The sequence below is a fragment of the Pantoea sp. BJ2 genome, assembly GCF_040255075.1.
In the GTDB taxonomy this organism is placed as follows: domain Bacteria; phylum Pseudomonadota; class Gammaproteobacteria; order Enterobacterales; family Enterobacteriaceae; genus Pantoea; species Pantoea leporis.
Genome location: NZ_CP158292.1, coordinates 3,962,464 through 4,077,806, shown reverse-complemented (window position 1 = coordinate 4,077,806; position 115,343 = coordinate 3,962,464). Strand labels below are relative to the sequence as shown.

General features: G+C 56.5%; 99 protein-coding genes, 4 tRNA genes, 3 rRNA genes and 2 riboswitches (1 of these 108 running past the window's edge). Of the genes, 64 read left to right on the top strand and 42 right to left on the bottom strand.

Translation table 11 applies throughout. The annotated features are described in order from the left end of the window. Nucleotides 1-92: 92 nt before the first annotated feature. The 5 genes from AAF463_RS18930 (at nucleotide 93) to AAF463_RS18910 (ending at nucleotide 5,552) form a co-directional block, all read left to right on the top strand. A complete protein-coding gene (locus AAF463_RS18930; RefSeq protein ID WP_101760652.1) occupies nucleotides 93-1,160 on the top strand; it encodes a LacI family DNA-binding transcriptional regulator in 1,068 nt (355 codons plus the stop codon). Beyond that, nucleotides 1,160-2,128: a nuclear transport factor 2 family protein gene (locus AAF463_RS18925; RefSeq protein ID WP_110868187.1), complete on the top strand. Its 969-nt coding sequence runs from the start codon at nucleotides 1,160-1,162 to the stop codon at nucleotides 2,126-2,128. Before AAF463_RS18930 ends, AAF463_RS18925 begins: the two co-directional genes overlap by 1 nt. 152 nt (nucleotides 2,129-2,280) lie before the next feature. Continuing rightward, entirely contained in the window at nucleotides 2,281-3,435 is a 1,155-nt protein-coding gene (locus AAF463_RS18920) for an ester cyclase (protein WP_061720303.1), read from the top strand. Continuing rightward, nucleotides 3,432-4,730 carry a histidinol dehydrogenase gene (hisD, locus tag AAF463_RS18915; RefSeq protein ID WP_101760649.1) on the top strand — a complete coding sequence of 433 codons (1,299 nt, stop codon included), beginning with the start codon at nucleotides 3,432-3,434 and terminating at the stop codon, nucleotides 4,728-4,730. Before AAF463_RS18920 ends, hisD begins: the two co-directional genes overlap by 4 nt. Before the next feature lie 63 nt (nucleotides 4,731-4,793). Next, a complete protein-coding gene (locus AAF463_RS18910) occupies nucleotides 4,794-5,552 on the top strand; it encodes a CDP-diacylglycerol diphosphatase (protein WP_101760648.1) in 759 nt (252 codons plus the stop codon). A gap of 84 nt (nucleotides 5,553-5,636) precedes the next feature. Here the strand turns inward: AAF463_RS18910 and tpiA are convergent, their stop codons facing one another. The 4 genes from tpiA to AAF463_RS18890 form a co-directional block, all read right to left on the bottom strand. Next, nucleotides 5,637-6,404 carry a triose-phosphate isomerase gene (gene tpiA / locus AAF463_RS18905; RefSeq protein WP_008109693.1) on the bottom strand — a complete coding sequence of 256 codons (768 nt, stop codon included), beginning with the start codon at nucleotides 6,402-6,404 and terminating at the stop codon, nucleotides 5,637-5,639. A 120-nt stretch (nucleotides 6,405-6,524) separates the two neighbouring features. Next, complete coding sequence (locus tag AAF463_RS18900) at nucleotides 6,525-7,115, bottom strand: YiiQ family protein (protein ID WP_350261281.1); 591 nt, start codon at nucleotides 7,113-7,115, stop codon at nucleotides 6,525-6,527. A gap of 106 nt (nucleotides 7,116-7,221) precedes the next feature. After that, nucleotides 7,222-7,968 carry a ferredoxin--NADP(+) reductase gene (fpr, locus tag AAF463_RS18895; RefSeq protein ID WP_110868182.1) on the bottom strand — a complete coding sequence of 249 codons (747 nt, stop codon included), beginning with the start codon at nucleotides 7,966-7,968 and terminating at the stop codon, nucleotides 7,222-7,224. Nucleotides 7,969-7,977: 9 nt separating this feature from the next. Beyond that, nucleotides 7,978-8,139: a hypothetical protein gene (locus AAF463_RS18890; RefSeq protein WP_350261280.1), complete on the bottom strand. Its 162-nt coding sequence runs from the start codon at nucleotides 8,137-8,139 to the stop codon at nucleotides 7,978-7,980. Between the two features lie 118 nt (nucleotides 8,140-8,257). On the opposite strand from AAF463_RS18890, the gene emrD reads away from it, so the two are divergent. Further along, on the top strand, nucleotides 8,258-9,454 hold the full coding sequence (gene emrD, locus AAF463_RS18885; RefSeq protein ID WP_350261279.1) for a multidrug efflux MFS transporter EmrD: 1,197 nt from the start codon (nucleotides 8,258-8,260) through the stop codon (nucleotides 9,452-9,454). Here emrD and glpX read toward each other — a convergent pair. The 3 genes from glpX to AAF463_RS18870 form a co-directional block, all read right to left on the bottom strand. Further along, nucleotides 9,444-10,454, bottom strand: coding sequence for a class II fructose-bisphosphatase (glpX, locus tag AAF463_RS18880; protein WP_350261278.1), 1,011 nt, complete (start codon nucleotides 10,452-10,454; stop codon nucleotides 9,444-9,446). The genes emrD and glpX overlap by 11 nt on opposite strands. 96 nt (nucleotides 10,455-10,550) lie before the next feature. After that, complete coding sequence (gene glpK, locus AAF463_RS18875) at nucleotides 10,551-12,059, bottom strand: glycerol kinase GlpK (protein WP_110868179.1); 1,509 nt, start codon at nucleotides 12,057-12,059, stop codon at nucleotides 10,551-10,553. A gap of 30 nt (nucleotides 12,060-12,089) precedes the next feature. Beyond that, nucleotides 12,090-12,938: an MIP/aquaporin family protein gene (locus AAF463_RS18870; protein WP_061720295.1), complete on the bottom strand. Its 849-nt coding sequence runs from the start codon at nucleotides 12,936-12,938 to the stop codon at nucleotides 12,090-12,092. 420 nt (nucleotides 12,939-13,358) lie between these two features. On the opposite strand from AAF463_RS18870, the gene zapB reads away from it, so the two are divergent. Beyond that, nucleotides 13,359-13,598, top strand: a complete 240-nt coding sequence (zapB, locus tag AAF463_RS18865; RefSeq protein WP_007885384.1) for a cell division protein ZapB — start codon at nucleotides 13,359-13,361, stop codon at nucleotides 13,596-13,598. Nucleotides 13,599-13,648: 50 nt separating this feature from the next. On the opposite strand, the gene rraA is transcribed toward zapB, so the two are convergent. The 6 genes from rraA to priA all read right to left on the bottom strand — a co-directional run bounded on the left by rraA (nucleotide 13,649) and on the right by priA (nucleotide 20,722). Then, nucleotides 13,649-14,134, bottom strand: coding sequence for a ribonuclease E activity regulator RraA (gene rraA, locus AAF463_RS18860; protein ID WP_061720294.1), 486 nt, complete (start codon nucleotides 14,132-14,134; stop codon nucleotides 13,649-13,651). 153 nt (nucleotides 14,135-14,287) lie between these two features. Continuing rightward, nucleotides 14,288-15,625, bottom strand: a complete 1,338-nt coding sequence (gene hslU / locus AAF463_RS18855) for an HslU--HslV peptidase ATPase subunit (protein ID WP_007885388.1) — start codon at nucleotides 15,623-15,625, stop codon at nucleotides 14,288-14,290. A 5-nt stretch (nucleotides 15,626-15,630) separates the two neighbouring features. Then, nucleotides 15,631-16,167 carry an ATP-dependent protease subunit HslV gene (gene hslV / locus AAF463_RS18850; RefSeq protein WP_101760642.1) on the bottom strand — a complete coding sequence of 179 codons (537 nt, stop codon included), beginning with the start codon at nucleotides 16,165-16,167 and terminating at the stop codon, nucleotides 15,631-15,633. Nucleotides 16,168-16,256: 89 nt separating this feature from the next. Further along, a complete protein-coding gene (ftsN, locus tag AAF463_RS18845) occupies nucleotides 16,257-17,168 on the bottom strand; it encodes a cell division protein FtsN (RefSeq protein WP_350261277.1) in 912 nt (303 codons plus the stop codon). Nucleotides 17,169-17,319: 151 nt separating this feature from the next. Next, nucleotides 17,320-18,357, bottom strand: a complete 1,038-nt coding sequence (gene cytR / locus AAF463_RS18840; protein ID WP_061720292.1) for a DNA-binding transcriptional regulator CytR — start codon at nucleotides 18,355-18,357, stop codon at nucleotides 17,320-17,322. Nucleotides 18,358-18,523: 166 nt separating this feature from the next. Then, on the bottom strand, nucleotides 18,524-20,722 hold the full coding sequence (gene priA, locus AAF463_RS18835; RefSeq protein ID WP_101760641.1) for a primosomal protein N': 2,199 nt from the start codon (nucleotides 20,720-20,722) through the stop codon (nucleotides 18,524-18,526). A 210-nt stretch (nucleotides 20,723-20,932) separates the two neighbouring features. On the opposite strand from priA, the gene rpmE reads away from it, so the two are divergent. After that, on the top strand, nucleotides 20,933-21,148 hold the full coding sequence (rpmE, locus tag AAF463_RS18830; RefSeq protein WP_007885402.1) for a 50S ribosomal protein L31: 216 nt from the start codon (nucleotides 20,933-20,935) through the stop codon (nucleotides 21,146-21,148). Nucleotides 21,149-21,225: 77 nt separating this feature from the next. Here the strand turns inward: rpmE and metJ are convergent, their stop codons facing one another. Further along, nucleotides 21,226-21,543 carry a met regulon transcriptional regulator MetJ gene (gene metJ / locus AAF463_RS18825; protein WP_007885403.1) on the bottom strand — a complete coding sequence of 106 codons (318 nt, stop codon included), beginning with the start codon at nucleotides 21,541-21,543 and terminating at the stop codon, nucleotides 21,226-21,228. Nucleotides 21,544-21,588: 45 nt separating this feature from the next. Beyond that, on the bottom strand, nucleotides 21,589-21,819 hold the full coding sequence (locus tag AAF463_RS18820) for a hypothetical protein (protein WP_217550441.1): 231 nt from the start codon (nucleotides 21,817-21,819) through the stop codon (nucleotides 21,589-21,591). On the opposite strand from AAF463_RS18820, the gene metB reads away from it, so the two are divergent. The 3 genes from metB (at nucleotide 21,818) to metF (ending at nucleotide 26,528) form a co-directional block, all read left to right on the top strand. Further along, nucleotides 21,818-22,978, top strand: a complete 1,161-nt coding sequence (metB, locus tag AAF463_RS18815) for a cystathionine gamma-synthase (protein ID WP_350261276.1) — start codon at nucleotides 21,818-21,820, stop codon at nucleotides 22,976-22,978. The two genes, AAF463_RS18820 and metB, sit on opposite strands and share 2 nt — an antisense overlap. Nucleotides 22,979-22,980: 2 nt before the next feature. Further along, nucleotides 22,981-25,413 carry a bifunctional aspartate kinase/homoserine dehydrogenase II gene (locus AAF463_RS18810; protein ID WP_008109663.1) on the top strand — a complete coding sequence of 811 codons (2,433 nt, stop codon included), beginning with the start codon at nucleotides 22,981-22,983 and terminating at the stop codon, nucleotides 25,411-25,413. Nucleotides 25,414-25,631: 218 nt separating this feature from the next. Then, nucleotides 25,632-26,528, top strand: coding sequence for a methylenetetrahydrofolate reductase (metF, locus tag AAF463_RS18805; RefSeq protein WP_101760639.1), 897 nt, complete (start codon nucleotides 25,632-25,634; stop codon nucleotides 26,526-26,528). Nucleotides 26,529-26,584: 56 nt separating this feature from the next. On the opposite strand, the gene ppc is transcribed toward metF, so the two are convergent. Further along, nucleotides 26,585-29,236: a phosphoenolpyruvate carboxylase gene (ppc, locus tag AAF463_RS18800; protein WP_101760638.1), complete on the bottom strand. Its 2,652-nt coding sequence runs from the start codon at nucleotides 29,234-29,236 to the stop codon at nucleotides 26,585-26,587. 247 nt (nucleotides 29,237-29,483) lie between these two features. Next, nucleotides 29,484-30,632 (bottom strand): acetylornithine deacetylase, encoded by a 1,149-nt coding sequence (gene argE / locus AAF463_RS18795; RefSeq protein WP_101760637.1) that lies wholly within the window; start codon nucleotides 30,630-30,632, stop codon nucleotides 29,484-29,486. Nucleotides 30,633-30,801: 169 nt separating this feature from the next. Between argE and argC the strand changes: the two genes are divergently transcribed. The 5 genes from argC (at nucleotide 30,802) to oxyR (ending at nucleotide 36,535) form a co-directional block, all read left to right on the top strand. Then, nucleotides 30,802-31,806: an N-acetyl-gamma-glutamyl-phosphate reductase gene (argC, locus tag AAF463_RS18790; RefSeq protein ID WP_110868176.1), complete on the top strand. Its 1,005-nt coding sequence runs from the start codon at nucleotides 30,802-30,804 to the stop codon at nucleotides 31,804-31,806. Nucleotides 31,807-31,821: 15 nt separating this feature from the next. Continuing rightward, on the top strand, nucleotides 31,822-32,595 hold the full coding sequence (argB, locus tag AAF463_RS18785; RefSeq protein ID WP_007885411.1) for an acetylglutamate kinase: 774 nt from the start codon (nucleotides 31,822-31,824) through the stop codon (nucleotides 32,593-32,595). A 14-nt stretch (nucleotides 32,596-32,609) separates the two neighbouring features. Beyond that, nucleotides 32,610-33,827, top strand: coding sequence for an argininosuccinate synthase (locus tag AAF463_RS18780; protein ID WP_101760634.1), 1,218 nt, complete (start codon nucleotides 32,610-32,612; stop codon nucleotides 33,825-33,827). A gap of 75 nt (nucleotides 33,828-33,902) precedes the next feature. Continuing rightward, nucleotides 33,903-35,276 carry an argininosuccinate lyase gene (argH, locus tag AAF463_RS18775; protein ID WP_101760728.1) on the top strand — a complete coding sequence of 458 codons (1,374 nt, stop codon included), beginning with the start codon at nucleotides 33,903-33,905 and terminating at the stop codon, nucleotides 35,274-35,276. A gap of 341 nt (nucleotides 35,277-35,617) precedes the next feature. Beyond that, nucleotides 35,618-36,535: a DNA-binding transcriptional regulator OxyR gene (oxyR, locus tag AAF463_RS18770; protein ID WP_008109652.1), complete on the top strand. Its 918-nt coding sequence runs from the start codon at nucleotides 35,618-35,620 to the stop codon at nucleotides 36,533-36,535. Here the strand turns inward: oxyR and sthA are convergent. Further along, a complete protein-coding gene (gene sthA, locus AAF463_RS18765) occupies nucleotides 36,518-37,918 on the bottom strand; it encodes a Si-specific NAD(P)(+) transhydrogenase (RefSeq protein ID WP_350261275.1) in 1,401 nt (466 codons plus the stop codon). The two genes, oxyR and sthA, sit on opposite strands and share 18 nt — an antisense overlap. Before the next feature lie 194 nt (nucleotides 37,919-38,112). On the opposite strand from sthA, the gene fabR reads away from it, so the two are divergent. Beyond that, entirely contained in the window at nucleotides 38,113-38,757 is a 645-nt protein-coding gene (gene fabR, locus AAF463_RS18760) for an HTH-type transcriptional repressor FabR (protein WP_008109648.1), read from the top strand. An 18-nt stretch (nucleotides 38,758-38,775) separates the two neighbouring features. Beyond that, on the top strand, nucleotides 38,776-39,132 hold the full coding sequence (locus tag AAF463_RS18755; RefSeq protein WP_061720276.1) for a YijD family membrane protein: 357 nt from the start codon (nucleotides 38,776-38,778) through the stop codon (nucleotides 39,130-39,132). A gap of 32 nt (nucleotides 39,133-39,164) precedes the next feature. On the opposite strand, the gene trmA is transcribed toward AAF463_RS18755, so the two are convergent. Beyond that, nucleotides 39,165-40,268 (bottom strand): tRNA (uridine(54)-C5)-methyltransferase TrmA, encoded by a 1,104-nt coding sequence (gene trmA, locus AAF463_RS18750; protein ID WP_350261274.1) that lies wholly within the window; start codon nucleotides 40,266-40,268, stop codon nucleotides 39,165-39,167. Nucleotides 40,269-40,380: 112 nt separating this feature from the next. Beyond that, a riboswitch (cobalamin riboswitch) is annotated at nucleotides 40,381-40,563 on the top strand. A gap of 68 nt (nucleotides 40,564-40,631) precedes the next feature. On the opposite strand from trmA, the gene btuB reads away from it, so the two are divergent. The 9 genes from btuB to AAF463_RS18705 all read left to right on the top strand — a co-directional run bounded on the left by btuB (nucleotide 40,632) and on the right by AAF463_RS18705 (nucleotide 49,211). Then, complete coding sequence (btuB, locus tag AAF463_RS18745; RefSeq protein WP_192415341.1) at nucleotides 40,632-42,518, top strand: TonB-dependent vitamin B12 receptor BtuB; 1,887 nt, start codon at nucleotides 40,632-40,634, stop codon at nucleotides 42,516-42,518. Then, the gene (gene murI, locus AAF463_RS18740; RefSeq protein ID WP_350261273.1) at nucleotides 42,463-43,314 is read left to right on the top strand and encodes a glutamate racemase; all 852 of its coding nucleotides are present in this window, start codon (nucleotides 42,463-42,465) and stop codon (nucleotides 43,312-43,314) included. Before btuB ends, murI begins: the two co-directional genes overlap by 56 nt. A gap of 396 nt (nucleotides 43,315-43,710) precedes the next feature. Then, nucleotides 43,711-45,250, top strand: a 16S ribosomal RNA gene (locus tag AAF463_RS18735). A gap of 73 nt (nucleotides 45,251-45,323) precedes the next feature. Next, nucleotides 45,324-45,400 (top strand) — tRNA-Ile (locus AAF463_RS18730). Between the two features lie 143 nt (nucleotides 45,401-45,543). Further along, nucleotides 45,544-45,619 (top strand) — tRNA-Ala (locus AAF463_RS18725). A 202-nt stretch (nucleotides 45,620-45,821) separates the two neighbouring features. Next, a 23S ribosomal RNA gene (locus AAF463_RS18720) occupies nucleotides 45,822-48,726 on the top strand. A 106-nt stretch (nucleotides 48,727-48,832) separates the two neighbouring features. After that, nucleotides 48,833-48,948, top strand: a 5S ribosomal RNA gene (gene rrf / locus AAF463_RS18715). Together the 16S, 23S and 5S rRNA genes with 4 tRNA genes alongside form the textbook arrangement of a ribosomal RNA operon. A gap of 102 nt (nucleotides 48,949-49,050) precedes the next feature. After that, a tRNA-Asp gene (locus AAF463_RS18710) sits at nucleotides 49,051-49,127 on the top strand. Between the two features lie 8 nt (nucleotides 49,128-49,135). Further along, nucleotides 49,136-49,211, top strand: a tRNA-Trp gene (locus AAF463_RS18705). 105 nt (nucleotides 49,212-49,316) lie between these two features. On the opposite strand, the gene hdfR is transcribed toward AAF463_RS18705, so the two are convergent. Beyond that, entirely contained in the window at nucleotides 49,317-50,138 is an 822-nt protein-coding gene (hdfR, locus tag AAF463_RS18700; RefSeq protein WP_008106614.1) for an HTH-type transcriptional regulator HdfR, read from the bottom strand. A 121-nt stretch (nucleotides 50,139-50,259) separates the two neighbouring features. On the opposite strand from hdfR, the gene AAF463_RS18695 reads away from it, so the two are divergent. Further along, on the top strand, nucleotides 50,260-50,598 hold the full coding sequence (locus tag AAF463_RS18695) for a DUF413 domain-containing protein (protein ID WP_008106616.1): 339 nt from the start codon (nucleotides 50,260-50,262) through the stop codon (nucleotides 50,596-50,598). Between the two features lie 30 nt (nucleotides 50,599-50,628). Here AAF463_RS18695 and AAF463_RS18690 read toward each other — a convergent pair whose 3' ends face one another. Beyond that, nucleotides 50,629-52,149, bottom strand: coding sequence for a YifB family Mg chelatase-like AAA ATPase (locus AAF463_RS18690; protein WP_110867717.1), 1,521 nt, complete (start codon nucleotides 52,147-52,149; stop codon nucleotides 50,629-50,631). A 328-nt stretch (nucleotides 52,150-52,477) separates the two neighbouring features. On the opposite strand from AAF463_RS18690, the gene ilvL reads away from it, so the two are divergent. The 6 genes from ilvL to ilvA all read left to right on the top strand — a co-directional run bounded on the left by ilvL (nucleotide 52,478) and on the right by ilvA (nucleotide 59,038). After that, nucleotides 52,478-52,576, top strand: coding sequence for an ilv operon leader peptide (ilvL, locus tag AAF463_RS18685; protein ID WP_071531048.1), 99 nt, complete (start codon nucleotides 52,478-52,480; stop codon nucleotides 52,574-52,576). A 149-nt stretch (nucleotides 52,577-52,725) separates the two neighbouring features. Beyond that, on the top strand, nucleotides 52,726-54,372 hold the full coding sequence (gene ilvG, locus AAF463_RS18680) for an acetolactate synthase 2 catalytic subunit (RefSeq protein ID WP_110867716.1): 1,647 nt from the start codon (nucleotides 52,726-52,728) through the stop codon (nucleotides 54,370-54,372). Then, nucleotides 54,369-54,626 (top strand): acetolactate synthase 2 small subunit, encoded by a 258-nt coding sequence (gene ilvM / locus AAF463_RS18675; protein ID WP_350261272.1) that lies wholly within the window; start codon nucleotides 54,369-54,371, stop codon nucleotides 54,624-54,626. Before ilvG ends, ilvM begins: the two co-directional genes overlap by 4 nt. 18 nt (nucleotides 54,627-54,644) lie before the next feature. Beyond that, complete coding sequence (locus AAF463_RS18670) at nucleotides 54,645-55,574, top strand: branched-chain amino acid transaminase (RefSeq protein ID WP_007888821.1); 930 nt, start codon at nucleotides 54,645-54,647, stop codon at nucleotides 55,572-55,574. Nucleotides 55,575-55,636: 62 nt separating this feature from the next. Then, on the top strand, nucleotides 55,637-57,487 hold the full coding sequence (ilvD, locus tag AAF463_RS18665; protein WP_192415443.1) for a dihydroxy-acid dehydratase: 1,851 nt from the start codon (nucleotides 55,637-55,639) through the stop codon (nucleotides 57,485-57,487). A 3-nt stretch (nucleotides 57,488-57,490) separates the two neighbouring features. Continuing rightward, a complete protein-coding gene (ilvA, locus tag AAF463_RS18660; RefSeq protein ID WP_217549805.1) occupies nucleotides 57,491-59,038 on the top strand; it encodes a threonine ammonia-lyase, biosynthetic in 1,548 nt (515 codons plus the stop codon). On the opposite strand, the gene ilvY is transcribed toward ilvA, so the two are convergent. Next, entirely contained in the window at nucleotides 59,039-59,920 is an 882-nt protein-coding gene (gene ilvY / locus AAF463_RS18655) for an HTH-type transcriptional activator IlvY (protein WP_008106630.1), read from the bottom strand. Between the two features lie 161 nt (nucleotides 59,921-60,081). On the opposite strand from ilvY, the gene ilvC reads away from it, so the two are divergent. Next, nucleotides 60,082-61,557, top strand: a complete 1,476-nt coding sequence (gene ilvC / locus AAF463_RS18650; protein ID WP_101762782.1) for a ketol-acid reductoisomerase — start codon at nucleotides 60,082-60,084, stop codon at nucleotides 61,555-61,557. A 273-nt stretch (nucleotides 61,558-61,830) separates the two neighbouring features. Here the strand turns inward: ilvC and AAF463_RS18645 are convergent, their stop codons facing one another. The 3 genes from AAF463_RS18645 to AAF463_RS18635 all read right to left on the bottom strand — a co-directional run bounded on the left by AAF463_RS18645 (nucleotide 61,831) and on the right by AAF463_RS18635 (nucleotide 65,407). Further along, nucleotides 61,831-63,165: an MFS transporter gene (locus AAF463_RS18645; RefSeq protein WP_101762781.1), complete on the bottom strand. Its 1,335-nt coding sequence runs from the start codon at nucleotides 63,163-63,165 to the stop codon at nucleotides 61,831-61,833. A gap of 289 nt (nucleotides 63,166-63,454) precedes the next feature. Then, nucleotides 63,455-64,462: an inner membrane protein YhjD gene (gene yhjD / locus AAF463_RS18640; protein WP_110867713.1), complete on the bottom strand. Its 1,008-nt coding sequence runs from the start codon at nucleotides 64,460-64,462 to the stop codon at nucleotides 63,455-63,457. 45 nt (nucleotides 64,463-64,507) lie between these two features. Next, the gene (locus AAF463_RS18635) at nucleotides 64,508-65,407 is read right to left on the bottom strand and encodes a LysR family transcriptional regulator (protein WP_101762793.1); all 900 of its coding nucleotides are present in this window, start codon (nucleotides 65,405-65,407) and stop codon (nucleotides 64,508-64,510) included. A gap of 115 nt (nucleotides 65,408-65,522) precedes the next feature. Here AAF463_RS18635 and AAF463_RS18630 point away from each other — a divergent pair, with 115 nt between their 5' ends. Beyond that, on the top strand, nucleotides 65,523-66,281 hold the full coding sequence (locus tag AAF463_RS18630) for an SDR family oxidoreductase (RefSeq protein ID WP_350261271.1): 759 nt from the start codon (nucleotides 65,523-65,525) through the stop codon (nucleotides 66,279-66,281). An 82-nt stretch (nucleotides 66,282-66,363) separates the two neighbouring features. Here AAF463_RS18630 and AAF463_RS18625 read toward each other — a convergent pair whose 3' ends face one another. After that, nucleotides 66,364-67,212 (bottom strand): PhzF family phenazine biosynthesis protein, encoded by an 849-nt coding sequence (locus tag AAF463_RS18625; protein WP_110867711.1) that lies wholly within the window; start codon nucleotides 67,210-67,212, stop codon nucleotides 66,364-66,366. 113 nt (nucleotides 67,213-67,325) lie between these two features. On the opposite strand from AAF463_RS18625, the gene AAF463_RS18620 reads away from it, so the two are divergent. Then, nucleotides 67,326-67,949: a glutathione S-transferase gene (locus tag AAF463_RS18620; RefSeq protein ID WP_101762777.1), complete on the top strand. Its 624-nt coding sequence runs from the start codon at nucleotides 67,326-67,328 to the stop codon at nucleotides 67,947-67,949. On the opposite strand, the gene AAF463_RS18615 is transcribed toward AAF463_RS18620, so the two are convergent. Next, nucleotides 67,916-69,406, bottom strand: coding sequence for a PLP-dependent aminotransferase family protein (locus AAF463_RS18615; RefSeq protein WP_336769066.1), 1,491 nt, complete (start codon nucleotides 69,404-69,406; stop codon nucleotides 67,916-67,918). The genes AAF463_RS18620 and AAF463_RS18615 overlap by 34 nt on opposite strands. A gap of 136 nt (nucleotides 69,407-69,542) precedes the next feature. On the opposite strand from AAF463_RS18615, the gene AAF463_RS18610 reads away from it, so the two are divergent. Beyond that, the gene (locus AAF463_RS18610; protein ID WP_101762775.1) at nucleotides 69,543-70,130 is read left to right on the top strand and encodes a LysE family translocator; all 588 of its coding nucleotides are present in this window, start codon (nucleotides 69,543-69,545) and stop codon (nucleotides 70,128-70,130) included. 59 nt (nucleotides 70,131-70,189) lie between these two features. Here the strand turns inward: AAF463_RS18610 and mqo are convergent, their stop codons facing one another. Next, a complete protein-coding gene (gene mqo / locus AAF463_RS18605) occupies nucleotides 70,190-71,800 on the bottom strand; it encodes a malate dehydrogenase (quinone) (RefSeq protein WP_110867709.1) in 1,611 nt (536 codons plus the stop codon). Nucleotides 71,801-72,335: 535 nt separating this feature from the next. Next, a complete protein-coding gene (locus AAF463_RS18600; protein ID WP_222185956.1) occupies nucleotides 72,336-72,575 on the bottom strand; it encodes a DUF1158 domain-containing protein in 240 nt (79 codons plus the stop codon). 284 nt (nucleotides 72,576-72,859) lie between these two features. Here AAF463_RS18600 and mntP point away from each other — a divergent pair, with 284 nt between their 5' ends. The 10 genes from mntP (at nucleotide 72,860) to AAF463_RS18550 (ending at nucleotide 84,269) form a co-directional block, all read left to right on the top strand. Then, nucleotides 72,860-73,432 (top strand): manganese efflux pump MntP, encoded by a 573-nt coding sequence (gene mntP / locus AAF463_RS18595; protein WP_101762773.1) that lies wholly within the window; start codon nucleotides 72,860-72,862, stop codon nucleotides 73,430-73,432. Nucleotides 73,433-73,911: 479 nt separating this feature from the next. Beyond that, nucleotides 73,912-74,919, top strand: coding sequence for an N-acetyltransferase DgcN (gene dgcN / locus AAF463_RS18590; RefSeq protein WP_350261270.1), 1,008 nt, complete (start codon nucleotides 73,912-73,914; stop codon nucleotides 74,917-74,919). Nucleotide 74,920: 1 nt separating this feature from the next. After that, nucleotides 74,921-75,886: an N-acetyl-D-Glu racemase DgcA gene (gene dgcA, locus AAF463_RS18585; protein WP_350261269.1), complete on the top strand. Its 966-nt coding sequence runs from the start codon at nucleotides 74,921-74,923 to the stop codon at nucleotides 75,884-75,886. An 18-nt stretch (nucleotides 75,887-75,904) separates the two neighbouring features. Further along, the gene (locus AAF463_RS18580; RefSeq protein ID WP_309832702.1) at nucleotides 75,905-77,767 is read left to right on the top strand and encodes an ABC transporter ATP-binding protein; all 1,863 of its coding nucleotides are present in this window, start codon (nucleotides 75,905-75,907) and stop codon (nucleotides 77,765-77,767) included. 21 nt (nucleotides 77,768-77,788) lie between these two features. Then, entirely contained in the window at nucleotides 77,789-79,330 is a 1,542-nt protein-coding gene (locus tag AAF463_RS18575; protein WP_101762769.1) for a glutathione ABC transporter substrate-binding protein, read from the top strand. 265 nt (nucleotides 79,331-79,595) lie between these two features. Beyond that, nucleotides 79,596-80,525 carry an ABC transporter permease subunit gene (locus AAF463_RS18570; RefSeq protein ID WP_350261268.1) on the top strand — a complete coding sequence of 310 codons (930 nt, stop codon included), beginning with the start codon at nucleotides 79,596-79,598 and terminating at the stop codon, nucleotides 80,523-80,525. Then, the gene (locus AAF463_RS18565; protein ID WP_007891891.1) at nucleotides 80,525-81,409 is read left to right on the top strand and encodes an ABC transporter permease subunit; all 885 of its coding nucleotides are present in this window, start codon (nucleotides 80,525-80,527) and stop codon (nucleotides 81,407-81,409) included. Before AAF463_RS18570 ends, AAF463_RS18565 begins: the two co-directional genes overlap by 1 nt. A gap of 2 nt (nucleotides 81,410-81,411) precedes the next feature. Next, complete coding sequence (locus AAF463_RS18560; protein ID WP_350261267.1) at nucleotides 81,412-82,452, top strand: P1 family peptidase; 1,041 nt, start codon at nucleotides 81,412-81,414, stop codon at nucleotides 82,450-82,452. Then, a complete protein-coding gene (locus AAF463_RS18555) occupies nucleotides 82,452-83,273 on the top strand; it encodes a M55 family metallopeptidase (protein ID WP_350261266.1) in 822 nt (273 codons plus the stop codon). The genes AAF463_RS18560 and AAF463_RS18555 overlap by 1 nt, the downstream gene beginning before the upstream one ends. Before the next feature lie 159 nt (nucleotides 83,274-83,432). Then, nucleotides 83,433-84,269 (top strand): fumarylacetoacetate hydrolase family protein, encoded by an 837-nt coding sequence (locus AAF463_RS18550; protein WP_101762766.1) that lies wholly within the window; start codon nucleotides 83,433-83,435, stop codon nucleotides 84,267-84,269. A 111-nt stretch (nucleotides 84,270-84,380) separates the two neighbouring features. Here the strand turns inward: AAF463_RS18550 and AAF463_RS18545 are convergent, their stop codons facing one another. The 6 genes from AAF463_RS18545 to AAF463_RS18520 all read right to left on the bottom strand — a co-directional run bounded on the left by AAF463_RS18545 (nucleotide 84,381) and on the right by AAF463_RS18520 (nucleotide 91,111). Then, nucleotides 84,381-85,907 carry a serine hydrolase domain-containing protein gene (locus AAF463_RS18545; protein ID WP_350261265.1) on the bottom strand — a complete coding sequence of 509 codons (1,527 nt, stop codon included), beginning with the start codon at nucleotides 85,905-85,907 and terminating at the stop codon, nucleotides 84,381-84,383. Continuing rightward, nucleotides 85,904-86,644: an ABC transporter ATP-binding protein gene (locus AAF463_RS18540; RefSeq protein WP_110867700.1), complete on the bottom strand. Its 741-nt coding sequence runs from the start codon at nucleotides 86,642-86,644 to the stop codon at nucleotides 85,904-85,906. Before AAF463_RS18540 ends, AAF463_RS18545 begins: the two co-directional genes overlap by 4 nt. A 137-nt stretch (nucleotides 86,645-86,781) precedes the next feature. After that, nucleotides 86,782-87,609, bottom strand: coding sequence for an ABC transporter ATP-binding protein (locus AAF463_RS18535; RefSeq protein WP_110867699.1), 828 nt, complete (start codon nucleotides 87,607-87,609; stop codon nucleotides 86,782-86,784). Beyond that, nucleotides 87,610-88,509, bottom strand: a complete 900-nt coding sequence (locus AAF463_RS18530) for an ABC transporter permease (protein WP_061719814.1) — start codon at nucleotides 88,507-88,509, stop codon at nucleotides 87,610-87,612. It abuts the gene before it with no gap. After that, nucleotides 88,506-89,516: an ABC transporter permease gene (locus AAF463_RS18525; protein ID WP_350261264.1), complete on the bottom strand. Its 1,011-nt coding sequence runs from the start codon at nucleotides 89,514-89,516 to the stop codon at nucleotides 88,506-88,508. The genes AAF463_RS18530 and AAF463_RS18525 overlap by 4 nt, the downstream gene beginning before the upstream one ends. Further along, a complete protein-coding gene (locus AAF463_RS18520; RefSeq protein ID WP_350261263.1) occupies nucleotides 89,516-91,111 on the bottom strand; it encodes an ABC transporter substrate-binding protein in 1,596 nt (531 codons plus the stop codon). The genes AAF463_RS18525 and AAF463_RS18520 overlap by 1 nt, the downstream gene beginning before the upstream one ends. A 198-nt stretch (nucleotides 91,112-91,309) precedes the next feature. On the opposite strand from AAF463_RS18520, the gene AAF463_RS18515 reads away from it, so the two are divergent. Next, complete coding sequence (locus AAF463_RS18515) at nucleotides 91,310-92,365, top strand: dipeptidase (RefSeq protein ID WP_110867725.1); 1,056 nt, start codon at nucleotides 91,310-91,312, stop codon at nucleotides 92,363-92,365. 2 nt (nucleotides 92,366-92,367) lie between these two features. Continuing rightward, entirely contained in the window at nucleotides 92,368-93,276 is a 909-nt protein-coding gene (locus AAF463_RS18510) for a LysR family transcriptional regulator (RefSeq protein WP_192236921.1), read from the top strand. Between the two features lie 105 nt (nucleotides 93,277-93,381). Here the strand turns inward: AAF463_RS18510 and AAF463_RS18505 are convergent, their stop codons facing one another. Further along, the gene (locus AAF463_RS18505; protein ID WP_350261262.1) at nucleotides 93,382-94,734 is read right to left on the bottom strand and encodes an MFS transporter; all 1,353 of its coding nucleotides are present in this window, start codon (nucleotides 94,732-94,734) and stop codon (nucleotides 93,382-93,384) included. A gap of 174 nt (nucleotides 94,735-94,908) precedes the next feature. Beyond that, a complete protein-coding gene (locus tag AAF463_RS18500; protein WP_192236923.1) occupies nucleotides 94,909-95,811 on the bottom strand; it encodes a GntR family transcriptional regulator in 903 nt (300 codons plus the stop codon). 135 nt (nucleotides 95,812-95,946) lie between these two features. Here AAF463_RS18500 and AAF463_RS18495 point away from each other — a divergent pair, with 135 nt between their 5' ends. The 3 genes from AAF463_RS18495 to AAF463_RS18485 all read left to right on the top strand — a co-directional run bounded on the left by AAF463_RS18495 (nucleotide 95,947) and on the right by AAF463_RS18485 (nucleotide 98,568). Then, the gene (locus tag AAF463_RS18495) at nucleotides 95,947-96,975 is read left to right on the top strand and encodes a zinc-binding alcohol dehydrogenase family protein (RefSeq protein WP_350261261.1); all 1,029 of its coding nucleotides are present in this window, start codon (nucleotides 95,947-95,949) and stop codon (nucleotides 96,973-96,975) included. A 145-nt stretch (nucleotides 96,976-97,120) separates the two neighbouring features. After that, nucleotides 97,121-97,196, top strand: a riboswitch (Fluoride riboswitch). Between the two features lie 90 nt (nucleotides 97,197-97,286). Next, the gene (gene crcB / locus AAF463_RS18490; RefSeq protein ID WP_101762757.1) at nucleotides 97,287-97,664 is read left to right on the top strand and encodes a fluoride efflux transporter CrcB; all 378 of its coding nucleotides are present in this window, start codon (nucleotides 97,287-97,289) and stop codon (nucleotides 97,662-97,664) included. 106 nt (nucleotides 97,665-97,770) lie between these two features. Beyond that, nucleotides 97,771-98,568, top strand: coding sequence for a sugar phosphate isomerase/epimerase family protein (locus AAF463_RS18485; protein WP_350261260.1), 798 nt, complete (start codon nucleotides 97,771-97,773; stop codon nucleotides 98,566-98,568). Here AAF463_RS18485 and AAF463_RS18480 read toward each other — a convergent pair. The 3 genes from AAF463_RS18480 to AAF463_RS18470 all read right to left on the bottom strand — a co-directional run bounded on the left by AAF463_RS18480 (nucleotide 98,565) and on the right by AAF463_RS18470 (nucleotide 101,122). Continuing rightward, nucleotides 98,565-99,170 (bottom strand): prolyl oligopeptidase family serine peptidase, encoded by a 606-nt coding sequence (locus AAF463_RS18480; protein WP_350261259.1) that lies wholly within the window; start codon nucleotides 99,168-99,170, stop codon nucleotides 98,565-98,567. The two genes, AAF463_RS18485 and AAF463_RS18480, sit on opposite strands and share 4 nt — an antisense overlap. 11 nt (nucleotides 99,171-99,181) lie before the next feature. Next, nucleotides 99,182-100,123, bottom strand: coding sequence for a glutathione S-transferase family protein (locus AAF463_RS18475; protein WP_350261258.1), 942 nt, complete (start codon nucleotides 100,121-100,123; stop codon nucleotides 99,182-99,184). A 99-nt stretch (nucleotides 100,124-100,222) separates the two neighbouring features. After that, the gene (locus AAF463_RS18470; protein WP_137386717.1) at nucleotides 100,223-101,122 is read right to left on the bottom strand and encodes a LysR family transcriptional regulator; all 900 of its coding nucleotides are present in this window, start codon (nucleotides 101,120-101,122) and stop codon (nucleotides 100,223-100,225) included. A gap of 195 nt (nucleotides 101,123-101,317) precedes the next feature. On the opposite strand from AAF463_RS18470, the gene AAF463_RS18465 reads away from it, so the two are divergent. Continuing rightward, nucleotides 101,318-102,442, top strand: a complete 1,125-nt coding sequence (locus tag AAF463_RS18465) for a GNAT family N-acetyltransferase (RefSeq protein ID WP_350261257.1) — start codon at nucleotides 101,318-101,320, stop codon at nucleotides 102,440-102,442. Here AAF463_RS18465 and AAF463_RS18460 read toward each other — a convergent pair. Next, nucleotides 102,439-104,271, bottom strand: a complete 1,833-nt coding sequence (locus tag AAF463_RS18460) for an ABC transporter ATP-binding protein (protein ID WP_350261256.1) — start codon at nucleotides 104,269-104,271, stop codon at nucleotides 102,439-102,441. The two genes, AAF463_RS18465 and AAF463_RS18460, sit on opposite strands and share 4 nt — an antisense overlap. 64 nt (nucleotides 104,272-104,335) lie before the next feature. Between AAF463_RS18460 and AAF463_RS18455 the strand changes: the two genes are divergently transcribed. Further along, complete coding sequence (locus AAF463_RS18455; RefSeq protein WP_222235046.1) at nucleotides 104,336-104,830, top strand: GNAT family N-acetyltransferase; 495 nt, start codon at nucleotides 104,336-104,338, stop codon at nucleotides 104,828-104,830. Nucleotides 104,831-104,910: 80 nt separating this feature from the next. On the opposite strand, the gene AAF463_RS18450 is transcribed toward AAF463_RS18455, so the two are convergent. Then, the gene (locus AAF463_RS18450) at nucleotides 104,911-105,825 is read right to left on the bottom strand and encodes a sugar ABC transporter substrate-binding protein (protein ID WP_312464080.1); all 915 of its coding nucleotides are present in this window, start codon (nucleotides 105,823-105,825) and stop codon (nucleotides 104,911-104,913) included. 411 nt (nucleotides 105,826-106,236) lie between these two features. On the opposite strand from AAF463_RS18450, the gene AAF463_RS18445 reads away from it, so the two are divergent. The 9 genes from AAF463_RS18445 to kdpD form a co-directional block, all read left to right on the top strand. Next, nucleotides 106,237-107,628, top strand: coding sequence for an MFS transporter (locus tag AAF463_RS18445; protein ID WP_350261255.1), 1,392 nt, complete (start codon nucleotides 106,237-106,239; stop codon nucleotides 107,626-107,628). 123 nt (nucleotides 107,629-107,751) lie between these two features. Next, complete coding sequence (locus tag AAF463_RS18440; RefSeq protein WP_101762747.1) at nucleotides 107,752-108,060, top strand: type II toxin-antitoxin system RelE/ParE family toxin; 309 nt, start codon at nucleotides 107,752-107,754, stop codon at nucleotides 108,058-108,060. A 43-nt stretch (nucleotides 108,061-108,103) separates the two neighbouring features. Beyond that, nucleotides 108,104-108,436 (top strand): HigA family addiction module antitoxin, encoded by a 333-nt coding sequence (locus AAF463_RS18435; RefSeq protein ID WP_101762746.1) that lies wholly within the window; start codon nucleotides 108,104-108,106, stop codon nucleotides 108,434-108,436. A gap of 156 nt (nucleotides 108,437-108,592) precedes the next feature. Beyond that, the gene (locus tag AAF463_RS18430; protein WP_350261254.1) at nucleotides 108,593-109,756 is read left to right on the top strand and encodes an HD-GYP domain-containing protein; all 1,164 of its coding nucleotides are present in this window, start codon (nucleotides 108,593-108,595) and stop codon (nucleotides 109,754-109,756) included. 109 nt (nucleotides 109,757-109,865) lie between these two features. Next, nucleotides 109,866-109,955 carry a K(+)-transporting ATPase subunit F gene (gene kdpF / locus AAF463_RS18425; protein ID WP_081113208.1) on the top strand — a complete coding sequence of 30 codons (90 nt, stop codon included), beginning with the start codon at nucleotides 109,866-109,868 and terminating at the stop codon, nucleotides 109,953-109,955. Next, nucleotides 109,955-111,634 (top strand): potassium-transporting ATPase subunit KdpA, encoded by a 1,680-nt coding sequence (gene kdpA, locus AAF463_RS18420; protein ID WP_350261253.1) that lies wholly within the window; start codon nucleotides 109,955-109,957, stop codon nucleotides 111,632-111,634. Before kdpF ends, kdpA begins: the two co-directional genes overlap by 1 nt. 7 nt (nucleotides 111,635-111,641) lie before the next feature. After that, on the top strand, nucleotides 111,642-113,690 hold the full coding sequence (kdpB, locus tag AAF463_RS18415) for a potassium-transporting ATPase subunit KdpB (RefSeq protein WP_137386708.1): 2,049 nt from the start codon (nucleotides 111,642-111,644) through the stop codon (nucleotides 113,688-113,690). Between the two features lie 11 nt (nucleotides 113,691-113,701). Then, entirely contained in the window at nucleotides 113,702-114,274 is a 573-nt protein-coding gene (kdpC, locus tag AAF463_RS18410; protein WP_137386707.1) for a potassium-transporting ATPase subunit KdpC, read from the top strand. Between the two features lie 89 nt (nucleotides 114,275-114,363). Then, nucleotides 114,364-115,343: the 5' portion of a two-component system sensor histidine kinase KdpD gene (kdpD, locus tag AAF463_RS18405; RefSeq protein WP_350261252.1), read on the top strand. Its footprint extends 1,693 nt past the window's final position; only the first 980 of its 2,673 coding nucleotides appear in the window; the start codon lies at nucleotides 114,364-114,366; its stop codon lies off the right edge, out of view.

The window sequence follows — 115,343 nt, the reverse complement described above, 5'->3', positions numbered from 1 at the left end:
ACACACCGAAGCAGGTGAGTCCGGTTGATGAAATTGGCTACAATGCCCGGCAGTCACCCGTGCATCAGTGTGCTAAACAGGAAGATAACGCCATGAAACGTAAGACCTTCGGTCCAGTGACCTCACAACAAGTTGCGCAGCACGCCGGCGTTTCACAGTCTGCGGTATCGCGTACCTTCACGCCGGGCGCCAGTATTTCACCGGCCACGCGTGAAAAGGTGCTGCAGTCTGCCCGTGAGTTGGGTTATCGACCCAACGCGTTGGCGCGATCGCTGAACACCGCACGTTCGCGCATCGTTGGTGTGGTGATCTCCTGTTTCGATAATCCGTTTTATCCCCATGTGCTGGAAGCGTTGGGGCGTGAACTGGATGCGCTTAACTACCATCTGCTGCTGTTCGTCAGCGATCGGGATAGCAATGTTGACCGCATTTTCGATCAGATCATGCAGTACCGCGTGGATGGCATTGTGCTGGCATCCGGCGCGTTATCCGATGCCTTATCCGAAGAGTGCCACGGCGCGGGCATTCCGGTGGTGCTGTTCAACCGCACCGCCGAAAGCGAAATGGCGTCAAGCGTGAATACCGATAACCGTGCCGCCGCACGTCAGATCGCCGAATTTCTGTTGGCAGGCGAACATCAACGCTTTGCCTGCATTACCGGCGCGGACAACGCTTCGGTAAATCAGCTACGGCTGGACGGTTTTCGCGAGGCATTGCGCGCGCGCAACATCGACGTCACGGTGTTAGCGGGTCAAAACGACAGCGAGCAAACCGCACAGGCGGCGCGTCAATTGTTCAGCAGCGGCACGCCGCCCGATGCGGTGTTTGCCGTCAACGATCATATGGCGCTGACGGTTATGGATGTGGCGCGTTACGAGTTTGGTCTGCGCATTCCGCAGGATGTGTCGGTGGTGGGTTATGACGATGTTGGTCCAGCGGGCTGGCCTTCGTATGCGCTGACGTCTATCTGTCAGCCGGTTGAAGTGATGGTGCAACGCACCATTGGCCTGCTAATGCAGCAAATCGACAGCGCGGTGATGGCACCCGAGCAAATTGTTATTCCCGGCACGTTGGTAGTACGCCACTCCGCGCGGCGTCCGCGTCACGGCGTGGTAGAAGAGAACGGCCAGCTGCTATTTCGTTCAGAGGAGGTTGAGTAATGCGATTGCCGGGTTTCAGTCCCCAGTTTGATTCTATTCAGCAGTTTATTCTGACGTTAACCCACGTGGTATGGGAGCAGAAGGATATCGGGCAGCTGGCTGATTTCTACGCCACGCCGGTGGTATTTCACACGCCGGAAAAGCGCCTGACCGAACTCAGCGATTTCATGCGTTTGACGCTGGAAGCGTTACATTGCTTCCCGCAGCGTCAGGTGCTGACCGAAGATATTCTCACCGCGCGTGAAGGCGATACCTGTTGGTACGCCTCGCAGCGCACGCAGGCACGTATTCAGCATCTGGGCGAAGGCTTCTTTGGCGCGCCGAGTGGCAAAACGGTTTGGGTACGTACTTTCGCCGATCGTATTTGTCGTGATGGGCTGGTGGAGCAAGAGTGGCTGCTGCAGGATCGCGCGGGCATTCTTGCGCAGATTGGTACCAACGTGGCGGAGTTTGCCCAGCATCTAACGCAGATGCGCCAGCAGCAAGGGCTGGAGATGCCCGCGCCCGAAGAGCTGGAAGCACGTTGGGCTGGCGGCCCGGATGGCGATGATGCCGAAGGAACCATCGCGGGTTTGATTGAGCGCTATCTCAGCATGTGGGCCGGCGGCAACAGCGGCGTGGTGCCAGGTGTTTATCATCCTGCCGCCACCTTGCACGGACCGGGCCACAGCAGCTTTACCGGCGAGCAGGAGATTGGCAGCTTCCTTTCCGGCTATCGCGCCTCATTCGCTGACAGCGAAACGCAGCTGCATCATTTGGTGGTGCGCCGCGATGCCAACGAACCGGTGCGCATCAGCCTGCGCTGGTCACTGTTGAGCTGGCATGACGGCTACGGAAAGTTTGGTCCGCCGTCGCGCAAGCCAGTGTGTATTTCCGGTATTTCTCATTTGGAATTACGTGATGGCGTCATCATGCGGGAATATTTAGGTATTGATGAACTCTCAATCTGGTTACAGCTACTCAGCTGATTAATCAGCACTTTTAAATAACGCATCACGTCACGGTAATTAATCCCTTAATTACCGACGGCGTTCTGCACCCTGAATTCAGCCGGGTGAATCGGCAGCGCTTGATTGCGAGGACCGCGCTCACCCTTAATTCGTCAAAAGCAGGAGTGTTTATGTCTACAACGGATACGGCTAATAAAGCCACCGCCAGTGAAAAGAGCGCAGAAAAAACCTCAGCACGCACCCAGGCCGAACCGGTTTTGCAGGTTGAGCGACGGGATTTTGTCGATCTGGTTCCAGAAAACCGCGCGCGGGTGCAGCCAATGCGCGGTTTCGATCCCTGCTATACCGATATCGTTGATTACATTGTGCGTTGTACCCACAAGATCTGGGATGAGCGCGATGTCGGGCTGATCTACAGCCATTACACCCATAACTGCGTGTTATATAACGCATTGGGCACCATTTATACCCGTGAACAAGTGGTGCTCGATACCTTGCAACGTTTGGTCGCCTTCCCGGAACGTCGCGGCATGGCAACGCAGGTGATCTGGAACGGCAACGACGTTGACGGTTTTTACACCTCGCATCTGGTTACCGGTAGCGGCCGCCACACGCAGCCAAGCCAGTACGGTAAACCCACTAATCGCACCTTTACCACGCGTACCGTGGCGGATTGCATGATTCTGGAAAACAAGATTTACCGCGAATGGGTGGTGAGCGACAACATGTCGCTGATGCGTCAATTGGGGCTGGATACCGACCAGATCGCGTACAACATGGCGAAAGAGCAGTTTGATAAGGGTTTCCGACTGACGGAGATTGGGGAGAACCGTCGTCTGCTTGGCCAGTATCCGCCGGAAAGCGATCCGGATTACACGTTGGCGCACAGTGATACCGAAGCACAGGTGCTGGGCTGGCTGCACGAGATTTACAACAAACGCATGCTGGGCAAAGTGAAAGAGGTTTACGCCAGCAATGTGCAGTGGCACGGCCCATTGATGAAAGAGCTGTATGGTCAGGCATCGGTGATCCATCAGACGCTGGCGCTGATCGGCATGATCCCGGACGGCGCATGGATGCCGCAGCATATCTGCTCCAATCCATGTGAAGAGGGCGGCACCAAAGTGGCGGTGCGCTGGGTAATGGAAGGGCATCATCTTGGCTACGGCGAGTTGGGTAAACCGACGGGACAGCGTCTGCTGGTGATGGGCATGAGCCATTATCACGTGGTGAACGGCAAAATTGTTGATGAATGGGTGGTTTACGATCACCTGGCGATGCTGGCGCAGATCAAATTGGGACAACTGGCGGAGACGGAAGCATGAGCAAACAACGCGTGCAGTTTATCAAGCAAGCCGCGGGCGAGGATGCGCAGGCGGATGCCAGCCTGATCGCCACCGTGAGCGACATTATTAGCAACGTGCGTCAGCGCGGAGACGCGGCACTGCGTGATTACTCGCAGAAATTTGATGGTGTCGCGCCGGAGCAGCTGGAAGTTTCGGCAGCAGAGATCGAGCAGGCGCTGGCGCAACTCGCCGATCAAACCCGCCAGGACAGTGAGTTTGCCATTGCGCAGGTGCGCCGCTTCGCCGAAGCGCAGCGCGCCACCTTGCAGCCGCTGGAGATTGAGACGTTGCCGGGCGTTCATCTGGGGCATCGCATCATCCCGATTGAAACCGTGGGCTGCTATGTGCCGGGCGGACGCTATCCGATCCTCTCCGCGCCGGTGATGTCTATCGTGCCAGCGGTTGTGGCGGGCTGCGATAACATCATCGCCTGTCTGCCGCCGGGCGCTCATCCGGCAATGATTGCAATTTGCCACTTGGCCGGAGCGCACCGCATTTTCAAAGTTGGTGGTGCGCAGGCCATTGCCGCGATGGCATACGGCACCGCATCGCTGCCGGCGGTGGACAAGATCGTCGGGCCAGGCAACGCTTTCGTCAATGAGGCGAAGCGTCAGGTATTTGGCAAAGTGGGTATTGATGCGTTGGCGGGGCCGAGCGAAATCTTTATCGTCGCCGATGACAGTGCTGATCCGCGCGTGCTGGCAGCGGATCTGCTGGCGCAGGCGGAGCATGACGTGCGCACGCGTGTTGGGCTGGCCACCACCAGCGAACGCGTGGCGCATGCAACATTGCGGGAAATTGAGGCGCAGCTGGCATCCTTGCCGACGGCGAAAACGGCTGGTGAGGCGTGGCAGCGTCAGGGCGAAATTGTTCTCTGTGCCGACGAGGATGCGATGGTGGCGTACACCGATGAGATCGCCACTGAGCATCTGCAAATCCATGCGCGCGATCCCCATGCGCTGGCGGCGCGCATCCGCAATTACGGATCACTGTTTATCGGGCAAAACGCCAGCGTGGTGTTTTCTGATAAATGCTGCGGCACCAACCACACGCTGCCCACCATGGCGGCGGCACGTTACACCGGCGGATTGTGGGTCGGTGCGTATCTGAAAACCTGCACGCATCAATGGATTGACGATCAGGGCATCGCCGCCATCGCTGCTCCTGCGGTGCGCCAGAGCCGTACCGAAGGGATGCAGGCGCATCGTCGTGCAGCGCAGATTCGTTTGCAGCCAGAAAAACTCGACGCCATCCTGCGTGGCGCGGAGGATTAGTCCGTGACTTTCATCACCTGCCAGGCGAGGATGCTGGCAGGTGATGAACAGAGGAATCGGGCTATGCAGGGCAGTCGTCGTACCCTGAAGTTACTTACCGCTTTATTGGTGCTGTTGATTGTCGGACTGATCGCCGGCGCCATCCATTTCCATAAAAACTCTAACGCCTTATGGCAGATCATCAGCGAAAAGTGCGTGCCGAATATGGCGGCGACGGGCAACCCAGCGCCATGCCAGCAGGTGAATAGCGCGCAGGGTTACGTCACGCTGAAAGATCTCAACGGGCCGTTGCAGTATCTGCTGATGCCGATCGAAAAAATCACCGGCATGGAAAGTCCCATCATTCTTGAACCTGCTACACCAAATCTGTTTGCCGAGGCCTGGCAACAGCGCGCATTACTGGCGCAAAGGCACGGCGCGCCGATTCCCGATAGCGCGCTGTCGCTGGCCATCAATGCGCAATACGGGCGTACGCAGAATCAGCTGCATATTCATATTTCCTGTCTGCGTCCAGATGTGCGCCAGCAGCTGGATGCGCTGGCACCGAGACTGAATGCGCAGTGGCAGAGTGAAACGCTGCGTAAGCATGGTTATCTGGTGCGGGCGCTTTCTAAGCAAGAGCTGGCGCAGCAGAGTGCGTTTATCCGTCTGGCGGATGAAGTGCCGCATGCGCGCAGCGAGATGGGGAAATATGGCCTGGCGCTGGCACAGCTGCCGGATGGCCGTTTAGCGCTGCTGGCGCTGGAACGTAACTGGCTGAAACTGAACAGCGGTTCGGCGGAAGAGCTGCAGGATCATAACTGCAGCATATTGCCGCAATAACCCTTTTTTCGTAGGGGCGCAATTAATAGCGGCCAATAAAAAAGGCGGCTAATCAGCCGCCTTAATCTGCACCTAAACGCTAAGTTACGCGTTTTTCGCTGCTGCTGCCGCTTTCACGATCACCGCAAAAGCATCCGCTTTCAGTGAAGCACCGCCAACCAGCGCGCCATCGATATCTGGCTGGGTGAACAGCTCAGCGGCGTTTTTGTCGTTGACCGAACCGCCGTACTGAATGATCACTTGCTGAGCGATAGCCGCATCTTTCTTAGCGATGTGGTCACGAATGAATTTATGCACCGCCTGAGCCTGCGCTGGCGTAGCTGATTTTCCGGTACCGATAGCCCAAACCGGCTCATAAGCGATGACTGCGCCTTCGAACGCCGCGGCGCCCTGCGTTTCCAGCACAGCGTCGATCTGACGTGCGCACACTTCTTCCGTTTTGCCCGCTTCGTTTTCTGCGTCAGTTTCACCGATGCACAGAACCGGCACCAGACCCGCTTCTTTCACGACGGCAAATTTCTTCGCGATGAACTCATCGCTCTCTTTGTGGTAGGTGCGGCGCTCAGAGTGGCCGATGATGATGTATTTCGCGCCAACGTCTTTCAACATGTCTGCGGAAGTTTCGCCAGTGAATGCGCCAGACAGATTAACGTCAACGTTCTGAGCACCCAGAGCAATGTGGCTACCGGAAATGGCGTGTTTCGCCAGGTCCAGATAGATGGCTGGCGGTGCAATCGCGACGCCACAACCATCAACACCAGACAGCTCTTTGCGCAGGCCTTCAATCAGCTCTTTGGTGATCTGCTTGCTACCGTTCAGTTTCCAGTTACCCATAACCAGTGGATGTCGCATTCTTTCCTCCGCATAACGCGATTCATGAAATAGCGCTGCCATCGGGCAGCGATGTCTGCGAGACAGTATAGAGATCAAATGTGTTGCTGGCTTTGCTTTTCGTCATTTTTGCCGGTGCGATCAGGGCGTCGCGAGCGCCAGTTTTATCGGCTCAACGGCGAAGGTCAAACCCTTGTCGCCGTTGTCTGCCACCACGAAACGCAATGCACCTTCGGTGCGGGCAAAATAGCGCGCACCTTTACCGGCGCTCAGCAGGGAATCGAGTTTTTTACGCCCCTCTTCGGGCGACAAGCCGGGAGTGAAGAAGCGCAGCAGGGCGGTCATGTAATCCATGGCGCGAGCCTGCGCGGCTTTCATATCGGGACCGGGAACCGGCAGCCAGGTGATTTGCAGGGTTTTGATTTTGCCGGTGCCTTGCTCCAGCGCGGTTGAGGCATACAGCGTTTCGCTGATTTTGCTGGCGGCACGCGTCAGATTGCTTTTATCGCCGCGACTATCAATCGCGCGATACTCCTGCAGCAATGCATTGGGATTAGCAGCGTTGTACTTCTCACGGAACTGAGCAACGGTCATATCGAACGTCGGCGCACCCGCGAGCAGATAGGGCGCTGCAGGCAGATGATCGCTACGATCCAACGCGGGTGCATCGTCCGCCCAGGCGGGAAATGTCAGTGCGAGGCCAAGCAGCAGCGCGACTGGCAGGTTGTTCATTGCTTCGGCCCTAAATCATTCACTTAGCCCACGATTAGAACGGTTTTTACCGGGCAAAGTCAAAACCCACACTGGGAAAAATCTCAGATTATTCGCTCCGCGCCAATTACCAGTAATGCTCGCTGGTCATGTGGCCGGGTTTGCGTTTGAAATGTTTGCGCATCTCACGCGTATCTTTGAGCAGCTGCTGGGTATCGCGCACCATCTGTGGATTGCCGCACAGCATCACATGGCTGGTTTCTGCCGTCAGCGGCAAGCCAACCGCACGCTCCAGTTCTCCGCTTTCAATCAACTGCGGTACGCGGCCGTGCAGCGAACCGGCGATCTCTTCGCGGCTCACCACCGTTTGGATGTGTAACTTGCCCTGATAGCGCTGCTGCAACGCCTGCATCAAGGGCAGGAAGCTCAGGTCATCGGCGAAGCGCGCGGCGTGTACCAGCACAATATTGTCGAAACGATCCAGATCTTCGCCCTGTTGCAGAATCGATAAATAGGGGCCGATCGCCGTGCCGGTCGCCAGCATCCACAGCGTTTGGCAATCTGGAATTTCGTCGAGCACAAAGAAACCCGCCGCCTCTTTAGTGATCATCACCTGCTCGCCGGGCTGCAGCGCCTGCAAACGCGGGCTCAGTTTGCCTTCCGGCACCGTGACCAGATAAAACTCCAGCAGCGGATCCTGCGGCGCGTTGACGTACGAATAGGCACGCTGCACGCGCTCACCGTCAATCTCCAGAGCCAGCTTGGCAAATTGTCCCGCGGTAAAGGTATCAATCGGCGCTGCAACGCGCAGGCTGAACAGTGCGTCGGTCCAGTTTTTTACCTCTTTCACTTCAGCATTGATCCACTCTGCCATGCTCACTCCTTAGTGTTGAATATTCAGGCACATGATTATCATCGTTATCCATCCGATAAATTTCCAGCCCTGCACCCAGTAAAGGGCTCTCAGCGACAAACGCAGCGCACAGATCAGCAACTGTAGCGGGCGGTTTACAATCTGGACAAACAGCTTGACGGCTTGAGACATACAGCTTTGCCTGCGCCTCTCGATTTGTCACTGAATCCTGATATTTTTGCCGCCATAAATCCGAGGCGGCCTGTTTTGTGCTGCTTATTCTTTGTTTCTCAGGCAGACATTTTGTTCCATGTTGATAAGTAAAACGCAAAATCGCTTTCTGTTATTCATGCTGATCGTGCTGGTGGCGGTTGGGCAGATGGCGCAAACCATCTATGTGCCAGCCATGGCCCACATGGCCGAAACGCTTAATGTGCGCAGCGGGGCGATCCAGCAGGTGATGGCCGCCTATCTGATGACCTACGGCGGATCGCAGTTGATCTACGGCCCGCTGTCGGACAGTTTTGGCCGCCGTCCGGTGATCCTGATTGGCATGACGATCTTTGCCGTCGGCGCGTTGATCGCTATGTTCGCGCCCTCGTTGGATATTTTGGTGCTGGGCAGCGCGGTACAAGGTTTAGGTACCGGCGTGGCGGGCGTGATGGCGCGCACCATGCCGCGCGATCTCTACTCCGGCATCGCGCTGCGCCAGGCGAACAGCTTGCTTAATATGGGCATTCTGGTCAGCCCGCTGCTGGCTCCGGTGATTGGCGCGCTGCTGACGCATCTGTTTGGCTGGCACGCCTGTTTTGCCTTCCTGCTGCTGCTGTGCGTCGGCGTCACCGCGTCGATGGCGCGCTGGCTGCCGGAAACGCGTCCAGCGGATACGCCCGCCACGCCGTTCCTGCGCCGTTATGCCACTTTGCTGAGCGACGGCAACTTTGTGCGTTATCTGCTGCTACTGATTGGCGCGCTGGCGGGCATCGCGGTGTTTGAAGCCAGCTGTGGCGTGCTGATGGGCGGCGTGTTGGGGCTGGATGGATTGACCGTCAGCATCCTGTTTATCCTGCCGATTCCGGCGGCGTTCTTTGGTGCCTGGTTTGCAGGACGTGAGCAGAAATCCTGGCACACGCTGATGTGGTACGGCGTGAACAGCTGCCTGTTAGCGGGCTTGCTGATGTGGGTTCCGGCCTGGTTTGGCGTGATGAACATCTGGACGTTGCTGGTGCCGGCTGCGCTGTTCTTCTTTGGCGCGGGCATGCTGTTTCCGCTGGCAACCTCGGGCGCGATGGAGCCGTATGCGTGGCTGGCGGGCAGCGCGGGTGCGTTAATCGGAGGCTTGCAGAACCTCGGTTCCGGCGTGGTGGCGTGGCTTTCTGCGCTGTTGCCGCAGCACGATCAATCCAGCCTTGGCATGCTGATGTTTGTGACGTCGCTGGTGATGCTGCTGTGCTGGTGGCCGCTCTCACGTCATCCGGAGAGCGGCAAGCAGGCGATTACAGGATAAATTGATGCAGCGCCGCGTCTTTGCGATCCAGATAGTGGATTGACTGGATGCGGCGAATGGTGCGCGATTTACCGCGCACCAGCAGGGTTTCGCTGGTGGCGATGTTGCCGTTACGCGTGATGCCTTTCAATAAATCGCCGGTGGTGATGCCGGTGGCCGCGAAGATAACGTTATCGTTGCGCGCCATCTGATCCAGCTTCAGTACCTGACCCGCTTCAATGCCCATCTCGGCGCAGCGTTGCAGTTCATTCTCGCCCAGACGACGATTCTCTTCGCTATCGCCTTTCACTTCGTGACGTGCCAATAAACGTGCCTGCATGTCGCCGTCCATCGCGCGGATCACGGCCGCCGACACCACACCTTCCGGCGCGCCGCCGATGCCGTACATCACATCCACTTCGCTATCCGGCATGCAGGTCAGAATCGAGGCCGCGACATCGCCATCCGGGAAAGAGAACACGCGCACGCCGAGCTGCTGCAGCTGGGCAATCACCGCATCGTGGCGGGGCTTGGCCAGAATCGATACCGTTAACTGGCTGAGCGGTTTGCCCAATGCCAGCGCGATGTTTTTCAGGTTGATATCAAGCGGCAGATTGAGGTCGATGGTGCCACGTGCGCCCGGTCCAACAATCAGCTTTTCCATGTACATATCAGGTGCGTGCAGGAAGCTGCCCTTATCACCAACAGCCAGCACCGCCAGCGCATTGGCCTGGCCCATCGCCGTCATGCGTGTGCCTTCAATCGGATCGACCGCGATATCCACCGCGTCGCCACGGCCGGTACCGACTTTCTCACCGATATACAGCATAGGCGCTTCGTCGATTTCGCCTTCGCCAATCACAATCTGGCCGTCGATATCAATAGTGTTGAGCATAATGCGCATGGCGTGAACGGCTGCGCCGTCGGCCGCATTTTTATCGCCGCGTCCTAACCAGTGATAGCCCGCCAGAGCGGCGGCTTCAGTCACGCGGGAAAATTCAATCGCGAGTTCTCGTTTCATGGTGGCACCTGACAAAAAACAGGCAGGCAGTTTAACACAGCGGAGAAGCGTGGCAGGGGAAAAACCCGCGGCAGGGCACCGCGGGTTAGCAGGATGTTACTCTTCGTCTTCCCACGCTTTAGCGCGAGCGACGGCTTTCTTCCAGCCCGCATAACGGACGTTACGTTCGGTGGTTTCGATGCTTGGGCGGAACTCACGCTCAATCACCGCTTTAGCGCGAACTTCTTCCAGGTCGCCCCAGAAGCCAACGGCCAGGCCAGCCAGATACGCCGCACCCAGCGCCGTGACTTCACGCACTTCCGGACGCTCAACGCGCGTGCCGAGAATGTCAGACTGGAACTGCATCAGGAAGTTGTTGGCGACCGCACCACCATCCACGCGCAGTGACTGCAGGCGGGTGCCAGCATCGTTCTGCATCGCTTCCAGTACATCGCGCGTCTGGTACGCAATCGACTCCAGCGTGGCACGGATGATGTGGTTAGCGTTCGCACCGCGCGTCAGACCGAAAATCGCGCCGCGTGCATACGGGTCCCAATAAGGCGCGCCCAAACCGGTGAAGGCCGGCACCATATATACGCCGTTAGTGTCTTTCACTTTCAACGCGAAGTATTCAGAGTCGGTTGAATCACTGATCAGCTTCATCTCATCGCGCAGCCACTGAATCGACGCACCACCGATAAACACCGCACCTTCCAGCGCATAGTTCACTTCGCCGCGTGGGCCGCAAGCGATGGTGGTCAGCAGGCCGTGCGTAGACGTCACGGCTTCGGTGCCGGTGTTCATCAACATAAAGCAGCCGGTGCCGTAAGTGTTTTTCGCCATACCTGGTTGTACGCACAGCTGGCCATACAGCGCCGCTTGCTGGTCACCGGCGATTCCGGCGATAGGAATACGCGTACCGCCTTTACCACCAATGTTGGTCTGGCCGTACACTTCGGAAGATCCTTTCACTTCTGGCAGCATTTCACGCGGGATATCGAGGATCTCCAGCATGCGCTCATCCCACTCCAGCTTGTGGATGTTGTACATCATGGTACGTGAGGCGTTGGTGTGATCGGTGACGTGCACACGTCCCTGCGTCATTTTCCAAATCAGCCAGGTATCAACGGTACCGAACAGCAGTTCGCCGCGTTTTGCACGCTCACGTGCGCCTTCAACGTGGTCAAGAATCCACTTCACTTTGGTGCCGGAGAAGTACGGGTTAATCACCAAACCGGTGGTGTGCTGGATGTACTCTTCCAGACCCTCTTTCTTCAGTTTGTTACAGTAATCTGCGGTGCGCGGATCCTGCCAGACGATGGCGTTGTAAACCGGTTTGCCGGTCTCTTTATCCCACACGATGGCGGTTTCACGCTGGTTGGTGATACCAATCGCCGCGATTTGATCGGAGTTAATGTCGGCGTGCGCCAGCACTTCCACCAACGTGGAGCTTTGTGACGCCCAGATATCCATTGGGTCATGTTCAACCCAACCCGCTTTCGGGTAGATCTGGGTAAATTCGCGCTGAGAAACCGCAACGATGTTGGCATCATGATCAAGCACCACGGCGCGTGAGCTGGTTGTGCCCTGATCGAGTGCAACGATATATTTTTTATCAGTAGTCATTGTGCTGTCCTGATGTGGTATCTATGAAACTTACGCTTTACGCTGCTGAGCGCGCGCAACCGGTTTTTCTGCTGTGCTGGCTTCCGCAACGTTAACTGGCAGATGGCGGCCAATCAGCGAACGGTAACCAAAGGCTCCGAGGCAAGCACCGACCAGCGGGCCAAAAATCGGAACCAGGAAGTAAGGAATATCTTTGCCACCGGTGAAGGCGACGTTGCCCCAACCAGCGAAGAACGCGAACAGTTTTGGACCAAAGTCACGCGCCGGATTGAGTGCGAAGCCGGTCAGTGGACCCATTGAGCCACCGATGACCGCCACCAGCAGACCAATCAACAGCGGAGCCAGCGGACCACGCGGCACACCGTTGCCGTCATCGGTCAACGCCATAATCACTGCCATCAACACCGCTGTAATCACCATCTCAACCAGGAAAGCCTGAGCTACGCTGATGTGCGGGTTCGGGTAAGTCGAGAAGATACCGGCCAGATCGAGGCTTTCAACACTGCCGCGCACCATTTGATGGCCCGCTTCGTAATCAAAGAACAGATTGTAGTAGAGACCGTAAACCAACGCGGCAGCGCAGAACGCGCCGGCAACCTGCGCCAGAATATAGGGAACAACTTTACGACCTTCAAAATTAGCGAACAGGCACAGCGCGACGGTAACGGCTGGGTTAAGATGCGCGCCGGAAACGCCTGCGCTCAGATAGACTGCCATGGAGACGGCTAAACCCCAGATAATACAAATTTCCCACTGACCGAATGACGCACCGGCCAGTTTCAGTGCAGCAACGCAGCCTGCACCAAAGAAGATAATCAAACCTGTACCGAGAAATTCAGCGATGCACTGACCTTTTAGTGTGTTAGTTGTCTGACTCATAATGGCATTCCTGAAGCGAGGTTAAATTTTATCAGTTTTTGTTCTCATCCATGAGTCACCCAGCTATCAATGTAGGGTTGATGTGAATTTATCGTTAACGAGCATAAACGAGAAATAGCGAAATTGAAAACTGTGTACTGTGTCATAAAAATGCGCGTTTTCGCGTCTTTTGCGTTTCTTTAAGGCCCATTCACCGCGCTTTACTGGTCGATGCTGACGTGATCGCGCACACAGATGCGCGAAGATGCGCATTTTTTTAGGCATAGACTGAAAAGTGTTACAGACTGCCCTCGCAGGCCTTGTGCCGCTGGACTTGCTGGGTTTGGCTACATACAATCGAGTCATCGTGGCTGAGCGCACTGTAATAAGGCATGCACTAGCCCCATCAACGCCTTGCAAGATTTAGGAGAGGTCAGAAAGATGTCATTTGAAGTGTTCGAGAAACTGGAAGCGAAAGTACAGCAGGCGATTGATACCATCACTCTGCTGCAGATGGAAATTGAAGAGCTGAAAGAGCAAAACAACACGCTGAAAAACGAAGTCAGCCAGGCTTCAGGCAACCAGGATGCACTGGTGCGTGAAAATCAGCATCTGAAAGAAGAGCAGCATGTCTGGCAGGATCGTCTGCGGGCACTGCTGGGAAAAATGGAAGAAGTTTAAGCGTCAATGCTTAAACCAACGGGTGCCGCGGCACCCGTTTTTGTTGCGGCTTACTCGATGTCGAGCGCGTCTTCAGACAGGATGATGCCGGTATTGTCGGCATACAGATGGTCGCCAGAGAAGAAAGTCACGCCGCCGAAGTTAACGCGCACGTCACTTTCGCCAATGCCTTCACCCGCTGCACCCACCGGAATCGCCGCAATCGCCTGAATGCCGATTTCCAGCTCTTCGAGATCGTCAACCTGACGCACCGAGCCGTACACCACAATGCCTTCCCACTCATTTTGCGCCGCCAGACTCGCCAGCTGAGCATCGACCAGTGCGCGACGGACCGAACCGCCGCCATCCACCAGCAATACGCGACCCCGACCGTTCTCTTCCAGCAAATCGTAGAGTAAGCCGTTATCTTCGAAACATTTCACTGTGGTGATTTGACCACCGAATGAGCTGCGCCCACCAAAGTTCGAAAAAAGCGGTTCAACAACATTCACAGCTTCGTGGTAGATGTCACAGAGTTCAGATGTATCGTATTTCATGAGGGTTTTCGTCTGTTTGCCACAGGAGCGCTAAGTATATCGCTATCTGGCGATTGTTGGCAAAATCATCAACCGCCAAAAAAAGCGTTGCATCAATATCCTGCGTAAAAAAAGCCCGGCACAGTGGCCGGGCAGAGATTTCGCGGGTGAAGCTTACAGAATGAAGCGGCTGAGATCTTCGTCGGCCACCAGCTCATCCAGATGCTTACCAACGTACTCGGCATCGATAGTGATCGACTCACCGTTACGATCGCTGGCGTCATAGGAGATATCTTCCATCAGACGCTCCAGCACGGTATGCAGACGACGCGCACCGATGTTCTCGGTGGTCTCGTTCACCTGCCATGCGGCTTCGGCGATACGCCGCACTGCGTCATCGGTGAAGTCGATGTTGACCCCTTCGGTGCCCATCAGCGCTTTGTACTGCACGGTAACCGAGGCGTTTGGCTCGGTCAGAATGCGCTCGAAGTCATTGACGGTCAGCGCCTGCAGTTCAACGCGAATCGGCAGACGGCCTTGCAGTTCTGGGATCAGATCTGACGGGCTGGCGACCTGGAACGCGCCGGAAGCGATAAACAGAATGTGGTCGGTTTTCACCATGCCGTGCTTGGTGGAAACGGTGCAACCTTCAACCAGCGGCAGCAGGTCGCGCTGTACGCCTTCGCGTGACACGTCTGGACCGCCCGCATTCTGGCCGCCGCGCTTACAGATTTTGTCGATTTCGTCGATGAACACGATACCGTGCTGCTCAACCGCATCGATGGCATCCTGCTTCAGCTCTTCCGGGTTCACCAGCTTGGCCGCTTCTTCTTCAATCAGCAGCTTCATGGCTTCTTTGATTTTCAGCTTACGCGGTTTCTGCTTCTGCCCACCGAGGTTCTGGAACATCGATTGCAGCTGGCTGGTCATCTCTTCCATGCCCGGAGGCGCCATGATCTCAACGCCAGCCGATGAAGCGGCCAGATCGATCTCAATCTCTTTGTCATCCAGCTGGCCTTCGCGCAGTTTCTTGCGGAAGGATTGACGCGCTGCCGATGGCTCAGCCGCTTGTTCAGCCTGGCCCCAGTTATTTTTCGCGGGTGGGATCAGCACATCCAGGATGCGCTCTTCCGCCATCTCTTCCGCGCGGTACTTGTTCTTCTCGATTGCCTGGCTGCGCACCATCTTGATGGCAGAATCGGTCAGATCGCGAATGATGGAATCAACCTCTTTACCGACGTAACCGACTTCGGTGAATTTGGTGGCTTCCACTTTGATGAACGGTGCGTTCGCCAGTTTGGCTAAGCGACGGGCGATTTCGGTTTTACCGACACCGGTTGGACCAATCATCAGAATGTTTTTTGGCGTCACTTCATGGCGCAGCTCTTCGTCGAGCTGCATGCGGCGCCAGCGATTACGCAGGGCGATCGCGACCGCCTTCTTTGCGCCGTCCTGGCCGATGATAAAGCGATTAAGCTCGCTGACAATCTCGCGTGGAGTCATCTCAGACATGATGTTTAGTCCTTAGCCTTAGACGGTAATGCTTCGAAGTTAATATTGTGGTTGGTGTAGATACAGATATCGCCAGCGATGTTCAGCGCTTTCTCCACGATATCGTGTGCACCAATGTCGGTGTTTTCCAGCAGCGCGCGTGCCGCTGCCTGGGCGTAAGGCCCACCAGAACCAATTGCGATCAGGTCATTTTCCGGCTGGATAACGTCGCCGTTGCCGCTGATGATTAATGAAGCGTTTTCGTCGGCCACCGCCAGCAGCGCTTCAAGGCGGCGCAGCATGCGATCGGTACGCCAATCTTTAGCCAGTTCGACCGCCGCTTTCACCAGATGGCCCTGGTGCATTTCCAGCTTGCGCTCAAACAGTTCAAACAGGGTGAAGGCATCTGCGGTACCGCCAGCAAAGCCGGCGATCACTTTATCGTTGTAAAGACGACGGACTTTTTTAACGTTGCCTTTCATTACGGTATTGCCGAGCGTAGCCTGGCCATCACCGCCAATCACTACCTGGCCGTTGCGTCGTACACTTACTATTGTTGTCACGGGCAGACCCCTTGTTGCAGTAGAAAAGGAACTCCGCGCACTCGGCGCGGAGTATCATGCAACCAGATATGGGGTAGGAAAAAGGGGTTTCAACCCCCGAGAGCGAGGGGAATACAACTTCCGTGGCCGGAACTGTGTAAGCGTTTGACTGTGCTGTCGGCGCTGCTGCGATCTTTGAACGGCCCGATCACCACGCGATTCCAGCCACCGCCGGTGGTAATGCGGCTCTCAAATCCTTCAAATGCCAGACCGGCGCGCACGGATTCCGCCTGATCGGTACCTTTGAATGAACCACACTGCACCATCCAGCGTTGTGAAGCGGCTTTCTCTTCCGCTTTCGCCTTGGCCGTTTCCTGCGGCTTGGTTTGCTGCGTTGGCTCACGCGTGATCGGCGCAGCTTGCTGTTGCTGTTGCTGACGCGCGGCCTGTTGTTGCTGCAACTGTTGCTGGCGCTGCTGCTGCTGTAACTGTTGCTGCTGACGTTGCAACTGCTGCTGTTGTTGCTGAACCTGCTGTTGCTGTTGCTGCACCTGCTGACGCTGCAGCGTTTGCTGGCGCTGCGCCGGGGTTTGTTCGTTCCACGGCACTTCGTTCAGCTGCGTCGGCTGCTGGCGCATATCGGCCTGCATCTGATCCAGCAGCTGGCGCTGTTCATCGGTCAGCTGAGTTTGTGATTGCACGCCACCAGCCGAAGGCTCAGTCGGCGACGGAACGGTAATTTGGCGATTTTCCAGCTCTTTGATGTACTTCCAGCGCTCTTCCGGCTTCGGCGGCAGGCCGTTACCGTTGGCTTTGTGGTTTGGAATGACCTCAATCTCTTCTTTCTTATGATGCGAGATAAACCATAAACCACCGGCAAAGGTGACCAGCACGGCCGCGGCCAGTACCATCATGAGCTTTGAAGTGCCTGATCCGCCTTTGCTTTTCTTGCTGCGGCTGGCGGGTTTTTTGCGACGCGTCCCTGTTGAACGCCCGCGGCCTACATAATCTTTCTGTGCCACTTTCGTTCTGCTACCCTTCAAAAAAATGCCAATGGGCATGTAAATGTGCTGTTAATTGCCCGGCAATGAATGCGCCATGTTACGCAAGGGCTGGAACTTTGACCAGCACAGTCTGCCTTCAGAATCCGCTGAAAATGCAGGCGTCTACGCACTATTTTTCCCGTTTTGCCGCCGGTGCCGTACTGCCGCGCACGCGCAGCTCCGCATCCAGCAGGCGCGAACCGTTATTCACGCGTTTACCCTGAAGCTCATCAAGTAACAGCAGCATCGCTTCTCGGCCGATGGCAAAACGCGGCTGGGCCACGGTGGTCAGCGGCGGATCGTAGTATTGCGCCAGTTCGATATCATCAAAGCCCACCACCGACAGATCCTGCGGAATGCGCATGCCAAGTTTACGCGCCTGGTTCATCGCGCCCAGCGCCATCAAATCGCTATGGCAGAAAATCGCTTTCGGCGGCTGCGGCAAACTCATCAACTGCTTAAGCGCATTCGCGCCGGCTTCAAAGGTGAAATCGCCATGCACAATCATCGTTGGGTCGATGGCGATGCTGCTGCGACGCAGCGCCTGTATGTAGCCCTGCAAACGATACTGGCTCAGCGGAATGTGTTCTGGCCCGGTGATGCAGGCAATTTGGCGATGACCAAGCTGCAGCAGGTGATTCACCGCTTCAAAAGCGGCGGTGAGGTTATCGATATGGACCGTGGGTAATGCCATCTCCGGCGCAAATTCGTTGCCCATCACCATCGGCGGCAGGTTGCGCTGATCTTCAATGCCCGCCTCAAACGGCAGCTGTGAACCCAACAGCACCATGCCGTCGATCTGTCGCGTCAGCATTAAATTCAGAAAGGTTTTTTCCTGTTTATTCTGATGCGCGCAATCGCCAATCAGTACCAGATAACCTTCATGCGCAGCGGTGACTTCCACGCCGCGAATGATCTCACTGAAGAAGGGATCGCAGATGTCCGGCACAATCACCAGAATGGTTTGTGTTTCACCGCGTTTGGCATTGCGCGCCAAACCGTGCGGCGCATAACCCACGGCAATCACGGCTTTTTCGACCTTGAGCCGGGTAGCAGCAGAGACTTTTTCTGGATTCATCAACGCACGTGAAACCGTAGCGGTTGAAACGCCTGCTTTCTCGGCCACATCTTTCATGGTGGCGGCGGTGGAGGGTTGCTTCTGGTCCAACGTATAACTCCTGACGCGGTACAGCGCATTGATTTTCAGACATTACCGGGCTTCAACCGGGTCGGCACTATTGTTAACCCAAGGTCGCGTCGGGTTGTTACTTAATTTGCATAAAAATTGTGACTTGTGCGACTTTTTTCGATCTGGCTCGCAGTTGTGGCATGGCTTAGCTCTCGGTGGGATCGATATCCAGCGTCCATTTCACTTTACGCGATGCCGGCAAGGTGGCGATCAGCGGCAGCGATCCGCTCAACAGCTGTTGCAGACGTTTGCGCGACGGATGCTGCAACAGCAGCTGCCAGCGCCAGCGTCCACTGCGCTTCGGTGCCAACGCCGGAACCGGCCCCATCAGCCACATCGCCTCATCTTTAAGCGGGCTGGCTTCCAGCAAATTGCGCAGCTGTGTGAGGAATTCCGCCGCCTGTTGGTTATCCATATCCTCAGCGCGGAACAGCGCATGGCTGGTCCACGGCGGCAGCTGAACGGACTGACGCTCCAGCAGCGTTTGATCGGCAAAGGCGAAATAGCCGCGATGCAGCAATGTTTGCAGCAATGGATGTTCCGGATGATGGGTCTGCAGCAACACTTCGCCCTGTTTACCCGCACGACCGGCGCGACCCGCGACCTGCGTATAGAGCTGAGCGAAACGCTCGGCGGCGCGGAAATCGGCCGAGAACAGCGCGCCATCAACATCCAGTAGCGACACCAACGTGACATCCGGGAAATGATGGCCTTTCGCCAGCATCTGCGTGCCCACCAGAATGCGCGCGCCGCCGCGATGCACATCGGCCAGATGCTGCTCCAGCGCGCCTTTACGGCTGGTGGTGTCGCGATCGATGCGCGATACCGGCACGTCGGGGAACAGCGTGCCCAGCTGCTGTTCCAGCTGTTCGGTGCCGACGCCGACCGGCATCAAATGCGTTGAACCACAGCTTGGGCACTGATTCGGCAGCGGACGCTGGCTGTCACAATGGTGGCAGCGCAGCTGGCGATGGTTCTGGTGCAGCGTGTAGTAGCTATCGCAGCGCTGGCACTCGGCCAGCCAGCCACAATCGTGGCACATCAGCGCCGGAGAGAAGCCACGGCGGTTGAGGAACAGCAGAACCTGATTGTCGGCCTGCAGGTGCTGACGCATTTTGCCGAGCAGTGCGGGTGCCAATCCGCCTTTCAGCTGCTGACCTTTAAGATCGATCAGCTGCTGTAACGCCGGTTTAGCATTGCCCGCGCGTTTGGTGAGATTGAGCTGGCGATATTTGCCGACGCGCACGTTGTGCAAGGTTTCCAGCGCGGGCGTGGCGGAACCCATCACAATAGGAATATCTTCCTCATGCGCACGGAACACCGCCAGATCGCGCGCCTGATAGCGCCAGCCTTCCTGTTGTTTGTACGAGCTGTCGTGCTCTTCATCAATGATGATGACGCCGGGGCGCGCCAGCGGCGTGAACAGCGCCGAGCGTGTACCGATAACAATCGCCGTTTCGCCGCTGCGCGCACGCAGCCAGACGGCGAGGCGTTCGCTGTCATTCAGTGCCGAGTGCAGCACATCAATCGGCGCATCAAAGCGCTCACGGAAGCGGGCGATGGTTTGCGGCGTCAGGCCGATTTCCGGCACCAGCACCAAAGCCTGTTTGCCGCGTGCCAGCACGTTCTCCAGCACGCTGAGATACACCTCGGTTTTACCCGAGCCGGTAATGCCGGCCAGCAGCCACGGCGCATAGTGATCGTCTTCACTGCGCATCGCGCCCACCGCCATCGCCTGATCGGTGTTCAGGCGCAGGCGATCCCCTTTGACGGCAAAGCTGGTACGCCAGTCGTGCATCTGCGGCGTGTGTTCACGCAGTTCGCACAAGCCTTTTGCGCGCAACGCTTGCAGCGCGGCATCGGTAAAATCGTGTTCGCTGACCTGATGACGATAGAGCGGTCGCTGACGCAGCATCGCCAGCGCTTGCTGCTGTTTCGGCGCGCGCTTCAGGCTCTCCATCGCCACTTCACGGCCAGCATCATTGATCACCCATTGCCACAGCGGCGCTTCCTGCGCGGGTTTGCCCTGACGCAGCAGCACCGGCAGCGCATGGCTCAGCACTTCGCCGAGCGGCGAATGATAATAGTTGGCGGCCCAATGCAAAATGCGCCACAGCGCGGGCGAGAACAGACTTTGATCGTCGAGCACGCTCTCTATCTGCTTGAGCTGCGTCAGCGGCAGATCGCTGGTCTCACGCGTGCCGATCACAATGCCGATCATTTTGCGATTGCCGAACGGCACATTCACGCGTGCGCCCGCCACCGGCTGCGGCGCATCGGCAGGCAGCAAGTAATCAAACAGGCGAGGTAGCGGAACGGGCAGGGCAACCTGAACAACGGGCATCTGAATCTCTATCCGGTTCTGAATTAAGGAGAAGTAGTGTACACGGCTAATTAGGAAGCGGCTATTTGCTAAAACCGGTTAATTTCTGTATACTATGCCGCCTTCGATGAGAACACTTGTCGGAGCATACACTTAATGTTCAACCGCGTGTGGTGCTGTGCAGGCTGAGCCTGGCACGGAGAGCGACACGGCCTTTTATGAGGTTCTCCCATGAAACAAGGTATTCACCCTAAGTACGAAGCAGTAACCATGACTTGCTCTTGCGGTAACGTGATCAACACCCGTTCAACCATGGCTTCTGGTCTGAACCTGGACGTGTGCGGCAAATGCCACCCGTTCTACACTGGTAAGCAGCGTATTGCTGACACCGGTGGCCGTGTAGATCGCTTCAACAAGCGTTTCAGCGTGCCAGCAAGCAAGAAATAAGATTTTTGGCCGTCGAATCTTCGCGATTCGGCAGCAAGAAAAAACCCAGCCTCGGCTGGGTTTTTTTATTTCTGGCTTCAGTATTCCCAGCTATCGGGATCGATGCCCATTTCACGCATAATCTGTTTCGCTTCTTCCGGAATCTCATCGCTGCGTTCTTTACGCAAATCGACATCGTTCGGCAGAGGCTGCCCGGTGAAAGCATGCAAAAAGGCTTCACACAGCAGTTCGCTGTTGGTGGCGTGACGCAGATTGTTCACCTGACGGCGGGTACGCTCATCCGTTAAAATCTTCAGCACTTTCAGCGGGATAGAAACTGTGATTTTCTTAACCTGCTCGCTCTTCTTGCCATGTTCAGCGTAAGGGCTGATATATTCGCCGTTCCATTCAGCCATGGGTTACCTTAATCAATAAAAGTTGAATATGGGGAAATCCGTTGATTATGCCCGATTTTTCGATGCCTGACCCCTTAAACCGCAGGTTTTATGCTTGAGCACCGCTTCTGCAAAGGAAAGCGCGCTGAACACCAGGCGATGACGGACAATTTTAGCGGTTATTGATGATTTGCTCAATCTATACGCAAAGACATTTAGATGTCCAGATGTATTGACGTCTATGTGCGGAATGTTATCCTGTTGCTCTTCTTTTTCTTCAGGAACAGTAAGCACCATGACGCGTAAACAGGCAACCATCGCAGTACGTAGCGGTTTGAATGATGACGAGCAATATGGCTGCGTTGTCCCACCGATTCATCTCTCCAGCACCTATAACTTCCTCGACTTCAATGAGCCGCGTGCGCATGACTATTCACGTCGTGGTAATCCAACGCGCGATGTGGTTCAGCGCGCGCTGGCTGAGTTGGAAGGTGGCGCAGGCGCGGTATTGACCAATACCGGCATGTCAGCGATTCATCTGGTGACAACCGTGTTCCTGAAGCCGGGCGATCTGCTGGTGGCGCCACATGACTGTTACGGCGGCAGCTATCGCCTGTTCGATAGCCTGAGCAAGCGCGGCGCGTATCGCGTGAAGTTTGTTGATCAGGGCGATAAAGCGGCGCTGGCCGCTGCTCTGGCCGAGAAGCCAAAACTGGTGCTGGTTGAAAGCCCAAGTAATCCACTGCTGCGTGTGGTCGATATCGCCAGCATCTGCGCCGCCGCGCGTGAAGCTGGCGCCATTAGCGTGGTAGACAACACCTTCCTCAGCCCGGCGCTGCAAAACCCGCTGGCGCTGGGTGCCGACTTGGTTGTTCACTCCTGCACCAAATACCTGAATGGTCACTCTGATGTGGTGGCGGGCGCGGTGATTTCTAAAGATCAAGCGATGGCCACCGATCTGGCGTGGTGGGCGAATAATATTGGTGTAACCGGCGCGGCGTTTGATAGCTACCTGCTGCTGCGCGGTTTGCGCACGCTGTCACCGCGTATCGCCGCCGCACAACGCAATGCATTGGCGATAGTTGATTACCTGAAGCAACAACCGCTGGTGAAAAAACTGTATCATCCGTCCCTGCCGGAAAATGCCGGTCATGAGTTTGCGGTACGTCAGCAGCGTGGTTTTGGTGCCATGCTGAGTTTCGAAATCGATGCCGATGAGGCTCGCCTGCGCCGCTTCCTGAAAGCGCTGCAGCTGTTCACGCTGGCCGAATCGCTGGGCGGCGTAGAGAGTTTGATTTCGCATACCGCGACCATGACGCATGCCGGCATGTCTGCAGAAGCGCGCGCGGCAGCGGGAATTTCGGAAACACTGCTGCGTATTTCTGTTGGGATTGAAGATCACGAAGATTTAATCGCCGATCTGGATAATGCATTCCGGATCGCAGCCGAGGAGTAATCATGACGAGTTCAGTGGGCGCGGGAACGCCGATCAAGCAGTTGCATAAATTTGGTGGCAGTAGCCTGGCCGACGCACGTTGCTATCAGCGCGTGGCCAGCATCATGGCGGATTACAGCCAGCCAGGCGACTTAATGGTGGTCTCTGCCGCAGGCAGCACCACTAACCAGTTGATCAGCTGGCTGAAATTGAGCCAGAGCGATCGCTTATCTGCCCATCAGGTGCAACAGGCTTTACGGCGTTTTCACAGCGAATTAATTGCTGCGCTGCTGCCTGCTGAATATGCCGAAACCCTGACGTCTTCCTTTATACGCGATCTGGAAAGACTGGCGGCGCTGCTCGATGGCACCATCACCGACGCGGTGTATGCCGAAGTGGTGGGGCATGGCGAAATCTGGTCAGCGCGCTTGATGGCTGCGGTTTTGAGCCAGCGCGAGATCGAAGCCGCCTGGCTGGATGCGCGTGACTTCTTGCGTGCTGAACGTGCCGCGCAGCCGCAGGTTGATGAAGGCAAATCCTGGCCGCTGCTGCAGGAGCTGTTAACACAGCATCCGCATAAGCGTTTGGTGGTGACCGGCTTTATCAGCCGCAGCGAAGCGGGTGAAACCGTGCTGCTCGGCCGTAACGGCTCGGACTACTCGGCAACGCAGATTGGTGCGCTGGCGGGCGTGGGGCGCGTGACCATCTGGAGCGATGTGGCGGGCGTTTACAGCGCCGATCCGCGTAAAGTCTCTGATGCGTGCCTGCTGCCGCTGCTGCGTCTTGATGAAGCCAGCGAGCTGGCGCGTCTGGCTGCGCCGGTGCTGCACACCCGCACCTTGCAGCCGGTTTCCAACAGCGACATCGATTTGCAGCTGCGTTGCAGCTATCAACCTGAGCAAGGCTCGACGCGTATTGAACGCGTGCTAGCCTCCGGCACCGGCGCGCGTATCGTCACCAGCCACGATGATGTGTGTCTGGTGGAGATTCAAATTCCCGACAATCACGATTTCAAAACCCAGCAGAAAGAGATCGATCTGCTGCTGAAGCGCGCGCAGCTGCGTCCGCTGGCGATCGGCGTGCATCCCGATCGCCGCCTGCTGCAGCTGTGTTACACCTCGGAAGTGGTGAATAGCGCCTTCAACCTGTTGCAGGATGCCGCACTGCCGGGCCATCTGCAGCTGCGCGACGGCTTAGCGCTGGTGGCGCTGGTGGGCGCGGGCGTGACGCGTAATCCGCTGCACAGCCACCGCTTCTGGCAGCAAATCAAAGATCAGCCGGTGGAGTTTGTCTGGCAATCGGAAGATCACATCAGCATCGTGGCGGTACTGCGCGTCGGCCCGACGCAGCACCTGATTCAGGGACTGCATCAGTCGCTGTTCCGCGCAGAAAAACGCATCGGTTTGATGTTGTTCGGCAAAGGCAACATCGGTTCACGCTGGCTGGAGCTGTTTGCCCGCGAGCAGGAAACGCTGTCGGCGCGTACGGGATTTGAGTATGTGCTGGCGGGCGTGGCAGACAGCAGCCGCAGTTTGCTGAGCTACGACGGTCTGGAAGCCAGCCGCGCATTGGCGTTCTTTGATGATGAAGCGGTCGAGCGCGATGAAGAGTCGCTGTTCCTGTGGATGCGTGCGCACCCGTTCGATGATTTAGTGGTGCTGGACGTCACCGCCAGCGAGCAGCTGGCGCAGCAGTATCATGATTTCGCCAGTCACGGCTTCCACGTTATCAGCGCCAACAAAGTTGCCGGTGCGTCGAGCGGTCAGAGCTGGCGTCAGGTGCGCGATGCTTTCGCCAAAACCGGTCGTCACTGGCTGTATAACGCCACCGTCGGTGCCGGTTTGCCGGTCAATCACACGGTGCGCGATTTACGCGAAAGCGGCGATAGCATTCTGGCGATCAGCGGCATCTTCTCCGGCACGCTGTCGTGGCTGTTCCTGCAATTTGATGGCACGGTGCCGTTTAGCGAGCTGGTTGATCAGGCGTGGCAGCAAGGCCTGACCGAACCAGACCCGCGCGTGGATTTGTCTGGGCAGGACGTAATGCGCAAGCTGGTGATTCTGGCGCGTGAAGCGGGCTACGACATCGAGCCGGATCAAGTGCGTGTCGAGTCGTTGGTGCCGGCAATTTGCGACGGTGAGTCGATTGATCACTTCTTCGAAAACGCCGACGAGCTGAATGATCAGATGCTGCAGCGTCTGGAAGCGGCGCAAGAGATGGGCTTAGTGCTGCGTTACGTGGCGCGTTTCGATGCCAATGGCAAAGCGCGCGTCGGCGTGGAAGCGGTGCGCCCAGAGCATCCGCTGGCTGCGTTACTGCCGTGCGATAACGTGTTTGCCATCGAAAGCCGCTGGTATCGCGATAATCCGCTGGTGATTCGCGGACCGGGCGCAGGCCGTGACGTTACGGCCGGCGCGTTGCAATCGGATATCAACCGCCTCGCACAGCTGCTGTAATCTGCCTCACTTTGCAGACGGCATCGTCCGTCTGCATTCTTCACCTTCCCACCGCGCATCATGAAACGCTTTCACCTTGAGTGAAAATTTGTCACGCCTGTTCATTAATTTTCAGTTGACGCTAGCGTGCGAATCGTTCATTTTGTGCATCTGGACGTCTAAACGTATGGATGTTCGAAGGCCGCAAAACAATCGATATGTGATGACGAGGTATTAGGATGAGTTTCTTTCACGCCAATCAACGCGAAGCGTTGAACCAGAGCCTGGCTGAGCTGAACGGGCAAATTAATGTCTCTTTCGAATTTTTCCCGCCACGTACCAGCGAAATGGAAGAAACCCTGTGGAGCTCAATCGATCGACTGAGCAGCCTGAAGCCAAAATTCGTCTCCGTCACCTACGGTGCCAACTCGGGCGAGCGCGATCGTACACATAGCATCATCAAAGGCATCAAAGATCGTACCGGTCTGGAAGCCGCACCGCATCTAACCTGTATCGATGCCACGCGTGATGAGCTACGCAGCATCGCGCGTGATTACTGGGATAGCGGCATTCGTCATATCGTGGCACTGCGCGGTGATTTACCGCCAGGCAGCGGCAAGCCGGAGATGTACGGTTCGGATTTGGTGGCGCTGCTGAAAGACGTTGGCGATTTTGACATCTCGGTGGCGGCCTATCCGGAAGTGCATCCCGAAGCGAAAAGCGCGCAGGCCGATTTGATTAACCTGAAACGCAAAATTGATGCCGGTGCTAACCGCGCCATCACGCAGTTCTTCTTCGATGTGGAAAGCTACCTGCGCTTCCGCGATCGCTGTGTCGCAACCGGTATCGACGTGGAGATCGTGCCGGGTATTTTGCCGGTCTCTAACTTTAAACAGCTACAACGCTTCGCCACCATGACCAATGTGCGGGTGCCGGGCTGGATGAGTGCAATGTTTGAAGGTCTGGATAACGATCCGGAGACGCGCAAAATGGTCGGTGCCAGCGTCGCCATGGACATGGTGAAAATCCTGTCGCGGGAAGGGGTGAAGGATTTTCATTTCTATACGCTGAACCGCGCCGAGTTGAGTTACGCCATTTGCCACACGCTGGGTGTGCGTCCGGCGATGGGAGGTTAATGCCCTCACCCTGTCCCTCTCCCGCCAGCGGGAGAGGGTTAGGGTGAGGGGAAAAATTAACCGGTATTACGCATACCCGCTGCAACACCCGCGATCGTCACCATCAGCGCTTGTTCTACACGCGCATCTGGCTCATCACCGCGCTCTTCCTGCGCACGTGAACGATGCAGCAGTTCAGCCTGCAACACGTTCAGTGGATCGGTATAAACGTTACGCAGCGCGATGGACTCAGCAATCCACGGTTGGTCAGCCATCAGATGGGCATCGTTAGCGATGGTCAACACCGCTTTGATATCCGCATCCAGCTGATCGCGCAGCTGCTTGCCGAGCGACCACAGTGATTTATCCACCAGACGCTGATCGTAGTACTCTGCCAGCCACAAATCGGCTTTCGAGAACACCATCTCCAGCATGCCAAGACGTGTGGCGAAGAACGGCCACTCGCGGCACATGTTCTCCAGCTCATCCTGATGACCTTCATCCATCGCTTTCTGCAACGCGGCACCCGCGCCCAGCCAGGCTGGCAGCATCAGACGGTTCTGCGTCCAGGCGAAGATCCACGGAATGGCACGCAGCGATTCCACACCGCCGGTTGGGCGACGTTTAGCCGGACGTGAACCCAGCGGCAATTTGCCCAGCTCCTGCTCTGGCGTGGCTGAGCGGAAATAGGGCACGAAGTCCGGATTCTCACGCACATAGCCGCGATACATCGCGCAGGAGTGCGCCGACAGACCATTCATGATCTCCTGCCATTCGCGCTTGGGTTCCGGCGGTGGCAGCAGGTTGGCTTCCAGAATCGCACCGGTATACAGCGACAGGCTGGCGATGGTGACTTCGGGCAAACCGTATTTGAAGCGAATCATCTCGCCCTGTTCGGTCACGCGCAGGCCACCTTTCAGGCTGCCCGGCGGTTGTGACAACAGCGCCGCATGGGCTGGCGCGCCGCCACGACCGATTGAGCCGCCGCGTCCGTGGAACAGCGTCAGCGTGATGCCCGCGCTTTCACAGGTTTTGATCAGTGCGTCCTGCGCCTGATATTGCGCCCAGCTGGCGGCCATCACGCCGGCATCTTTCGCTGAATCGGAATAGCCAATCATCACCATCTGTTTGCCATTGATAAAGCCGCGATACCAGTCGATGTTCAGCAACTGTGTCATCACGTCGTTAGCGTTGTTCAGGTCATCAAGGGTTTCGAACAGCGGCGCAACCGGCATGGCGTAAGGAATGCCGGCTTCTTTCAGCAGCAGATGCACGGCCAGCACGTCCGACGGCGTTTTCGCCATGGAGATCACGTAGGAAGCAATTGAACCCTGTGGCGCTTCGGCCACCACTTTGCAGGTATCCAGCACTTCGCGCGTCTCATCGCCTGGTTCCCACTGATGCGGCAACAGCGGACGCTTGGAATTCAGTTCGCGAATCAGGAAGGCTTGTTTATCCGCTTCTGACCAGCTTTCGTAATCACCGAGGCCGAGATAGCGCGTTACTTCGGCAATCGCCTGGGTATGGCGGGTGCTCTCCTGACGGATATCGATGCGCACCAGCGGCACGCCGAAACACTTCACGCGGCGCAGCGTGTCCAGCAGCTGACCATTGGCGATGATGCCCATGCCGCACTGCTGCAGAGATTGATAGATAGCGAACAGCGGATCCCACAGCTGATCGTTAGAGACCAGCAAATCGGCCGGACGCGGCAGGCGCTCGCCTTTAAGACGACGGCCAAGATAAGCCTGCGTGGTCATCAGCTGGCCGCGAAGGCGCTTCAGCACCATGCGGTACGGCTCCAGCGCTTCCGCATCGCCGCACAGCTCGCGCACTTCGTCGCTGCATTCGGACATCGACAGCTCGGAAATCAGCACGCCGATATCGCGCAGGAACAGGTCCGCGGCCTTCCAGCGGCTCAGCTGCATCGCGTGGCGGGTAATCGGTGCGGTGACGTTCGGGTTGCCGTCACGGTCGCCGCCCATCCACGAGGTAAATTTAATCGGCACGAAATCGACCGGCAGCTTAATGCCAAAAGTCTCTTCCACTTGCTCATTCAGCTCACGCAGGAAGGCTGGCACGCCTTGCCACAGGCTGTTTTCCACCACGGCAAAGCCCCACTTGGCTTCATCGATCGGCGTTGGACGGTATTTGCGGATTTCGTCGGTGTGCCACGCTTGTGCCACCAGCTGGCGCAGACGGCGCATCACCTGGGTGCGTTCGTAGTCAGAGATATCGCTATGATCGAGTTGCTGCAAACAGCTGTTCACTTCGCCCAGCATATGGATCAGCGTGCGGCGGGTGATTTCGGTGGGGTGCGCAGTCAGCACCAGCTCCAGCGACAGCTCTTCAATCGACTGGCGGATCGCCGCTTCGCTGATATCGCCTTGCTGTTTCAGACGTTCGAAAGTCTTTTTCAGCAGTTCAGGATGGTTCGCGCCATCGCCGCTACGCGAAATGGTTTGATACTGTTCAGCGACGTTGGTGAGATTAAGGAACTGGCTAAACGCGCGCGCCACCGGCAGCAGCTCGTCGTTCGACAGATTTTGCAGCGTGGTCAGCAGTTCCTGACGATGAGTGTCATTTCCCGCGCGGGATGACTTAGAGAGTTTACGGATGGTCTCCACCTGGTCGAGGATGTTCTCTCCTAGTGCATCCTTAATCGTATCCCCGAGCAGTTTGCCGAGCATACTGACATTACTTCGCATTGCGGAATATTGTTCGTTCATTGGACCCTGACACCCTTATCGTCTTTTTTAATACTCTTACGCCCAACGGGCATAACATCGTCTTTTATCTAGCCACGTATCTTCCTGCGCGTCAATTGCCTTAAATCTACGTAAATGTGCTGCTAAATGGCGGAAATTCAAAGAATTTGCTTGCAGCGAAGCGAGATAAGTTATTCTTATTATCAAATCCCGAACAATGACGGGGCAATTTGCTGATTTAACAGTGAAATGCCCCATTTGTTGTTCATCAATGACAAAAATGCTGTACGACTTGGGTGATAAGCGCATGAGTCGGCTTGATAAATGCGGTATCAATAAACTCATCAGGTTGATGGGCTTGATTGATAGATCCCGGGCCTAATACCAGCGTTGGGCACAACTGCTGGATAAAAGGCGCTTCAGTGCAATAGTTCACCACTTCGGTTGGCACGCCCAGCAGCTTCTCCACCACTTGCACCAGCTCATGATCGGCCGGACATTCGTAGCCTGGAATCGGCGGATGCAGCTCGCCCACGGTAAGACGTCCCGGCCAGCGCGCACTTACCGGCGCCAGCGCGTCATTTAGCAGACCATCCAAATCGCTCAGGGTTAAGCCCGGCAGCGGACGAATATCCATGTGCAATTCACAGCAGGCGCAGATGCGGTTGGCCGCGTCGCCACCATGAATATGACCAAAGTTCATGGTTGGATAAGGAATGGCAAAACCATCGTGGTTGTAACGCTCTTTCAGCGTGTTACGCAGCTGCATCAGCTGGGTAATGGATTCATGCATCAGTTCAATGGCGTTAACGCCGCGCGACGGATCGCTGGAGTGGCCTGATTGCCCCTGAATACGAATCACATTCGATAGATGACCTTTATGCGCGCGCACCGGCTTAAGTGAGGTGGGCTCGCCGATGATGGCGCAATCCGGACGCAATTGGGTGGATTCAGAGAAATACTTCGCGCCCGCCATGGTGGTCTCTTCGTCGGCGGTGGCGAGGACGTAGAGCGGCTTGCTGAGTTTGGTCACGTCAACGTCACGCAGCGCATCCAGAATAAAGGCGAAGAAGCCTTTCATGTCGGCGGTGCCGAGGCCGTACAGCTTGTTGTCGTGTTCGGTCAGCGTGAACGGATCGCGCGTCCAGCGGCCATCATCGTAAGGCACAGTGTCGGTATGACCCGCCAATAACAAGCCGCCTGCGCCCAATCCGCTGCGCGCCAGCATGTTGAATTTATGCCGCGTGCCAGGCACCGGCTGCACTTCTACACTGAAGCCAATATCGCGGAACCAGCCGGCCAGCAAATTGATTAAAGTTTCATTACTCTGATCCAGTGCGCTATCGGTTGCGCTGATTGATGGCGTGGCAATCAACTGGCGGTAGAGTTCGATAAAAGGTGGTAATTTTGTCTTCACTGTTGACGGTCCTTGGGTTAGGATGTATCAATATTCATGCATTAATAGTGAATAAAAATACAATAACGTCGCTTGCATGTGAAGCATCAAATCTTCTGCAAACGGCATTCTGGGCAACGGGGCAAGGCCGCGACCCGATACGTGTGACTGTAATAAGGTATACAGCCTGATGTTGAATACGCTGATCGTTGGTGCCAGTGGTTACGCTGGCGTAGAGCTTGCCACCTACCTGAATCGCCATCCGCATATGAACATAACCGCTTTGGCGGTTTCAGCGCAAAGCCCGGATGCTGGAAAGTTATTGTCGGATTTGCATCCGCAGCTCAAAGGCATTGTCGATTTGCCGCTGCAGCCGCTGAGCGATGCCGCTGAATGGGCCGACAAAGTGGATGTGGTGTTCCTCGCCACCGCCCATGAAGTCAGCCACGATCTGGCACCTGAATTCCTCAAAGCTGGTTGCGTGGTGTTCGATCTCTCCGGCGCGTTCCGCGTAAACGACGACGCGTTCTATACGCAATATTACGGTTTCAGCCATCAGCATCAGGATTGGCTGGACAAGGCGGTTTACGGCCTGGCCGAATGGCAGCACGACAAAATCAAAGATGCGGAGCTGGTTGCGGTGCCGGGTTGCTACCCAACCGCAGCCCAACTTTCGCTGAAACCGCTGATCGCAGCGGGCCTGCTTAACGATGCACAGTGGCCGGTGATTAACGCCACCAGCGGCGTGAGCGGCGCAGGGCGCAAAGCCAACGTTGGCACCAGCTTCTGTGAAGTGAGCTTGCAGCCGTACGGCCTGTTTAATCATCGTCATCACCCGGAAATTGTGGCGCATCTCGGTACGCCGGTGATCTTCACGCCACATCTGGGCAGCTTCCCACGCGGGATTTTATCGACCACCACTTGCCGCCTGAAAGCGGGCGTGACGCAGCAGGATGTGGCGGATGCCTTCCATAACGCTTACCACGACAAACCGCTGGTGCGCGTCTATGACAAAGGCGTACCGGCGCTGAAAGCGGTGGTCGGTTTGCCGTTCTGCGACATCGGCTTCGCCATGCAAGGCGAGCACCTGATTGTGGTGGCTGCCGAAGATAACCTGCTGAAAGGCGCCTCATCGCAGGCGGTTCAGTGTTTAAACATTCGTTTCGGCTTCCCCGAAACGCTGTCTCTGATTTAACGAACGGATAACGCAATGAATCCATTAATCATTAAACTGGGTGGCGTGCTGCTGGATAGCGAAGAAGCGCTGGCCCGTCTGTTTGATGCCCTGCTGGCGTACCGCAATGAACATCAGCGTCCGCTGATCATTGTGCACGGCGGCGGTTGCGTGGTGGACGAGCTGATGAAGAAGCTCGCGCTGCCGGTGAAAAAGAAGAACGGTTTGCGCGTGACGCCAGCCGATCAGATTGACATTATTACCGGTGCGTTAGCCGGTACCGCCAACAAAACGCTGCTGGCGTGGGCGAAGAAATATGGCATCGGCGCGGTGGGTTTGTGCCTCGGCGATGCCGGTCTGGTCAACGTGGCGCAGTTCGATGAAGAGCTGGGACACGTTGGCAACGCGACGCCTGGCAATCCGGCGCTGGTGAACACGCTGCTGGCGGCGGGCTACATGCCGGTGATCAGCTCGATTGGCATCACAGACGGCGGTGAGTTGATGAACGTCAACGCCGACCAGGCCGCCACCGCGCTGGCTGCGACCATCGGTGCCGATTTGGTGCTGTTGTCTGATGTCAGCGGTATTCTCGACGGCAAAGGTCAGCGCATCGAAGAGATGACCGCCGCGAAAGCGGAGCAGCTGATTGCGCAGGGCATCATCACCGATGGCATGATCGTGAAAGTGAACGCGGCGCTTGATGCCGCCCGCACGCTCGGTCGCCCGGTCGATATCGCCAGCTGGCGTCATGCTGAACAACTGCCAACCCTTTTCAACGGCGTGTCGATTGGCACCCGGATTCTCGCATAATCAAGGATTAAGACATGAGCACGCAAAACATCAAAAAAATCGTTCTGGCCTACTCCGGCGGTCTGGATACTTCAGCCATCATTCCATGGTTGAAAGAGAACTATGGCGGCTGTGAAGTGGTGGCGTTCGTGGCGAACATTGGCCAGGATCCCGCCGATCTGGAAGGCGTTGAGAAGAAAGCGCTGCAGTCAGGTGCGTCTGAGTGCCACGTGGTTGACCTGCGTGAAGCGTTCATCAGCGAATACGTGTATCCGGTTCTGCAGACTGGCGCCCTGTACGAAGGCACTTACCTGCTGGGTACGTCTATGGCGCGTCCGATTATCGCTAAAGCCCAGGTTGAGCTGGCGCTGAAAGTGGGCGCAGATGCGCTGTGCCACGGCGCAACCGGTAAAGGTAACGATCAGGTGCGTTTCGAAACCACCTACACCGCGCTGGCGCCACAGCTGAAAGTGGTTGCGCCATGGCGTGAGTGGGACCTGCGTTCACGTGAAGCGCTGCTGGATTACCTGAAAGAGCGCAATATCCCGACCACCGCGTCGCTGGAAAAAATCTACAGCCGTGACGAGAACGCATGGCACATCTCTACCGAAGGCGGCGTGCTGGAAAGCCCAGCCAATGCACCGAACAAAGATTGCTGGGTGTGGACCGTTGATCCGCTGGAAGCGCCCGATCAGCCAGAAAATGTCACGGTCACCGTGGAGAAAGGTCGCGTGGTGGCGGTGAATGGCGAGACGCTGAGCCCGTTCCAGTGCCTGGAAAAACTCAACGTGCTGGGCGCCAAACACGGCGTCGGCCGTATCGACATCGTGGAAAACCGTCTGGTAGGCATCAAGTCCCGCGGCTGCTACGAAACTCCAGGCGGCACCATCATGGTTAACGCGTTGCGTGCGGTTGAACAACTGGTGCTGGATCGCGATAGCTTCAAATGGCGTGAGCAGCTGGGCCATGAAATGTCTTACGTGGTTTACGATGGTCGCTGGTTCGCGCCGCTGCGTAAATCTATCCAGGCCGCAGCTGAATCCCTGGCAGAAGAGGTGAATGGCGAAGTGGTACTGCAGCTGTATAAAGGCCAGGCCACGGCGATTCAGAAAACCTCTGCTAACAGCCTGTACTCAGAAGAGTTCGCCACCTTTGGCGAAGACGAAGTTTACGATCACCGTCACGCGGGCGGCTTTATCCGCTTGTTCTCACTCTCTTCACGCATTCGCGCGCTGAACGAGCAGAAGAAGTAATACCGCAGCAATCGACATATTTTGCAAGGGCGGCTTCGGGCCGCCTTTTCTATAACAGATTCAGGAGTAATGCAGATGGCACTTTGGGGCGGACGTTTTTCGCAGGCAGCAGACCAACGGTTCAAACAGTTCAACGACTCGCTGCGTTTTGACTATCGCCTGGCCGAGCAGGACATTACCGGCTCGATTGCCTGGTCAAAAGCGCTGGTGACGGTCAACGTGCTGACCAATGAAGAGCAGCAACAGCTGGAAAGCGCGTTGAATGAACTGCTGGCCGAGGTACGCGCCAATCCTGAGCAGATTCTGCAAAGCGATGCGGAAGATATTCACAGCTGGGTGGAAGGCAAGCTGATCGACAAAGTCGGCGCGCTGGGCAAGAAATTGCACACCGGCCGTAGCCGTAACGATCAGGTCGCGACCGATCTAAAACTGTGGTGCAAAGAGCAGGTTGCCGTGCTGCTGGAGGCGACGCGCGAGCTGCAATCGGCGCTGGTCGCCACGGCACAAGCCAATCAGGACGCGGTGATGCCGGGTTACACGCACCTGCAGCGTGCGCAACCGGTGACGTTCGCGCATTGGTGCCTGGCGTACGTTGAGATGCTGGCGCGTGACGAGAGCCGTCTGCAGGATGCACTGAAGCGTATGGATGTCAGTCCGCTGGGTTGCGGCGCGCTGGCGGGTACCGCCTACGAGATCGATCGTCAGCAGCTGGCCGGCTGGTTAGGTTTTGCCTCTGCCACGCGTAACAGCCTCGATACCGTTTCCGATCGCGATCACGTGCTCGAGCTGCTGTCAGACGCCTCGATTGGCATGGTGCATCTGTCGCGCTTTGCTGAAGACCTGATCTTCTTCAACACCGGTGAAGCGGGCTTCCTTGAACTGTCGGATAAAGTCACTTCCGGATCGTCGCTGATGCCGCAGAAGAAAAACCCGGATGCGCTGGAGCTGATCCGTGGCAAATGCGGCCGTGTGCAAGGTGCGCTGACCGGCATGATGATGACGCTGAAAGGCCTGCCGCTGGCGTACAACAAAGATATGCAGGAAGACAAAGAAGGGCTGTTCGATGCGCTGGATACCTGGCTCGACTGCCTGCATATGTCGGTGCTGGTGCTGGACGGCATTCAGGTAAAACGTCCGCGTTGCCAGGAAGCCGCTGAGCAGGGCTACGCCAACTCGACCGAGCTGGCCGATTATCTGGTGGCAAAAGGCGTTCCGTTCCGCGAAGCCCACCACATTGTGGGTGAAACCGTGGTGGAAGCGATCAAGCAAGGCGTGGCGCTGGAAGCGCTCACTCTGGCGCAGTTGAAGCAGTTCAGCGCGGTGATTGAGGATGACGTGTATCCAATTCTGTCGCTGCAATCCTGCCTGGATAAGCGTAATGCGCAAGGTGGTGTCGCTCCTCAACAGGTCGCCTTCGCCATCAGCGAAGCGCAGAAGCGCTTGGGTTAAAAGCTATGCGCACTAGATTGCGCCGCTGCGGTATATGCATGAATGCGTAGCGGCGCGATTTATCGCGCTCTGTTGATATCCAGCAGGCGAGCGACAAGCAAAAAAAAGCGGGCACCTCTTCGGTAGCCCGCCAACCTCTAGCTTCGGAATTACATTTTGTTATAGGCACATCATCAAGGGCAGGCCACTCCCGGCCAGCACAGTGATTGGTTTTAAGCAGTTTGCAGGTTCTGCTCCAGATCATTTGATGCGCGCATTATTCCCGCTCACGCCTTGATAGGGCCAATCGTTCATTGCTATTCTATCTATCGCCACGGGCTATCGTGGTTTGGAGGATTTCAATGAATATTCGTGATCTCGAATACCTGGTTTCACTTGCGGAGCATCGCCATTTCCGGCGTGCAGCTGACGCATGTCATGTCAGCCAACCTACCTTAAGTGGACAGATTCGTAAGCTGGAAGATGAACTTGGCGTAATGCTGCTGGAGCGAACCAGCCGTAAGGTGTTGTTTACTCAGGCTGGACTGTTGCTGGTGGATCAAGCGCGAACCGTGCTGCGCGAAGTGAAAGTGCTGAAGGAGATGGCGAGCCAGCAAGGCGAAGCGATGTCTGGACCGCTGCACATTGGTTTGATTCCAACCACCGGGCCGTATCTGCTGCCGCACATCATTCCGATGCTGCACAAAACCTTCCCCAAACTCGAAATGTACCTGCATGAAGCGCAGACGCAGCAACTGCTGGCACAGCTCGACAGCGGCAAGCTGGATTGCGCCATCGTGGCGTTGGTGAAAGAGAGTGAAGCCTTTATTGAGGTGCCGCTGTTTGATGAGCCAATGACGCTGGCGGTGTATGCCGATCATCCGTGGCGCGATCGCGATCGCGTGCCGATGTCGGATCTGGCCGGTGAGAAATTACTGATGCTGGAAGATGGGCACTGCCTGCGCGATCAGGCGATGGGCTTCTGCTTCGAAGCCGGTGCCGATGAAGATACGCATTTCCGCGCCACCAGTCTGGAAACGCTGCGCAACATGGTTGCCGCCGGTAGCGGCATTACCTTGTTACCTGCGCTGTCCGTGCCGAATGAACGCGAACGTGATGGCGTCTGCTATTTACCGTGCTACAAGCCGGTGCCGCAGCGCACCATCGCGTTGGTCTATCGTCCAGGATCGCCTCTGCGCAGCCGCTATGAGCAGTTGGCAGAAGCAATCAAAACCCACATGAAGGGTTATCTGGATACCTCGTTAAAACAGGCGGTTTAAGCCGTTTAACGCTGCCACGCGATAGGCTTCGGCCATGGTGGGATAGTTAAAGGTGGTATTCACGAAGTACTCAATCGTGTTGCCGCCGTTCTTCTGTTCCATAATGGCCTGGCCGATGTGAATGATCTCCGCAGCACGCTCGCCAAAGCAGTGAATCCCTAAAATCTCTTTGGTTTCGCGGTGGAACAGAATCTTAAGGCTGCCGACGTGCATGCCAACAATCTGCGCACGCGCCAGATGTTTAAACTGCGCACGACCCACTTCATACGGCACTTTCATCGCCGTCAGCTGCTGTTCGGTTTTACCCACTGAGCTGATCTCCGGAATGGTGTAAATCCCGGTTGGAATATCTTCGATCAGGTGCGCGGTAGCTTCACCTTTGATGATCGCCTGCGCGGCAATGCGGCCCTGATCGTAAGCAGCAGAAGCCAGGCTTGGATAACCAATCACGTCGCCAACCGCGTAAATATGCGGCAGCGCAGTTTGATACATGCTGTTCACCTTCAGCAGGCCACGACCATCCGCTTCCAGTCCGACGTTTTCCAGCGCCAGTGAATCGGTGTTACCGGTTCGACCGTTTGCGTACAGCAGGCAATCGGCTTTCACTTTTTTGCCCGATTTAAGGTGAATTATCACCCCGTCATCAACGCCTTCAATCTTCTCGAACTCTTCGTTGTGACGAATCACCACGCCGCTGTTCCAGAAGTGATAGGAGAGGGAATCTGACATCTCTTGATCGAGGAATGCCAGCAGACGGTCGCGGGTGTTGATCAGGTCAACCTTGACGTTCAGGCCGCGGAAAATCGAGGCATATTCACAGCCAATTACGCCGGCGCCATAAATGATGACGTGGCCAGGTTCATGATGCAGGTTGAGGATGGAGTCGGAATCGTAAATGCGCGGATGGGTGAAATCGACATCCGCGGGATGATACGGGCGAGAACCGCAGGCGATCACGAATTTCGCCGCGGTTAATCGCTCGCGGGTGCCGTCGGGTTGTTCCACTTCGATGGTGTTGGCATCAACAAATCGGGCATCGCCCTGATAAAGTTCACAGCGGTTGCGCTCGTAGAAGCCCTGACGCATCGCGGTTTGCTGACTGATCACGTTCTCGGTGTGGTTGAGAATGTCGGCGAATGAGGAGCGCAGGAGGCGAGTGTGATCGCTGTAAAGTGGGTTTTGATTGAACTCGATGATACGGCTAACAGCGTGACGCAGGGCTTTGGAAGGGATGGTTCCCCAGTGTGTACAACCGCCGCCGATGTTGTGGTAGCGTTCGATCACTGCAATACGCGCTCCCTGCTTCACCAGCCCCATCGCCGCACCTTCGCCGCCCGGACCGGAGCCAATCACAATGGCATCGTAATCGTAAGACTTTTGCATACCAGTACGTCCTATTTTTTTATCACATTTTTACAACGAGATTCTAACATCTCGCCGCGCACATCTGAATTCTAACAGCGTAAATTGCTGAAGTTTGACAAAGCGTGAGGTTCACAGGCGTTCACAAAGTTTGCACCGCTGTACGCTGAAAAGTTTGTTATAGTGCCTGCCAAATCACCTAAAAGGCCGGGAAAATGGGCGTCAGAGCGCTACAAAAAGAACGTACACGACGTTCACTGATTGAAGCTGCCTTCAGTCAGTTAAGTGCAGAAAGGAGTTTTGCCAGCCTGAGTTTGCGCGAAGTTGCACGCGAAGCGGGGATTGCGCCGACCTCATTTTATCGTCACTTCCGCGATGTCGATGAGCTGGGGCTGACCATGGTGGACGAAAGCGGCTTGATGCTGCGCCAGTTAATGCGTCAGGCGCGCCAGCGTATTGCCAAGGGTGGCAGCATTATTAAAACCTCGGTGGCAACTTTTATGGAGTTCATCGGGAACAATCCCAACGCTTTTCGGCTCTTACTACGCGAGCGCTCCGGAACCTCGGCGGCCTTTCGTGCCGCAGTCGCGCGTGAGATTCAGCACTTCATCGCCGAACTGGCCGATTATCTTGAATTAGAAAATCGCATGCCGCGCAGCTTCACCGAAGCGCAGGCCGAAGCCATGGTGACGATTGTGTTTAGCGCGGGTGCCGAAGCGCTGGACGTTGATATTGAGCAGCGCCGTAAGCTTGAGGATCGATTAGTGCTGCAGCTGCGCATGATCGCCAAAGGCGCTTATTACTGGTATCGCCGGGAGCAAGAGCGTCTGGCGGTTACCCTGGAAAAACCCGAAGAGTAATGTGATAAGGATAATGAAATGATTGAGCAAAACCCACGCGATAAAGGAACGCTTTTATTGGCTTTTATCACCGGTTTAGCGATCAACGGCTCCTTTTCGGTGCTGTTCAGCACGTTTGTTCCCTTTTCGATATTCCCGCTGATTGCTCTTGGCCTCGCGGCCTGGTGTTTGCACCAGCGTTATCTCAACCGCAATATGCCAGACGGCATGCCTTCACTGGCGGCGGCGTTCTTCCTGCTGGGTATTTTGGTTTATAGCGCGCTGGTGCGGGCTGAATATCCGGATATCGGCTCCAACTTCATCCCGACCATTCTGATGGTGGCGCTGGTGTTCTGGATTGGTATGCGTTTTCGCCGCGCGAAGAGCAAGCAGTGAAAAAACGGGAACCTTGGGGTTCCCGTTGTTGTTTAGGCCTTGCGCGTCAGCAGCACGCCGCATTCCATATGATGGGTATACGGGAACTGATCGAACAGCGCCAGACGCGTGACATCATGCGTTTCTCCTAGCACCGCGAGGTTGTCGCACAGCGTTTGCGGGTTGCAGGAGATATAAAGGATGCGCGGATAGGCCTGCACCATCTTCACAGTTTCCTCATCCAGCCCGCTACGTGGCGGATCAACAAAAATGGTTTCGCATTGATAGCTCTTCAGGTCGATGCCTTCTAAACGATTGAAGCTGCGAACGCCCGTCATCGCCTGGGTAAACTCTTCAGCGGCCATACGAATAATCTGCACGTTATCAATATGGTTAGCGGCAATGTTGTATTGCGCGGACGCGACCGACGGCTTGGCAATTTCCGTGGCCAACACGCTGCGGAAGTTACGCGCCAGCGCCAGCGAGAAGTTGCCGTTACCGCAATAGAGTTCCAGCAGATCGCCTTGCGAATCCTGCGTGACGTCCAGCGCCCACTCCAGCATCTGAATATTCATCGCCGCGTTTGGCTGGGTGAAGCTGTTTTCCACCTGACGATAAATCATCTCTTTCCCCGCGACCGGCAGGCGCTCATCCACGTAATCGCGATCGAGGCAGATTTTGGTTTTGGTGGCGCGGCCGATCAGCTGCACGTCAAAGCCTTCGGCACGCAGGCTGTCGCGCAGGGCGCTGGCGGCGGCGGTCCACTCCTCTTCCAGCTTGCGGTGATAGAGCAGCGAGATAACAATCTGGTTGCTCATCGTCGACAGGTAATCGATCTGGAACAGTTTGAAACGCAGCGTGCGGTTGTCACGGATCGCCGCGATCAGTTTTGGCATCAGCTGGTTGATCAATTCACTGGCCGCCGGGAATTGATCGACGCGGATACGTTGCTTGGTCTGTTGATCAAAGATGATGTGGTAGAGATCGTCTCCGTCGTGCCAGATGCGGAATTCGGCACGCATCCGATAGTGGCTGACCGGCGAACGGAACACCTCCACGTCGGGCGCGGCAAAGGGCACCATCATCGCCTGTAAGCGGCTGACTTTTTCCGCCAGTTGCGCGTCGTATTGTTCAATCGGGAGCTGTTCGGGTGTCATCTTTAATCCTGGTAATAAGCTGGCTTGCCGGGCGATTGTAGGCATTCAACTGCTGATGTCCAGCCCTGCGGAAAACAAGATGGCTGGAAGTCTGGATTTCCGGCCTTCCTGGCCGTAGACTGCGCCTGCCGGCCTCCTTGAGTTAAAAGGGAATCCAGTGTGAATCTGGAGCTGACGCGCAGCGGTAAAGAATGTCGTGGTGATGGCAATTACAAACACTGTCCTGCCGGATGGGAAGTTTTTTCACCATTTATGATTCTCAGCCCGAAGACCTGCCGGTGTGACGTCGCAATACATACGACCATCGCGAGCTATTGGTCGTAGTCGTGCGGCATCCTGCTTCGTCTTTTGGATGCTATAACAATGAAAAAAACACACGCTTCGCTGTTTGCCTTCAGTGCAACGGCGTTGTCTCTCTGGGCGCAATTTGGCTACGCGCAGCAGAATGATGATACGCAAATCGTTACCGCTAACCGCTTCGCGCAGCCTGTCTCGTCGGTGCTGGCTTCGACTTCTGTTGTCACCCGTGATGAGATCGATCAGTGGCAATCCAAGAACCTACTGGAAGTGTTACGCCGCTTGCCGGGCGTGGATATCGCGCAAAGCGGCGGCATTGGGCAAAGCGCTTCTATGTATGTACGTGGTTCGGAAGCGCGTCATACGCTGATTCTGGTTGACGGTGTGCCGTTCTCTAAGCCTGGCATTACCGGCGTTGCTGACTTCAACCAGATCCCTGTTTCTATTATCCAGCGCGTTGAGTTTATTCGCGGCCCGCGCTCTGCCGTTTACGGCGCAGATGCGATTGGCGGCGTGGTGAATGTCATCACGCAAAACCCGAATAATCAAAACTCGCTGACTGCTGGCTTTGGTTCGAAGGGCTATCAGGAATACAGCGGCGGCATCAATCAAAATGTCACGGACCAGACGCGCGTAACGGTGGCGGGCTCTTATCAGGCCACCAACGGCTACAACGTTCAGCCGGGCTCAACGTCTCCGACCGATCGCGATCGTGATGGCTGGCGCAATAAGGCGTTCTGGGCTGGCGTTGACCACAAGTTTAACGAGGCATTTTCTGGCTTCTTCCGGGGTTACGGTTACGCCGCGAACTCAGATTACGATGCGGGTTATGTCGGTGGTCAGGATGAGCAACAGATCTATAATCACTCGTTTGATACCGGTCTGCGCTTTAATAAAGAGGAATACTCCTCGCAGCTGACCGCCAGTTATCAAAAGTACAAAATCTATAACTACGTTGGGTCTGACGGCCGCTATGCAGATTCCAATAGTCTGGATGACATGGAGCAGCGCAACCTGCAATGGGGCAACACCTTTGCGGTGGGGCATGGCATGGTCAGCGCCGGTCTGGATTGGCAGCAGCAGAAACTGAGTTCGATTGGACAACTCTATTCTGGCGCACCGCGTGATAAAGATGGTTACAAGCAAGACAACACCGGTGCTTACCTGACGGCTCAGCAGCAGTTTGGCAATGTTACGCTTGAAGGTTCGGCGCGTGGCGATGATAACCAGGACTTTGGCCGTCATGGCACCTGGCAAACGGCTGCGGGTTGGGAGTTTGTGCCGGGTTACAAGGCATCACTCTCTTACGGCACGGGTTTCCAGGCGCCGACGTTAGGCCAGCTATATGGTCTGAAGCGCTTTGGTATTAGCTCTAATCCCGATCTCAATCCTGAGAAATCAAAACAGTGGGAAGCCGCGCTGGAAGGTTTAACCGGTCCGGTTAATTGGCGTGTTGCTGCGTATCACAATAAAGTCAGCAATCTCATTACCTATGCTTCTGATCCTGTGACTTTTGAGGGCGGCTATTACAATGAAAAAGCCGTTACGCTGAAAGGTATTGAAGCCACCGCTGATTTTGATACCCGCTTCCTTCATCACCAGATCACCTTGGGTTATCTGGATGCGCGTCGTGATTCAGATGGTGAAACGCTGGCGCGTCGTGCGCGTGAGCAGGCCAAATATCAGCTGGGTATGACGGTGTATGACTTTGATATTGATGTCATCTACCAGTACTTCGGTAAGCGCTACGATAACAACACCAGCGAATATGCCAGCGAGCAGCGTCGTTTATCGAGTTACAGCACGGTAGATCTCGCGGTCTCGTATCCGGTCACATCACAGCTCACCGTTCGTGGTAGAATTGCCAACTTGTTCGATAAAGATTATGAGACAGCGTATGGCTATCCAACTCCAGGAACGGAGTACTACCTCAGCGCCAGCTACAGCTTCTGATCTGCGTCCCACCGTGCTGGTGTTTGACTCCGGCGTGGGTGGGCTCTCCGTTTATGATGAGGTCCGGCATTTACTGCCGGATCTTCACTATCTTTACGCCTTTGATAATGAAGGGTTCCCGTACGGCGAAAAATCCGAAGACTTTATTGTCGAGCGCGTGGTGGCGGTGGTGACGGCTATCACTCAGCGTTTTCCGCTTACGCTGGTGATCATCGCTTGTAACTCGGCCAGCACCCTCTCTTTGCCGGCTCTGCGTGAACGTTTCGAATTCCCGGTTGTGGGTGTGGTGCCTGCGATTAAACCTGCTGCGCGCCTGACGCGTAACGGCGTAGTGGGATTGCTGGCCACGCGCGGCACGGTGAAACGTCCTTATACCCATGAGTTAGTGGCGCAATTTGCCCGTGACTGCAAAATCGAAATGCTCGGCTCTGCTGAGCTGGTGGAGCTGGCGGAAGCCAAGCTGCATGGCGAAGATGTTGAGCTCGCTGATGTACGCCGTGCTGTGCAACCCTGGCTACGGATGAAAGAGCCACCTGATACCGTGGTTCTCGGATGTACGCATTTCCCTTTACTGCGTGATGAGCTGCAGCTGGTGCTGCCGGAAGGGACAAGGTTGGTGGATTCGGGCGCGGCGATTGCGCGTCGTACCGTTTGGTTATTAGAGCATGAAGCACCGCAGGCGGTTTCATCCGGTCAGAATTTAGCGTTCTGTACGCGTATAGATGATGAAGTGACGAAATTGTCACCGATTTTGCAGCGTTATGGCTTCCCGTTGCTGGAAAAATTAGCAGTTTAGTGGCGTTTCGACGAAAAAATCAGCACTCGGAAATTAATTTGAAATTAGCGCTTGTCAGCTCCGAAGAAATCCCTATACTGCGCCTCCACTGACACGGAACAACGGCTTACGAAGCGAAGTGTTCAGGAGGTGGTCTTCAAGGCAACCTTCAGAAAAGCAAAAATAAATGCTTGACTGAGAATGCGGAAAGCGTAATATACGCATCCCGCGCCGCTAGAGAAATCGCGGCATGCTCTTTAACAATTTATCAGACAATCTGTGTGGGCACTCGCAGGATTGATATCCGCGTCTCCGGACGCAAAAAAATATCAAAGCCTCACGAGTGAACACATAATGAAATTCATTATGACGTTTTACAGATGAGCACCGCTGAACTGGTTTCAGCAAATCAAACTTAAATTGAAGAGTTTGATCATGGCTCAGATTGAACGCTGGCGGCAGGCCTAACACATGCAAGTCGAACGGTAGCACAGAGAGCTTGCTCTCGGGTGACGAGTGGCGGACGGGTGAGTAATGTCTGGGAAACTGCCCGATGGAGGGGGATAACTACTGGAAACGGTAGCTAATACCGCATAACGTCGCAAGACCAAAGTGGGGGACCTTCGGGCCTCACACCATCGGATGTGCCCAGATGGGATTAGCTAGTAGGTGGGGTAATGGCTCACCTAGGCGACGATCCCTAGCTGGTCTGAGAGGATGACCAGCCACACTGGAACTGAGACACGGTCCAGACTCCTACGGGAGGCAGCAGTGGGGAATATTGCACAATGGGCGCAAGCCTGATGCAGCCATGCCGCGTGTATGAAGAAGGCCTTCGGGTTGTAAAGTACTTTCAGCGGGGAGGAAGGCGGTGAAGTTAATAGCTTCACCGATTGACGTTACCCGCAGAAGAAGCACCGGCTAACTCCGTGCCAGCAGCCGCGGTAATACGGAGGGTGCAAGCGTTAATCGGAATTACTGGGCGTAAAGCGCACGCAGGCGGTCTGTCAAGTCGGATGTGAAATCCCCGGGCTTAACCTGGGAACTGCATTCGAAACTGGCAGGCTGGAGTCTTGTAGAGGGGGGTAGAATTCCAGGTGTAGCGGTGAAATGCGTAGAGATCTGGAGGAATACCGGTGGCGAAGGCGGCCCCCTGGACAAAGACTGACGCTCAGGTGCGAAAGCGTGGGGAGCAAACAGGATTAGATACCCTGGTAGTCCACGCCGTAAACGATGTCGACTTGGAGGTTGTTCCCTTGAGGAGTGGCTTCCGGAGCTAACGCGTTAAGTCGACCGCCTGGGGAGTACGGCCGCAAGGTTAAAACTCAAATGAATTGACGGGGGCCCGCACAAGCGGTGGAGCATGTGGTTTAATTCGATGCAACGCGAAGAACCTTACCTACTCTTGACATCCAGAGAACTTAGCAGAGATGCTTTGGTGCCTTCGGGAACTCTGAGACAGGTGCTGCATGGCTGTCGTCAGCTCGTGTTGTGAAATGTTGGGTTAAGTCCCGCAACGAGCGCAACCCTTATCCTTTGTTGCCAGCGGTTCGGCCGGGAACTCAAAGGAGACTGCCAGTGATAAACTGGAGGAAGGTGGGGATGACGTCAAGTCATCATGGCCCTTACGAGTAGGGCTACACACGTGCTACAATGGCGCATACAAAGAGAAGCGACCTCGCGAGAGCAAGCGGACCTCATAAAGTGCGTCGTAGTCCGGATCGGAGTCTGCAACTCGACTCCGTGAAGTCGGAATCGCTAGTAATCGTAGATCAGAATGCTACGGTGAATACGTTCCCGGGCCTTGTACACACCGCCCGTCACACCATGGGAGTGGGTTGCAAAAGAAGTAGGTAGCTTAACCTTCGGGAGGGCGCTTACCACTTTGTGATTCATGACTGGGGTGAAGTCGTAACAAGGTAACCGTAGGGGAACCTGCGGTTGGATCACCTCCTTACCTGAAGATACCTTCCCGCGAAGTGCTCACACAGATTGTCTGATAGAAAGTAACGAGCAGAAAAAACCTCTACAGGCTTGTAGCTCAGGTGGTTAGAGCGCACCCCTGATAAGGGTGAGGTCGGTGGTTCAAGTCCACTCAGGCCTACCAAATTTCTTCTCATGCTGCGTTAAAGCGCCGCTCGTATAGTGAACTATACGTCGCGCCACTTTGCCTTGCCTGAAAAGAAATTACCGTTTGTCAAAAACGGAACTCCTGGTGAGTGGTAGTAGTGGTCTCTGCAGTAACTGTATGGGGCTATAGCTCAGCTGGGAGAGCGCCTGCCTTGCACGCAGGAGGTCAGCGGTTCGATCCCGCTTAGCTCCACCATTACAGTGACTCAAAACAATACTTCAGAGCAAACCGGAAACGGTGTGCTGCGAAGTATTATGCTCTTTAACAATCCGGAACAAGCTGAAAATTGAAACGACGCGTTGGTTCATTTCTCCGTAATAAGAAATGAATAACAGCGCGTTCGAGTCTCTCAAATGCTTGCAGTCTGCGCGCGTTGCAAAACGCCTGTGGGTTGTGAGGTTAAGCGACTAAGCGTACACGGTGGATGCCCTGGCAGTCAGAGGCGATGAAGGACGTGCTAATCTGCGTAAAGCGTCGGTAAGGTGATATGAACCGCTACAGCCGACGATGTCCGAATGGGGAAACCCGGTGCACCCAGTGCATCATCGCAACATGAATACATAGTGTTGCGAGGCGAACCCGGGGAACTGAAACATCTAAGTACCCGGAGGAAAAGAAATCAACCGAGATTCCCCCAGTAGCGGCGAGCGAACGGGGAACAGCCCAGAACCTGAATCAGTTTGTGCGTTAGTGGAAGCGTCTGGAAAGTCGCACGATACCGGGTGATAGTCCCGTACACGAAAGTGCACAGATTGTGAGTTCGAAGAGTAGGGCGGGACACGTGGTATCCTGTCTGAATATGGGGGGACCATCCTCCAAGGCTAAATACTCCTGACTGACCGATAGTGAACCAGTACCGTGAGGGAAAGGCGAAAAGAACCCCGGCGAGGGGAGTGAAACAGAACCTGAAACCGTGTACGTACAAGCAGTGGGAGCCTCTTTAATGGGGTGACTGCGTACCTTTTGTATAATGGGTCAGCGACTTATATTCTGTAGCAAGGTTAACCGTATAGGGGAGCCGCAGGGAAACCGAGTCTTAACTGGGCGTTAAGTTGCAGGGTATAGACCCGAAACCCGGTGATCTAGCCATGGGCAGGTTGAAGGTTGGGTAACACTAACTGGAGGACCGAACCGACTAATGTTGAAAAATTAGCGGATGACTTGTGGCTGGGGGTGAAAGGCCAATCAAACCGGGAGATAGCTGGTTCTCCCCGAAAGCTATTTAGGTAGCGCCTCGTGAACTCATCTCCGGGGGTAGAGCACTGTTTCGGCTAGGGGGCCATCCCGGCTTACCAACCCGATGCAAACTGCGAATACCGGAGAATGTTATCACGGGAGACACACGGCGGGTGCTAACGTCCGTCGTGAAGAGGGAAACAACCCAGACCGCCAGCTAAGGTCCCAAAGTCATGGTTAAGTGGGAAACGATGTGGGAAGGCACAGACAGCCAGGATGTTGGCTTAGAAGCAGCCATCATTTAAAGAAAGCGTAATAGCTCACTGGTCGAGTCGGCCTGCGCGGAAGATGTAACGGGGCTAAACCATGCACCGAAGCTGCGGCAGCGACACTATGTGTTGTTGGGTAGGGGAGCGTTCTGTAAGCCGTTGAAGGTGTGCTGTGAGGCATGCTGGAGGTATCAGAAGTGCGAATGCTGACATAAGTAACGATAAAGCGGGTGAAAAGCCCGCTCGCCGGAAGACCAAGGGTTCCTGTTCAACGTTAATCGGAGCAGGGTGAGTCGACCCCTAAGGCGAGGCTGAAAAGCGTAGTCGATGGGAAGCAGGTTAATATTCCTGCACTTGGTGTTACTGCGAAGGGGGGACGGAGAAGGCTAGGTTATCCGGGCGACGGTTGTCCCGGTTTAAGCGTGTAGGCTGATACCTTTGGTAAATCCGGGGTATCTTAAGGCTGAGGCGTGACGACGAGCCACCACGGTGGTGAAGTAACTGATGCCCTGCTTCCAGGAAAAGCCTCTAAGCTCCAGGTAACACGAAATCGTACCCCAAACCGACACAGGTGGTCAGGTAGAGAATACCAAGGCGCTTGAGAGAACTCGGGTGAAGGAACTAGGCAAAATGGTGCCGTAACTTCGGGAGAAGGCACGCTGTCGGTAGGTGAAGTCCCTCGCGGATGGAGCTGAAGGCAGTCGAAGATACCAGCTGGCTGCAACTGTTTATTAAAAACACAGCACTGTGCAAACACGAAAGTGGACGTATACGGTGTGACGCCTGCCCGGTGCCGGAAGGTTAATTGATGGGGTTATCCGCAAGGAGAAGCTCTTGATCGAAGCCCCGGTAAACGGCGGCCGTAACTATAACGGTCCTAAGGTAGCGAAATTCCTTGTCGGGTAAGTTCCGACCTGCACGAATGGCGTAATGATGGCCAGGCTGTCTCCACCCGAGACTCAGTGAAATTGAAATCGCTGTGAAGATGCAGTGTACCCGCGGCAAGACGGAAAGACCCCGTGAACCTTTACTATAGCTTGACACTGAACATTGAGCCTTGATGTGTAGGATAGGTGGGAGGCTTTGAAGCGTGGACGCCAGTCTGCGTGGAGCCAACCTTGAAATACCACCCTTTAATGTTTGATGTTCTAACGTAGGCCCGTAATCCGGGCTGCGGACAGTGTCTGGTGGGTAGTTTGACTGGGGCGGTCTCCTCCCAAAGAGTAACGGAGGAGCACGAAGGTTGGCTAATCCTGGTCGGACATCAGGAGGTTAGTGCAATGGCATAAGCCAGCTTGACTGCGAGAGTGACGGCTCGAGCAGGTGCGAAAGCAGGTCATAGTGATCCGGTGGTTCTGAATGGAAGGGCCATCGCTCAACGGATAAAAGGTACTCCGGGGATAACAGGCTGATACCGCCCAAGAGTTCATATCGACGGCGGTGTTTGGCACCTCGATGTCGGCTCATCACATCCTGGGGCTGAAGTAGGTCCCAAGGGTACGGCTGTTCGCCGTTTAAAGTGGTACGCGAGCTGGGTTTAGAACGTCGTGAGACAGTTCGGTCCCTATCTGCCGTGGGCGCTGGAGAATTGAGGGGGGTTGCTCCTAGTACGAGAGGACCGGAGTGAACGCACCACTGGTGTTCGGGTTGTCATGCCAATGGCACTGCCCGGTAGCTAAGTGCGGAAAAGATAAGTGCTGAAAGCATCTAAGCACGAAACTTGCCCCGAGATGAGTTCTCCCTGACTCCTTGAGAGTCCTGAAGGGACGTTGAAGACTACGACGTTGATAGGCCGGGTGTGTAAGCGCAGCGATGCGTTGAGCTAACCGGTACTAATGACCCGTGAGGCTTAACCTTACAACGCCAGAGGCGTTTTGGTCTGAGAGACCGGATATTTTCAGCTTGTTTACGGATTAAAGAATCAGCGGAAGCGAATGTCATTCGTTTTTGCACAAAGAATTTGCCTGGCGGCTTTAGCGCGGTGGTCCCACCTGACCCCATGCCGAACTCAGAAGTGAAACGCCGTAGCGCCGATGGTAGTGTGGGGCCTCCCCATGCGAGAGTAGGGAACTGCCAGGCATCAATTTAAGACCCGTTATCGGGTCGTGACCTTCCCCGTGACGCGGGAAGGGCGAAACACCTGAAATCAGAACGATTGTCTGATATCAGTACAGAATCGGTGGAGCGGTAGTTCAGTTGGTTAGAATACCTGCCTGTCACGCAGGGGGTCGCGGGTTCGAGCCCCGTCCGTTCCGCCACCCTAATTAGGGGCGTAGTTCAATTGGTAGAGCACCGGTCTCCAAAACCGGGTGTTGGGGGTTCGAGTCCCTCCGCCCCTGCCAGAAAATAATCCTTTGCTTCGGCAAAGGATTTTTTTTGTCCAAAATTCGGCAGTGAAATGAGTTTGAGTTTCACTGTAATCCACTCAAACTCCCTCATTTATTATCTTATTGTGTCAAAACCGGATATTTAAGCAGCTGACGAATGTGACTTTGCTGATCGCTATTCTGCAGCCACACCGCATATAACGGTCGCACGGCGACGGGTGTATCTGGAATAACCATCAAATCACTATAAATGCCGTGCCAAAAATCAGGTAAAAAGGCACAAGCACCGGTGGTATGCAGTAATTCGCGTGTTAAATGTGCGGATGTGGTGGTTAATACGGGAACATCATCACTGGACAGATAACTTTCATGCTGATGAAAATCTGCGCCCCATTCCAGCTTGATATAGTCATATTTTTCACGCTTCTCGGTTTTACGCGCCCGGAATAATGCGAGCGAAATATGCCCTATTTGCTGGCTGGTTAACTCATCCATTTTTGGCGCTTCAGTTGTGATCAACAGGTCCAACTGACGTTCATGCAATTGCTTAACCAGTAAATGTCGCTGGGCGATACGTGCCTCGAGATGAAGGCTTTCGCGATTCTCATAAAGTGTTTGCAACCAGGGAGTTAAGTACGCTTCCCAAAGGGATGCGCTACCTCCTATTGAAAGCTCATGATGCTGTTGTGTATGCGAAACTTCCTTTTTGGCCATCAGCCAGGTGCTCATCAAGCTTTCGGCATAGGGTAATAAACGCTCGCCTGCTGAAGTCAGCCGGATGTTATTACGGTGACGAGTAAAAAGGTTTACGCCCAGCTGATTTTCCAGCTGACGAATGCGAAAACTAACGGCAGATTGCGTGAGGTAAAGCGCTTCAGCAGCACGCCCGAAATGGCGTGTTCTGCTCACTTCGAGGAAAGTTTTCAGTAATTCCGTATCCACTGCATTCTCCCAAAAATTGTTTGTCGTACTGATTTAAATGTTTTGTTTTACACTCTGTCAAGCCTATCTAATACTCCGCGCCATAAATAGCACGGCCATATGAGAGTCAGGAGCGTGTAAAATGGCGGATAGCTTCGCAACAACGAATCGTTTCTTTGATAACAAACATTACCCACGTGGTTTTTCGCGTCATGGTGATTTCACCATTAAAGAAGCTCAGCTTCTGGAGCGCCACGGTTACGCCTTTAATGAACTGGATCTCGCTAAGCGTGAACCCATTACAGAAGAAGAGCGTTCATTTTTAGAAGTATGTCGTGGTCTTCGTGAGCCACAAACGGAAGCTGAACGTGTATGGTCGAAATACACCGCACGTATCAAGCGACCTAAGCGTTTCCATACGCTATCTGGCGGCAAGCCGCAGATGGATACGGTGGAAGATTTTAGCGATAGCGATGATTAAGAATAGCGGGGCTTATATAAGCCCCGTTTTTTATTCCAGAGTCTTGTGCAGATAGATCATTAAGCGGTCGATGCTGCGATATCCCACCGCTTCCTGCAAATGACTACGAGTAATCTGCTCTTCACCTGCTAAATCAGCGATTGTCCTGGCCACCTTTAAAATCCGCTGCCAGGCGCGTACTGAAAGCCCCAACGAATTCAACACTTCTTCCAGCCATTCAGCATCCTGCTGCTTCAATGGACACCAGCGCAAAATCTCTGGGTTAGAGAGATGAGCATTCACTTTTCCGCTGCGTGCTGTTTGAATCTTTCGTGCGGCGAGGACGCGAGTTAAAACTTCAGCGCTGCTTTCGCTGACTTGTTGTTTCTTACTCAGAGACCCACTGGGAAGAAGTGGGACCTCTAACGATAAATCAAAGCGATCGAGAAAAGGTCCTGATAACCGATTGAGATAGCGCAACACCTGCTGAGGTGATGAGCGATTATGGTTGCCCTGATAATGCCCGGTCGGGCTGGGATTCATCGCGCCGATCAATTGAAAGCGCGCGGGATACGTCACTTTAGCGCGCGTGCGTGAAATGGCGATTTCCCCGGATTCAATCGGTTCGCGCAAAGCATCAAGCGTTCTGCGCTCGAATTCTGGCAGCTCATCGAGGAATAACACGCCATTGTGTGCCAGGGAGATTTCTCCCGGCCGCGGCAAGGAGCCGCCCCCAACCAGCGCATAGAGTGATGAACTGTGATGAGGCGCTCTGAACGGCCGTTTGCGCCACTGATGATGGAGATTGCCACTGCTTACCAGACTGGCGATAGCGGCGCACTCCAGCGCTTCCTGGTCGTCTAACGGTGGCATGATACCGGGCAGACGCGTCGCCAACATGGTCTTGCCGGTGCCAGGCGGCCCAATCAGTAACAGGTTATGCCCGCCAGCTGCGGTGATCTCCAGTGCACGTCGGCCCTGATCCTGGCCAATGATATCGCTGAGGTCCTGCTTTTCCTGTTCAAGCGTTTCGGGCTGATAATGCGCGACAGTGAGAGTGGTTTTGTTATGGAGAAACGCACAGATTTCCACCAGATGTTTGCCAACCAGCGTCTCGCCTTGTTGAATCAACCCTACATCCTGTTGATTCTGTTCAGCTAACACCATTTGTCTGCCTGCTTGCAGTGCCGCCATCGCAGCTGGAATAGCGGCCTGAACGCCACAGAGCGCGCCGTTAAGTGCTAACTCCCCCAGGAATTCAAATTGCCCCAGTTTTGCGTCTGGCAGCTGCTCAGAGGCCGCCAGAATGGCGATAGCGATGGGGAGGTCATAGCGTCCGCCCTCTTTTGGCAGATCGGCAGGCGCCAGATTGATGGTGACGCGTTTCGCCGGGAAGGTGAACCCGCTATTGATAATCGCGCTTCGCACCCGTTCCCGCGCTTCTTTTACCGTGGTTTCAGGCAGTCCAACCAGCGTCAGGGCCGGCAAGCCGTTGCTGATGTGCACTTCCACCGTCACCAGCGGAGCCTGAACACCCAGCGCAGCTCGTGTTAATACCTTCGATAAAGACATAACCGCTCCTTGTTGTCCTTATCATCAAAGCAGCCAGACAGATGAACAATGGCTTACTGCTCAACTTCAGAGCCAGATTCCTTACATTCCCTGATAATTGCCGCTCTTTCACTGAAAATCAGAGCTTGATCGTAAACTCCAAATGAAGATTACGACGCGGGCGTTATGAATTTTTATCACAAATGTAAATAACCTTTTATTTACAATGTGATAACGGCGGGCCGCCAGCGGCATCATAAAATTTTCCAATGAAAATTATTGTCAACGACACGATAACTATGGTAACTCTGTAGGTATTACTTCGAACAATCGAAAAAACAAACAACACATGAAAGCCCTTCTACAAGTGATTAGCCTAGTCGTGATTAGCGTGGTGGTGATTATTATCCCACCGTGCGGGGCATCGCTTGGAGAAAGAAAGGCTTAAAAATCAAGTCTGGAATTCCAAAAACCCCCGCACCGAAAGGTCCGGGGGTTTTTTTTTGACCAGGCTAAATATCAGCAAATTAGCGAGGAACAGATTATGAGCAGTAGCATAAAATTCTGTTGTTCCCCTAGGAATACAGGAGAATAACCATGACAGGTGCACAGTGGGTAGTTCAGGCTTTACGCGCGCAGGGTGTCGATACAGTGTTTGGCTATCCTGGCGGCGCAATCATGCCAGTGTACGATGCGCTCTACGATGGCGGCGTGGAACACCTACTGTGTCGTCATGAGCAAGGTGCGGTGATGGCTGCTATCGGTTATGCCCGCGCAACCGGCAAGACTGGCGTATGTATCGCCACTTCGGGGCCCGGCGCCACCAACCTGATCACCGGTTTGGCGGATGCGATGATGGATTCGATCCCGGTTGTGGCGATCACCGGCCAGGTATCATCGGCCTTCATCGGCACCGACGCCTTCCAGGAAATAGACGTTCTTGGTTTATCGTTAGCCTGCACCAAACACAGTTTCCTCGTTGAATCGCTTGATGATTTGCCCTCGGTGATGGCAGAAGCTTTTGCCATCGCGCAATCGGGTCGTCCCGGCCCGGTACTGGTCGATATCCCGAAAGACATTCAGATCGCCAATGGCGAACTGACGCCTCATCTGCTGCCAGTTGAGGAAGAAATCGGCCACTCCGCGCAGCACATTGCAGAAGCGCGCACATTGATGGCGCAATCGCATAAGCCGATGCTGTATATCGGTGGCGGCGTGGGTATGGCGCAGGCGGTTCCAGCTTTACGTGCCATGGCGCAGGAAACCGGTATTCCGATGGTTTCTACGCTGAAAGGTCTTGGCAGCGCGGATGCCAGCAGCGATCTCTATCTCGGGATGCTGGGCATGCACGGCACCAAAGCCGCTAACCTCGCGGTACAATCCTGTGATTTGCTGATTGCGGTTGGTGCGCGTTTTGACGACCGCGTTACTGGCAAGCTTGACACCTTCGCGCCGCACGCCAGCGTCATCCATATCGATATCGATCCTGCCGAGCTGAACAAACTGCGCCGTGCTCACGTTTCACTACAAGGCGATATGAATCAGGTGCTGCCGGCACTGAGCATGCCAATGCACATTGATGGCTGGCGCAAAGAAGTCAGCGCGATGAAAAGCGAATTCGACTGGCGCTACGATCATCCCGGCGAAGCGATTTATGCGCCGTTGTTGCTGAAGCAGTTGTCTGACCGCAAAGCGGACAGCGCCGTAGTCACCACCGATGTAGGTCAACACCAGATGTGGGCCGCTCAGCACATGAGTTTCACCGCGCCAGAAAACTTCATCACCTCGAGCGGTCTCGGCACTATGGGCTTTGGCCTGCCGGCGGCGATTGGTGCGCAGGTGGCACGTCCAGATGACACAGTGATCTGCGTGTCTGGCGATGGTTCTATCATGATGAACATTCAGGAGCTGGGCACCATCAAGCGCGGCAAGCTGCCGGTGAAAATTCTGCTGCTGGATAACCAGCGTCTCGGCATGGTGCGCCAGTGGCAGCAACTGTTCTTTGATGGTCGCTACAGCGAAACCATTCTGACCGACAACCCCGATTTCCTCACGCTGGCCAGCGCGTTTGATATCCCAGGCCAGCGCATTAGCCGTAAAGATCAGGTCGACGCCGCCCTCGATGCTCTGCTGAACAGTGAAGGTCCTTACTTCCTGCATGTTTCGATAGATGAGCATGAAAACGTCTGGCCATTGGTACCGCCAGGTGCCAGCAACGCAAACATGATGGAGAAAACCGCATGAATCAGCATCAATTGTCTATCGAAGCCCGCTTTCGTCCTGAAATATTGGAGCGCATTTTGCGTGTCGTGCGTCACCGTGGTTTCCAGGTGTGTACGATGAATATGGCCACCGCGGTCAATGCGGAGAACATTAATATCGAAATGACCGTTGCCAGCCAACGCTCAGTCGATTTACTGTCTTCGCAGTTAAGCAAACTTATGGATGTCGCTTGCGTCGAGATCCAACAACAGACAACACAACAAATCCGCGCATAGTCGCCAAAGGAAAAAGCAATGAGTACGAAGAAAGCAGACTTTATTTGGTTCAATGGTGAGATGGTTAAGTGGGAAGACGCCAAGGTCAGCGTTATGTCTCACGCCCTGCACTACGGTACTTCTGTGTTTGAAGGCGTGCGTTGCTACGACTCACACAAAGGTCCAGTGGTGTTCCGCCACCGTGAGCATATGAAGCGTCTGCATGAATCCGCTAAAATTTATCGTTTCCCGATTAAAGCCAGCGTTGATGAGTTGATGGAAGCGTGCCGCGAAGTGATCCGCGTGAACAAACTGAAAAGCGCTTATATCCGTCCGCTGGCCTTCGTGGGCGACGTGGGTCTGGGTGTGAACCCGCCAGATGGCTACACCACCGATGTAATCATCGCTGCCTTCCCTTGGGGTGCTTACCTGGGCGCTGAAGCGCTGGAAAACGGTATCGATGCCATGGTTTCTTCGTGGAACCGCGTTGCACCAAACACCTTGCCAACCGCCGCGAAAGCGGGTGGTAACTATCTCTCCTCTCTGCTGGTAGGCAGCGAAGCGCGCCGCCACGGCTATCAGGAAGGTATCGCGCTCGACACCAACGGCTATATTTCAGAAGGTGCTGGCGAAAACTTGTTCGAAGTGAAAGATGGCATTCTGTTCACGCCGCCGTTCACCTCTTCAGCGCTGCCGGGCATCACCCGTGACGCCATCATCAAGCTGGCACAAGACATGGGTATCGAAGTGCGTGAGCAGGTTCTGTCGCGCGAATCCCTGTATCTGGCCGACGAAGTCTTCATGTCAGGTACTGCAGCGGAGATCACCCCGGTGCGCAGCGTCGACGGCATTCAGGTCGGCGAAGGTAAACGTGGTCCGGTCACCGGTCGTATCCAGAAGGCATTCTTTGGCCTGTTCACTGGCGAGACGGAAGACAAGTGGGGCTGGTTGGATCCGGTTAACGCATAACGAGATTTTTTGCGGGCGTCAGATGGCGCCCGCAACCTTATTATTACTGGAGTAAATAGAGCATGCCTAAGTACCGTTCCGCCACCACCACCCATGGACGTAACATGGCCGGTGCCCGTGCCTTGTGGCGCGCGACAGGAATGACCGACGACGATTTCGGTAAGCCGATTATCGCCGTGGTCAACTCATTCACCCAATTCGTACCGGGCCACGTGCACCTGCGCGATCTTGGCAAACTGGTTGCTGAGGAAATCGAAGCAGCCGGCGGCGTGGCCAAAGAGTTCAACACCATTGCGGTGGATGACGGTATCGCCATGGGTCATGGCGGCATGCTGTATTCACTGCCTTCACGTGAGCTGATTGCCGATTCAGTGGAGTACATGGTCAACGCGCACTGCGCCGATGCCATGGTATGTATCTCCAACTGCGACAAAATCACTCCAGGCATGCTGATGGCGTCACTGCGCCTCAACATTCCGGTGATCTTTGTGTCTGGCGGTCCGATGGAAGCCGGTAAAACCAAACTGTCTGATCAAATCATCAAGCTGGATCTGGTTGATGCAATGATTCAGGGCGCCAACCCGAACGTCAGCGATGCCGACAGCGATCAGATCGAACGTTCTGCTTGTCCAACCTGCGGTTCCTGTTCCGGTATGTTCACCGCCAACTCGATGAACTGTCTGACCGAAGCGCTGGGCTTGTCGCAGCCGGGTAACGGTTCACTGCTGGCCACACACGCCGATCGTAAAGAGCTGTTCATTAATGCCGGTAAGCGCATCGTTAGCCTGACCAAACGCTACTACGAGCAGGATGACGTCAACATGCTGCCGCGGAACATCGCCACCAAAGCGGCGTTCGAGAATGCGATGACGCTGGATATCGCCATGGGCGGTTCCACCAACACCGTTCTCCATCTTCTGGCTGCCGCGCAGGAAGGCGAGATCGATTTCAATATCTCCGATATCGACCGTCTGTCACGCAAAGTGCCGCAGTTGTGCAAAGTGGCGCCAAGTACGCCAAAATACCATATGGAAGATGTGCACCGTGCGGGTGGCGTTATCGGCATTCTCGGTGAGTTAGATCGCGCCGGTTTGATCGACACCAGCGCGCGCAACATTCTGCAGCAGAGCATGCGTGAAACCATCGATCAGTACGACATCATGCTGACCAAAGATCAGGCGGTGAAGGATATGTTCCGCGCCGGTCCTGCTGGTATTCGTACCACCAAGGCGTTCTCGCAGAACTGCCGTTGGGACACGCTGGATGATGACCGTACCGAGGGTTGTATTCGTACTCGCGAACACGCGTACTCGCAGGATGGCGGCTTAGCTGTGCTTTACGGCAACATTGCCGAAGATGGCTGTATCGTTAAAACCGCGGGTGTAGACAAAGAGATCCTCACCTTCAAAGGCCCGGCGAAAGTGTACGAAAGCCAGGATGATGCAGTTGAAGCGATCCTTGGCGGTAAAGTGGTAGCCGGCGACGTCGTGGTGATCCGCTACGAAGGACCGAAAGGCGGACCGGGCATGCAGGAAATGCTCTATCCGACCACTTATCTGAAATCCATGGGCCTTGGCAAAAGCTGCGCACTGATCACCGATGGTCGCTTCTCTGGCGGCACGTCAGGCTTATCGATTGGTCACGCCTCTCCGGAAGCGGCGAGCGGTGGCACCATCGCGCTGGTGAAAGATGGCGACATGATTGAGATCGATATCCCCAACCGTGGCATCAAGCTGGCGGTGCCGGATAACGAACTGCATGCCCGTCGTGAAGAAGAGCAAGCGCGCGGCGATGCGGCTTATACCCCGCACGGCCGCGTACGTGAAGTCTCCTTTGCCCTGCGTGCCTATGCATCACTGGCGACCAGCGCAGACAAAGGCGCGGTACGCGATAAGTCCAAGCTGGGAGGCTAACCGATGGCTGAGTCTCAACCGCTCTCCGCGACGCCAAACGGCGCGGAGTATTTGCGCGCAGTGCTGCGTTCACCGGTGTATGAAATTGCCCAGGTGACGCCGCTGCAAAAAATGGAAAAAATTTCATCGCGTCTTGGCAACACCATTCTGGTGAAGCGTGAAGATCGTCAGCCGGTGCACAGCTTCAAGCTGCGCGGGGCTTACGCGATGATTGCCGGGCTGAACGAAGAGCAAAAAGCGCGCGGCGTGGTCACGGCTTCGGCCGGTAACCATGCGCAGGGCGTGGCGCTTTCGGCCAGCACGCTGGGTATCAAATCACTGATTGTGATGCCGCTGGCCACGGCAGACATCAAGGTTGATGCAGTACGCGCATTTGGCGGTGAGGCTTATCTGTTTGGTGCCAACTTCGACGAGGCGAAAGCCAAAGCGATTGAGCTGGCAGAGCAGCAGGGTTACACCTTCGTTCCTCCGTTTGACCATCCGGCGGTGATCGCCGGGCAGGGCACGCTGGCGATGGAGTTGCTGCAGCAGGATGCGCATCTCGATCGCGTCTTCGTGCCGGTCGGCGGCGGTGGTCTGGCGGCGGGTGTCGCGGTTTTGATCAAGCAGCTGATGCCGCAGATCAAAGTGATTGCCGTGGAATCGGAAGATTCAGCCTGCCTGAAGGCCGCGCTGGATGCGGGTGAGCCGGTGGATTTAGCGCGTGTCGGCTTGTTTGCGGAAGGCGTGGCTGTCAAACGCATCGGCAGCGAAACCTTCCGTCTGTGTCAGGAGTATCTCGATGACATCATCACGGTGGATAGCGATGCAATTTGCGCAGCGGTGAAAGATCTGTTCGAAGATGTGCGTGCCGTGGCGGAACCTTCTGGCGCGCTGGCGCTGGCGGGCATGAAGAAGTACATCCAGCTGCACGACATCAAAGGCGAGCGCCTGGCGCACGTGTTGTCGGGTGCCAACGTCAACTTCCACGGCTTGCGCTATGTCTCCGAGCGTTGTGAACTGGGCGAACAGCGTGAAGCGCTGCTGGCGGTCACCATTCCAGAACAGCAGGGCAGTTTCCTCAAGTTCTGTCAGACCATCGGCGGGCGCTCCATCACCGAGTTCAACTATCGTTACGCGGATGCGGATAACGCCTGCATTTTCGTCGGCGTGCGCTTAACGCGCGGGCTGGAGGAGCGCGGTGAGATCATCAGCCAACTGAGCGAAGCCGGTTATCACGTGGTGGATCTGTCGGATGACGAAATGGCCAAGCTGCACGTGCGCTACATGGTCGGCGGACGTCCATCGAAGCCGCTGCGCGAACGCCTGTTTAGCTTTGAATTCCCGGAAGCACCGGGCGCGCTGCTGAAGTTCCTGCAGACGTTGGGTGCGCACTGGAATATCTCGCTGTTCCATTATCGCAGCCACGGCACCGATTATGGCCGCGTGCTGGCGGCATTTGAAGCCAACGATCAGGAACCGGATTTCGAAACCCATCTCACCGCGTTGGGTTACGAATGGCATGACGAAGCGAGCAACCCGGCGTTCCGTTTCTTCCTCGCCGGGCAGTGATTACAGCTGGTGCCAGAACGCATTGATAAGCGGCTCTCCGAGCCGCTTTTTTTGTACGCAAACGCCGAGTTCCAGCGGTGCGACAGACTCCACATTCTCCAGCGTTAACACGCGATTGCGCACCGGTTCCGGGCTGTTCTCCAGCACCACATCCGGCAGCAGCGCAATACCACATCCCAGCGCCACCATTGACACAATCGCCTCATGACCGGAAACCGTGGCATAAATCTGCGGATTGGGAATGCGCTGGCGGCGGAACCATAAATCGATGCCGCGGCGTGCAGGTCCTTGTTCCGGGAGGATAAACGGAATTTGCGCCCAATCGGGTTGCTCCTGCGTCGCCTGATTGCGCACCGGGCAGGGCAGCGCCGGAGCGATCAGCACCAGCGGAATCAGGCCCAGTGGCGTAAAATCTATGCTGGCCGGCAGCGATTCTGGGCGACCGGCAATGGCGAGATCGGCGTCACCGGACTGCACCATCTCAATCGCATCGGCGGCATCACCGGTGGTGAGTTTGATCTCTACCTGCGGATGTTCAGCGCGAAAGCGATCAAGAATCGGTGGCAGATGGCTGTAAGCGGCGGTTACCGAGCAGAACAGGCGCAGTTCGCCGCTCAGCGACGGGCCGTTAAGATCCATCACATGGCGTAACTGCTGATACTGCAGCAACGTCTGCTGCGCAAACTGGCGCAGGCGCTCACCGGCTTCGGTGAGCGTGACGGTACGGTTATCACGCAGGAACAACGCGTGACCGACATCCTCTTCCAGGCGCTGAATCTGGCGCGAAAGGGTTGAAGGGCTGACGTGCATGGCACGCGCGGTGCGACCAAAGTGGCAGCTTTCAGCCAGATGAAGGAAGAGTTTCAGGTCTCGTAAATCCATGCGCGTATCGCCTCAAGGTTATGTTGCAAATTATGCAATGTGACCTTGCTAATATATCAATTTAAGCAACGGATTGCCTGTCATATGATGGGGTCATTCGCGGCGTAAGAGACAACGTCGTTACTGAACAAAAACAAACACAACATCTAACCGGAGTACCCATGGCTAATTACTTCAACACATTGAATCTGCGCAACCAGTTAGCGCAGCTGGGCAAATGTCGTTTCATGTCACGCGACGAATTCGCAGATGGCGCTAGCTTCCTGAAAGGCAAGAAAGTGGTCATCGTTGGCTGTGGTGCTCAGGGTCTGAACCAGGGTCTGAACATGCGTGATTCTGGTCTGGACGTGGCGTATGCCCTGCGTGCTGAAGCGATTGCTGAGAAGCGTGCCTCTTTCCGCAAAGCGACCGATAACGGCTTCAAAGTCGGTACTTACGAAGAGCTGATCCCACAGGCCGATCTGGTGGTTAACCTGACGCCAGACAAGCAGCACTCGGCGGTCGTTCAGGCTGTTCAGCCGCTGATGAAAGATGGCGCTGCGCTGGGTTACTCACACGGTTTCAACATTGTTGAAGTGGGCGAAACCATCCGCAATGACATCACCGTCGTGATGGTGGCACCGAAGTGCCCGGGTACGGAAGTACGTGAAGAGTACAAGCGTGGTTTCGGTGTACCTACGCTGATCGCCGTTCACCCGGAAAACGATCCAAAAGGCGAAGGCATGGCGATTGCTAAAGCCTGGGCAGCAGCGACCGGCGGCGACCGTGCAGGCGTGCTGGAATCCTCCTTCGTTGCGGAAGTGAAATCTGACCTGATGGGCGAGCAGACCATCCTGTGCGGTATGCTGCAGGCCGGTTCTCTGCTGTGCTTCGACAAGCTGGTGGCTGAAGGTCACGACGCGGCTTACACCGAAAAACTGATTCAGTTCGGCTGGGAAACCATCACCGAATCACTGAAGTTTGGCGGCATCACGCTGATGATGGATCGCCTGTCTAATCCGGCAAAAATCCGCGCTTATGCTTTGTCTGAGCAGCTGAAAACCATCATGGCTCCGCTGTTCCAGAAGCACATGGATGACATCATCTCTGGCGAATTCTCTTCAGGCATGATGGCTGACTGGGCTAACGACGACAAAAACCTGCTGACCTGGCGTGAAGAGACCGGCGCAACGGCATTCGAAAACGCACCGCAGTTTGATGGTAAAATCGAAGAGCAGGAATATTACGACAAAGGCGTCGTGATGGTTGCGATGGTGAAAGCAGGCGTTGAGCTGGCATTCGAAACCATGGTTGACGCGGGCATCATCGAAGAGTCGGCTTACTACGAATCACTGCACGAGCTGCCGCTGATTGCTAACACCATCGCACGTAAGCGTCTGTATGAAATGAACGTGGTTATCTCGGATACCGCAGAATACGGTAACTACCTGTTCTCCTTTGCGGCAGTTCCACTGCTGAAAGAGTTCATGACCACGCTGCAGCCGGGCGATCTGGGCAAAGCAGTTGAAGGTACGCAGGTGGATAACGCGCAGCTGCGTGACGTCAACGAAGCCGTTCGTCAGCACCCAATCGAATCTGTAGGCCGCAAACTGCGTGGCTACATGACCGATATGAAACGTATCGCTGTCGCTGGCTAAGCCACGCGCGACACAGTTTTCAGCACAACAAAAAACCCCGGCTTGCCGGGGTTTTTTTATTCGTGCTCGCTGTTGCTCCAGGTATGTACTCGCTGTCCCCCATCCCGGCCTTCCCCCGCAAGCGGGGGAAGGAGACGCTGCCACATGCAGCTTCAGAACTCACATATGGCAGCATCTTCCTCCCCCATTTATGGGGGAGGACCGAGGAGGGGGACAGCGAGCACATACCTAAGGGACAGCAAGCACACACGACCCAGAGTACAGCCAGCTCAATCACACCGCTTCATACAGCGTCTGATTTCGCGTCTCTTTACAGGCAATCAGCGCGATCAACGTCAACACCGCCATCGAAGCCAGATAGAAACCCACCGCCTGCAAACCGTAATGGGCGTTCAGCCAGGTGGCGATATAAGGCGCTACCGAGGCACCAAGAATCGACGATAGGTTGTAAGAGAACGATGCGCCGGTATAACGCACTTCCGTTGGGAACAGCTCTGGCAGCAGCGCGCCCATCGGACCAAATGTCAGGCCCATAATGCTCAGACCAAGGATCAGGAAGCCCATTACCAGCACCTGAGAACCGGAACCCAGCAGCATTGGGAACATCAATGCAAAGGCGATAATCATCAACGTAATGGTGATCATGGTTTTACGACGACCAAAGCGATCGGCCAGCAGACCGGCAATCGGCACCATCACACCAAAACCAATCACCGCCACCATCAGCATCCACAGGAAGCTGTTACGCGAATAGCCAAGGCCAGCCGGTGCGGGTGCAGTGCCGTAACTCATCGAATACACGGTCATGATGTAGAACAGCGTGTAAGTGGCGAGCATGATGAAGGTGCCGAGAATGGTGGCGGTCAGATGCTTACTCAGCAGCGTGCCGATCGGCATTTTCACCTGTTTGTTCTCTTTCTGCACTTTGGCGAATACCGGGCTTTCATGCAGCGAAACGCGCACATACAGGCCAATTAACACCAGCACCGCAGAGAGAATAAACGGCACGCGCCAGCCCCAGTTCATGAACTGCTCGTCGGTCAGCAACCAAGAAAGCAGCAGGAACGTGCCGTTAGCGAAGAAGAAGCCAATCGGCGCGCCGAGCTGTGGGAACGAACCATAAAGCGCACGTTTCTTCGCCGGGGCATTTTCGGTCGCCAGCAGCGCCGCGCCGCCCCATTCGCCACCAAGGCCAAGACCCTGACCAAAACGCGCCAGCGCCAGCAGCAGCGGCGCTGCCACGCCAATGGTTTCATAACCTGGCAGTAAACCAATCAGCACCGTCGAGACGCCCATGGTCAGCAGCGATGCCACCAAGGTGGCTTTACGGCCAACTCGGTCGCCAAAGTGTCCAAACACGGCAGAACCGATAGGACGCGCCACGAAGGCGATCGCGAAGGTCGCCAGCGACTGCAACGTGGCCACGGTCGGATCGCCCTGCGGGAAGAAGATGTGCGGGAAAATAATCACCGCAGCGGTGGCATAGATATAGAAATCGAAGAACTCAATGGCGGTGCCGACAAGCGATGCCACAACCACTTTGCCACGTGAATTGACCGGCGTGTCGTCGTGTTTTTTGTCGAGTGTTTCTGTGATGGAGGCTTGCATAAGTGTTTCTTAATTGTAAATGTAGACAGAGAATCTTACGCACCTGGTTTGCGGCATTCAATGGCGAAAAACCGCGTCAGACCGGGCTTTTTCGGCGAATAAGTGGATAATTTCTGAGTTGCTGCGATCAGTGGCGGATGGGAACGGGAAGTGTCACTTTTTTGGCGGGAATCTCTGCAAAAGGGCCAAATTAAAGTGACCCTTTAGCGTTTCCTGCTGGTTTTTGCTGAAAAAGCAGCCAGCAGGAGACATTTTTAGCTAGTACGGCAATTGTAACAACCTCGTAGGCTTATTTAGCCTGATGCGGCTGCGGCATCTCTTTATCATCTTTGTATTTGGCGGTGGCGATCCACGCGGCGCAGAACAGCGTCAAACGCGCAAAGAAGTAGAAGAACGCCATTAAGCCGAGTACTGAACCAAAGGCCGCGCCCGACGGCGAGCTTGCCAGCTTCGGCAGCGTCAGCGTCATTACAAACTTGATCACCTCAAAGCCAATCGCCGCCAGCAGCGTGCCGCGGAACAGCGCTTTTTTACGCGGCTTGTGGCGCGGTAAAATCCAGAAGATCCACAGGAACAGCAGATAGTTAGCCAGGATAGAGATAGATAACGCAATCACCGTCATCGCTGGGCGCAGCCACTCAATGTCTTCCAGCCCCAGCGCGTTAACGATCGCTGCCTGCGCCGCGCCGGCAATCGAGGTCAGCGACAGCGTAATCACCAGCGCAAACATCAAACCCAACAGCGAAATCAGATCGCGCGCGTACTTCTTCCAGAATTTCTCCTGATCGTCCGGCGTGCGTTCCCACACGTCGCGTGACTGCGCGCGCACCGCTTCACGCAGGTTGCCCATCCAGTTAATGCCGGAGTAGAGCGCCAGCAGCAAACCGGTTAATCCCACTGTGGCACGCTGCTGAATCGCGGTATTCACCGTATTTTTCAGCGTGGTGGCCAGCGTCGGATCGCTGATGCTGTTAACGATTTTGTTGATCAACTCGGTGAGCAAATCCTGATTCGACGCCAGCACAAAGCCGACCGCCGCAAAGGAGACCATCAAAATCGGTATCAGAGAGAGAAAGGAAAAGTAAGTGATCGCCGCGCCAAACTGGCTACCGAGGCGATCGTTGAAGCGTTCCAGCGCGCGCATAAAGTGCGCCACCGCCGGAATCGCCTGGAACCAGGCAGCGAAGCGCGACACATTTTGAATCGAGCCATCCACGGTTTTATTGCCGGTTTTAATGTCAATCAGCGGCTTGGCTTCTGCCTCGGCCGCGGTCTGTTTAGGGGTTTTGTCCGTCATAGACGATAGTCATCCTGTTCACTGCGAAAATACAATTATAGTCTGCTAAGTTACATATTCCTGCAGGACTTGGCTGAGCCATTCCATAAACACTCGCACGCGGCGCGCCACGTTGCGGCGATGCGGATAAAGCAGCGAGATGGGCATCGGTTTCGCCGGGAAATGATGCAGCACTTCCACCAGTTGCCCCGACTCCAGTAGCGGCTGTACGCCAATCGCCGGCACCTGAATAATGCCGAGCCCTGCCATGCAGGCGGCGCGATAGGTTTCGGTGCTGTTTACCGTCACTACGCCGCCGGTTTGAACGTAATGACACTGTTTGCCATCAAAATATTCAAAGCCCAATGAAGGTTGTCCCAGCTGCTGGGTGTAATGCACCATCGCGTGTTGCGACAGATCTTCCAGCCGCACCGGCATGCCGAAGCGGGAAAGGTAGCCGGGGCTGGCGCAGTTGATCAACGCGTGCGAGCCGATTTTCCGCGCAATCAGCCCGGAATCTTTCAGCTCGCCGACGCGCACCACGCAGTCAAATCCTTCGCGAATCACATCAACCTGACGATCGCTGCTGCTCAACTCAATTTCCAGACCGGGATAGTGCTGCAAAAACTCCGGCAATCGTGGCAGCACAAAGCCGGTCGCCATCGCCACCGACATGTCCACGCGCAATTTGCCGCTTAAGGTGCCGGGATCGTGCTGGAACAGGCTGTCCATGTCGTCGAGCATCGACAGTAAATCGAGGCAACGATCGTAATAAACCAGGCCGTCCTGCGTCAGGTGCACACGTCGCGTGGTGCGATGCAGCAGGCGCGTCCCCATTTGATTCTCCAGCGCCTGTAGCTGGCGGGATACGCTGCCTTTCGGTAAACCTAAGCTTTCTGCCGCACGGGTAAAACTGCCCATTTCTGCCACCCGCACAAAAACCTGCATAGCGTGAATTTTATCCATGTTGTTCACCGATTGTTGTTGTTAGTGAAACAGTGCTGCGTATTCCTCTGCGTTTATAGATCAATTATTCACGAATATCCTTAACACGTGTTCAATTTTCCAACTGGAGCGAAACATGAGTCATAAAATTGCATTGATTACCGGCGGAAATCGCGGTTTAGGCAAGAATGGGGCGCTGAAACTGGCTGCCAAAGGCACTGATATCCTGTTTACCTATCGCGGTCACGCGGAAGAAGCGCAGGCGGTTGTGCAGGAGATTGAAGCGCTGGGCGCGCGTGCGGTGGCGTTGCAGTTGGATGTAGGCGACACAGGCACGTTTGACGGCTTCGTGGCGCAGGTGAGAGAAGCGCTGCAGGAAACCTGGCAGCGTGACAGCTTTGATTATTTAGTGAACAATGCCGGTCACGGTCATTACAAGCTGTTCGCAGAGACCAGCGAAGATGAGTTTGACGCGCTAGTGAATGTGCACTTCAAAGGGCCGTTCTTCCTGACGCAAAAACTGCTGCCGCTGATCGTTGATGGTGGACGCATCCTGAATATCTCCAGCGGTTTAACCCGTTTAACGCTGCCAGGTTCAGGCACGTATGCCTCAATTAAAGGCGCGATGGAAGTGTTAACGCGCTATCAGGCCAAAGAGTTAGGCGAGCGCCATATCCGCGTCAACATTCTGGCGCCAGGCGCGATTGAAACCGACTTCGGCGGCGGTCGCGTGCGTGATACCAAAGATCTCAACGATCATATCGCTTCAGTCACCGCGCTGGGCCGCGTTGGCTTGCCGGGTGATATCGGCGATGCCATCAGCGCGATTCTCAGCGATGAAACCGGCTGGATCACCGCACAGCGCATTGAAGCCTCAGGCGGCCAAGGTCTGTAAAAATATAAACTGATGCACATATTCGTAGCGGCGCAATTTATTGCGCAATAAATTGCGCCGCTACGGATGGTGCAGATTACAATTACAGCTCAATCGTCCCGTCAATCACCGTCACGGTTTGGCCACCAATCCAGATCGCTTTATCGCTAAAACTCACCTGAATGCGACCTTCCCGCTGAATCGCGCTGCCCTGACGTGCCCGATAATCCCGCGTTTGCTTGTTAGCCTCGAAGTAGCGTGCCAGACAGGCGTTGGCGCTGCCGGTCACCGGATCCTCAGTCAAGCTGCCGTTCTCAACCAGCAATGCGCGTACTTCATACTGCTCGTTTTCGCCCGACGGCAACGCACCAAAAATTGCCGTACCGTTAACCTCAGCATGCTGATGTAAACGGTGTAAATCGGCTGCTGACGGCACCACATCCAGCACCGCTTGCGCGCTACTCATCGGAATCAGCAGCCAGCGAATACCCATATCAACGATGGTCGGCATTTGGCTGAGATCGAAGCATTCACTGTTCAGCGCGCTGCTCATCAGCGCATCACTGAACGGCGTTAATGTGGCGGCAGGCGCGGCAAACGCCAGCGCACCGTCATCGCTGATTTTCACCTCAACCAGACCAACGCCGCACTCCTGCACGATTTTGCCCGGCGTTTTCAGCGGCCAACCGGCTTCCAGCAGCGCATGCGCGGTGCCTAACGTCGGATGCCCGGCAAAAGGCAGTTCACCTTCGACGGTAAAAATGCGCACGCGGTAATCCGCCGCCGCATCCTGTGGCGGCAGCACAAAGGTGGTTTCCGACAGATTGGTCCAGCGCGCAATCGCCGTCAGCTGCGCGTCACTCAATCCCTGTGCATCCATGATCACCGCCAGCGGATTACCTTTAAACGCCGACGAGGTAAACACGTCCACCTGTTTAAATGCGACCTTCATTGTCACTCCTTCCTCGTTGAGGTTGTCTGAAATCGGGATTTACATCCTGCTGATTGCGAAAGGCCAGCAACAGGGCTATGAATAGATTAAGAATTCTGGAATCGGAGTCCGCAATGTTAAAAGTTCTTGGCCGTACTTCATCAATAAACGTGCGAAAAGTTCTGTGGCTGTGCGCAGAACTCGATATTGCGTACGAATTAGAACCCTGGGGCGATGATCCACAATCGCTGCACTCGAAAGAGTTTATGGCACTCAATCCCAACGCCATGGTCCCGGTAATAATCGAGGACGACTTCGTGCTGTGGGAATCCAACGCTATTCTGCGCTATCTCGCCAACAGCAATGGCGGCGAATGGCTCTATCCCGACAATCCCCGCGCGCGCGCGCCAGTTGATCAGTGGATGGATTGGCAAGCCACCGAACTTAACACGTCCTGGCGTTACGCATTTATGTCGCTGGTGCGCAACTCGCCGGCGCATCAGGATCCCCGCTTGCTGGCGGCGGCGGTGAAAGGCTGGACGCACACCATGAACATACTCAACCAGCATCTGGAGAAAACCGGGCGCTATGTCGCAGGCCGCAATTTTTCGCTGGCCGATATTCCGGTTGGGCTGGCGGTGAACCGCTGGTTTGAAACCCCGCTGGAACACCCTGACTTCCCGGCGGTGCAGACTTATTACGAACGCCTGACCGAGCGCGAGCCTTACACCACCTGGGGCCGCAACGGCAAACCCTGATCCTGTCCCGGCGCGAGGCCTGTCATTTCACAGGCCAGCGCGCCGGTGCGCTGTAGCGCCCACGTATAACGTTCATCAAACGGGTAGCAGCAGGAGAGGCGCAACGCATGTCTGTAACGATCGCTCAGGGAGTAGAGCGCGCCCGGCGTCACACAGATTTGCTCCTGCAGCAGACGATGGAACATCTCTACGGTATCAATGTTCCCCGGCAGTTCGACCCAAAAAACAAACCCGCCGCGCGGCAGGGTAGCGCGCGTGCCCTGCGGAAAGTGGCGTGCCAGAATCCCGCGCGCCGCATCCAGATTGGCGGCATAGCGCCGACGCAGCGTGCGCAGATGATGATCGTAGCCGCCGCTGGCAAGAAATTCGGCCAGGGTTTCACTTAACAAGCGTGATTCCGCCATCGACGACACCGCTTTGAGGTGAGCGATAGCGTCATGAAAACGCCCGGCAGCAGTCCAGCCGACGCGGAAATCAGGCGCCACGGTTTTGGTAAAGCTGGTGCAGTAAATCACCCAACCCTCGCTATCAAACGCCTTTACTGGCGGCGACAGCGGCCACTCAAACTGCAATTCGTCGTACAAACCATCTTCCAGCAGTGGAACGTGGTAAGTGTTCACTAACTTCGCCAGCCGCTTTTTATTCTCTAGCGGCATCACATATCCCAGCGGGTTCTGCGCGCCGGGCATGGCGATCACCGCCTGAACCCGCTTCTCCTGCAGCAGCATCTCCAGCGCATCCAGCGACAGTCCCTGCTGCGGATCGGTAGGAATTTCCAGCGCTTTCAGCCCCAGCGACGCCAGCAGCGGGAACAGGAAGAAATAGGTCGGCGACTCCAAACCAATGCAATCGCCGGGTTTAGTCACCGCGCGCAGCGCCAGCTGGAGTGCTTCCATGCAGCCGTGCGTCAGTGTGATCGCCTGCGGCGGCAAGTTGATGCCGTTGTGCAGGGCACGACGCGCAATCTCCTCCCGTAAGCGCTCACTACCGGGTGGAAGCGCATAGCGTCCGATAATGTCGGGATTTTGGCGCAAAATCGACGCAGTAATTCGCCCGATTCGTGCCGCCGGATAGAAGGTGCCATCCTGCGGACAGGCTAATGAGATATTGGTGTAATCGGGATTATTTTGCGCCGCGAACACTTGCTCAATCAGCTCCAGCTTCTGCGCGCTGGGATCGTTGATTTTTGCCGGTAGCGGTTTTACTGAACGCGTCACGGCGGGCAGCACGCCACGCACGTAATAACCCGACTGCGGCCGCGATTCAATCAGGCCGCGATCTTCGAGGATTTGCCATGCATTGAGCACGGTATTGATACTCACCTGATGCGATTGTGCCACGCGGCGTATCGCCGGCAGCCGTTTACCCGGCTTCAGCGTGCCCTGATGTATCGACTCGGCAAAGCTATCGACCAACTGCTGATACAGCGTTTGACCGGATGAGAGTGGAAGGGACACAAAAGCCTCCGCGCGCGATGGGTACAATTCATTTTTGAAACAACTGTACCCATTACAATAGTGGTTTTGTGTCTCTGTTTCCATTGCAACATACGCATTAGCATGAAGGCATCATTGATTCTTCAGGAAGCGCATCATGCTCGATCCATCATTCTTCAGCTACGTCACCGTGATGTCGATCACGCCGGGTCCAAATAACCTGCTGCTGGCAACGTCGGGTGTTAACTTTGGCTTTAAACGCACGCTGCCGATGCTGTTTGGCATCCTGCTAGGCTGCGCAATACAGATGCTACTGGCGAGCGTGGCGCTGGATGCGCTGCTGCACTGGATGGGCGCGATTCGCCTGCCGCTGACGGTAGTCGGCTGTAGCTATCTGCTGTGGCTTTCGTGGAAGATTTTCCGCGCTGGCGCGCCGCAACTGCGTGAACGCCCGCGTCCCATGACGCTAATTGGCGGCATCTGTTTCCAGGCGGTGAATCCCAAAGCCTGGCTGATGGTCACCAACGTGGCGCTGATGTACGCCAACAGTAACGGCGTGCTGACGGTGCTACTGGGATTCGCCGCACTGAATCTGCCGTGCATTTTGATTTGGGCAGCGCTGGGCGATCGCCTTCGCAGCCATCTGCAGGTCGCGTGGAAACGTCAGGCGTTTAACAGTTTGATGGCGCTGTCGCTGGTGGCGACAACTGCGTGGATGTTGTACGACGCGGTGCTGCTGAGCTAGCCATAAAAAAGAGGCCGCTTTCGCGGCCTCTCATCTTGCCAACATCCAATACTACCTTGTTACTTACCCACCACGTGCGCGGTTTCGCGCGCTTCATCGTTGGCGGCATCGGGTGTAATCACCGGCTCGTAGTCGAGTTGCAGCACGCGACTGGTATCGGCCAGCACTTTCTCGGTCAGTGCGACGTCGCCGTTCAGCTTGCGGCCCCACGATGGGATCACCATGCGGATTTTGGTCTGCCACTCCGGTGAACGCATCTGTTCCGGGAAGGCTTTCGCCATCAGCTCAAGCATAATCGGTGCGGCGGTGGAGGCGCCCGGCGAGGCACCCAGCAGGGCGGAAATGGTGCCATCTTCCGAAGTCACCACTTCAGTACCAAGACGCAGCACGCCACCTTCAACGGCATCGTTCTTGATGATTTGCACGCGCTGGCCGGCAGTGACTAAACGCCAATCTTCCTGCTTCGCCTGCGGCACGTAAGCGCGCAACGCTTCCATACGATCGCTGTCGCTTTGCAACACCTGATCAACCAGATATTTCACCAGGTCGAAGCTCTTCAGGCCAACCTGCACCATCGGCTTGAGGTTGCTGGTGTTCATCGCGCCGAACATATCCAGCAGCGAACCCTCTTTGAGGAATTTGGTTGAGAAGGTAGCAAACGGCCCAAACAGCAGCACCTGTTTGCCATCCAGCACGCGGGTATCGACGTGCGGCACCGACATCGGCGGTGCGCCGACGCTGGCTTTGCCATACACCTTCGCCATATGCTGTTTCACCACGTCAGGATTTTCCGTCACCAGGAATGAACCGCCCACCGGGAAACCGGCGTAGCCTTTCACTTCCGGAATGCCGGATTTCTGCAGCAGCGGCAACGCCGCACCGCCGGCACCGATAAACAGCTGACGCGTGGTCAGCACACGATTTTCACCGCTGGCCAGATTATGCAGCGTGACCTGCCAGCGACCGTCGCTCAGGCGTTTGATATCACGCACTTCCTGGCGCAGACGCAGGCGGAAATTGGCTTTCTTCTCTAAAGAGGCAATCAGCTGACGCGTTACTTCACCGAAGTTCACGTCGGTACCCATTTCGGTCCAGGTCGCCGCCACTTTCTGTTTGCTGTCGCGGCCGTTCATCACCAGCGGAATCCACTTAGTGATTTGATCGCGGTCTTCAGAGTAATTCATGCCACGGAAAAGGGTGCTTTTCTGCAGCGCATTGAAACGCTTGCGCAGGAATTCAACGTTATCGTCGCCCCAGACGAAACTCATGTGCGGCGTACTGTGGATAAAGCTTTTAGGATTGCGCAGGTTGCCTTTCTGCACGTGATACGCCCAGAACTGACGCGAAATCTGGAACGATTCGTTAATTGCGACCGCTTTGGCGATGTCGATGCTGCCATCCGCCTTCTGCGGCGTATAGTTGAGCTCCGCCAGCGCGGCGTGACCGGTTCCGGCGTTGTTCCAGCCATTAGAGGATTCAACGGCCACATCATCAAGACGTTCAACCATCTCAACTGACCAGTCAGGCTCGAGATCTTGCAGCCATGCGCCCAAAGTCGCACTCATCACGCCTGCGCCAATCAGCAGTACGTCGACGTCTTTTCGTTCCTGAAGGTTTGCACTTTCCATTGAAGCGGCGGCGAGCGCCAGATTTACCGCAGTAGTACTCATGAGGCGACATCTCCTCTCTCTGTTGACCTGAAGCTCAACAGGTTCGCAGGCGAAATAGCCGCGCTTCTTTCGAGCGCGTGGCGCTATCTCTCAAAGGTTAAGACTCAGGTATAAGTCACGGGGACGATAACGGTTAACTGCACGTTATGCATATGCATTCGAATATAACATTCTCGTATCGGAATTAAACGTTTGTTTATTTTTTAAAGGCGGAAATGATTCAGCATAAGAATTAATCAGCTCAACCTCGCGGTCATAAGGGATTTTTATCTCTTAATCAGACGGTTAGCGTAATGCAGTTGTTACGCTATTGTGAGGGGTTTTGACGGGGGTGAAAACGGCAGGTGATATGCATCACATTTTAATGTGTTGAAAAATATATGTTTTAACTAAATTGATTATTTATGCGGATTTTATGTTGCGCAATATTTCGCCATGTCGTGTAAAAGTAATGTTACATTTTTGTGGTGATGAATTGAGGTCTGGCCGAGTAAAGCTGCCAGAAGAAAAATGCATCACCTTGCCGGAAAAACGATCAGCGTGATCGGCGGCGCCACAGGAAGCGAATGACGAAAAACTCGATCGCGCCCAGCAGCAAAAACCACAAACTAAAGACGATGGTATACAGCTGATTAACATCCATCAGATGCAGGGTTTCCTGCAATTGTTTTGCCAGCTCAATACCAAATGAAGGCGCGGGCAGCAGCAGGGCGGAAAGAAAGCCTAGCAGCAGAATGCCGCCTGGGATGATCAGCGTTTCGAATGGGTTATTCATGGTCATTGTCCAAATCAGTTAGCGCGGGCATTAGCGCATAAAACCGCGCTACGGTGCAATCCCCGCGCCGGCTCGCGCTCAGAAATTTCTTCTATTCCATTCACTTAGCGTCAAAAATAGCGGAAGTTAAAAGTTATAGCCTTTGCTATACTTAAATCCCTGATTTTACTGTCTTTTTTTTGCCGTTTTTGCGTGTTAGACTGCGCGCACTTTTTCATTACTGAACAATAAATGCGGAGAAGTAGCGGCTTTAGCGCCGGTTCCGCGGCATTGATTGAAAACCCATGACATTTATCGCAACCCTGATTTTGGCCTTTGGCATGTCGATGGACGCTTTCGCCGCAGCACTGGGCAAAGGCGCGTCGCTGCATCGCCCAGGTTTCAAAGAGGCACTGCGAACCGGCCTGATTTTCGGCGTTATCGAAATGTTGACGCCGCTGATTGGCTGGGCAATTGGCCTCGCGGCCAGCCGCTACATCATGGCGTGGGATCATTGGGTGGCATTCGTGCTGTTAACCGTGCTGGGCGGCCGTATGATGATGGAAGGTTTTCGTCAAACCGCTGACGAGCCGTGCGAAGCGCCGCAGCGTCATGGTTTTATGGTGCTGGCGTTAACCGCTGTCGCCACCAGTCTTGATGCGCTGGCCGTCGGTGTTGGCCTGGCGTTCCTGCAGGTGAACATCATCATGACCGCCGTCACCATCGGCGCGGCGACCACTATCATGGCAACCACCGGCGTATTGGTTGGACGCTTTATCGGCCCGGTGATGGGCAAATGGGCGGAAGTGTTGGGCGGCGTGGTGCTGATCAGCATTGGCTGCACCATTTTAAGCGAGCATTTAGGCTGGTTTAACTAACCACGTTGTCGTTGCGCCATTCATGGCGACCTCTTCTTCACACCCGCACCAACCCCCAATTCTGTGATCTACTTTAAAAATAATTGCGGTAAAAACGCTCAGCGGCTATACTTTTTGCGTATTTCTTCAACAATTTTTGAACCAGGTGCTTTATGAAACGCTTTTTCCGCTACGTGTTCCGTTCTTATGTCGAGACTTTCAAACACGTACCGCCGGGTGCTTTAAACTAAGCATTCCGTCAAATACCCTCGATAATCGCGGTCAGGGATCGACCTGTGGTTATCAACGATTTTCTTATCTATCCAGCCGCTAATCTCCCCATTTTTCCCCTAACTCGCTGATAAAACTCCTCACCCATTAGATTTCGATCTGGCTATAGCCGCACGTTATACCCCGCTACTAAACAAGCATTCGTCACCCCATCTTCTGCGTGAAATAGTCAATTCAGGCCCTATAAACCGTCTGAAACGAGAAACATCATGCTGATCCCACAACCTTATTTACTCTTCCTCGGCGATGTAACCGATCCACTGGCCGCTAAAACCGCACGCGGCATTCACGTCTGGCGTCCAGAGCAGTGCGTTGGCGAAATCAAACTGCCGGGCTGCACCGTCACGCTTGGTCTCGACGTCCTCGACATCGCCGCTGCCAAAGCGCGCGGTGCCAAAACGCTGGTGCTCGGCACCGCCAATGCCGGCGGTTACTTGCCCACGCATTGGCTCGACACGGTAAAAAGCGCCCTCTCTGCCGGGATGAACGTGGCCAGCGGTTTGCACCATCGTCTGGTGGATGAGCCGGAGCTGGTGGCGTTGGCCAAAGAGTCCGGCGTTGAACTGTTCGACCTGCGCCACATGCGCCCAAAACTGGAGGTCGGCAGCGGTAAAAAGCGCACAGGTAAGCGTGTACTTACTGTCGGCACCGATTGCTCGGTAGGCAAGATGTATACCTCGCTGGCGCTGGAAGCCGCGATGCGTGAACGCGGCATGCAAGCCGATTTCCGCGCCACCGGCCAGACCGGTATTTTGGTCGCGGGCGAAGGTATCGCGATTGATGCAGTGATTGCCGACTTCATCGCCGGCGCGGTCGAAGCGCTGTCGCCAGCCAATGACGCCGATCACTGGGATATCGTTGAAGGTCAGGGTTCGCTGTTCCATCCTTCCTATGCTGGCGTCAGCATGGGCCTGATCCACGGTGCGCAGCCGCACTGGCTGGTGATGTGCCATGAAATGGGGCGTCCGCATATGCGTCATCTGCCGCATCAGCCAATGGTCAGCCTGAAAGATTGCGTTGAAGCCAACCTGCGCGCAGCGCACGTCACCAGCGACGCGGTTCAGCTGGCCGGTTTCGCCATCAACACCTCGAACTACAGCGAAGACGAAGCGCGCGCCTATTGTGCAGAGATCAGCGCCGAATTCGGCGTGCCTGCTACCGATCCGGTGCGTTTTGGCATTGCGGATATCGCCGCGCTGCTGCAGGAGCGTGGCTAACATGCGGCGCATGCAGATTGAAGTGCTGGAGCTGCCGCTGGCGCGTCCGTTCGCCATCTCACGCGGTACGCGCACCGCAGTCACGGTGATTCGCGTGACGCTGGAGCAGAACGGCTTTATTGGCCGCGGCGAATGTACGCCAACGCCGCGCTACGATGAAACGCCAGAAAGCGTCAACGCCGAACTGGAAGCGCTGCGCGCTGCCATGGAAGCGGGCCTGAGCCGCCTCGATCTGCAAAGCCGTTTATCAGCGGGTTCAGCGCGTAATGCGCTGGACTGTGCGCTGTGGCGTCTCGATGCCGCGCTGGCGAAGTACACGCTGTGGCAACAGTGCGAGCGTCGTCAGCCGCCATCGGTGATCACCGCCGAAACTCTCAGCCTCGACTCCATCGAAAACATGGCCGCCGCCGCTGCCGATGCGGTATCACGCGGCGCCATCCTGCTGAAAATCAAACTTAATCGCGACGACATTCTGGAGAAAGTCGCCGCGATTCGTCAGGCCGCGCCGCGCGCCACCTTAATCATTGATGCCAACGAAGCCTGGTCGGGCGTGGATTTGCCCAGCCTGTTCAACGCGCTGGCGAGTTTTAACATCGCGATGGTCGAGCAGCCGCTGCCGGCGGGTCAGGATCAGGCGTTGCAGCGCTTCACGCACCCGATTCCGGTGTGTGCCGACGAGAGCTGCCACACCCGCGAGGACATCGCGCCGCTGCGCAATCGCTACGAGATGATCAACATCAAGCTGGATAAGTGCGGCGGTTTGACCGAAGCGCTGGCGATGGTGGAAGAGGCGCAGAAGCACGATATGCGGTTGATGGTCGGCTGCATGCTCGGTTCTTCACTGGCGATGGAAGCGGCGCTGCCGGTGGCGATTGCCGCTGAACATGTCGATCTCGATGGCCCCATTTGGCTGGCCGCCGATAGCTCGCCCTTCCTTTCTTACGCTCAAGGCCAAATCTGGCTGTAACCCGCACGCGGAGCAACGATGACGGACACTTTACTCACATCCAACGCCGCCAGCGTTGCCGGTTCAGAACCGGTGCTCGCGATTCAGGATCTCAGCGTCAGTTTTCGCGGCCGCAGCGGCGAAAATCAGGCGTTGAAGGGCATCAGTTTTAACATTCATCAGGGCGAAATTGTCGCCGTGGTGGGCGAAAGTGGCTCGGGTAAATCGGTCACCTCGCTGGCGGTGATGGGCTTGCTAGCCGCATCCGGGCGTATCGATCGCGGCAGCATGCAGTTCCGCGATCGTCAGGGCCACGTGCATCAGCTTGCCACGCTGAATGAAACCCAGCGCCGTGCTTTGCGTGGTCGCGAAATGGCGATGATATTTCAGGAGCCGATGACCTCGCTCAATCCGGTGCTGCGCGTCGGCGATCAGCTGACTGAAGCGCTGCGTGACCATCAGATTTGCGATAAAAGTCAGGCCGACTCGCGCGCACGTGAATTACTGCGCCAGGTGCGCATCGCCGATGTGGACCGCGTAATGAAAAGCTATCCGCATTCGCTGTCGGGCGGCATGCGCCAGCGCGTGATGATTGCGCAGGCGCTGGCCTGCGATCCGCAACTTTTAATCGCCGATGAGCCGACCACCGCGCTGGATGTCACGGTGCAGGCGCGCATTCTGCACATCCTGCGCGACCTGCAACGCGAGAAGCAGATGGCGGTGCTGTTCATTACTCACGACATGGGCGTGGTGGCAGAAATCGCCGATCGCGTGGTGGTGATGCTGCGTGGCGAAGTGGTTGAGCAGGGCACAGTCAGCGACATCTTTAACGCGCCGCAGCATCCTTACACCAAAGCGTTACTGGCGGCGGTGCCGAAACTTGGCGATATGCGTGAACACGCATGGCCGCAGCGTTTTCCGCTGTTGGGCAGCAATGCCAGCGATAACAGCGAGCAGCGCACCGCGCGCTATGACGAAACGCCGCTGCTGGACGTGCGTGGCCTGAAAGTGTATTACCCGATTCGCAGCGGGATTTTCTCGGCGCTCACCCATCAGGTGCACGCGGTGGAGCAGATCGACTTCAGCCTGTGGCCGGGCGAAACCCTGGCGATTGTCGGCGAAAGCGGCTGCGGTAAATCCACTACCGGCCGCGCGCTGATGCGGCTGATTAACAGCGACGCCGACAGCATCCATTTCCAGGGCAATGAAATCGCCAACCTGAAAGAAGCGCAGTTCCAGCCGCTGCGCCGTGAAATCCAGATGGTGTTTCAGGATCCCTACGCCTCGCTCAATCCACGTCTCACTGTCGGCTTCACCATCGCCGAACCGCTGCTGCTGCACGGCAGGGTGAAATCGCTGGAAGAAGCGTCGCCGCAGGTTGATGCGTTGCTGAAAAGCGTGGGCTTATTGCCGGAACATGCGCGGCGCTATCCGCACGAATTTTCCGGCGGCCAGCGCCAGCGTATTGCGATTGCGCGTGCCATGGCGTTGAAACCCAAAGTGATCATCGCCGACGAAGCCGTCTCGGCGCTGGACGTGTCGATTCAGGCGCAGGTGGTGAACCTGATGATGGATCTGCAACAGCAAACCGGCGTGGCGTGGATTTTTATCTCGCACGACATGGCGGTGGTGGAACGTATCGCTAACCGCGTGGCGGTGATGTATCTCGGCCAGATTGTTGAGCTGGGCCCGCGCCAATCGGTGTTCAACCAGCCGCAACATCCTTATACCCAACGTCTGCTGGCCTCGGTGCCGGTGGCCGATCCCCAGAACCGGCAACCCCGTACTTTCGAAGAGGGCGAAATTCCTTCGCCGCTGCGCAAGGTGGGAGAAACGGTCATTAAACCGCGTTATCGCCAGGTTGCTCCGCAACACTGGGTCGCTGACTTTGTTTCGCGCTAACCCTCAATACCAGGAGATTTCATGAATCCGATTTTTCGCCGTACTGCGCTTGCGCTGGGATTGACCCTCTCGCTGGCCGCCGCCGCTCAGGCGCAGGATCTGCGCATTTCGATGTATGCCGATATCACCGGCCTCGATCCGCACGATACCTCCGATAACGTCAGCTACTCGGTGCAGAGCGGCATCTTCGAGCGTCTGTTCCAGTTCGATGCAAAGATGAAGCTGCAGCCGTGGCTCGCCACCAGCTACACCAGCAACGATAGCGCCACCGAATTTACCCTGACGCTGCGTAAAGACGTGACCTTCCAGGACGGCACGCCGTTCGATGCTGAAGCGGTGAAAGCCAACCTCGATCGCCTTGCCGACCAGAGCAAAGGCCTCAAGCGCAACAGCCTTTACAAGATGATTGCCAAGGTAACGGTGCTGGCGCCGGATCAGGTGAAAATCGATCTGAACCAATCGTTTGGTGCCTTCATTAACACGCTGGCGCATCCGTCGGCGGTGATGTGGAGCCCGGCGATTCTCAAGCAGTATCCGGAAGAAGCGCAGCTGCGTCTGCATCCGGTCGGCACCGGCCCGTTCAAGTTTGTAACGTGGCAGCCGGGCAAAGCGGTGACGCTGGCGAAATACGACGGCTACTGGCAAAAAGGCTGGCCGAAAGTGGATAACGTGATCTTCTCGCCCAGCCCGGAAGATGCCACGCGCGTTGCGGCGCTGAAGTCGGGCCAGGTGGATGCGATCTGGCCGCTGCCATCCGATCTGATCGCCACCGTGCAGAGCGACAGCAAACTGGCGGTACAGCGCGATCCAAGCATTTATCTCTATTACATGGCGATCAACACTCAGCACAAACCGCTGAATGATGTGCGCGTGCGGCAGGCGATCAACTACGCCATTGACCGCGATCTGTGGCTGAAAGTGGCGTTTGCCGGCATGGGTAAACCGGCCAGTTCGGCGATTCCGGAAGGCGTGCAGTTCTACCAGAAGCAGAGCGCGCCTAACTATCGCTATGCGCCAGATGAAGCCAAAGCGCTGCTGAAGGCCGCCGGTTATCCGAATGGCCTCGATCTCAAACTGTGGGTCACCAACGCCACCGCCAGCGTGCGTGCCGCGCAGGTGTTAAAAGCGCAGCTGGCAACGGTGGGCATTCGCGCCACGGTCACGCCGATGGATTCCGGCACACGCAACGCCAAACTGTGGGGCGTGAAGGATCCGAAACAGGCGGAATTTGATCTCTACTACGGCGGCTGGTCGACCTCAACCGGTGATGCCGATTGGGCCTTGCGTCCACTCTACGCCACCGAATCCTGGGTGCCGACCTCGTATAACGTTTCGTACTTCAGCAACGCCGAAGCCGACAAAGCGATTGCCGGTGGCTTAGCCACCGCCGATCCGGCCAAGCGTGGTGAAGCCTACGCCGAAGCGCAGAAAGTGTTGTGGAAAGAGGCACCGGTAGCGTTCCTCGGCACGCCAGACAACCTGGTCGGCAAACGCAGCACGCTGAGCGGTGTGTCGATGCTGCCGGATGGTAACTTCCTGTTTAATCAGGCGACGTTTAAGTAAAGGTTGGGTGGGGTTGGGGGCTCGCTGTCCCCCTACGAATGTGCTTGCTGCACCCCACGAATGTGCTCGCTGTCCCCCTCCTCGGTCCTCCCCCATAAATGGGGGAGGAAGATGCTGCCACATGCAGCTTCATCACTGGCATGTGGCAGCATCTCCTTCCCCCGCAAGCGGGGGAAGGCCGGGATGGGGGACAGCCAGCACGGTCTGGGGACAGCCAGCACGATCTGGAGACAGCCAGCACCATCCCAAAAAATAAAGGAACCGCATGTTCGCATACATCATTCGCCGACTGCTGGAGATGATCCCCGTATTGCTGGTGGTCTCGCTGCTGGTCTTCGGCTTCATCAAACTGCTGCCTGGCGATCCGGCGCGTATCTACGCCGGGCCGGATGCGCCTTTGGCCGCGGTGGAAGCAGCGCGTCAGCATCTCGGACTTAACGATCCGCTGCCGCAGCAATATATCAACTGGATCGGCGGCCTGCTGCGTGGCGATCTGGGCGTCACTTATCGCACCCAACAGCCGGTGCTGGACGTGATCAAACAGGGCTTTATGCCGACGCTGTGGCTGGCGCTGGCCGGGTTTGCCTGGTCGGTGATTCTGGGGTTATTCCTCGGCGTATTTGCCGCACTGAAACGCGGTAAATGGCAGGACTGGACCTTAATGAGCGTCGCCGTCGGCGGCATTTCCATGCCCACTTTCTGGCTTGGTCTGCTGCTGATCCAGTTCGTCGCCATGCCGTTTGGCCTGTTCTCCGTCAGCGGCTTCAACCAGCCCAGCGACATCGTATTACCCGCGATCACGCTCGGTTCCTCGGTGGCAGCGGTAATGGCGCGCTTCACCCGTTCGGCGTTTCTTGAAGTGGCGCAGGAAGATTACGTGCGCACCGCCAAAGCCAAAGGGCTGCGCAATCGGCTGATAACGTGGAAACACGTGATGCGCAATGCGTTGATCCCGGTGATCACCATGCTCGGTTTGCAGTTCGGTTTCTTACTCGGCGGATCGATCGTGGTCGAAAGCGTGTTCAACTGGCCGGGATTGGGCTGGCTGTTGATCGAGTCGATCAAGGCGCAGGATCAACCGGTGATCCAGGCATTAGTCATGCTGTTCGTGTTTGAATTTATCGTCATTAACCTGCTGGTCGATCTGCTGTATGCCGTGGTCAACCCAGCAATTCGCCTGCGACAGGAGCCCTGATGAGTCTGCAATCTCTGCCTGCCCACGCGCAGGAGGCGATCCGTTCGCCGTGGCGCGATTTCCTGCACGCGCTGGTGCGTAATCCGCTGGCGCTGGTCTCCGGCGGCTTTGTGCTGCTGCTGGTGCTGGTGGCCATTTTCGCCCCGTGGCTGGCGCCGTGGGATCCGATGGCGCCGGACTGGATGGCGCTGTCATCGCCGCCGTCCAGTACGCACTGGATGGGCACCGACGAACTGGGTCGCGATCTGTTCAGCCGCATCATCTTTGGCGCACGCATCTCGCTGTACGTTGGCGTGCTGTCGGTAACGCTCGGCATGGTGGTGGGCGTGCTGCTGGGTTTGCTGGCGGGCTATTACGGACGCTGGATCGATATGTTGATTATGCGTGGCTCCGACGTGCTGTTCGCCTTTCCCGGCATGCTGCTGGCGATTGCGGTGGTAGCGATTCTCGGTCCGGGACTCAACAACGTCATCATTGCGGTGGCCATCTTCAGCGTGCCGGTATTTGCCCGTATCGTGCGTGCTTCTACGCTGTCGCTGAAACAGGCAGCTTATGTTGAAGCGGTGCGCTGCGCCGGTGCGCCGGATCGCGTGATTCTGCTGCGCCATATTCTGCCGGGCACGCTGTCAAACGTGATTGTCTATTTCACTATGCGTATTGGCACCAGTATTCTGACCGCCGCCGGGCTGAGTTTTATCGGCCTCGGCCCGGAACCCGATGTGCCGGAGTGGGGCAATATTCTGGCGATGAGCCGCAGCATGATGATGGCGGGCTTGTGGCACGTCAGCGTGTTTCCGGGTCTGGCGATATTTATTACCGTGCTGGCGTTTAACCTGCTGGGTGATGCGCTGCGCGACACGCTCGATCCCAAACTGAAGAGTTAAGCATGGACTTTCAACAACTGCAGCGCGACCTGCTGCTGCAACGCTGGCGCAACGAGCGCCAGTTGGGACAACCGCGCAGCGCCAGCGGGCCAACCAATCGCATCAGCGATGTGCCGGGCGTGCGCGTCGGTCACTACACGCTAGCCGACGGCGAGCGACAAACCGGCGTTACCGCGATTGTGCCGCCGGGCGACAATCTGTTTATCCAGCCGCTGCCTTGTGCGGCGGCGGTGTTTAACGGTTTCGCCAAGCCGGTTGGCCTGGTGCAGGTTGAAGAGTTAGGCGTGCTGCAAACGCCGATTCTACTGAGCAACACGCTGGCGGTTGGCACGCTGTTTACTACGCTGGTGCGCGATGCCATCAGCCGCAACCGCGAGTTGGGCCGCAGCTTGCCCACGGTCAATCCGCTGGCGCTGGAGTGCAATGACGGCTGGCTTAACGATATTCAGGCGCTGGCGATCACCGAAGCGATGGCGCAGCAAGCACTCTATGACGCCACGGCAGATTTCGAGCGCGGCAGCGTCGGTGCCGGGCGCGGCATGAGCTGTTTCAGTTTGAAAGGCGGCATTGGCACCGCATCGCGCAGTATTCCGTCGCTCAACGCCACGCTGGGCGTGCTGGTGCTGGCGAACTTTGGCGCGTTAACTGCGCTGACGCTGGATGGCGTACGCCTGGGTGAAATGATCGCGCCGCTGCTGCCGGAACTGACGCCGCAGCGCGATGCCGGTTCCATCATCATTATTATGGCGACCGATACGCCGCTCGATGCACGTCAGCTGAAGCGCGTCGCCAAACGCGCCGGTGCCGGTTTGGGACGACTGGGCAGCTATTGGGGCCACGGTTCGGGCGATATCGCGCTGGCGTTTTCCACCCAGCCGCAGCCGCAACCGCCAGAAGAGTCCACGCTGGAACCGCTGCTCGCCGCCGCCGCCGATGCCACCGAACACGCGGTGCTGGATGCCTTACTCAGCGCCGAATCTGTCACCGGTTTTCGCGGCCATCATCGGCCGTCGTTAACGGAAGTATTGGATAAATTAAGTTGATGAAAATCTTTATCTCAGCCGATATCGAAGGCATCGCCGGCGTGATGCGACCAGAACAGTGTTCACCCGGCCACGCCGAATACCAACTGGCACGCGGATTGATGGAACAGGAAATTAACGCCGCGATCGATGGCGCCTTTGCTGGCGGCGCAACGGAAGTGGTGGTGGCCGACAGCCACGCGCAGATGACCAACCTGCGTGCGGAAAATATCGATCCCCGCGCGCGCATGGTGCAGGGCAAACCGCGCGGCTTATCGATGGTAGAAGGCATTGAGCAGCAGCCGTTTGATGGCCTGTTCTTTATCGGCTATCACAGCGCGGCGGGTGAACCGGGTGTGCTGGCGCACACCATTAACGGCCGTGCGTTCTGGCGCATTCACATCAACGGCAAGGTGATGGGCGAAAGCGACATTTACGCTGCAGCCGCGGCTGAACAGGGCACGCCGCTGTGGCTGGTGAGCGGCGACGACCAGCTTAAAGGCTGGATTGCCGAGCATTATCCCTCGGTGGATTACGTCTGTGTGAAACGCGCCATCTCGCACACCTGCGCCGAATCCATTAGCCCGCAGGCAGCGCAAAATGCCATTCGCGCTGCAGCGACGGCCGCCGTGCAACGCAAACGCCAGGTCAGCACCACGCGCCTGATCGCGCCCTATGAGATGCAGCTGCAAGCCAGCAAACCGGTGCTGGCGGATTTGTTCAGCCTGATTCCCGGCGTGACGCGCATTGACGCGGTCACCGTTGGCTATCGCGCGGATGACATGAACACGTTGATTAGCCTGCTGAGCGCCTTCTCCTATCTGGCGACCACGCAGTCGTAATGTAAAATGTGCGATAAATCGCGCCGCTACCAATATGTGCACATACCGTAGCGGCGCAATTTATTGCGCGATGTGGAAAATAGCGTCATCAGGTCGGTCCGCATTTCCTGCTGAATTTTGCTAACCTGCGCGCAATTTATAGATCACAACGAGGCAGTCATGCAGCTCTGCAGTTTTTATCTTATTGACCAGCAAAGAAAAAGTTACGGTATTGTGCAGCAAGAGGGCGTGATTGATATCGGCTTGCGTCTTGGCGCTGACTGCCCGGACCTGAAAACCTTGCTGCAACGCGGCGCGTTAAGCGATCTCGACGCCTATGTGTCCCAGCCGATTGATCACCCGTTTAGCGCCATTCGCTTCCTGCCGGTGGTGGAAAATCCTGGCAAAGTGTTCTGCGTTGGCATGAACTACGCCGACAAACGCAAAGAGTTTGCCGAGACGATTGAAGCGCCGACGCTATTTGTGCGTTTCGCGGATTCGCTGGCGGCGCACCAGCAGCCGCTGCTGAAACCCATCACCACGCAGGAATTTGATTACGAAGGTGAACTGGCGGTGATCATCGGCCAAGCGGCCTATCAGGTGAAAGCCGCCGATGCGTTGCAGCACGTTGCGGGCTACAGCTGCTTTATGGATGCCACGGTGCGCGACATGCAGTTTACCTGGTTCACCGCCGGGAAAAACTGGCAGCAGACCGGCGGTTTCGGACCGTGGATGACCACCGCTGACGAGATCCCCGATCCGCAGCAGCTGGCGATCAAAACCTGGCTCAATCAGCGCGAAGTGCAGAACGACACCACCGCCAGCATGGTGCATCCGGTGGCGAAGATCATTGAGTACATCTCCGCGTTCAGCCCGCTGTCGCCAGGCGATGTGATCATCACCGGTTCACCGGGCGGCGTCGGTAAAAAACGCACGCCACCGCTGTTTATGTTCCCCGGCGATGAGATTGAAGTGGAAATCGAGAAAATCGGTCGTTTACATCATTACGTGGCTTAGCGCCCGTCATACTTCGAGCCGCCGCTGCGTTGGCTATGTGTGCTCACCCCAGTCACTTACTGATGTAAGCTCCTGGGGATTCACCCACTTGCCGCCTTGCTGCAACTCGAATTATTTAGGGCGTGCTGTCTGTAAAAAGCGCACCACGCGGCTACGATTCAATTGCAGCCGCAGCGTGTCGCCTTCGCGCGCAATCGCGAAGCGCTTCTCCCACGGTCCATCCTGCGCGGTAGCTAATAGGCGATCGTTGCCCAGCGACTGTAAACGCGCACGAATCGCTGCCGGGCCGATGCCCATGATTAAGCTGTCGCCCTCAATCACCAACTCGCTGCGCCACTGCGGCGCGAACCAGCGGCCCTGCAGATGATCGAGGCTGGCCTGATCGGCCTGCACCGGCACAAAACGTCGGGCGGCATGACCAATCTCTCCCACAATCGCCGCGCCAGCATGGCGTAATTGCATCGGGAAAGTGCTGGAGAGCGACACCGCCGTGCCGTGCACATCGTCACGCCACAAGGTTTCGCCTGCGCCGAGCCAGGTGGCGGTCACGCCTTTGATTTCCAGCCAGTCGGCGGCGTCTTCCGCCACGTAAAGTCCGGGCGTTAAATCGTGTCCTTTCTCCGGTAACGCACGATTGAGCAGCGCCGCCATCACGCGCAGCACGCTTTCTGAGGTGGTGACATCTTCGCGGTTGGCGACCAGCGCCACGCCGATTTTCAGCTCCGGATGCAGCAGGAAATAGCTCTTATAACCGGCATGCGAACCGCCGTGACCGAACAGCGTCTGGCTGCCAAGCATCGAGCTGGTGATGCCCAAACCGTATCCGCTGGTGCGACCATCGTTGAGATGACGCGGCGCGCTCAGGCGCTGCAGCACGCCCGCGCCCGGCCCGCTATCGGCCAGCAGGCTTTGCAGCCAGCGCGTCAGATGATTCAGGCTGCCGGTGACGCTGCCCGATGCCGAGAGATGCAAACCGGCGCTGGAGAGCTGCCACTGCGCGCCGTTTTGCCAGTAGCCGGGCACTAAACCGGGCACAATATCGAACCAGCTTTCCGGCGCAATCAGGTTGATGTCCAGCGGATCGCAGATGTACTGCTGCAGCAGATCATTAAATAACACGCCTTTGGCTTTCAGCGCCTCTTCAACCAGCCGATAGCCGGTGTTGGTGTAGGAGATTTCGCTGCCGGGCGCGTAGTTGAGATCGCCTTCGCGCGCGACAAAATCCAGCAGGTCGTCGGCGCGGGTGGCGTTGTACACCGACAATCCCAGCAGCGATAAGGTTTCGCGCACGTCCGGCAAACCGCTGCTCATATCCAGCGCCTGGCCGACAGTGATCTGGCCGTTGGCGCCGCGCAGCTGCGGCAGATGCTGCACCAGCGGATCGTCGAGCTTGAGATAGCGGCGTCCCGGTCCGGTCACCAGCGCGGCAAACAGATGTTTGGTGATGGAGGCGAAACGCACCACGCTGTCGGCGCTAAACGGCGTTTGCTGCGCCAAATCAGCCAATCCGGCGCAGTGCGTTGAGTGAATCTGCTGCGCATCAAACAGGATCATCGCACCGCCCGGCGCGCCGGGCTGTTGCCAGCTTTCAGTGATCTGTTGTGCGACATCCGCGGCGCGTTGCCAGTAAGCGGTCATGCCGGTTCCTCCAGCGTCATGCTGAGATCGAAAAGTTGGGCGGTATGTGGATGCTGGATGCGTCGCGCGCGCAGATCGTCGGCGCTCAGCTGTTCCACCATCTCGCCATTCTGCATCACGCCAATGCGCTGACACAGATGCGTTACCACCGCGAGGTTATGCGTCACCATAATGTAGGTGAGTTTGCGCTCGCTGCGGAGATCGCTGAGTAAATTGAGAATTTCGGCCTGCACCGACACATCCAGCGCCGAGGTCGGCTCATCCAGCAGCAGCACTTCCGGTTCGGCGATCAGCGCGCGCGCAATCGCCACGCGCTGACGCTGGCCGCCCGACAGCTGATGCGGATAGCGGAAACGCACCGACGCGGGCAACCCCACTTCGCTTAACGCCTGGCTGATGCGCTGTTCGGCGCGATCGAGCTGATGCACCAGCAGCGGTTCGTGCAGGATGCGATCGATGGTCTGGCGCGGGTGCAGCGAACCAAACGGATCCTGAAATACCATCTGCACCTGACGATAGAAGGCGCGGCTGCGTTTGGCGCTGAGCTGCATGCCACCAAACAGCATGCTGCCTTGCCAGTCGGCATTCAGTCCGGCGAGCGCGCGCAGGATGGTGGATTTGCCCGAGCCGCTTTCACCGACCAGGCCAAAGCTTTCGCCGTTACCGACCGAGAAACTGACGTCTTTTACCGCCGTGTGCGCACCGAAGTTGATGCGCAGGTTATCGATTTGAATCATGGGAAGCCTGTTTTCATTTTTCACGCACCATTCCGTAGCGGCGCAATTTATTGCGCAATGCCCGGATGAGCACGGTGCCAACATCAAAATGCGCGATGAATCGCGCCGCTACGCATACGGAGCGGCTTGAAACTGCGTTAGTTGCGCCACGCGGCATCGCGCTGCAATACGGGTAAACGTTCGCGCGGATGGCGCAACGACGGCAAACACGCCAGCAAACCGCGCGTATAGGGATGCTGCGCCTGCTGCAACTGCCCGGCATCGAGCAGCTCAACGATGCGGCCGGCGTACATCACCGCCACGCGATCGCAGAAGTGCGACACCAGCGGCAAATCGTGGCTAATCAGAATCAGCCCCATGCCGCGCGCCGATACCAGCTCGTCAATCAGCTTGAGAATCTCCGCCTGCACCGTGGCATCCAGCGCGCTGGTGGGTTCATCGGCGATCAACAGTTCCGGATCGGGTGCCAGCATCATGGCAATCATCACGCGCTGGCCCATGCCGCCGGAAACTTCATGCGGATAGCGTTGCGCCACGGCTTCAGGGTCGCGAATCTTCACCTGCTCCAGCAGCTCAATCGCCGCCTGCATCGCCGCTTTGTGGCTGCCGCCTTTGTGCTCGCGCCAGGCTTCGGCAATCTGCTGGCCGATGGTCATCACCGGATTGAGCGAGTATTTCGGGTCCTGCAGGATAAAACCGACGCGCTTGCCGCGAATTTTGCGCAGCACTTTCTCGCTGGCTCCGCGCAGATCGATGCCGTCAAAGCGCAGCACATCGGCGCTCACTTCCGCGTTGCCCGGCAGTAGCTGCATCAGGCTGCGCGCGGTCAGTGACTTGCCGGAGCCGCTTTCGCCGACAATGGCAAACTTCTCGTGGCCAACGCTAAAACTGACGCCGCGCACCGCTTCAACGGTTTCGCTGCGCGAGCGGAAGGCAACGCGCAGGTTCTCAATTTCCACCAACATTTAGCGCTCCTTAGGATCCAGCACGTCACGCAGACCGTCGCCGAGAAAGTTGAACGCCAATGACGTCAGGAAAATCGCGATACACGGCATCAATGGCACCCACCATTCGCTGAACAGGAAACGACGCGCGGTGGCGATCATCGTGCCCCATTCCGGTGACGGCGGCTGCGCGCCCATGCCGAGAAAACCGAGGCTGGCAGCGGTGATGATGATGGAGCTCATGTCCAGCGTGACGCGCACAATCAGGCTCGGCACGCACAGCGGCATGATGTGGCGCAGAATAATGCGCAGCGGCGAAGCGCCGGTCAGACGGCTGGCGGCGATAAAGTCGCTGTGGCGGAACTGCAGGGTTTCGGCCCGCGCCAGACGCGCATACGGCGGCCACGACGTCAGGGCAATCGCCAGAATCGCGCTCTCCACGCCGGGTTTCAGCGCGGCGACAAACGCCAGCGCCAGAATCAGACGCGGAAAGGCGAGGAAGATGTCGGTCAAACGCATCAGCGCTTTATCGATGAAACCGCCGGCATAGCCGGCGATGCAGCCAATCAGCAGACCGAGCGGCGCGGTGAGCAGCACCACGGCGATCACCATGCCGAGCGTGGTGCGGCCGCCGTAGATAATGCGCGTCCAGACATCGCGCCCCAGCTCATCGGTGCCGAGCCAGTGCGCGGCGGAAGGGGCCGCCAGACGGTTTTCCAGATGCTGCATACCGGGTTCGAACGGCGTCAGCCACGGGGCAAACAGCGCCAGCAGCAGCATCACCGCCACCACCAGCAATCCGGCCATCGCCAGCGGATTACTGCGCAGGCTGAGCCACAGGCGATAACGCCGGCCCCACACCGCCTGGCGGCGATTGGCTGGCGTGTCGTCGAGCAGCCATTCTCGTGAGAAGAAGATCATTTTACGCGCGGGTCCCAAAGTCGATAGAGAAGATCAGCCAGCTGATTGAGCAGCACATACACGGTGCCGACCAGCAAAGTGGCGCCGATCACCGGGTTCATGTCGGCGTTCATCAGCGAGGTGGTGAGATATTGGCCGATACCGGGCCAGGCGAAGACGTTTTCCGTCACCACCGCGCCCTCCAGCAATCCGGCGTAGGTCAGCGCCAGCACCGTGACCAGCTGAACCGCCACGGTGGGAAACGCATGCCGCCAAATCACCCGCCGTGACGACAAACCTTTGGCGCGCGCGGTGATCACGAACTCGCCGCTCAGCGCGTTAAGCATAAAGGTGCGCGTCATACGCGTGATGTAGGCCATGCTGAAGTAGGCCAGAATCAGCACCGGCTGCGCCATGTGGGCCAGCGCATCCCAGAAGGCGTCCATTTCCCCGGCCAGCAGCGAATCAATGGTGAGGAAGCCGGTGACCTGCGGCACCATATCCTGCCAGATGATGTCCTGTCGTCCGGGGCCGGGCGCGATGCCGAGCACCGCGTAGAACACCAGCAGGCTCAGCAGCGCCAGCACGAACACCGGCAGCGAATGGCCGGCGAGACAGATCACGCGAATGGTTTGATCGACCCACGAACGTTGACGCACCGCCGCCCACACGCCAAGCGGAATGCCAACCAGCGCCGCGATGATGATGGCCGCCGTTGCCAGCTCCATGGTGGCGGGGAAGAAGCGGGCGATATCGGTAATCACCGGATTCGAGGTGAGAATCGATTTACCGAGATCGCCATGCAGCAGTTGATTGAGGTAGTGACCAAACTGCACGTAAAGGGGCTGATCCAGCCCCATTTCCGCACGTACGCGCTCAACTACCGATTGCGGTGCGTTATCACCGACAGCCGCCAGCACCGGATCGGTGGGCATGACGCGGCCAATGAAAAAGGTCAACACCGACAGACCAAACAGCGTCAGCACCAGGCTTCCCAGGGTGCTGACGATTCTCTTCAGTAACGGCATCAGGCTTTTTTCACCTGCGCATACGGCCACTGCTCCAGCACGGTCATGTGGACATCACTCAGCGCTTTGCTGGTGGCCACGTTTTTGGTCTTCTGCATCATGAAAATAAACGGGCTCTTCTCGCGGCCTAGCTGCTGAATCTGCTGATAGAGCGCGATGCGCTTCGTCGGATCCGGCTCATGCAGCGCCTGCTCGGTGAGTTTGTTAAATTCATCGTCTGACCAGCTGCAGCGCCACGCCAGCGTTCGCGCACGCGCGTTATCGCTGTTGTCAGTGTTAACGCAGAAGGCTTCGGTATTGGAGTTAGGATCAAAGTAATCGGCGCCCCACACGGTCAATGCCAGCTGATGCTGTCGTGCACGCATCTTGGTCAGCACCTGGCGGTTTTCAGCGGCGATCAGTGACACTTTGATGCCAATCGCGCCCAATTGCGTCTGAATCGCCTGCGCGATGTCCGGATACGGTTGCATGGAGTAGTGATCGAGGGTGATTTCGAAACCGTCCGGATATCCCGCTTCGGCCAGCAGCGCTTTGGCTTTCGCCAGATCTTTGTGGAATGGCGTATCGTCCAGCGCCGCCGGGAAGCCGCTCGGCAGGAAGCTTTGATGGGTAACAAAACTCATCGACAGAATGTTTTTCTGAATGCTGTCGTAATCCAGCGCCCACTTCAGCACCTGCCACACCTGCGGTTTTTTCAGATACGGATTATTGGTGTTGCACGACATCAGCATGATGGCCGACAGCGACTGATTCACCAGCGACACGCTGCTGTCGTTTTTCACCTGCAGCAGCTGTTCGGTGGTGAGGTCATACGCGGCATCAACATCGCCTTTTTTCAGCATCAGCGCCTGCGCGGCTGGGTCGGCGATGTGTTTAAGGATCACGCGTTTGGTTTTGCTGGCGCCTTTATATTGCGGGCTAATCTCCAGAATCACCGTTTCGCTGGCATTCCAGGTGCGCAGGGTAAAGGCACCGGAACCGGCGCTGTGCTGTTTCAGCCAGCCGTTACCGAAGTCATTGTTCTGCTGGTTCGCCAGACAGGCTTTCTTCGACACGATGCTGCCGACGGTGGCGGACAAGCAGTAGAGCAGGAAGGTTTCGGCCGCCGGCGCGCCGAGTTTCATCTCCACGGTGTGCGCATCTTTCGCGGTGACCCGCTGCGTCACGTTGTCTTTGGTAAAGCCGAACTGGTTGATAATAAAGGCCGGGCTCTTATCCAGCTTGACGATACGCTCAATCGAGAACGCCACGTCTTCTGCGGTAAGCGGCGAACCATCGGCGAATTTGGCCGCCGGATCGAGATGGAAAGTGTAGGTGCCGTTATCGCTGCTGACGTCCCAGCTTTGCGCCAGTTGACCAATCACTTTATCGGCTTGCTTGGGATCGGGCGTGACTAGACGTTGATAGAGGTTGCCGCAGATCTGGCCGCCGGTGGCTTCGAAGCTTTCGTGTGGATCGAGGCTGGTGATGTTATCGAGCTGCATCGCGATCACCAGCATGGTCGGCGGCGTCGCGGCAAAGGAAGAATTCAGGCTGAGGTAGGAAACAACAGGTACAGCAGTGCATCCTGCAAGAAAACGTCTTCTGGTAACCATATAAACTCCCAACTTATTGATAATTAAAATAAAAAATCGTTATTTGATTGTTTTTTGTCTTGACTTTAGGCACCCGCCGGAGGATTAATACCGGTTCTACGTCCTTTGTTTCACGCGTGTGGTTTTGCCCTTTTATGGTGCAATTTGCTCCGCCAGCTGGCAGTGCTGCGCTTTCCCCCGAACATGGAACTGAACAACATGTCTGACTCGATTACCCTCGATATTCCGGTCTTTGACGGCCACAACGATGTGCTGAATAAGCTGTGGCAGCACCATCAGCCGGACGCGGTTAATGCCTTTTTTACTGGCACCAAAACGGGCCAAATGGACTTGCCGCGTATCCGTCAGGGAAATATGGTAGGTGGCATTTTCGCCACCTGGGTGCCGTCCCACCCTCTGATTGCAAGAAGTGCGCCAGACCTCGCAGATTTTCCTCAGGAAATTATCAACTCAGCGCGCGACGCGACCTTTTCCATGCTGGCGCTGCTGCTGCGCATTGAGCAGGCCTCGAATGGCCAGGTGAAGATTTGCCGCAGCGTGCGCGAGATTCGTCACTGCATGGCGAACAAGGTGTTAGCGGTGGTGATGCACGTCGAAGGTGCGGAAGCGCTGGATACCCACGGCGAGCTGCTCGACATGCTGTATGCCAGCGGCTTGCGCACGCTGGGACCGCTGTGGAGCCGCCCGAATCAGTTCGGCGACGGCGTGCCGTTCCTCTATCCCTCGTCGCCGGATATCGGCAACGGCCTGACGGCTGCGGGCAAGCAGCTGGTGCGCGACTGTAATCGCCGCCGCATCATGGTCGACTTGTCGCATATGGATGAGAAAGGCTTCTGGCACACCGCGGAAATCAGTGATGCGCCGCTGGTGGCGAGCCACTCCAACGCGCATGTGCTCAGCGCGCAGTCACGTAATCTCACCGATCGCCAGCTGGCGGCGATTGCCGAAACCAACGGCTTTGTCGGCGTCAATTTTGCCGTGCCGTTCCTGCGTGAAGATGGCGATCGCCATGCGCCGACCGGCGTCGATGCCATCGTGCGTCACGTTGAGTATCTGCTGGAAAAAGTGGGGGAAGAGGGCGTCGGTTTTGGTTCGGATCTCGATGGCGCCACCATGCCAGGCGATTTTAAGGACGTGGCCGGATTCCCGCTGCTGGTGCAGGCGCTGGCGCAGCGCGGCTATTCGCGTGAGCTGCTGGAGAAGATTTGCCACGGCAACTGGCTGCGCGTGCTTGAAGCCACCTGGGGCGAATAATCATGCGGCTGCGGCATATTGAAGTCTTTCAGGCGATTGTGCAGACCGGCAGCATCAGTGCGGCGGCGCGTTTGCTGAATGTGTCGCAGCCGAATGTCAGCCGCGTGCTTAATCACGCCGAGCAGCAGCTCGGTTTTGCGCTGTTTGAGCGGCGCGCGCAGGGCATGGTGGTGACGGCAGAAGGGCGGCGCTTGCTGCCGGAAGTGGAAGATATCTATCAGCGTTTACAAGCGATTACCCAACTGACCGAGCAACTGCGGCGCGGCGAAGGGCAAACGGTGCGCGTCGGTGCTGCGCATGCGTTTGGTCAGATGGTATTAGCACCCGCGCTGGTGAACTGGCGGCAACAGGCGGCGTCGGTCAGCGTGGAACTGGTCACCGAGCACTTCAGCACCTTGTGCCGCATGCTGATGGATAATCAGCTCGATTTCGCGCTGGTGTTTGGTCAGCAGGTGGATGCCGATTTACTGGCGGAACCGCTGTTTCAGTCGTCGATGGTGGCGTTGCTGCCGCGCGATCACACCCACCATGAGCCGGTGACGCTGGAGTGGCTGTGCGCCAACAACCTGTTGATGATGCAGAATCAGGATCCGCTCGGTCGGGTGCTGCACCGCGCGCTGCGCGATAAAGGGCTCAATCCGGCGGTATCACTGTCGATTAAAACCTATTCGGTGATTGCCGATATGGTGCTGGCGGGCGGCGGCGTCGGGATTGTCGATCTGTTTACCGCGTGCCGTTATGCCGACCAGCTCAAGTTGTTGCCGGTCGCGCAGCCGCTACCGTTTGAGGTGATGTTAATCAGTCGCCGCGATCAGCCGCAGTCGCAATCAACGCTGCAGCTGAAACAGGTGATTCGCAACAAGCTGTGGGAGATCGCCCGCCAGTGCGAATCGCAGTTTTTCACCCCCTGAATCTGTAGCGGCGCAATGTATTGCGCATTGCTCGGTTGGGCACGTTGCCGACATCGACATGCGCGATAAATCGCGCCGCTACGGTATGTGCGGCGCTATGCACGATCAAACCCCATCGGTAATCGGCTTACGCACCAGCAGCAAATAGGCCAGCGCACCCATCACCGTCACACCGGCGCAAATCATCAACGCCAGGCTAAACGACTTGGTGGTATCCAGCACCCAACCGGTGATCACCGGGGCGAACGAGGCGAACACGAAGCTGGCGAAGTTCTGGATGCTGCCGACCGAGGCGGTCATGCGCGCCGTGACGTTGGCGTGAATCAGACCCCAGCACGATGTACCGGCAAAGTGGATGCAGAACAGCGCCATACCAATCATGGTGACCGCGCTGGTGGTGTCGGTGGCACGCGTTACAAAGGCGGTAAACGCGGCGGACAACAGCATGCCCGTGACGATTGAGACCTTACGCACCTTCACCGCATCATGGCCACGACGCACCAGCGCATCGACCACATAACCGTTCAGCAGCATGCCCGCCGCGCCGAACAGGAATGGAATCGCAGCCAGTAAACCGGTGCTTTTCAGATCGAGATTATAAGTGGATTGCAGATAGCCCGGCAGCCACGCGATGTACAGCCACGCGGTGTAGTTGATGCCGCTGAAGCCAATCATCATGCCCCACATGGTGCGCTGCTTAAACAGGCCGCGCCACTCGGCAAAACTCAGCGGCTCTTTGCGCGATGCCACGCTGCCCGCCTGCAGATAGTGAATCTCTTCGCCGCTCAGCGTGTTGTTATCGCGATCGCGGTACATCAGATACCAGCCGATGGCGAGAAACATGCCAAGCACGCCGATAGTGATAAACATGCCGCGCCAGCCCATCACCATCATCATCGCGGCCAGAATCGGTGGCGCAATCGACAAGCCAATCATCGAAGCGGCGTTAAACATGCCCATCGGCATGCCGCGATCTTTGATGTTGAACCAGTCATTGATCACCTTGACGCCGCACGGGTTCATCGGCGCTTCGCCAATACCTAACCCGATACGCACCAAAATAAACTGGGTGAAGTTATGCACCAAACCGGCGGCCGCCTGGAACAGCGACCAGAAGAACATACCAATCGCCAGCATGATGCGCGGCCCTTTGCGATCGAGCAGCGCACCGCACGGCAGCTGCGCTAAGCCATACGCCAGCGAGAAGGCCGACAGCAGCACGCCAATTTCAGTCGCGGATAAACCCAGTTCTCCCCGGATGGTCATATTGGCCACCGACAGCGAACTGCGGTCGAGATAGTTGATCATGGCGGCGAACAGCAGCAGCAGCATGGCGGTAATCTGGATCTTTCTGATGCGCGGCGAGCGCACCACGTCACTGCGTGCCGGGATAAAATCTTGCCCGTCTGCAGCCGGTTGTGGCGCGTTTTCGCGGCCACGAGCCGAAGTATTTTCCATTGCGACCTCCCGGATCTGGGTACTTATCGTTATGCGTTTGTGTGGGATCCTGCGGCAGCAAAACGGTGCTGCCCCAACGGATTGACTTCGAGACTAGAAGCAATCAGATCGGGATGTTGCGGAGATGTTTCAGATTCGTGCGGGAGCTAATGCTTTGCGGTTTTTAATCGGTTTTTAATTGTACTGGCGGATCGAACGGATCATCGATGTCTTGGCGGTGCCGAGATGAGTGTGCAGGGCGCACAAGGCTTCGACATCCTGACGGCTAATTAGCGCTGTCAGGATCGCCATATGTTCCTCCAGCGCCACGATATTTCTCTGCTTAAGATCGGTTTCATCCCATTGATAATGCGAGTGAAAAATCACGGAAATAATCTCCAGCGACTGATTAAAAAACGGATTGTTGGCGGCGGAGAGAATCAGCGTGTGCATCTCTTTATCCAGCGCGGCGAAGTGGCGGTAATTGCTGGCGATGGTGTCACGCATCGAACGATGGCGATCCAGCAGGTCGCGCGCCTGCATCCAGCGCTCATCCTGCGAAGGCAGGTTGAGAAAACGGGTCAGCGCGTGGGTTTCCAGCATTTCACGCAGCTCAAACAGGTTCTCGGCATACTTCTGATCGAACTTCTTCATGCGCCATTGTCCGCGCTTCACCGGTTCCAGCAGGTCATAACGCATAAAGCGCAGCAGGAATTCACGTACCACAACCGGACTGACCTTCACCTGCTGGGCTAACTGCAGCTCGCTAAAGGTATCGCCCGGCATCAGCTGACGTTGATTGATCAGGTTGAAAAAGGTCTGCTCAAACTGCAGCGCCTGCTGATCGATCGGCGGCGTCAGGGCGTTAAAACCATCTTCTTCGCTGGGATCGCGCACGATAACGTAGGTTTCATCCACCTTTTCCAGCACGCCGCGCTCATGCAGATGCTGCAAAGTGTGGCGCACCGTAGTGCGGCTGATGTTGAACATCTCGGCCAGCGCCGCCTGCGGTGGCAACGGCGAACGGATATGCCGTTTGGCAATGCCTTCCAGCATCTGATTAATCACGTTCTGACGTAGATTCTGGCTGCGGCTCATACGCGTCTCCGGTTTTTTATCTATTAAAAACCATACAAAGCCCAAAAAAAGCGGTTGGCTTCACACTTCCCCCAACGCAAAACGCCGCCATCGGCGATTTTCGCCATAACTGCGACAACAGCACAGGAGAAGCCAATGACAACGATGAAAACGCTGGTGGTCGCCGAGCCGCGCCAGATGGTATGGCAGCAGCGCGCGAAGCCGACGCCCGCCGCCCATGAAGTTCTGATCAAACCGATCGCCGCCGGCATTTGTGGCACCGATATCCACGCCTGGGCCGGAAATCAGCCGTTTTTCAGCTATCCACGTGTGTTGGGGCATGAGCTGTGTGGCGAAGTGGTAGAACTCGGCAGCCAGACCAGCGGCTTCAGGCTGGGCCAGCGCGTGGCGCTGATTCCCTACGTTGCCTGCCAGCAGTGCGATGCCTGTTTAAGTGGCAAAACCAACTGCTGCGAAAAAATCTCGGTGATTGGGGTGCATCAGGATGGCGGTTTCTGCGAATACCTTAGCGTGCCGACCAGCAATTTGCTGGCGGTGGATGAGGTTGATCCCGAAGCCGCCGCGCTGATTGAACCCTTCGCCATCAGCGCGCATGCGGTGCGCCGTGCGGCCGTTACGGCGGATGAGCAGGTTTTGGTGGTGGGCGCAGGTCCGATTGGTCTTGGCGTGGCCGCGATTGCGGCGGCAGCGGGGGCGAATGTGGTGGTGGCCGACACCAGCGAGCAACGCCGTGCGCACGTAGCGCAGAAGCTGGGTTTGGCGACGGTGAATCCATTAGACGCCGATTTTGAGGCGCAGTTGCGGGCGGAATTTGGTGGGCGTTTGCCGGCCAAAGTGATCGATGCCACCGGCAGCCCAGCGGCGATGAACGGCGCGGTGAAACTGATTCGTCACGGCGGCATCATCGTGTTTGTCGGCCTGCACAAAGGCGATCTGGTGATCCCGGATATCGAGTTCCACAAAAAAGAAACCACGCTGCTGGGCAGCCGCAACGCCACGCTGGAAGATTTCGCGAAAGTAGGCGAACTGATGGCGAACGGGCAGCTTCGTGCCGACATGATGCTCAATCGCCATTATGATTTTTCTACGCTGGCAGAGCACTTTGAAGCGGATGTGATTAACAACCGGGAACTGATTAAGGGCGTGATTCACTTCGAACGTTGATATTGGCACCAACCGTAGCGGCGCAATTTATTACGCAAAGAGGGATTGGCACGGTGCCTTCACTGATGCGCGCGATAGATCGCGCCGCGACACCATTGTGTCTCCTTCACCATATTGTCTGCATTGCCAAGCCAGCGTATTATCTCCCGCCTAAGGTGATGGCGTGCCACCTTCCCCAACCGCCGTTCTGGTCACAGACGGCTGATGACGCCTGACAACACTCGTATCCCTGCGCGGGAGACGGCGGTGTGTCAGGTGTTATTCTGTCCTGCCGCGGCCCTGCGCGTCATTCATATCAGGAGCTCCAAACTATGTTGAAGTCGTTACTGGCGGTGGTGCTGGGCGGTGCGGTGGGCTGTACGCTGCGTTGGTTGATCTCATTACGTTTTAACGCGCTGTTTCCTAATTTGCCGCCCGGCACCCTGATGGTCAATCTGGTAGGCGGTTTTATCATCGGCGCAGCGCTAGCCTTTTTTGTGCGTAATCCGCATATCGATCCCTTTTGGAAACTGTTAATTGTCACTGGTTTGTGTGGCGGCTTAACCACCTTTTCCACTTTTTCTGCAGAAATTGTTGGGTTGCTACAATCAGGTAAATACCTTTGGGCGATGTCGAGCGTGATGGTGCATGTTATTGGTTCGCTGCTGATGACCTTCGCCGGTTTTGCCGCGGTCAATCTGCTCGGATAACCATCGCGCTTGAAATAACTCCTCAGAGGTAGATACTGATCGCCATTCTGTGCGCGTGACGCACAGAATTTGTCACCGATTATCCGGACGATTAAGGAGCTGTGTCATGCGTTGTAACCCTAAATTCCTTAACCTGGTGTTGTTAAACGGTGAACCTGAGGAGAAGCTGCGTGCCGCACGCGCCGCCGGTTTCGATCAGGTTGAGATCTGGCGCGACGATGTGCAAGCCAGTACGCCACAGTTAGCGAAGCAGTTGCAGCTTGGCTTCACCAATGTGCAAGTGCTGCGCGATTTCACCGGTGCGCCGGATCGCGACCGCCAGCAAAAACGTGAAGAGCTGCGTCAGTTTATTCAGATTGCCCAAACCATCGGCTGCGACACCATTCAGGCACCGGCCAGCACGCGTGAAGATTGTGTGGCGGCGCGTATTGATGAAGATTTACGTTGGATGGCATCGGAAGCCGCGCGCTACAACATGCGCATCATGTATGAGCCGATGGCGTGGTGCAGCGTAGATAACACGCTGCCGCTGGCGTGGGAACGCTTGCAACAGCTGGACCAGCCGAATATCGGTTTAGTGGTCGATCTGTTCCACATCTGCGCGTTAGGCGGCGATGCGTCGCAGCTGGATGGCATTCCCGCCGACCGTATCTACGAAGTGCAGCTGTGCGATATGGCCGACATGCCACCGCAGGATAAGCAGCCGCTCAGCGAGTACGCGCGTCACCAGCGCCTGTTGCCGGGCGATGGCATCATCGAAGTGGAACGCTTTGTCGATAAGCTGAAAAGTGCCGGTTACAGCGGGCCGGTCGGCATTGAAGTGTTCAACGATAAGTTGAAGGCGCAGCCAGCAGACGTGGCTGCGCAAAAAGCGTGGCAGGCGTTAAATCGTTACTGGCCTTAATCCTGTAAACATTGCGCAATGAAACCGGCGGCATCCATCGCACCCTGCGATGAAATGGTGTGGCCGGTTGCCGCTTCATAACGCGCTTCCACCGTCACGCCAGCCTGCTGTAAACGTTGCTCCGCCGATACGCTTTCGCTAAACGGAATCACCTCATCGGCTTTGCCGTGAATCAGCAGCGCAGGCGTATACGGCTGCGGCGTTAGTGCGCCATCAAATGCCAGACGGCCGGAAAAGGCCACCACGCCGGCTAGCGGATAACGGCCCGACGCCAGCGCATCTAACGCCATGATCGAACCCTGCGAAAAGCCCACCAGAATCACTCTGTCCCACGCATCCGCCATGCCGTGCTGCGCCATCAGCTGCTGCAGCGTGTTATCAAAGGCCGCGCGCGCTTCACGCACGCGCGACGGGCGGTTTTCGGGCGTGATGCCGGTCAGGCTAAACCACTGATATCCCATCGCGTGTTCAAAAGGATAGGGCGCATTCGGCGAGGCAAACGCCACATCCGGCAGCAGGCGCGCCCAATGTTCGCCGAGCACCGCGAGATCATCGCCGTTGCTGCCGACGCCATGTAAAAAAATCACTAACGCTTTTGCCATCGCCCTGTTCCTTATAAATCGTAGGCCGCCATATCCGGGCCAACCGGCACAATGCCGTTTGGATTCAGCGCTTTAATTGAATAATAGCCCTGCTTGATGTGATCGATATTCACCGTCTGACGCACGCCAGAGACCGAAAGCATACTCTTTAGATAACGATCGAGCAGCGGATAGTCGCGCAGGCGGCGCAGGTTGCATTTAAACAGGCCGTGATAGGCGGCGTCAAAGCGCACCAGCGTGACGAACAGGCGGATATCCGCTTCGGTTAAGCGCTCGCCGAGCAGGAAAGTACGGCCATCCTGCAAGCGCAGCTCCAGCTCATCTAACTGGCTGAACACATCGTTAAACGCCTGCTGATAACTCACCTGCGTGGTAGCAAAACCGGTGCGATAGACGCCGTTATTCAGGCGCGGATAGATCGATTCGTTCAGCGCGTCGATCTCAGCGCGCAGATCCTCGGGATAAAGATCGATGCGATCGTCCGCCAGCGCGCCAAAGCCGCTGTTCAGCATGCGCAGGATATCGGCTGACTCATTATTGACGATGGTTTGCGTCTTTTTGTCCCACAGCACCGGCACGGTGGCGCGGCCGGTGAAATCGGCATCGGCACGGGTGTAGAGTTCGTGAAGGTATTCGGCTTTATTCAGCCAGTCGCGATCTGCGCCAGGATAATCACCGAAGCGCCAGCCTTGCGCGCCGAGCTGCGGCTCAACCACCGACACGCTGATGACCTTATCCAGCCCTTTCAGACTGCGCGCCAGCAGCGTGCGCGAGGCCCAAGGACAAATCAGCGCCACATAGAGGTGATAACGATCCGGCTCGGCAGCGAATGCGCTGGAACCATCTGCGCTAATCCAGTGACGAAAACGGGATGTCTGGCGCACAAATCCGCCTTGTTGATCGGTGGCTTGCACCGGATGCCACTCTGCACTCCACTTACCGTTTACCAGCATCGTCTTCTCTCCTCAGTGTTGATGAAGTGAGCATACAGCGCTGCTGGTTAGGCGATAATCCGGGCAAAATGGCTTTCATTGCTTCCAAAATGGAAGGAATTAGCCGGGCGGATGGTGCTGGAAATGGGCGGCGAGGAAATCGATCAACAGCCGGGTTTTCTGCGCCAGATGACGCGCCGGCGGATAGAGCGCGAACAGGCCCATGGGCGGCGTGGCGAATTCCTCTAATAGCGAGACGATTTCACCGCGCTGCAGTGCGGGTGCGGCAATAAAACCTGGTAGCCGCGCAATGCCCAATCCGGCGATCGCCGCCTGCAAACAGGCTTCGGTATTGGAGAAACAGAGACGACCGCGAATCGGCATGCTGACGCTGTCGCCGCACGGCGTGACAAACGGCCAGTGCCAGGGATCGCGGAAGTTGGTATCGCTGATGCACTGATGTGCCGCCAAATCGCGCCAGTGCTGTGGCGTGCCGTGGTGCAGCAGATAACCGGAAGACGCGGCCACGCGGATCGGCACATCGCCGAGGCGGCGCGCGATTAGGCTGCTGTCGTCAAGCTTGCCGATGCGAATCGCCATATCGAAGCCTTCATCGACGATGTTAACTGCACGATCGGAGAAGTTCACGTCGAGTTCGATCTGCGGATAATGACGCGCGAACTCCACCAGCACGCTGGCCAGCACCGCAGTACCAAAGGTACCGGGCGCACTGATTTTCAGGCGGCCGCTCGGCGTAGTGGCGCTGTCGCGCACCGTGGCATCCAGCGTATCAAAGGCTTCCAGCAGGGTTTTTACCCGCTCGTAATAGGCGCGACCGATTTCGGTGGGCGAGAGCGCGCGCGTGCTGCGTTTAAACAGCTGCACCCCGAGCTCCTGCTCCAGCCGGGATACCAGCTTTGACGCCTGGCCGCTGCTGGTGCCGAGGCGTTCGGCCGCACCGGCGAAGCTGCCCACTTCCAGCACGGCGACAAACATTCGGTCACAATCGAGGCGATCCATGGCGTTTCCTGACGGCTAAAAAGCCTGAGTATACACATGCCTAAAGGGCGCGCGATAAATGGCGCCGCTACGGAACTATCCACAGGTCGGTTGCGGGCACAAAGCAAGGTATACACATTCAGTGCGCTGCACCTTTTCCCACGCGGGAAAACCTGTTGAACTAGGCGCCTGCTTTCATCAGGCCGGGAGCCGTGAATGTCTTTGCTACATCTGTCGTCGCTGGCGGAGATTGCCGCCGTCGAATGGGATGCGCTGTTACCTGACGATCAACCGTTTTTACGCCACGCATTTCTCTTGTCACTTGAAGAGAGCGGCAGCGTGCGGCCCGAAAACGGCTGGCAGACGGATCACCTGCTGTGGCGCGAAAACGGCACGCTGCGTGCGGCGCTACCGGGCTATCGCAAACGCCATTCGCGCGGTGAATATGTGTTTGACCATGCGTGGGCGGATGCCTGTCAGCGCGCCGGTATTCCTTACTATCCGAAATGGCTGGGCGCGATTCCGTTCAGTCCGGTGACTGGCGCACGCCTGCTGGGCAATGAAGAAGCGGTGCTGAAACTGCTTAGCGCGCTGCCGGATAACCTCTATCAACACGGTCTGAGCGGCGCGCACATCAACTTCACCACGCCGTTCGCCAACCACATTATGCAGCAGCAGCCAGACTGGCTGGAGCGCCTCGGCTTGCAGTATCACTGGCATAACAAAGGCTACCGCGATTTTCAGGATTTCCTCGACACGCTGATGTCACGCAAGCGCAAACAGCTGCGCAAAGAGCGTGAGCAGGTGATGAGCAGCGGCTTTGAATTCAGCTGGTATCGCGGCGATGAGCTGCGCGAAGATCAGTGGGATTTTGTTTACACCTGTTATGCCAACACTTACGCGGTGCGCGGCCAGCGGCCCTATCTGACGCGCCACTTCTTTAGCCTGCTGGCGGAGCGCATGCCGCATTCGATTCGCGTGGTGATCGCGACGCTACAAGGGCAACCGGCAGCGATGGCATTCTGCTTAATGGACGGCAACACGCTGTACGGCCGCTATTGGGGCTGTCTGGCGGAGTTTGATCGGCTGCATTTTGAAACCTGCTTCTATCAGGGCATGGATTTCGCCATCGCGGAAGGTGTGCAGCGTTTTGATGCGGGCGCGCAGGGCGAGCATAAGCTGGTGCGCGGCTTTGAGCCGCACATCACCCATTCGTGGCACTATTTGTGTCATCCCGGCTTGCGCGATGCGGTGGCGGATTTTCTGCTGCAGGAACGGGAAGGCGTGCGCGGCTGGGCGATTGAAGCGCGCGACGCCTTACCGTATCGGCGTGGTGATTAATCCGCGCCGACAAAACCGCCGGTCTGATGCTGCCACAGGCGCGCGTAAAGTCCGCCGTGCGCCAGCAGTTCGCGGTGGTTGCCCATCTCGACAATCTCACCTTGCTCCAGCACCACCAGACGATCCATTTTGGCGATAGTGGAAAGACGGTGCGCGATAGCAATCACCGTTTTACCCTGCATCAGCGTTTCCAGGCTCTCCTGAATCGCCGCTTCCACCTCGGAATCCAGCGCCGAGGTGGCTTCGTCCATGATCAGAATCGGCGCATCTTTCAGCAACACGCGCGCGATGGCGATACGCTGACGCTGACCGCCTGACAGCTTGACGCCGCGCTCGCCCACGTGCGCATCCAGACCAGTGCGGCCTTGTGGATCGTAGAGCAGCGGAATGAACTCGTCGGCGCGCGCGCGGATAATCGCCGCCTGCAGCTCCTCTTCCGTCGCATCCGGACGCCCATACAGCAGGTTTTCGCGAATTGAGCGATGCAGCAGCGACGTGTCCTGCGTGATCATACCGATTTGCCCGCGCAGGCTCTCTTGCGTCACTTCGGCGATGTTCTGATCGTCAATCACAATGCGGCCGCTGTTGATGTCATACAGCCGCAGCAGCAGATTCACCAGGGTGGATTTACCGGCGCCGGACGGCCCAATCAAACCGATCTTCTCGCCCGGCTTGATGTTGAGGTTGAGGCGATTGATCACCTGACGACTGCCGCCATAATCAAAGCGCACATCCTCAAAACGAATCTGGCCGCGCGTCACCTGCATGTTTTTCGCATTCGGTTCATCCTGCACGCTCAGCGGCTGCGCGATGGTATTCAGGCCGTCCTGCACCATGCCGATGTTTTCGAAGATGCCGTTCACCACCCACATGATCCAGCCGGACATGTTCACCAGACGAATCACCAAACCGGTCGCCAGCGCAATCGCGCCAACGCTGATCAGCGACTGGCTCCACAACCACAGCGCCAGGCCGGAGGTACTGACAATCAGCAAGCCATTCAGCGTCGAGAGCGTGATATCCATGGTGGTGACCATGCGGCTGGCGTGCTGGGTTTTGTCGGTTTGCTCCTGAATCGCCTCACGCGCGTAACGCTTCTCCAGATCGTTATGCGAAAACAGTTTGATGGTGGCGATGTTGGTGTAGCCGTCGACAATGGTGCCCATCAATTTCGAGCGCGCTTCCGATGACACCACCGAACGCTGTTTAACGCGCGGCACAAAGAAGCCCAGCGACACGCTGTAAGCCACAATCCAGATCATCAACGGAATCATCAAGCGCCAGTCGGCTTCGGCGAACAGCACCAGCGAGGTCACCGCGTAAATCACCACGTGCCAGATGGCGTCCACCAGCTGTACCGCCGAATCACGCAGCGAGTTACCGGTCTGCATGATGCGCTGGGCAATGCGCCCGGCAAAATCGTTCTGGAAGAAATTCAGGCTTTGACGCAGCACGTAGTTGTGATGCTGCCAGCGGATCATGCTGGTCATGCTCGGGTTAATACTTTGATGTACCAGCATATCGTGCGCAGCAATCACCACCGGCCGCAGAATCAGCGCGACAAAACCCATCCACAGTAATATTTGCCAGTTATCGCTGAACAGCGAAGCGGGCGTCGAGTGATTAACCAGGTCAATGATGCGGCTGAGATAGCTGAACAGCGCCACTTCGATCAGTGCTTGTGCCAGCCCGACAATCAGCAGCGCGACAAAGCTCGGCCACACCTGACGCAGATAGTAGAAGTAGAACGGCCAGACGCTGGCGGGTGGGGAATCGGTTGGCGCATCCTGGAAAATATTGATAAAACGTTCAAAACGGCGATACAACATAGAATCACTCTTCCCGAAATGGTGAGAGTTAACAGCTTAGTGCATGTGAAAAGGGATTACCGACATGGATTTACACATTCGCGGTCGTGAGCCGGGCGATGCAGCCGCCTACCAACGCCTTTACAGCCATCCTGAAGTCTATCGCTGGACCACGCAGTTGCCGTGTCCGAGCATAGCGACCTGGCAGAAAAAATTCGAAAAGATGGATGAGCTGGGATACATCGGCTTTGTTGCGGAGATTGAGGGTGCGATGGTCGGTGAGCTCACGCTGTTTGTCGAACAGCGTCCGCGCACGCGTCACAGCATCAGTTTTGGTATCAGCGTCGATCCGGCGTTTGGCGGGCGCGGCATTGGTGAAAAGCTGATCCGCAACGCGATGGATTACGCCTTCAACTGGCTCGGTATCATGCGCATTGAGCTGGAAGTGTTCCACGATAACCAACGCGCGCTGGGCCTGTATCAAAAGCTGGGCTTCGAGCGCGAAGGCGTGAAGCGCAAAGCCTGCCTGCGCGACGGCGAATATCACGATATCGTGCAGATGGCTAAACTAAAAAACTGATGGGTTTTGCGCAATAAATTGCGCCGCTACGGTTTGTGCACATGTTGTAGCGGTGCGATTCATCGCTCGCGTTTGACCTTTTACTGACTCTTCTCAACGTACTTCTGCATATTCTCTTTGGTCACCAGCTCGAACGGGATCCACACGTGTGAATCCACTTTCTCGCCTTTGATCAGCTTCTGCGCCACATCCACCGACGTTTTGCCCTGGCCGACCGCATCCTGGAAAACCGTGACCTGAATTTTGTCCTGCGACAGCGCTTTCAGGCCGTCTGGCGTAGCATCGATACCGCCAATCAGCACCTTTTTATTGCTTTTGGCCAGCGCCATGGCCGCGCCTATCGCCATCTCATCGTTATTAGCCGCAACGATATCAATCGCTTCATCGTTGCCCAGCCAGCTATTCATCAAATCCATGCCTTCATTGCGCGCGTAATTAGCGGGCTGTTTCTGTACCACTTTCATGCCGGGATATTTCGCCACCACTTGCTCAACGTCTTTGGTGCGTTGCAGCGCACCGGCGTCGGTCAGGTTACCGATCATGATCGCCACATTGCCTTTGTAGTTAGCCATTTTCGCCAGCGCTTCCATCTGCAAGGTGCCGGATTCACGCTCGTCGGAGCCGACAAACACCACGCCGGCCGGCAGCGATTTATCGCCCGGCGTGCGGTTGACGTACACCAGCGGAATTTTTGCCTGCTGCGCCAGCCTGGTGAGCTGCGGCGTGCTGGCGGAATCGACCGGATCGACGATGATGGCATCCACGCCCGCACCGATAAAACTCTGCACCTGATCGGTCTGACGTCCCACATCGCCGCGTGCATCTTCAAACTGGATATCGAGTCCACGCGCTTTGGCTTCTTTATCAATCGACTGACGAATAATGGTGAGGAAGTTTTGATCGAAGTAGGCCATCGACACGCCAATTTTTTCCGCCAGCGCCGATAGTGACGTCGAGAGCAGGCCGAGCAACACAATCGCCTTGAGGATTTTCATCGCAGACTCCAGAGTAAGCTTGTTATTAGAATGAATGTTTCATCGATCTTAAAAATGGCTCAATGAAATCATTTTCAGCCTACGAGCCCGCCACCCGGCTGACAATCGGCAAGGTTGGATTTTGCAGCTAAGCGCACACTTTGCTCTCGGGTGCGTCTTTCCTTCGCGCACTCATAGTTGCACTGCGAATTATTTTCTTAGAGTTGGCGCACATTGCGGTGCAACAGCCTGCTGATTTTTGAGGTTCTGTGCAGCACCGCACCTCACTTTGTGCCAGCGGCTAAATCTGACGCTATTTTGCTCCGTCGATTCCGCCATTCGCACAATGACCGTGGGTGAAACTGCTTCCTATAGTTGCTCAACAGGGAAATAAAGCGGTATTCCGGCACGTTCATTTGAGGAATTCAGCCCATGCAAAAAGCCAATCATCGTCCACAGAACAGCCACGTACGCGTTGGGATCCTTTGCCTGATCCTGTTTCTTTCCGTAGTGGCATATGCCGACCGCTCGATCCTGTCGATCTCAGGATCGGCGATCAAAGATGAGTTTGGACTTTCGGCGATCCAGCTTGGTCTGATCCTCTCGGCATTTAGCTGGGCCTATGTGATCGGCCAGATCCCCGGCGGCCTGTTTCTCGATCGCTTCGGCACCAAAAAAGTGTATGGCGTGACGCTGGCGCTGTGGTCGATCTCCACGTTGCTGATGGGCTTTGTCGGCGAGTTCTCCAGCGGCATGACCATGGCGCTCACGCTGATGTTTGCGCTGCGTTTCGCGCTGGGCCTGATTGAAGCACCGAGTTTTCCCGCCAATGCGCGCGCGGTGATCATGTGGTTCCCCAGCGCTGAACGCGGCCGTGCTTCTTCACTCTTTGCCTCGGCGCAATATTTTGCCGTCGCCATCTTTTCGCCGCTTTCCGGCTGGCTGGTGTCGCGCTTCGGCTGGGAATGGCCGTTCTTTGTGCTGGGCGGCATTGGCGTGCTGGCAGTGTTTGTCTGGATGGGCTTTATGCGCAGCCCGCGCCATCATCCGCAGGTCTCGGAAAATGAATTGCGCTACATTGAGCAGGGCGGTGCGCTGGTTGATATCGATTCGGCACAAACGCTAAAAGCGCGTCCGCCATTGAGCAAAGCGATGTTCAGGAAGCTGCTCAGCAACCGCATGCTGTGGTGCGCCTATATCGGCCAATACTGCATCATCGCGTTGAGCTACTTCTTCATCACCTGGTTCCCGATCTATCTGGTGCAGGCGCGCGGCATGAATATTCTTGATGCCGGTTTTGCCACCATCGCACCAGCGGTATTTGGTTTCCTCGGCGGCATCAGCGGTGGCTATATCTCCGACAAACTGCTGGCAAGCGGCTGGAGTTTATCCTGGGCGCGTAAAACGCCGTATATTGTCGGCATGCTGATGGCGGCATCGCTGGTTCTGGCGGCGGTGATCCCCAGCAACGTCGGCATTATCGCCATGATGTCGTTCGCCTTCTTTGGTAAAGGCGTGGCGGCGGGCGCCGGAACCTGGACGGTTGTCAGCGATACCGCACCGAAAGAAGCGGTTGGCCTGGCGGGCGCGATTTTTAACGGCATCGGCAATATGGCGGGTTTTATCACGCCGCTGCTGTTCGGCATCATCGTCGGCTTGACCGGCAGCTACAGCATCGGGCTGGTGTTTGTCGGCGCGCACTGCGTGGTTGCTGCACTGCTGTTCCTGCTGGTGATGGGACCGATTGAACGCGTTGGTGCGGAGCAGAACCCTGCTGCCTCTTATGAAAATCCGGAGAAAGCGCGCGGTATTAAAGCGGTTTAATCATCGGCTCATAAATTTTTGGAATCCCGATCTGAAATTCGTTATGATGTTAAAAAAGGCACTTGAGCACAGTGCGTTAGTGCAATAAGTTGCCCACCATGTTTACATCAGGTGTGGTAGTAGATGAAGGGTTCAATTCACAGTTTCAGGGACGATTGGCTGCGATTATTTTTTGTTTATGCAACACCGCATAAGCATATCCCGGCCATGATTGAGTCCGCATTGGCGCGCAAGCTCGACATCATCCATGCCGCAACATCGCATCATGATTTGCGTTCACCACCGGGTAATCGCTTTGAGGCTTTAAGACCTCCGCTATTGGGGTATTATTCAATACGGATAAATGAGCAGTATCGACTAATTTTTCAATGGGTTAATGGCACGGCAAGAGATCTCTATCTCGATCCACACACTTATCGTAAACACCGCTAGCAGCAACTTTTGGCCAACTGCTAAACGTTAAAGAGAAGCAATAATGAAACAGGCGATGCGTAAACCGACCAGCGTTGGCGATGTTCTGCAGTACGAGTTCCTCGAGCCGCTTAACCTCAAAGTGAATGACCTGGCAGAGATGTTGAACGTGCACCGCAATACAGTCAGTGCATTGGTGAATAACAACCGTAAACTGACCACCGAAATGGCATATAGGTTGGCAGCTGTTTTCGATACTTCAGTCGATTTTTGGCTGAATCTGCAGCGCCATTTGGATCTATGGGAAGTGGAAAACGATGCCAGAACACAGGAAGAGTTGAGCAGGGTAACGCCGTTAAGTGCCTTTCTGGCGCAGCGTTCAGCGGTTGTAGCCTAAAATCATGGTCGCCATAAATGGCGATCCAACGTCGTAAAATTCGCATTTATACGCACCCCTCGCGCAAACCTCACCGATCGCACAAATCCACTCTGAAGATTTTTTGCTCAGCTGCCGATACCTCCTTACCACCCACTGATATTAAGGAGCGATATCGTGATAAAGCTGATTAATGTTGACGAACTGCGGCAGGGAATGTTTATCCACAAACTGGAGGTTTGGTGGGTCAAAGATAAGCGCATTCGCAACCAAATGCTGATCACTGATAAACGCCAGATCGCGATGATCCGCAATGAGGGGATCCTGCAGTTATGGATCGATCTCGACAAATCGGTACAGGCACCCGTCACGCCTGCGCCGAAAAAAGAGATTCCTCAAACCCCGTTTTTCCAGGAGATGGATCAGGCGCAAAGCATCTTCAATCAGGGAAAACCGCAGGTGCTGGCGATGTTTAACGAGGCGCGCATGGGGCAAGGCCTCGACCTCGATTACACCCTTGATCTGGTTGATCAAATTGCCGGTTCGATCACCCGCGAACCCACGGCGCTGCTGAGCGTGGCGCGGCTGAAAAATCACGACGATTACACCTATCTGCACTCAATGGCGGTGTGCGGTTTGATGATCTCGCTCGGCAAAAAAATGGGCCTCGATGAGCATCAGCTGCGGCGCGTTGGTATGGGCGGTTTGCTGCATGATGTGGGTAAAGCCGCAGTGCCGCTGGAGATTCTCAACAAACCCGGCAAGCTCAGCGATGAAGAGTTCACCGTGATGCGTCAGCATCCGATCGTGGGCGCGCAGATGTTAATGGAAGCCAAGGCCGGTGAAGATCTGCTGGATATCGCGCTGCATCACCATGAAAAGTATGACGGCAACGGTTATCCGCACGGACTGAAAGGCGACGAAATCTCACTGTATGCGCGCATGGCATCGGTGTGCGACGTCTATGATGCCGTCACCTCGAATCGTCCTTATCGCAAAGGCTGGACGCCTGCCGAAGCGATGCACAACATGTTGAGCTGGCGTGGCCACTTCGATAACACGCTGCTGCACGCCTTCGTACGCACCATCGGCATTTATCCGGTGGGATCGCTGGTGCGACTGGCTTCCGGGCGCGTGGCGCTGGTGGTACAGGCTGGCGAAAAATCGCTGCTCAAGCCCAAAGTGCATGTGTTCTGGTCGCTGCACGCGCAGCGCGAAGTGAAACCGGAAGCGCTCGATCTTGGCGACAGCTTCTGCACCGACAGCATCACCGGCGCGGAAGACAGCGGCTTATGGCAGAACATCGATCTGAACCGCATCTGGGCGTTAGAAAGCGCTTAATTCTTCACCATTTTTATACTTTATTTACGCCCGCTTCCCGCCTTTTTACCTCTTCTTTATGCCGCGCCGCGCATGCTTGCAGCACTACCTAAATCCTCTGGAGGTTGCTGTGAGCGTGGGCGTGATAGCCGGCATCGTGCTGGTGTTTGTTCTTCTGGGCTACCTGATTTATGCCCTACTTAATGCGGAGGCATTCTGATGGCGGCGAATGCATTTATGCTAATTGCGGTGTTTCTGCTGGTACTGATGGTGCTGGCACAACCGCTGGGACGTTATCTCGCCCTGTTTGTCGCTGACAAGCCGCTGCTGCCGCGCACCGAAGGCGCGCTGTGGCGACTGGCCGGTGCCGACGGCGATGCCATGCGCTGGCCGCACTATCTGCTGGCGATTCTGCTGTTTAACGCGCTGGGTTTTGCCTTGCTGCTGCTGATGTTGATGACGCAGGCTGCGCTGCCGCTGAACCCGCAGCATCTGCCTAATCTCAGCTGGGATCTGGCGCTCAATACCGCTATCAGCTTCGTCACCAACACCAACTGGCAATCCTACGCCGGGGAAAGCACGCTGAGCTATTTCAGTCAGATGGCGGGCCTCACGGTGCAGAACTTCCTGTCGGCGGCGACCGGTATCGCCGTGGCGTTTGCGCTGATTCGTGGTTTTGCCAACCGTTCGCTGGATACGCTCGGCAACGCATGGCGTGACCTGACGCGCATTACTGTTTACGTGCTGCTGCCGATCAGCCTGGTTATCGCGCTGTTCTTTATCAGCCAGGGTAGCATTCAAACCTTCGAACCTTACCATGCGCTCACCACGCTGGAAGGCGCGCAGCAGACGCTGCCGCTCGGTCCGGTGGCGTCGCAGGAAGCGATCAAAATGCTCGGCACCAACGGCGGCGGTTTCTTCAACGTCAACTCGGCACATCCGTTCGAAAACCCAACGGCGCTGACCAACTTCGTGCAGATGCTGAGCATCTTCCTGATCCCGGCAGCGCTCTGTTTCACCTTTGGTCAGCATCTGGGCGATCGTCGTCAGGGTCACATGCTGCTGTGGGCGATGACCATCATGTTCGTGCTGGCGGTGATCACCGTGATGTGGGCCGAACTGCGCGGTAATCCGCACTTCCTCGCGCTCGGCGCGGACAGCGCCATCAATATGGAAGGCAAGGAGACGCGCTTCGGCATTCTCAACTCCAGCTTATTTGCGGTGATCACCACGGCGGCGTCGTGCGGTGCGGTCAACGCCATGCATGACTCCTTCACTGCGCTCGGCGGCATGGTGCCGATGTGGTTGATGCAGCTGGGTGAAGTGGTGTTCGGCGGCGTCGGTGCTGGCCTGTACGGCATGCTGCTGTTCGTGCTGCTCGGCGTGTTTATCGCCGGGTTGATGATCGGTCGCACCCCAGAATACATGGGCAAAAAAATCGACGTGTGGGAGATGAAGATGACCGCGCTGGCGATTCTGGTGACGCCAACGCTGGTGCTGCTCGGTACCGCGCTGGCGATGATGACCGACGCCGGTCGCGCCGGTATGGCCAATCCTGGTATTCATGGCTTCAGCGAAGTGCTGTACGCGGTTTCCTCGGCATCCAATAACAACGGCAGCGCCTTCGCCGGACTGAGCGCTAACACGCCGTTCTGGAACCTGCTGCTGGGCTTCTGCATGTTGGTGGGCCGCTTCGGCATCATCATTCCGGTGCTGGCGATTGCCGGTTCGCTGGCGGCGAAGAAAATTCAGCCAGTCGGCAACGGCACGCTGCCAACGCACGGCCCGCTGTTTATCGCGCTGCTGATTGGCACCGTCTTGCTGGTGGGCGCATTGACGTTCATCCCCGCGCTGGCATTGGGCCCGGTCGCGGAACATCTGCAATCAATTCAGGGATAACGGAATCATGAGTCGTCAACAACTGGCGCTATTTGATGCGGCGCTAACCCGCGTTGCCATGCTGGATGCGCTGAAAAAACTCGATCCACGCGTGCAGTTCCGCAACCCGGTGATGTTTTTAGTGTGGATCGGCAGCGTGCTGACCTCGGTATTGGCGGTGGGCATGGCCAGCGGCGCGCTCAGCGGTAACGCGGGCTTTACCGCCGGCGTCGCCATCTGGCTGTGGTTCACCGTGCTGTTCGCCAACTTCGCCGAAGCGCTGGCGGAAGGGCGCAGCAAGGCGCAGGCCAACAGCCTGAAAGGCATCAGTAAAACCAGCGATGCGAAAAAACTGGCCGAAGCGCGCTACGGCGCTGCGTGGCACAACGTGGCGGCCGATACGCTGCGCAAAGGCGATGTGGTGCTGGTGGAAGCCGGTGACATCATTCCGTGCGACGGCGAGGTGCTGGAGGGCGGCGCATCGGTGGATGAGAGCGCCATCACCGGTGAATCCGCGCCGGTGATCCGTGAATCGGGCGGGGATTTCTCCTCGGTGACCGGCGGTACGCGCATTCTTTCCGACTGGCTGGTGATTCAGTGCAGCGTCAATCCGGGCGAAACCTTCCTTGACCGCATGATTGCGATGGTGGAAGGCGCGAAACGCCGTAAAACGCCGAACGAAGTGGCGCTGACCATTCTGCTGGTGTCGCTGACAATTGTGTTCCTGCTGGCGACCGCCACGCTGTGGCCGTTCTCAGCGTATGGCGGCACGCCAGTCAGCATCACGGTGCTGGTGGCGCTGCTGGTGTGTTTGATCCCCACCACCATCGGCGGCCTGCTGTCGGCCATCGGTGTGGCGGGCATGAGCCGCATGCTGGGCGCGAACGTTATCGCCACCAGCGGCCGTGCGGTGGAAGCGGCGGGCGACGTCGATGTGCTGATGCTGGATAAAACCGGCACCATCACGCTTGGCAACCGTCAGGCGACGCAGTTTCTGCCCGCGCCGGGTGTCAGCGAACAGCAGCTGGCCGATGCGGCGCAGCTGGCATCGCTGGCCGATGAAACGCCTGAAGGGCGCAGCATCGTGGTGTTGGCGAAGCAGAAATTTAACCTGCGTGAGCGTGACTTGAGCAGCATGGGGGCGAGCTTCATTCCCTTCTCGGCGCAAACGCGCATGAGCGGCGTGAACGTGCAGGATCGTCTGATCCGCAAAGGCGCGGTCGATGCGGTTCGTCGCCACATTGAAGCCAATCATGGCCGCTTCCCGTTAGAAGTGAATGCCGCCGTCGAAGAAGTGGCGCGCGCTGGCGGCACGCCGCTGGTGGTGGCCGAAGGCGCGCAGGTGCTGGGCGTGGTGGCGCTGAAAGATATCGTCAAAGGCGGTATCAAAGAGCGCTTTGCCGAGCTGCGCAAGATGGGCATCAAAACGGTGATGATCACTGGCGATAACCCATTAACCGCGGCGGCGATTGCGGCGGAAGCGGGTGTCGATGACTTCCTGTCTGAAGCGACGCCGGAAGCCAAGCTGGCACTGATTCGTCAGTATCAGGCCGAAGGGCGCTTAGTGGCGATGACCGGCGACGGCACCAATGACGCACCGGCGCTGGCGCAGGCCGACGTGGCGGTGGCGATGAACTCGGGAACTCAGGCGGCGAAGGAGGCCGGCAACATGGTCGATCTCGACTCGAATCCGACCAAGCTGCTGGAAGTGGTGCACATCGGCAAACAGATGCTGATGACGCGCGGCTCGCTCACCACCTTCAGTATCGCCAACGACGTGGCGAAGTATTTCGCCATTATTCCGGCCGCGTTTGCCGCCACCTATCCGCAGCTCAACATGCTCAACGTGATGGGGCTGCATTCGCCGAACTCGGCGATTCTGTCGGCGGTAATTTTTAACGCGCTGGTGATTGTGTTTCTGATCCCGCTGGCGCTGAAAGGCGTGAGTTATCGTCCGCTGAGCGCGGCGGCGCTGCTGCGTCGCAACCTGTGGATTTACGGTGCGGGCGGATTAGTGGTGCCGTTTATAGGTATTAAAGCCATTGACCTGCTGCTAACGCTGCTTGGCCTGGCTTAAGGAGAAGAGAAATGAGTCAGTTACGTCCGGCTATTGTATTGTTACTGGTGCTTACGCTGCTCACCGGCGCGGTCTATCCGCTGCTGACCACCGGTCTGGCGCAGTGGTGGTTCCCATCGCAGGCCAACGGTTCGCTGATTGAGCAGGATGGCGCGGTACGCGGTTCCGAGCAGATTGGGCAAATGTTTAATCAGCCGGGCCACTTTTGGGGCCGACCTTCCGCTACCGGCGATGCGCCTTATAATGCGTTGGCCTCCAGCGGCAGCAATCTGGCAGGCAGCAATCCGGCGCTGGATAAAGCGGTAGCGGAACGCGTCGCCGCGCTGCGTGCGGCGAATCCGCAAGCGCCCAAAGCGGTGCCGGTGGAGTTGGTCACCGCATCGGCGAGCGGATTAGATCCGGATATTTCGCCAGAAGCCGCGTTGTGGCAGGCACCGCGCATCGCCGCCGCGCGCAAGATGGCGCTGAAAGATGTCGAGGCGCTGATTGTGCGCCACACCGAGCGCCCGCTGCTGCCGTTTGTTGGCGAAGAGACGGTAAACGTGCTGCGCCTGAATCTGGCGCTGGATGATTTACAAGGATAAACACCTCGCGCAATGCATTGCGCCGCTACGGTATATGCACGCAATCGTAGCGACGCGATTTATCACGCTGTTTTTACGATGGACGATCGATGAACGACGAAATTGCCCGCCCCGATCCCGATGCGCTGCTGCTGAACCACAGCGACAGCCATCGCGGTAAGCTGAAAATCTACTTTGGCGCCTGTGCGGGCGTGGGCAAAACGTTCGCCATGCTGCAGGAGGCGCAGCGCCTGCGGGCGCAAGGTCTCGACGTGTTAGCCGGCGTGGTAGAGACCCACGATCGTGCAGAGACCGCCGCGCTGCTCAACGGGCTGGCGCTGTTGCCACGGCGTACCACCGGCCGTTCGCGCCATGCCGAATTCGATCTCGATACCGCGCTGGCGCGCCATCCGGCGGTGATCCTGATGGATGAACTGGCGCACACCAACGTGCAGGGTTCGCGTCATCCCAAGCGCTGGCAGGACATTGAAGAGCTGCTCGAAGCGGGCATTGATGTCATCACCACCGTTAACGTCCAGCATCTGGAAAGCCTGAATGATGTGGTCGGCGGCGTCACCGGCATTCAGGTGCGTGAAACCGTGCCCGATCCCTTCTTTGATAGCGCCGACGAAGTGGTGCTGGTGGATCTGCCGCCGGACGATCTGCGTCAGCGGCTGAAAGAGGGCAAAGTCTACGTCGGCGACCGCGCCGAACGCGCCATCGAAAACTTTTTCCGTAAAGGCAATCTGTTCGCGCTGCGTGAGCTGGCGTTGCGTCGTACCGCCGATCGCGTGGATGACCAGATGCGTGCCTGGCGCGATCGGCAAGGCCGCGACAAAGTGTGGCACACGCGTGACGCCATTCTGCTGTGCATCGGCGACGATACCGGCAGCGAAAAGCTGGTGCGCACCGCCGCGCGTTTAGCGGCACGGCTCGGCAGCGAATGGCACGCGGTGTATGTGGAAACGCCGCGCCTCAATCGGCTGCCGGAAGCGCGCCGTCGCGCCATTTTACGCACGCTGCAACTGGCGCAGGAACTTGGCGCTGAAACCGCCACGCTCTCCGATCCCGATGAAGCGCGCGCGGTGCT

Bases quoted from the DNA above. Each gene is read 5' to 3' on its own strand.
- glpX (WP_350261278.1), bottom strand. From the start codon at position 10,454: ATGAAACGAGAACTCGCGATTGAATTTTCCCGCGTGACTGAAGCCGCC.
- yhjD (WP_110867713.1), bottom strand. From the start codon at position 64,462: ATGACGGACAAAACCCCTAAACAGACCGCGGCCGAGGCAGAAGCCAAG.
- AAF463_RS18505 (WP_350261262.1), bottom strand. From the start codon at position 94,734: ATGGAAAATACTTCGGCTCGTGGCCGCGAAAACGCGCCACAACCGGCT.
- AAF463_RS18555 (WP_350261266.1), top strand. From the start codon at position 82,452: ATGAAAATCTTTATCTCAGCCGATATCGAAGGCATCGCCGGCGTGATG.
- zapB (WP_007885384.1), top strand. From the start codon at position 13,359: ATGTCATTTGAAGTGTTCGAGAAACTGGAAGCGAAAGTACAGCAGGCG.
- crcB (WP_101762757.1), top strand. From the start codon at position 97,287: ATGTTGAAGTCGTTACTGGCGGTGGTGCTGGGCGGTGCGGTGGGCTGT.
- AAF463_RS18610 (WP_101762775.1), top strand. From the start codon at position 69,543: ATGCTCGATCCATCATTCTTCAGCTACGTCACCGTGATGTCGATCACG.
- AAF463_RS18450 (WP_312464080.1), bottom strand. From the start codon at position 105,825: ATGAAAATCCTCAAGGCGATTGTGTTGCTCGGCCTGCTCTCGACGTCA.
- dgcN (WP_350261270.1), top strand. From the start codon at position 73,912: ATGCTGATCCCACAACCTTATTTACTCTTCCTCGGCGATGTAACCGAT.
- AAF463_RS18575 (WP_101762769.1), top strand. From the start codon at position 77,789: ATGAATCCGATTTTTCGCCGTACTGCGCTTGCGCTGGGATTGACCCTC.
- AAF463_RS18550 (WP_101762766.1), top strand. From the start codon at position 83,433: ATGCAGCTCTGCAGTTTTTATCTTATTGACCAGCAAAGAAAAAGTTAC.
- AAF463_RS18820 (WP_217550441.1), bottom strand. From the start codon at position 21,819: ATGGTGCTTACTGTTCCTGAAGAAAAAGAAGAGCAACAGGATAACATT.
- AAF463_RS18515 (WP_110867725.1), top strand. From the start codon at position 91,310: ATGTCTGACTCGATTACCCTCGATATTCCGGTCTTTGACGGCCACAAC.
- AAF463_RS18930 (WP_101760652.1), top strand. From the start codon at position 93: ATGAAACGTAAGACCTTCGGTCCAGTGACCTCACAACAAGTTGCGCAG.
- fpr (WP_110868182.1), bottom strand. From the start codon at position 7,968: ATGGCAGAGTGGATCAATGCTGAAGTGAAAGAGGTAAAAAACTGGACC.
- AAF463_RS18890 (WP_350261280.1), bottom strand. From the start codon at position 8,139: ATGTCTCAAGCCGTCAAGCTGTTTGTCCAGATTGTAAACCGCCCGCTA.
- AAF463_RS18470 (WP_137386717.1), bottom strand. From the start codon at position 101,122: ATGGATCGCCTCGATTGTGACCGAATGTTTGTCGCCGTGCTGGAAGTG.
- AAF463_RS18435 (WP_101762746.1), top strand. From the start codon at position 108,104: ATGAAACAGGCGATGCGTAAACCGACCAGCGTTGGCGATGTTCTGCAG.
- emrD (WP_350261279.1), top strand. From the start codon at position 8,258: ATGTTGATAAGTAAAACGCAAAATCGCTTTCTGTTATTCATGCTGATC.
- AAF463_RS18635 (WP_101762793.1), bottom strand. From the start codon at position 65,407: ATGGATAAAATTCACGCTATGCAGGTTTTTGTGCGGGTGGCAGAAATG.
- AAF463_RS18870 (WP_061720295.1), bottom strand. From the start codon at position 12,938: ATGAGTCAGACAACTAACACACTAAAAGGTCAGTGCATCGCTGAATTT.
- mntP (WP_101762773.1), top strand. From the start codon at position 72,860: ATGACATTTATCGCAACCCTGATTTTGGCCTTTGGCATGTCGATGGAC.
- AAF463_RS18580 (WP_309832702.1), top strand. From the start codon at position 75,905: ATGACGGACACTTTACTCACATCCAACGCCGCCAGCGTTGCCGGTTCA.
- sthA (WP_350261275.1), bottom strand. From the start codon at position 37,918: ATGCAAAAGTCTTACGATTACGATGCCATTGTGATTGGCTCCGGTCCG.
- btuB (WP_192415341.1), top strand. From the start codon at position 40,632: ATGAAAAAAACACACGCTTCGCTGTTTGCCTTCAGTGCAACGGCGTTG.
- trmA (WP_350261274.1), bottom strand. From the start codon at position 40,268: ATGACACCCGAACAGCTCCCGATTGAACAATACGACGCGCAACTGGCG.
- mqo (WP_110867709.1), bottom strand. From the start codon at position 71,800: ATGAGTACTACTGCGGTAAATCTGGCGCTCGCCGCCGCTTCAATGGAA.
- ilvA (WP_217549805.1), top strand. From the start codon at position 57,491: ATGGCTGAGTCTCAACCGCTCTCCGCGACGCCAAACGGCGCGGAGTAT.
- fabR (WP_008109648.1), top strand. From the start codon at position 38,113: ATGGGCGTCAGAGCGCTACAAAAAGAACGTACACGACGTTCACTGATT.
- metF (WP_101760639.1), top strand. From the start codon at position 25,632: ATGAGTTTCTTTCACGCCAATCAACGCGAAGCGTTGAACCAGAGCCTG.
- AAF463_RS18645 (WP_101762781.1), bottom strand. From the start codon at position 63,165: ATGCAAGCCTCCATCACAGAAACACTCGACAAAAAACACGACGACACG.
- ilvD (WP_192415443.1), top strand. From the start codon at position 55,637: ATGCCTAAGTACCGTTCCGCCACCACCACCCATGGACGTAACATGGCC.
- oxyR (WP_008109652.1), top strand. From the start codon at position 35,618: ATGAATATTCGTGATCTCGAATACCTGGTTTCACTTGCGGAGCATCGC.
- tpiA (WP_008109693.1), bottom strand. From the start codon at position 6,404: ATGCGACATCCACTGGTTATGGGTAACTGGAAACTGAACGGTAGCAAG.
- metJ (WP_007885403.1), bottom strand. From the start codon at position 21,543: ATGGCTGAATGGAACGGCGAATATATCAGCCCTTACGCTGAACATGGC.
- AAF463_RS18485 (WP_350261260.1), top strand. From the start codon at position 97,771: ATGCGTTGTAACCCTAAATTCCTTAACCTGGTGTTGTTAAACGGTGAA.
- ilvG (WP_110867716.1), top strand. From the start codon at position 52,726: ATGACAGGTGCACAGTGGGTAGTTCAGGCTTTACGCGCGCAGGGTGTC.
- hisD (WP_101760649.1), top strand. From the start codon at position 3,432: ATGAGCAAACAACGCGTGCAGTTTATCAAGCAAGCCGCGGGCGAGGAT.
- AAF463_RS18495 (WP_350261261.1), top strand. From the start codon at position 95,947: ATGACAACGATGAAAACGCTGGTGGTCGCCGAGCCGCGCCAGATGGTA.
- AAF463_RS18540 (WP_110867700.1), bottom strand. From the start codon at position 86,644: ATGATTCAAATCGATAACCTGCGCATCAACTTCGGTGCGCACACGGCG.
- glpK (WP_110868179.1), bottom strand. From the start codon at position 12,059: ATGACTACTGATAAAAAATATATCGTTGCACTCGATCAGGGCACAACC.
- AAF463_RS18510 (WP_192236921.1), top strand. From the start codon at position 92,368: ATGCGGCTGCGGCATATTGAAGTCTTTCAGGCGATTGTGCAGACCGGC.
- AAF463_RS18475 (WP_350261258.1), bottom strand. From the start codon at position 100,123: ATGCTGGTAAACGGTAAGTGGAGTGCAGAGTGGCATCCGGTGCAAGCC.
- AAF463_RS18530 (WP_061719814.1), bottom strand. From the start codon at position 88,509: ATGATCTTCTTCTCACGAGAATGGCTGCTCGACGACACGCCAGCCAAT.
- murI (WP_350261273.1), top strand. From the start codon at position 42,463: ATGGCTATCCAACTCCAGGAACGGAGTACTACCTCAGCGCCAGCTACA.
- AAF463_RS18445 (WP_350261255.1), top strand. From the start codon at position 106,237: ATGCAAAAAGCCAATCATCGTCCACAGAACAGCCACGTACGCGTTGGG.
- AAF463_RS18455 (WP_222235046.1), top strand. From the start codon at position 104,336: ATGGATTTACACATTCGCGGTCGTGAGCCGGGCGATGCAGCCGCCTAC.
- ppc (WP_101760638.1), bottom strand. From the start codon at position 29,236: ATGAACGAACAATATTCCGCAATGCGAAGTAATGTCAGTATGCTCGGC.
- AAF463_RS18695 (WP_008106616.1), top strand. From the start codon at position 50,260: ATGGCGGATAGCTTCGCAACAACGAATCGTTTCTTTGATAACAAACAT.
- AAF463_RS18910 (WP_101760648.1), top strand. From the start codon at position 4,794: ATGCAGGGCAGTCGTCGTACCCTGAAGTTACTTACCGCTTTATTGGTG.
- argH (WP_101760728.1), top strand. From the start codon at position 33,903: ATGGCACTTTGGGGCGGACGTTTTTCGCAGGCAGCAGACCAACGGTTC.
- AAF463_RS18670 (WP_007888821.1), top strand. From the start codon at position 54,645: ATGAGTACGAAGAAAGCAGACTTTATTTGGTTCAATGGTGAGATGGTT.
- rraA (WP_061720294.1), bottom strand. From the start codon at position 14,134: ATGAAATACGATACATCTGAACTCTGTGACATCTACCACGAAGCTGTG.
- kdpB (WP_137386708.1), top strand. From the start codon at position 111,642: ATGAGTCGTCAACAACTGGCGCTATTTGATGCGGCGCTAACCCGCGTT.
- AAF463_RS18545 (WP_350261265.1), bottom strand. From the start codon at position 85,907: ATGACCGCTTACTGGCAACGCGCCGCGGATGTCGCACAACAGATCACT.
- AAF463_RS18755 (WP_061720276.1), top strand. From the start codon at position 38,776: ATGATTGAGCAAAACCCACGCGATAAAGGAACGCTTTTATTGGCTTTT.
- AAF463_RS18780 (WP_101760634.1), top strand. From the start codon at position 32,610: ATGAGCACGCAAAACATCAAAAAAATCGTTCTGGCCTACTCCGGCGGT.
- AAF463_RS18440 (WP_101762747.1), top strand. From the start codon at position 107,752: ATGAAGGGTTCAATTCACAGTTTCAGGGACGATTGGCTGCGATTATTT.
- hslU (WP_007885388.1), bottom strand. From the start codon at position 15,625: ATGTCTGAGATGACTCCACGCGAGATTGTCAGCGAGCTTAATCGCTTT.
- dgcA (WP_350261269.1), top strand. From the start codon at position 74,921: ATGCGGCGCATGCAGATTGAAGTGCTGGAGCTGCCGCTGGCGCGTCCG.
- AAF463_RS18925 (WP_110868187.1), top strand. From the start codon at position 1,160: ATGCGATTGCCGGGTTTCAGTCCCCAGTTTGATTCTATTCAGCAGTTT.
- AAF463_RS18570 (WP_350261268.1), top strand. From the start codon at position 79,596: ATGTTCGCATACATCATTCGCCGACTGCTGGAGATGATCCCCGTATTG.
- AAF463_RS18480 (WP_350261259.1), bottom strand. From the start codon at position 99,170: ATGGCAAAAGCGTTAGTGATTTTTTTACATGGCGTCGGCAGCAACGGC.
- ilvL (WP_071531048.1), top strand. From the start codon at position 52,478: ATGAAAGCCCTTCTACAAGTGATTAGCCTAGTCGTGATTAGCGTGGTG.
- rpmE (WP_007885402.1), top strand. From the start codon at position 20,933: ATGAAACAAGGTATTCACCCTAAGTACGAAGCAGTAACCATGACTTGC.
- argB (WP_007885411.1), top strand. From the start codon at position 31,822: ATGAATCCATTAATCATTAAACTGGGTGGCGTGCTGCTGGATAGCGAA.
- AAF463_RS18600 (WP_222185956.1), bottom strand. From the start codon at position 72,575: ATGAATAACCCATTCGAAACGCTGATCATCCCAGGCGGCATTCTGCTG.
- AAF463_RS18920 (WP_061720303.1), top strand. From the start codon at position 2,281: ATGTCTACAACGGATACGGCTAATAAAGCCACCGCCAGTGAAAAGAGC.
- AAF463_RS18900 (WP_350261281.1), bottom strand. From the start codon at position 7,115: ATGAACAACCTGCCAGTCGCGCTGCTGCTTGGCCTCGCACTGACATTT.
- AAF463_RS18525 (WP_350261264.1), bottom strand. From the start codon at position 89,516: ATGCCGTTACTGAAGAGAATCGTCAGCACCCTGGGAAGCCTGGTGCTG.
- ilvY (WP_008106630.1), bottom strand. From the start codon at position 59,920: ATGGATTTACGAGACCTGAAACTCTTCCTTCATCTGGCTGAAAGCTGC.
- AAF463_RS18690 (WP_110867717.1), bottom strand. From the start codon at position 52,149: ATGTCTTTATCGAAGGTATTAACACGAGCTGCGCTGGGTGTTCAGGCT.
- AAF463_RS18465 (WP_350261257.1), top strand. From the start codon at position 101,318: ATGTCTTTGCTACATCTGTCGTCGCTGGCGGAGATTGCCGCCGTCGAA.
- AAF463_RS18560 (WP_350261267.1), top strand. From the start codon at position 81,412: ATGGACTTTCAACAACTGCAGCGCGACCTGCTGCTGCAACGCTGGCGC.
- AAF463_RS18535 (WP_110867699.1), bottom strand. From the start codon at position 87,609: ATGTTGGTGGAAATTGAGAACCTGCGCGTTGCCTTCCGCTCGCGCAGC.
- AAF463_RS18500 (WP_192236923.1), bottom strand. From the start codon at position 95,811: ATGAGCCGCAGCCAGAATCTACGTCAGAACGTGATTAATCAGATGCTG.
- AAF463_RS18630 (WP_350261271.1), top strand. From the start codon at position 65,523: ATGAGTCATAAAATTGCATTGATTACCGGCGGAAATCGCGGTTTAGGC.
- kdpC (WP_137386707.1), top strand. From the start codon at position 113,702: ATGAGTCAGTTACGTCCGGCTATTGTATTGTTACTGGTGCTTACGCTG.
- AAF463_RS18620 (WP_101762777.1), top strand. From the start codon at position 67,326: ATGTTAAAAGTTCTTGGCCGTACTTCATCAATAAACGTGCGAAAAGTT.
- AAF463_RS18460 (WP_350261256.1), bottom strand. From the start codon at position 104,271: ATGTTGTATCGCCGTTTTGAACGTTTTATCAATATTTTCCAGGATGCG.
- metB (WP_350261276.1), top strand. From the start codon at position 21,818: ATGACGCGTAAACAGGCAACCATCGCAGTACGTAGCGGTTTGAATGAT.
- argC (WP_110868176.1), top strand. From the start codon at position 30,802: ATGTTGAATACGCTGATCGTTGGTGCCAGTGGTTACGCTGGCGTAGAG.
- AAF463_RS18625 (WP_110867711.1), bottom strand. From the start codon at position 67,212: ATGAAGGTCGCATTTAAACAGGTGGACGTGTTTACCTCGTCGGCGTTT.
- priA (WP_101760641.1), bottom strand. From the start codon at position 20,722: ATGCCCGTTGTTCAGGTTGCCCTGCCCGTTCCGCTACCTCGCCTGTTT.
- AAF463_RS18565 (WP_007891891.1), top strand. From the start codon at position 80,525: ATGAGTCTGCAATCTCTGCCTGCCCACGCGCAGGAGGCGATCCGTTCG.
- kdpA (WP_350261253.1), top strand. From the start codon at position 109,955: ATGGCGGCGAATGCATTTATGCTAATTGCGGTGTTTCTGCTGGTACTG.
- ilvC (WP_101762782.1), top strand. From the start codon at position 60,082: ATGGCTAATTACTTCAACACATTGAATCTGCGCAACCAGTTAGCGCAG.
- AAF463_RS18810 (WP_008109663.1), top strand. From the start codon at position 22,981: ATGACGAGTTCAGTGGGCGCGGGAACGCCGATCAAGCAGTTGCATAAA.
- AAF463_RS18520 (WP_350261263.1), bottom strand. From the start codon at position 91,111: ATGGTTACCAGAAGACGTTTTCTTGCAGGATGCACTGCTGTACCTGTT.
- ilvM (WP_350261272.1), top strand. From the start codon at position 54,369: ATGAATCAGCATCAATTGTCTATCGAAGCCCGCTTTCGTCCTGAAATA.